The sequence below is a fragment of the Chromobacterium haemolyticum genome, assembly GCF_002081825.1.
Taxonomy (GTDB): domain Bacteria; phylum Pseudomonadota; class Gammaproteobacteria; order Burkholderiales; family Chromobacteriaceae; genus Chromobacterium; species Chromobacterium fluminis.
Window position 1 is genome coordinate 1 of the sequence record NZ_MUKU01000010.1, and the last position, 110,358, is coordinate 110,358.

General features: G+C 60.7%; 120 protein-coding genes, 3 tRNA genes, 1 pseudogene and 2 riboswitches (1 of these 126 only partly in view). Of the genes and pseudogenes, 54 read left to right on the forward strand and 70 right to left on the reverse strand.

Annotated elements, in window-relative coordinates:
- A pseudogene (locus B0T39_RS24950) lies at positions 1-86 on the reverse strand (IS5/IS1182 family transposase); the annotation flags it as partial.
- A 331-nt stretch (positions 87-417) separates the two neighbouring features.
- Entirely contained in the window at positions 418-1,398 is a 981-nt protein-coding gene (locus B0T39_RS09215; protein ID WP_081545933.1) for a recombination-associated protein RdgC, read from the reverse strand.
- Positions 1,399-1,492: 94 nt separating this feature from the next.
- Between B0T39_RS09215 and B0T39_RS09220 the strand changes: the two genes are divergently transcribed.
- From B0T39_RS09220 to B0T39_RS09230, 3 genes are all read left to right on the forward strand, one after another.
- Positions 1,493-1,569, forward strand: a tRNA-Pro gene (locus B0T39_RS09220).
- 80 nt (positions 1,570-1,649) lie between these two features.
- Positions 1,650-1,726 (forward strand) — tRNA-Pro (locus B0T39_RS09225).
- A gap of 153 nt (positions 1,727-1,879) precedes the next feature.
- A tRNA-Thr gene (locus tag B0T39_RS09230) sits at positions 1,880-1,955 on the forward strand.
- A 358-nt stretch (positions 1,956-2,313) separates the two neighbouring features.
- Here B0T39_RS09230 and B0T39_RS25610 read toward each other — a convergent pair.
- From B0T39_RS25610 to B0T39_RS09295, 14 genes are all read right to left on the reverse strand, one after another.
- Positions 2,314-2,778: a hypothetical protein gene (locus B0T39_RS25610; protein WP_176219528.1), complete on the reverse strand. Its 465-nt coding sequence runs from the start codon at positions 2,776-2,778 to the stop codon at positions 2,314-2,316.
- 15 nt (positions 2,779-2,793) lie between these two features.
- Positions 2,794-3,222, reverse strand: coding sequence for a hypothetical protein (locus tag B0T39_RS09240; RefSeq protein WP_081545937.1), 429 nt, complete (start codon positions 3,220-3,222; stop codon positions 2,794-2,796).
- A 46-nt stretch (positions 3,223-3,268) separates the two neighbouring features.
- Positions 3,269-9,178 carry a phage tail protein gene (locus B0T39_RS09245; RefSeq protein WP_081545939.1) on the reverse strand — a complete coding sequence of 1,970 codons (5,910 nt, stop codon included), beginning with the start codon at positions 9,176-9,178 and terminating at the stop codon, positions 3,269-3,271.
- 2 nt (positions 9,179-9,180) lie between these two features.
- Complete coding sequence (locus tag B0T39_RS09250) at positions 9,181-9,618, reverse strand: C40 family peptidase (protein WP_081545941.1); 438 nt, start codon at positions 9,616-9,618, stop codon at positions 9,181-9,183.
- A gap of 57 nt (positions 9,619-9,675) precedes the next feature.
- On the reverse strand, positions 9,676-9,873 hold the full coding sequence (locus B0T39_RS24960; RefSeq protein ID WP_141111154.1) for a hypothetical protein: 198 nt from the start codon (positions 9,871-9,873) through the stop codon (positions 9,676-9,678).
- Between the two features lie 33 nt (positions 9,874-9,906).
- The gene (locus tag B0T39_RS09255; RefSeq protein ID WP_081545943.1) at positions 9,907-10,761 is read right to left on the reverse strand and encodes a DUF2163 domain-containing protein; all 855 of its coding nucleotides are present in this window, start codon (positions 10,759-10,761) and stop codon (positions 9,907-9,909) included.
- 3 nt (positions 10,762-10,764) lie between these two features.
- Positions 10,765-11,361: a DUF2460 domain-containing protein gene (locus B0T39_RS09260; RefSeq protein WP_081545945.1), complete on the reverse strand. Its 597-nt coding sequence runs from the start codon at positions 11,359-11,361 to the stop codon at positions 10,765-10,767.
- Positions 11,361-11,654: a hypothetical protein gene (locus tag B0T39_RS09265; protein ID WP_081545947.1), complete on the reverse strand. Its 294-nt coding sequence runs from the start codon at positions 11,652-11,654 to the stop codon at positions 11,361-11,363. Before B0T39_RS09265 ends, B0T39_RS09260 begins: the two co-directional genes overlap by 1 nt.
- A complete protein-coding gene (locus tag B0T39_RS09270; RefSeq protein ID WP_081545949.1) occupies positions 11,651-14,566 on the reverse strand; it encodes a tape measure protein in 2,916 nt (971 codons plus the stop codon). Before B0T39_RS09270 ends, B0T39_RS09265 begins: the two co-directional genes overlap by 4 nt.
- Before the next feature lie 29 nt (positions 14,567-14,595).
- Positions 14,596-15,027 carry a lysozyme gene (locus B0T39_RS09275; RefSeq protein ID WP_081545951.1) on the reverse strand — a complete coding sequence of 144 codons (432 nt, stop codon included), beginning with the start codon at positions 15,025-15,027 and terminating at the stop codon, positions 14,596-14,598.
- Positions 15,024-15,308: a phage holin family protein gene (locus tag B0T39_RS09280; RefSeq protein WP_048408939.1), complete on the reverse strand. Its 285-nt coding sequence runs from the start codon at positions 15,306-15,308 to the stop codon at positions 15,024-15,026. The genes B0T39_RS09275 and B0T39_RS09280 overlap by 4 nt, the downstream gene beginning before the upstream one ends.
- A gap of 61 nt (positions 15,309-15,369) precedes the next feature.
- On the reverse strand, positions 15,370-16,074 hold the full coding sequence (locus B0T39_RS09285; RefSeq protein ID WP_081545953.1) for a phage antirepressor KilAC domain-containing protein: 705 nt from the start codon (positions 16,072-16,074) through the stop codon (positions 15,370-15,372).
- Between the two features lies 1 nt (position 16,075).
- The gene (locus B0T39_RS09290; protein WP_081545955.1) at positions 16,076-16,321 is read right to left on the reverse strand and encodes a hypothetical protein; all 246 of its coding nucleotides are present in this window, start codon (positions 16,319-16,321) and stop codon (positions 16,076-16,078) included.
- Positions 16,322-16,412: 91 nt separating this feature from the next.
- Complete coding sequence (locus B0T39_RS09295) at positions 16,413-16,583, reverse strand: Arc family DNA-binding protein (RefSeq protein WP_141111155.1); 171 nt, start codon at positions 16,581-16,583, stop codon at positions 16,413-16,415.
- A gap of 128 nt (positions 16,584-16,711) precedes the next feature.
- On the opposite strand from B0T39_RS09295, the gene B0T39_RS25815 reads away from it, so the two are divergent.
- Positions 16,712-17,092 carry an Arc family DNA-binding protein gene (locus tag B0T39_RS25815; RefSeq protein WP_081545959.1) on the forward strand — a complete coding sequence of 127 codons (381 nt, stop codon included), beginning with the start codon at positions 16,712-16,714 and terminating at the stop codon, positions 17,090-17,092.
- Positions 17,093-17,420: 328 nt separating this feature from the next.
- On the opposite strand, the gene B0T39_RS25615 is transcribed toward B0T39_RS25815, so the two are convergent.
- From B0T39_RS25615 to B0T39_RS09390, 19 genes are all read right to left on the reverse strand, one after another.
- On the reverse strand, positions 17,421-17,582 hold the full coding sequence (locus B0T39_RS25615) for a hypothetical protein (protein WP_176219529.1): 162 nt from the start codon (positions 17,580-17,582) through the stop codon (positions 17,421-17,423).
- Positions 17,583-17,674: 92 nt separating this feature from the next.
- Positions 17,675-18,001, reverse strand: a complete 327-nt coding sequence (locus tag B0T39_RS09305) for a hypothetical protein (protein WP_081545961.1) — start codon at positions 17,999-18,001, stop codon at positions 17,675-17,677.
- A gap of 51 nt (positions 18,002-18,052) precedes the next feature.
- On the reverse strand, positions 18,053-18,826 hold the full coding sequence (locus tag B0T39_RS09310; RefSeq protein WP_081545963.1) for a hypothetical protein: 774 nt from the start codon (positions 18,824-18,826) through the stop codon (positions 18,053-18,055).
- Between the two features lie 67 nt (positions 18,827-18,893).
- Positions 18,894-19,325 (reverse strand): hypothetical protein, encoded by a 432-nt coding sequence (locus B0T39_RS09315; protein WP_081545965.1) that lies wholly within the window; start codon positions 19,323-19,325, stop codon positions 18,894-18,896.
- Positions 19,322-19,810 carry a hypothetical protein gene (locus tag B0T39_RS09320; protein ID WP_081545967.1) on the reverse strand — a complete coding sequence of 163 codons (489 nt, stop codon included), beginning with the start codon at positions 19,808-19,810 and terminating at the stop codon, positions 19,322-19,324. Before B0T39_RS09320 ends, B0T39_RS09315 begins: the two co-directional genes overlap by 4 nt.
- Positions 19,807-20,325: a head-tail connector protein gene (locus tag B0T39_RS09325; protein WP_081545969.1), complete on the reverse strand. Its 519-nt coding sequence runs from the start codon at positions 20,323-20,325 to the stop codon at positions 19,807-19,809. The genes B0T39_RS09320 and B0T39_RS09325 overlap by 4 nt, the downstream gene beginning before the upstream one ends.
- A gap of 4 nt (positions 20,326-20,329) precedes the next feature.
- A complete protein-coding gene (locus tag B0T39_RS09330) occupies positions 20,330-20,665 on the reverse strand; it encodes a hypothetical protein (RefSeq protein ID WP_081545971.1) in 336 nt (111 codons plus the stop codon).
- A gap of 51 nt (positions 20,666-20,716) precedes the next feature.
- Positions 20,717-22,243, reverse strand: coding sequence for a hypothetical protein (locus tag B0T39_RS09335; protein ID WP_081545973.1), 1,527 nt, complete (start codon positions 22,241-22,243; stop codon positions 20,717-20,719).
- Positions 22,244-22,312: 69 nt separating this feature from the next.
- Positions 22,313-23,494, reverse strand: coding sequence for an HK97 family phage prohead protease (locus tag B0T39_RS09340; protein ID WP_081545975.1), 1,182 nt, complete (start codon positions 23,492-23,494; stop codon positions 22,313-22,315).
- 15 nt (positions 23,495-23,509) lie between these two features.
- Positions 23,510-25,708 carry a phage portal protein gene (locus B0T39_RS09345; RefSeq protein ID WP_081545977.1) on the reverse strand — a complete coding sequence of 733 codons (2,199 nt, stop codon included), beginning with the start codon at positions 25,706-25,708 and terminating at the stop codon, positions 23,510-23,512.
- Positions 25,690-27,168 carry a phage terminase large subunit gene (gene terL / locus B0T39_RS09350; protein ID WP_081545979.1) on the reverse strand — a complete coding sequence of 493 codons (1,479 nt, stop codon included), beginning with the start codon at positions 27,166-27,168 and terminating at the stop codon, positions 25,690-25,692. Before terL ends, B0T39_RS09345 begins: the two co-directional genes overlap by 19 nt.
- A gap of 2 nt (positions 27,169-27,170) precedes the next feature.
- Positions 27,171-27,620, reverse strand: a complete 450-nt coding sequence (locus tag B0T39_RS09355) for a terminase (RefSeq protein ID WP_081545981.1) — start codon at positions 27,618-27,620, stop codon at positions 27,171-27,173.
- A 12-nt stretch (positions 27,621-27,632) separates the two neighbouring features.
- Positions 27,633-27,935 carry a hypothetical protein gene (locus B0T39_RS09360; RefSeq protein ID WP_114154687.1) on the reverse strand — a complete coding sequence of 101 codons (303 nt, stop codon included), beginning with the start codon at positions 27,933-27,935 and terminating at the stop codon, positions 27,633-27,635.
- Between the two features lie 187 nt (positions 27,936-28,122).
- Entirely contained in the window at positions 28,123-28,695 is a 573-nt protein-coding gene (locus B0T39_RS09365; protein ID WP_081545985.1) for a hypothetical protein, read from the reverse strand.
- Complete coding sequence (locus B0T39_RS09370; protein WP_081545987.1) at positions 28,692-29,135, reverse strand: RusA family crossover junction endodeoxyribonuclease; 444 nt, start codon at positions 29,133-29,135, stop codon at positions 28,692-28,694. The genes B0T39_RS09365 and B0T39_RS09370 overlap by 4 nt, the downstream gene beginning before the upstream one ends.
- On the reverse strand, positions 29,132-29,713 hold the full coding sequence (locus tag B0T39_RS09375; protein WP_081545989.1) for a hypothetical protein: 582 nt from the start codon (positions 29,711-29,713) through the stop codon (positions 29,132-29,134). The genes B0T39_RS09370 and B0T39_RS09375 overlap by 4 nt, the downstream gene beginning before the upstream one ends.
- The gene (locus B0T39_RS25620; RefSeq protein WP_081545991.1) at positions 29,694-30,542 is read right to left on the reverse strand and encodes a hypothetical protein; all 849 of its coding nucleotides are present in this window, start codon (positions 30,540-30,542) and stop codon (positions 29,694-29,696) included. Before B0T39_RS25620 ends, B0T39_RS09375 begins: the two co-directional genes overlap by 20 nt.
- A 2-nt stretch (positions 30,543-30,544) precedes the next feature.
- Positions 30,545-31,003, reverse strand: a complete 459-nt coding sequence (locus B0T39_RS09385; RefSeq protein ID WP_081545993.1) for a phage regulatory CII family protein — start codon at positions 31,001-31,003, stop codon at positions 30,545-30,547.
- Complete coding sequence (locus tag B0T39_RS09390; protein ID WP_048408955.1) at positions 31,000-31,245, reverse strand: hypothetical protein; 246 nt, start codon at positions 31,243-31,245, stop codon at positions 31,000-31,002. The genes B0T39_RS09385 and B0T39_RS09390 overlap by 4 nt, the downstream gene beginning before the upstream one ends.
- A gap of 156 nt (positions 31,246-31,401) precedes the next feature.
- Here B0T39_RS09390 and B0T39_RS09395 point away from each other — a divergent pair, with 156 nt between their 5' ends.
- A complete protein-coding gene (locus B0T39_RS09395; protein WP_141111156.1) occupies positions 31,402-31,716 on the forward strand; it encodes a hypothetical protein in 315 nt (104 codons plus the stop codon).
- Positions 31,716-32,081 carry a hypothetical protein gene (locus tag B0T39_RS24975; RefSeq protein WP_141111157.1) on the forward strand — a complete coding sequence of 122 codons (366 nt, stop codon included), beginning with the start codon at positions 31,716-31,718 and terminating at the stop codon, positions 32,079-32,081. The genes B0T39_RS09395 and B0T39_RS24975 overlap by 1 nt, the downstream gene beginning before the upstream one ends.
- 390 nt (positions 32,082-32,471) lie before the next feature.
- Here the strand turns inward: B0T39_RS24975 and B0T39_RS09405 are convergent, their stop codons facing one another.
- The gene (locus B0T39_RS09405) at positions 32,472-33,230 is read right to left on the reverse strand and encodes a helix-turn-helix transcriptional regulator (protein WP_081545997.1); all 759 of its coding nucleotides are present in this window, start codon (positions 33,228-33,230) and stop codon (positions 32,472-32,474) included.
- Between the two features lie 594 nt (positions 33,231-33,824).
- On the opposite strand from B0T39_RS09405, the gene B0T39_RS09410 reads away from it, so the two are divergent.
- From B0T39_RS09410 to B0T39_RS09450, 10 genes are all read left to right on the forward strand, one after another.
- Positions 33,825-34,169: a hypothetical protein gene (locus tag B0T39_RS09410; RefSeq protein ID WP_081545999.1), complete on the forward strand. Its 345-nt coding sequence runs from the start codon at positions 33,825-33,827 to the stop codon at positions 34,167-34,169.
- A gap of 127 nt (positions 34,170-34,296) precedes the next feature.
- Positions 34,297-34,428, forward strand: a complete 132-nt coding sequence (locus B0T39_RS26170; RefSeq protein ID WP_254894529.1) for a hypothetical protein — start codon at positions 34,297-34,299, stop codon at positions 34,426-34,428.
- A 79-nt stretch (positions 34,429-34,507) separates the two neighbouring features.
- Entirely contained in the window at positions 34,508-34,870 is a 363-nt protein-coding gene (locus B0T39_RS09415) for a hypothetical protein (RefSeq protein ID WP_081546001.1), read from the forward strand.
- Complete coding sequence (locus B0T39_RS09420) at positions 34,867-35,058, forward strand: hypothetical protein (protein ID WP_081546003.1); 192 nt, start codon at positions 34,867-34,869, stop codon at positions 35,056-35,058. Before B0T39_RS09415 ends, B0T39_RS09420 begins: the two co-directional genes overlap by 4 nt.
- A 36-nt stretch (positions 35,059-35,094) precedes the next feature.
- Positions 35,095-36,036, forward strand: coding sequence for a YqaJ viral recombinase family protein (locus tag B0T39_RS09425; RefSeq protein WP_081546005.1), 942 nt, complete (start codon positions 35,095-35,097; stop codon positions 36,034-36,036).
- Complete coding sequence (gene recT / locus B0T39_RS09430; protein ID WP_081546007.1) at positions 36,033-37,037, forward strand: recombination protein RecT; 1,005 nt, start codon at positions 36,033-36,035, stop codon at positions 37,035-37,037. Before B0T39_RS09425 ends, recT begins: the two co-directional genes overlap by 4 nt.
- A gap of 3 nt (positions 37,038-37,040) precedes the next feature.
- Positions 37,041-37,259 (forward strand): hypothetical protein, encoded by a 219-nt coding sequence (locus B0T39_RS09435; RefSeq protein WP_043636038.1) that lies wholly within the window; start codon positions 37,041-37,043, stop codon positions 37,257-37,259.
- Positions 37,260-37,271: 12 nt separating this feature from the next.
- A complete protein-coding gene (locus tag B0T39_RS09440) occupies positions 37,272-38,171 on the forward strand; it encodes a ribosome modulation factor (RefSeq protein ID WP_081546009.1) in 900 nt (299 codons plus the stop codon).
- 48 nt (positions 38,172-38,219) lie between these two features.
- Complete coding sequence (locus B0T39_RS09445) at positions 38,220-38,591, forward strand: hypothetical protein (protein WP_081546011.1); 372 nt, start codon at positions 38,220-38,222, stop codon at positions 38,589-38,591.
- Complete coding sequence (locus B0T39_RS09450) at positions 38,591-38,884, forward strand: hypothetical protein (protein WP_081546013.1); 294 nt, start codon at positions 38,591-38,593, stop codon at positions 38,882-38,884. The genes B0T39_RS09445 and B0T39_RS09450 overlap by 1 nt, the downstream gene beginning before the upstream one ends.
- 64 nt (positions 38,885-38,948) lie before the next feature.
- On the opposite strand, the gene B0T39_RS24980 is transcribed toward B0T39_RS09450, so the two are convergent.
- Positions 38,949-39,134, reverse strand: coding sequence for a hypothetical protein (locus B0T39_RS24980; RefSeq protein ID WP_141111158.1), 186 nt, complete (start codon positions 39,132-39,134; stop codon positions 38,949-38,951).
- A gap of 107 nt (positions 39,135-39,241) precedes the next feature.
- Between B0T39_RS24980 and B0T39_RS09455 the strand changes: the two genes are divergently transcribed.
- From B0T39_RS09455 to B0T39_RS09495, 9 genes are all read left to right on the forward strand, one after another.
- Entirely contained in the window at positions 39,242-39,520 is a 279-nt protein-coding gene (locus B0T39_RS09455) for a hypothetical protein (protein ID WP_081546015.1), read from the forward strand.
- A gap of 85 nt (positions 39,521-39,605) precedes the next feature.
- Entirely contained in the window at positions 39,606-40,199 is a 594-nt protein-coding gene (locus B0T39_RS09460; RefSeq protein WP_217806216.1) for a hypothetical protein, read from the forward strand.
- A gap of 61 nt (positions 40,200-40,260) precedes the next feature.
- Positions 40,261-40,701 carry an XF1762 family protein gene (locus tag B0T39_RS09465; protein WP_081546017.1) on the forward strand — a complete coding sequence of 147 codons (441 nt, stop codon included), beginning with the start codon at positions 40,261-40,263 and terminating at the stop codon, positions 40,699-40,701.
- A gap of 38 nt (positions 40,702-40,739) precedes the next feature.
- Positions 40,740-41,039, forward strand: coding sequence for a hypothetical protein (locus B0T39_RS09470; protein WP_081546019.1), 300 nt, complete (start codon positions 40,740-40,742; stop codon positions 41,037-41,039).
- A gap of 2 nt (positions 41,040-41,041) precedes the next feature.
- Positions 41,042-41,893 carry a DNA adenine methylase gene (locus tag B0T39_RS09475; protein ID WP_081546022.1) on the forward strand — a complete coding sequence of 284 codons (852 nt, stop codon included), beginning with the start codon at positions 41,042-41,044 and terminating at the stop codon, positions 41,891-41,893.
- Positions 41,893-42,516, forward strand: a complete 624-nt coding sequence (locus B0T39_RS09480) for a hypothetical protein (protein WP_081546024.1) — start codon at positions 41,893-41,895, stop codon at positions 42,514-42,516. The genes B0T39_RS09475 and B0T39_RS09480 overlap by 1 nt, the downstream gene beginning before the upstream one ends.
- Complete coding sequence (locus B0T39_RS09485; RefSeq protein ID WP_081546026.1) at positions 42,509-43,066, forward strand: hypothetical protein; 558 nt, start codon at positions 42,509-42,511, stop codon at positions 43,064-43,066. The genes B0T39_RS09480 and B0T39_RS09485 overlap by 8 nt, the downstream gene beginning before the upstream one ends.
- Entirely contained in the window at positions 43,066-43,380 is a 315-nt protein-coding gene (locus B0T39_RS09490) for a hypothetical protein (protein WP_081546028.1), read from the forward strand. The genes B0T39_RS09485 and B0T39_RS09490 overlap by 1 nt, the downstream gene beginning before the upstream one ends.
- Positions 43,377-43,748: a hypothetical protein gene (locus tag B0T39_RS09495; protein WP_081546030.1), complete on the forward strand. Its 372-nt coding sequence runs from the start codon at positions 43,377-43,379 to the stop codon at positions 43,746-43,748. Before B0T39_RS09490 ends, B0T39_RS09495 begins: the two co-directional genes overlap by 4 nt.
- On the opposite strand, the gene B0T39_RS09500 is transcribed toward B0T39_RS09495, so the two are convergent.
- Positions 43,745-44,761 (reverse strand): tyrosine-type recombinase/integrase, encoded by a 1,017-nt coding sequence (locus B0T39_RS09500; RefSeq protein ID WP_081546032.1) that lies wholly within the window; start codon positions 44,759-44,761, stop codon positions 43,745-43,747. The two genes, B0T39_RS09495 and B0T39_RS09500, sit on opposite strands and share 4 nt — an antisense overlap.
- Positions 44,762-45,275: 514 nt before the next feature.
- On the opposite strand from B0T39_RS09500, the gene B0T39_RS09505 reads away from it, so the two are divergent.
- Positions 45,276-46,028 carry a class I SAM-dependent methyltransferase gene (locus tag B0T39_RS09505; RefSeq protein ID WP_081546035.1) on the forward strand — a complete coding sequence of 251 codons (753 nt, stop codon included), beginning with the start codon at positions 45,276-45,278 and terminating at the stop codon, positions 46,026-46,028.
- 145 nt (positions 46,029-46,173) lie between these two features.
- Here B0T39_RS09505 and B0T39_RS09510 read toward each other — a convergent pair whose 3' ends face one another.
- From B0T39_RS09510 to tadA, 3 genes are read right to left on the reverse strand one after another with little or no spacing between them, the layout of a single operon-like run.
- Positions 46,174-46,587, reverse strand: a complete 414-nt coding sequence (locus B0T39_RS09510) for a DUF2721 domain-containing protein (protein ID WP_019104308.1) — start codon at positions 46,585-46,587, stop codon at positions 46,174-46,176.
- Positions 46,587-47,243: a L,D-transpeptidase gene (locus B0T39_RS09515; protein ID WP_081546037.1), complete on the reverse strand. Its 657-nt coding sequence runs from the start codon at positions 47,241-47,243 to the stop codon at positions 46,587-46,589. Before B0T39_RS09515 ends, B0T39_RS09510 begins: the two co-directional genes overlap by 1 nt.
- 4 nt (positions 47,244-47,247) lie before the next feature.
- Positions 47,248-48,015 carry a tRNA adenosine(34) deaminase TadA gene (gene tadA, locus B0T39_RS09520; RefSeq protein WP_081546040.1) on the reverse strand — a complete coding sequence of 256 codons (768 nt, stop codon included), beginning with the start codon at positions 48,013-48,015 and terminating at the stop codon, positions 47,248-47,250.
- Between the two features lie 71 nt (positions 48,016-48,086).
- On the opposite strand from tadA, the gene B0T39_RS25625 reads away from it, so the two are divergent.
- Entirely contained in the window at positions 48,087-49,067 is a 981-nt protein-coding gene (locus tag B0T39_RS25625) for a hypothetical protein (protein WP_176219530.1), read from the forward strand.
- Here B0T39_RS25625 and B0T39_RS09530 read toward each other — a convergent pair whose 3' ends face one another.
- From B0T39_RS09530 to smpB, 7 genes are all read right to left on the reverse strand, one after another.
- Positions 49,068-49,349, reverse strand: a complete 282-nt coding sequence (locus B0T39_RS09530) for a hypothetical protein (protein WP_081546044.1) — start codon at positions 49,347-49,349, stop codon at positions 49,068-49,070.
- Positions 49,346-49,735, reverse strand: a complete 390-nt coding sequence (locus B0T39_RS09535; protein ID WP_081546046.1) for a phage holin family protein — start codon at positions 49,733-49,735, stop codon at positions 49,346-49,348. The genes B0T39_RS09530 and B0T39_RS09535 overlap by 4 nt, the downstream gene beginning before the upstream one ends.
- A gap of 3 nt (positions 49,736-49,738) precedes the next feature.
- On the reverse strand, positions 49,739-50,056 hold the full coding sequence (locus tag B0T39_RS09540) for a DUF883 family protein (RefSeq protein ID WP_019103538.1): 318 nt from the start codon (positions 50,054-50,056) through the stop codon (positions 49,739-49,741).
- 137 nt (positions 50,057-50,193) lie between these two features.
- Positions 50,194-51,501: an MFS transporter gene (locus B0T39_RS09545; RefSeq protein ID WP_081546048.1), complete on the reverse strand. Its 1,308-nt coding sequence runs from the start codon at positions 51,499-51,501 to the stop codon at positions 50,194-50,196.
- 242 nt (positions 51,502-51,743) lie between these two features.
- Positions 51,744-53,327 carry a glutamine-hydrolyzing GMP synthase gene (gene guaA, locus B0T39_RS09550; RefSeq protein WP_141111161.1) on the reverse strand — a complete coding sequence of 528 codons (1,584 nt, stop codon included), beginning with the start codon at positions 53,325-53,327 and terminating at the stop codon, positions 51,744-51,746.
- An 86-nt stretch (positions 53,328-53,413) separates the two neighbouring features.
- Positions 53,414-53,767, reverse strand: a complete 354-nt coding sequence (locus B0T39_RS09555) for a hypothetical protein (RefSeq protein WP_081546052.1) — start codon at positions 53,765-53,767, stop codon at positions 53,414-53,416.
- Complete coding sequence (gene smpB, locus B0T39_RS09560) at positions 53,767-54,222, reverse strand: SsrA-binding protein SmpB (RefSeq protein WP_081546054.1); 456 nt, start codon at positions 54,220-54,222, stop codon at positions 53,767-53,769. Before smpB ends, B0T39_RS09555 begins: the two co-directional genes overlap by 1 nt.
- A gap of 205 nt (positions 54,223-54,427) precedes the next feature.
- Here smpB and B0T39_RS09565 point away from each other — a divergent pair, with 205 nt between their 5' ends.
- Complete coding sequence (locus B0T39_RS09565) at positions 54,428-54,865, forward strand: type II toxin-antitoxin system RatA family toxin (RefSeq protein WP_081546056.1); 438 nt, start codon at positions 54,428-54,430, stop codon at positions 54,863-54,865.
- A complete protein-coding gene (locus tag B0T39_RS09570; RefSeq protein WP_081546058.1) occupies positions 54,858-55,166 on the forward strand; it encodes an RnfH family protein in 309 nt (102 codons plus the stop codon). Before B0T39_RS09565 ends, B0T39_RS09570 begins: the two co-directional genes overlap by 8 nt.
- A gap of 29 nt (positions 55,167-55,195) precedes the next feature.
- Here B0T39_RS09570 and B0T39_RS09575 read toward each other — a convergent pair whose 3' ends face one another.
- From B0T39_RS09575 to B0T39_RS09595, 5 genes are all read right to left on the reverse strand, one after another.
- Positions 55,196-57,004 (reverse strand): GGDEF domain-containing protein, encoded by a 1,809-nt coding sequence (locus B0T39_RS09575; protein ID WP_081546060.1) that lies wholly within the window; start codon positions 57,002-57,004, stop codon positions 55,196-55,198.
- Between the two features lie 79 nt (positions 57,005-57,083).
- Positions 57,084-57,374, reverse strand: a complete 291-nt coding sequence (gene ftsB / locus B0T39_RS09580; RefSeq protein WP_019103546.1) for a cell division protein FtsB — start codon at positions 57,372-57,374, stop codon at positions 57,084-57,086.
- 4 nt (positions 57,375-57,378) lie between these two features.
- Complete coding sequence (eno, locus tag B0T39_RS09585; protein WP_081546062.1) at positions 57,379-58,662, reverse strand: phosphopyruvate hydratase; 1,284 nt, start codon at positions 58,660-58,662, stop codon at positions 57,379-57,381.
- A gap of 81 nt (positions 58,663-58,743) precedes the next feature.
- On the reverse strand, positions 58,744-59,595 hold the full coding sequence (kdsA, locus tag B0T39_RS09590; RefSeq protein WP_081546064.1) for a 3-deoxy-8-phosphooctulonate synthase: 852 nt from the start codon (positions 59,593-59,595) through the stop codon (positions 58,744-58,746).
- Positions 59,592-61,238: a CTP synthase gene (locus B0T39_RS09595; protein ID WP_081546066.1), complete on the reverse strand. Its 1,647-nt coding sequence runs from the start codon at positions 61,236-61,238 to the stop codon at positions 59,592-59,594. The genes kdsA and B0T39_RS09595 overlap by 4 nt, the downstream gene beginning before the upstream one ends.
- Positions 61,239-61,530: 292 nt before the next feature.
- Here B0T39_RS09595 and rpmB point away from each other — a divergent pair, with 292 nt between their 5' ends.
- Positions 61,531-61,764, forward strand: a complete 234-nt coding sequence (rpmB, locus tag B0T39_RS09600; protein WP_011137003.1) for a 50S ribosomal protein L28 — start codon at positions 61,531-61,533, stop codon at positions 61,762-61,764.
- 36 nt (positions 61,765-61,800) lie between these two features.
- The gene (gene rpmG / locus B0T39_RS09605) at positions 61,801-61,956 is read left to right on the forward strand and encodes a 50S ribosomal protein L33 (protein WP_017506994.1); all 156 of its coding nucleotides are present in this window, start codon (positions 61,801-61,803) and stop codon (positions 61,954-61,956) included.
- Positions 61,957-62,075: 119 nt separating this feature from the next.
- On the opposite strand, the gene B0T39_RS09610 is transcribed toward rpmG, so the two are convergent.
- Genes B0T39_RS09610 through B0T39_RS09650 form a run of 9 tightly spaced genes read right to left on the reverse strand, consistent with a single transcriptional unit; the run spans position 62,076 to position 70,453 of the window.
- Positions 62,076-62,906: a uracil-DNA glycosylase gene (locus B0T39_RS09610; RefSeq protein ID WP_081546068.1), complete on the reverse strand. Its 831-nt coding sequence runs from the start codon at positions 62,904-62,906 to the stop codon at positions 62,076-62,078.
- Entirely contained in the window at positions 62,903-63,346 is a 444-nt protein-coding gene (rimI, locus tag B0T39_RS09615; RefSeq protein ID WP_081546070.1) for a ribosomal protein S18-alanine N-acetyltransferase, read from the reverse strand. The genes B0T39_RS09610 and rimI overlap by 4 nt, the downstream gene beginning before the upstream one ends.
- Complete coding sequence (gene tsaB, locus B0T39_RS09620; RefSeq protein ID WP_081546072.1) at positions 63,343-64,017, reverse strand: tRNA (adenosine(37)-N6)-threonylcarbamoyltransferase complex dimerization subunit type 1 TsaB; 675 nt, start codon at positions 64,015-64,017, stop codon at positions 63,343-63,345. The genes rimI and tsaB overlap by 4 nt, the downstream gene beginning before the upstream one ends.
- 46 nt (positions 64,018-64,063) lie before the next feature.
- Positions 64,064-65,287, reverse strand: coding sequence for an EAL and HDOD domain-containing protein (locus B0T39_RS09625; RefSeq protein ID WP_081546074.1), 1,224 nt, complete (start codon positions 65,285-65,287; stop codon positions 64,064-64,066).
- Between the two features lie 19 nt (positions 65,288-65,306).
- Positions 65,307-67,214: a chemotaxis protein CheA gene (locus B0T39_RS09630; protein ID WP_081546076.1), complete on the reverse strand. Its 1,908-nt coding sequence runs from the start codon at positions 67,212-67,214 to the stop codon at positions 65,307-65,309.
- 51 nt (positions 67,215-67,265) lie between these two features.
- A complete protein-coding gene (gene cheZ / locus B0T39_RS09635) occupies positions 67,266-68,030 on the reverse strand; it encodes a protein phosphatase CheZ (protein WP_081546078.1) in 765 nt (254 codons plus the stop codon).
- Positions 68,031-68,075: 45 nt separating this feature from the next.
- Positions 68,076-68,471 carry a chemotaxis response regulator CheY gene (cheY, locus tag B0T39_RS09640; protein ID WP_019103157.1) on the reverse strand — a complete coding sequence of 132 codons (396 nt, stop codon included), beginning with the start codon at positions 68,469-68,471 and terminating at the stop codon, positions 68,076-68,078.
- A gap of 51 nt (positions 68,472-68,522) precedes the next feature.
- On the reverse strand, positions 68,523-69,461 hold the full coding sequence (locus B0T39_RS09645) for a chemotaxis protein (protein ID WP_019103158.1): 939 nt from the start codon (positions 69,459-69,461) through the stop codon (positions 68,523-68,525).
- A 38-nt stretch (positions 69,462-69,499) separates the two neighbouring features.
- Entirely contained in the window at positions 69,500-70,453 is a 954-nt protein-coding gene (locus B0T39_RS09650) for a chemotaxis protein (RefSeq protein ID WP_081546080.1), read from the reverse strand.
- A 284-nt stretch (positions 70,454-70,737) separates the two neighbouring features.
- Between B0T39_RS09650 and B0T39_RS09655 the strand changes: the two genes are divergently transcribed.
- From B0T39_RS09655 to cheD, 10 genes are all read left to right on the forward strand, one after another.
- A complete protein-coding gene (locus B0T39_RS09655; protein ID WP_254894530.1) occupies positions 70,738-71,790 on the forward strand; it encodes a sensor histidine kinase in 1,053 nt (350 codons plus the stop codon).
- A gap of 40 nt (positions 71,791-71,830) precedes the next feature.
- Positions 71,831-72,136 carry an STAS domain-containing protein gene (locus B0T39_RS09660; RefSeq protein WP_039754785.1) on the forward strand — a complete coding sequence of 102 codons (306 nt, stop codon included), beginning with the start codon at positions 71,831-71,833 and terminating at the stop codon, positions 72,134-72,136.
- Between the two features lie 20 nt (positions 72,137-72,156).
- Complete coding sequence (locus B0T39_RS09665; protein WP_141111162.1) at positions 72,157-73,215, forward strand: SpoIIE family protein phosphatase; 1,059 nt, start codon at positions 72,157-72,159, stop codon at positions 73,213-73,215.
- Positions 73,216-73,474: 259 nt separating this feature from the next.
- Complete coding sequence (locus B0T39_RS09670; protein ID WP_081546086.1) at positions 73,475-73,840, forward strand: response regulator; 366 nt, start codon at positions 73,475-73,477, stop codon at positions 73,838-73,840.
- A gap of 38 nt (positions 73,841-73,878) precedes the next feature.
- The gene (locus tag B0T39_RS09675; protein WP_240937286.1) at positions 73,879-75,888 is read left to right on the forward strand and encodes a chemotaxis protein CheW; all 2,010 of its coding nucleotides are present in this window, start codon (positions 73,879-73,881) and stop codon (positions 75,886-75,888) included.
- The gene (locus B0T39_RS09680) at positions 75,885-76,403 is read left to right on the forward strand and encodes a chemotaxis protein CheW (RefSeq protein ID WP_254894531.1); all 519 of its coding nucleotides are present in this window, start codon (positions 75,885-75,887) and stop codon (positions 76,401-76,403) included. The genes B0T39_RS09675 and B0T39_RS09680 overlap by 4 nt, the downstream gene beginning before the upstream one ends.
- A 34-nt stretch (positions 76,404-76,437) precedes the next feature.
- Positions 76,438-78,789 (forward strand): methyl-accepting chemotaxis protein, encoded by a 2,352-nt coding sequence (locus B0T39_RS26465; RefSeq protein WP_217806218.1) that lies wholly within the window; start codon positions 76,438-76,440, stop codon positions 78,787-78,789.
- Between the two features lie 40 nt (positions 78,790-78,829).
- Positions 78,830-79,657, forward strand: a complete 828-nt coding sequence (locus B0T39_RS09690; protein ID WP_081546096.1) for a CheR family methyltransferase — start codon at positions 78,830-78,832, stop codon at positions 79,655-79,657.
- 37 nt (positions 79,658-79,694) lie between these two features.
- Complete coding sequence (locus B0T39_RS09695) at positions 79,695-80,771, forward strand: protein-glutamate methylesterase/protein-glutamine glutaminase (protein ID WP_081546100.1); 1,077 nt, start codon at positions 79,695-79,697, stop codon at positions 80,769-80,771.
- Complete coding sequence (gene cheD, locus B0T39_RS09700; protein WP_081546104.1) at positions 80,768-81,376, forward strand: chemoreceptor glutamine deamidase CheD; 609 nt, start codon at positions 80,768-80,770, stop codon at positions 81,374-81,376. The genes B0T39_RS09695 and cheD overlap by 4 nt, the downstream gene beginning before the upstream one ends.
- Before the next feature lie 151 nt (positions 81,377-81,527).
- Here cheD and fdxA read toward each other — a convergent pair whose 3' ends face one another.
- Entirely contained in the window at positions 81,528-81,851 is a 324-nt protein-coding gene (fdxA, locus tag B0T39_RS09705; protein WP_081546107.1) for a ferredoxin FdxA, read from the reverse strand.
- Positions 81,852-81,987: 136 nt separating this feature from the next.
- On the opposite strand from fdxA, the gene gluQRS reads away from it, so the two are divergent.
- The 3 genes from gluQRS (at position 81,988) to B0T39_RS09720 (ending at position 85,526) form a co-directional block, all read left to right on the forward strand.
- Positions 81,988-82,875, forward strand: a complete 888-nt coding sequence (gluQRS, locus tag B0T39_RS09710; RefSeq protein ID WP_081546242.1) for a tRNA glutamyl-Q(34) synthetase GluQRS — start codon at positions 81,988-81,990, stop codon at positions 82,873-82,875.
- A gap of 425 nt (positions 82,876-83,300) precedes the next feature.
- Entirely contained in the window at positions 83,301-84,641 is a 1,341-nt protein-coding gene (locus B0T39_RS09715) for an amino acid permease (RefSeq protein ID WP_254894532.1), read from the forward strand.
- A gap of 141 nt (positions 84,642-84,782) precedes the next feature.
- Positions 84,783-85,526: a M15 family metallopeptidase gene (locus B0T39_RS09720; RefSeq protein WP_176219531.1), complete on the forward strand. Its 744-nt coding sequence runs from the start codon at positions 84,783-84,785 to the stop codon at positions 85,524-85,526.
- Positions 85,527-85,571: 45 nt separating this feature from the next.
- Here the strand turns inward: B0T39_RS09720 and B0T39_RS09725 are convergent, their stop codons facing one another.
- Positions 85,572-87,254, reverse strand: coding sequence for a dihydroxyacetone kinase family protein (locus B0T39_RS09725; RefSeq protein WP_081546114.1), 1,683 nt, complete (start codon positions 87,252-87,254; stop codon positions 85,572-85,574).
- A 245-nt stretch (positions 87,255-87,499) separates the two neighbouring features.
- Positions 87,500-87,591, forward strand: a riboswitch (glycine riboswitch).
- Between the two features lie 14 nt (positions 87,592-87,605).
- A riboswitch (glycine riboswitch) is annotated at positions 87,606-87,702 on the forward strand.
- 41 nt (positions 87,703-87,743) lie between these two features.
- Here B0T39_RS09725 and gcvT point away from each other — a divergent pair.
- The 4 genes from gcvT to B0T39_RS09745 all read left to right on the forward strand — a co-directional run bounded on the left by gcvT (position 87,744) and on the right by B0T39_RS09745 (position 95,865).
- Complete coding sequence (gene gcvT / locus B0T39_RS09730) at positions 87,744-88,832, forward strand: glycine cleavage system aminomethyltransferase GcvT (protein ID WP_081546118.1); 1,089 nt, start codon at positions 87,744-87,746, stop codon at positions 88,830-88,832.
- A 74-nt stretch (positions 88,833-88,906) separates the two neighbouring features.
- Entirely contained in the window at positions 88,907-89,293 is a 387-nt protein-coding gene (gene gcvH, locus B0T39_RS09735; protein WP_081546121.1) for a glycine cleavage system protein GcvH, read from the forward strand.
- A gap of 123 nt (positions 89,294-89,416) precedes the next feature.
- Complete coding sequence (gene gcvP, locus B0T39_RS09740; protein WP_081546125.1) at positions 89,417-92,269, forward strand: aminomethyl-transferring glycine dehydrogenase; 2,853 nt, start codon at positions 89,417-89,419, stop codon at positions 92,267-92,269.
- Positions 92,270-92,439: 170 nt separating this feature from the next.
- A complete protein-coding gene (locus B0T39_RS09745) occupies positions 92,440-95,865 on the forward strand; it encodes an EAL domain-containing protein (RefSeq protein WP_081546129.1) in 3,426 nt (1,141 codons plus the stop codon).
- Here B0T39_RS09745 and B0T39_RS09750 read toward each other — a convergent pair whose 3' ends face one another.
- Positions 95,866-96,642, reverse strand: a complete 777-nt coding sequence (locus tag B0T39_RS09750) for a substrate-binding periplasmic protein (RefSeq protein WP_081546133.1) — start codon at positions 96,640-96,642, stop codon at positions 95,866-95,868. It abuts the gene before it with no gap.
- 187 nt (positions 96,643-96,829) lie between these two features.
- On the opposite strand from B0T39_RS09750, the gene B0T39_RS09755 reads away from it, so the two are divergent.
- Positions 96,830-98,413: an ABC transporter substrate-binding protein gene (locus B0T39_RS09755; protein ID WP_081546136.1), complete on the forward strand. Its 1,584-nt coding sequence runs from the start codon at positions 96,830-96,832 to the stop codon at positions 98,411-98,413.
- Positions 98,414-99,060: 647 nt separating this feature from the next.
- Positions 99,061-99,711, forward strand: coding sequence for a TetR/AcrR family transcriptional regulator (locus B0T39_RS09760; RefSeq protein ID WP_081546138.1), 651 nt, complete (start codon positions 99,061-99,063; stop codon positions 99,709-99,711).
- Here the strand turns inward: B0T39_RS09760 and B0T39_RS09765 are convergent.
- On the reverse strand, positions 99,708-101,135 hold the full coding sequence (locus tag B0T39_RS09765; RefSeq protein WP_081546140.1) for a sensor histidine kinase: 1,428 nt from the start codon (positions 101,133-101,135) through the stop codon (positions 99,708-99,710). The two genes, B0T39_RS09760 and B0T39_RS09765, sit on opposite strands and share 4 nt — an antisense overlap.
- The gene (locus tag B0T39_RS09770; RefSeq protein WP_081546142.1) at positions 101,136-101,801 is read right to left on the reverse strand and encodes a response regulator; all 666 of its coding nucleotides are present in this window, start codon (positions 101,799-101,801) and stop codon (positions 101,136-101,138) included.
- A gap of 123 nt (positions 101,802-101,924) precedes the next feature.
- Here B0T39_RS09770 and B0T39_RS09775 point away from each other — a divergent pair, with 123 nt between their 5' ends.
- The 3 genes from B0T39_RS09775 to B0T39_RS09785 all read left to right on the forward strand — a co-directional run bounded on the left by B0T39_RS09775 (position 101,925) and on the right by B0T39_RS09785 (position 105,926).
- On the forward strand, positions 101,925-103,016 hold the full coding sequence (locus B0T39_RS09775; protein ID WP_081546144.1) for an ABC transporter substrate-binding protein: 1,092 nt from the start codon (positions 101,925-101,927) through the stop codon (positions 103,014-103,016).
- 101 nt (positions 103,017-103,117) lie between these two features.
- Entirely contained in the window at positions 103,118-104,863 is a 1,746-nt protein-coding gene (locus B0T39_RS09780) for an ABC transporter permease (protein ID WP_081546146.1), read from the forward strand.
- A complete protein-coding gene (locus B0T39_RS09785) occupies positions 104,856-105,926 on the forward strand; it encodes an ABC transporter ATP-binding protein (protein WP_081546148.1) in 1,071 nt (356 codons plus the stop codon). Before B0T39_RS09780 ends, B0T39_RS09785 begins: the two co-directional genes overlap by 8 nt.
- 217 nt (positions 105,927-106,143) lie before the next feature.
- On the opposite strand, the gene B0T39_RS09790 is transcribed toward B0T39_RS09785, so the two are convergent.
- A complete protein-coding gene (locus tag B0T39_RS09790; protein WP_081546150.1) occupies positions 106,144-107,226 on the reverse strand; it encodes a porin in 1,083 nt (360 codons plus the stop codon).
- Positions 107,227-107,902: 676 nt separating this feature from the next.
- Here B0T39_RS09790 and B0T39_RS09795 point away from each other — a divergent pair.
- A complete protein-coding gene (locus tag B0T39_RS09795; protein ID WP_081546152.1) occupies positions 107,903-109,180 on the forward strand; it encodes an O-acetylhomoserine aminocarboxypropyltransferase/cysteine synthase family protein in 1,278 nt (425 codons plus the stop codon).
- Positions 109,181-109,270: 90 nt separating this feature from the next.
- Here the strand turns inward: B0T39_RS09795 and B0T39_RS09800 are convergent, their stop codons facing one another.
- Positions 109,271-109,723: a BLUF domain-containing protein gene (locus B0T39_RS09800; protein WP_043635871.1), complete on the reverse strand. Its 453-nt coding sequence runs from the start codon at positions 109,721-109,723 to the stop codon at positions 109,271-109,273.
- 189 nt (positions 109,724-109,912) lie between these two features.
- Positions 109,913-110,358 carry the 3' portion of a hypothetical protein gene (locus B0T39_RS09805; protein ID WP_081546154.1) on the reverse strand. It continues 484 nt past the right edge of the window, so only the last 446 of its 930 coding nucleotides appear in the window; its start codon lies off the right edge, out of view; it ends in the stop codon at positions 109,913-109,915.

Genomic DNA, 110,358 nt, shown 5'->3' on the forward strand with positions numbered 1-110,358 from the left:
GTTTTCTTGCGTACGCTTTCCAATAGCGGTCTGATCTGTTCGAACTGTTCACGACTTACGTCGCTTGGATAATGGCTTCTTCGCATGCGGCAATTATCTCAGGACGAAAAGATCGTGAACAGGCTCTGAGAGGCGAGCCACGAAAAGCTGTGTATCTGTCAGGGGTTCTGTGCTTATTGCAGCCAGGCGAAGTTGGCGCACAATTCCAGCCAGAGCGCTTGCCAGTTGACTGGTTTCATCGGGATCTCCGTTGCTTGATTGTCCACAGTATCGCTCAGCGATTTTTATTTGTGAAATTGATTGTTTTTCGTTTTTGCTTAGCCAATTGCTATGGGTGTGGCGCTCAAGAATGGAGCAGGGAGGCTGGGAGAGGAAAATACCGCCCCGTAGCGCATTGCTTGCGGGGCGGAATGAGGATCAATCCCAGGGCACTTCCGCTGTGTTTTCATCTACGGCGGCGGGGGGGTTGTTCGTCACAGGAGCGGCTGTCGGGCTGGATGCTTCTTCCAATCCGCCCAGCGCGGCGACCAAAGCGTCCACCAGCTCGCCCAATTCTTCGCTCATCAGGGTGAAGGTGGCTTCGAACAGGCTTTCTCTATCATCGCCCGCCTGGCTGGCTTCATCCTGCAGCAGGTCCAGGAACTGCAGCCGCTTCAGCTGCAGCATATCGGTCAGTTGGAAGCGGATCTTTTCCTGCCAGATCAGGCCAACCCGGGTCACTTGCTTGCCGGTGGCGATGTGTTGGCGAATCTCGTCCGCGGTCAGATCGATGCGCGCGCAACGCACCACCGCGCCGTTCTCTCCGCTGTCTTTTAATTCGCAATCGGAATCCAGCTCAAAGCCGGCCGGCGCTTCACCGGCCGCCAGCCAGTCCGTCATCGCGGTATGTGGCGCGATCTTGGTGCGCGGTAGCGCGGCGGGGAAGGGGGGCAAGGCTTCGCGCAGCTTGGAGACCAGCGCCTCCGCCTTGCTGGCGGCGGCCGAATCCACCATCAGCCAGCCGCGGCGAGTGTCCAGATAGGCGCTCATCCGGCTGCTGCGCACAAAGGCGCGCGGCAGCAGGTCGTCGGTGATCTGCTCTTTCAGCGCCAGCTTTTCCTTGCGGCCCACCTTGCGCAGTTCTTTGTCTTCGATCTCGGCGACTTTCAGCTCGACGAAATCGCGGATCACCGATGAGGGCAGCACTTTGTCCTCGCGGCGCAGCGACACCATCTGGCAGCCGCGCACTGCGTAAACCGGCGCGTCCAGATGGCCGGCGGCGGGCACCCAGCCCTCGCTGAACCAGTCCAGACCCATGCAGTGTTGGAATGGACGCTTTTCCAGCGCGGCGGAAAGCTGCTCGTTGTTGGGGGCGTCGTCTTGATTCAAACGGTAAAAAGATAGTTGCCTAAACCACATATTTGTTCCATAATGCGCGTCCTCTGATGCCACAGATTGTACCGCAGCCAAGACGGCAGCGGGGCGGTTTTCAGACAAGCTTTTAGATGGTCGTCGGAGTGTAGCTTAGCCTGGTAGAGCGCTACGTTCGGGACGTAGAGGCCGGAGGTTCGAATCCTCTCACTCCGACCAGTCAAATAGAAAAAGCTTGTCAGAAAACATCGGATGTAGTAAATTTCTGCTCCTCGGCGCTCTGCGCCGGAGGCAGTAAACGGAGTGTAGCTTAGCCTGGTAGAGCGCTACGTTCGGGACGTAGAGGCCGGAGGTTCGAATCCTCTCACTCCGACCAGATTCAAAACCCTGAATTCAAATCATTGAATTCAGGGTTTTTGCATTGGAGCGCGGATAAGTTAAATCGGATATTTGGAAATGACCGCCACCTCTTTTCAAATCGACGGAAACTGTTTATTATTACGCGCTCTGCTTCAGGGCGGAGTGATGTGCCGGTATAGCTCAGTTGGTAGAGCAGCGCATTCGTAATGCGAAGGTCGGGGGTTCGACTCCTCTTACCGGCACCACAAACAATATATAAATCAGGACGTTACGTGTGGTTTGGCGTAAATCTGGCGTAATGACCTGTTTTTGTACCTAGAAATGCCCGGCCTGCGTCGGGCTTTTTCTAATTTGTTTTTAATGTCTTTGTCATTTTGTGGGCTGCCCAGTATGAGCATAGTGACTTTCGAGAGAGAAACGGATGAAACCGTCAGATGCTACATCGATGGCGTGTCACGTGATTTTTTGTTGTCGTTTAAAAGTCATGACGAGATGGTGAGGCTTTTGCCCGATATAAGGGAGTTAGTTTGGGCGGTTGAACAGGCTCTAGAAAAGAAATGAGCTAGGACTCTACCGCCCAAAGGTTAGTAAAGCGGAAGGCTGTTATTGTCTGCCGTTCATAATTATCTTTTGGCAGGCACTGAGCTGCCGGACTGCGTCGTCAGCTTCGGCAGCGAGTCTGAGAGCATCGTCTCCATGCGCTGCAAGAAAGTCGGTTGGCGCGGACGCATCACGTCGGCCGGCGCCGGTGGCAGCGTCGGGCAGATTGCCGCCGGCGGCGCGCTGGTCGCGCAGCCGGAGCTGAGCGCGCAGACGAGCAACAGCCCCTTGAAGTTCCACTTTCCCATTTTCCAATCCCTCCTGATAGGCCGCTGCGGCTGATGCGTCGCTCTTGGCCGTGCTCTGTTCCTTTGCCCTGGCTGCTTTCTCCGCAACAACTACCGTTTCAGCAGCCTCGGCGCGCTGGGCCGCGGCATCACGCTCAGCCAGTGCCGACCGGTAATGCCAGCCGGCGAAAAGTAAAACGGCGGCCAATAACAAGGCCGCCGCAGCTTTGATCCAATTCATGAATAAGCACCTCCCTTAAAGGTCTGTCCTGATCCACAGCCACGCGCCGGGCGGCCGGTTGCTCTTTGGCATGAGCATCAGGTCAAGGTGATAGCCGCTGTAACCGCCGGTCAGCGTCAGGGCAGGGCGTGCGATGGTGCGGCCCTCGTACTGCAATCCCACTATCTGAGGGCTGGCACCAACATGCCACCGGCCGGCTGTCTGCCAGCGCGGGCCGAATGCGACAACATGCTCAACCGAGCCGTTCAGCCGGTGCTGCATGTATGCCGCGCCCAGTTCCGGCCCATCTTGCAGCCGTATGTTGAGCGCCACGCCGGCGCCAGGGTCTGCCAGGCTTCCGCCTTGCTGCCACCTTGTGGTGGCCGCGATCAGGCTCGGGGTGATTTCGACAGCATGCGCAGATGCTGCAAATACGATCGGCAATAGAAAAGCCAGAGGCTTCATGAGAGTCTCCTATCAAAGGGTGCTGCTGTTGGGAAAAACGAAGAGATCAGACCCGAACGAGCTTCCAGTCGATGCGGGTGATGTTGATCACCCCGCCTGACGTGCCTGCGCCGTTCCATGTGAACTTGATGTACATCCGGTTATCGATTGGGCTGTTCGCTGCGCCGGCGAGCAGGCCGTCACCGTGAACAACTTCGACCGATGTGTAACCCATGGCACCGCCGGACTGGGTGTTGCCGCCTGCGATGGTGGCAGAGGCTTGGAACATGTCGGACGACGAGCTGGACCAGCCGCTGGGCAAGTTCACGCCGGTATCGATAAAGGTGGTCCATGTCCCACTGCTACCGAGCCAGCCAGAATTAACCCATGCAACGCCGCTGGCGCGAACGTCCGGAGCAGATACGATGGTGCGGGCGAAATAGCCCGAGCCGTCGAAGTTGATCTGCACCGCGCCGGGGACATGCATCATTGCAGGACTACGGCTTGGGTCGAGGTTGAAATACTTCTGCCGGTCATTGGAATACATGATCCCGGCAGTCACTTCACCGATGTTGGCCGTGATCGCGGACAACTGACCGACCGCCATGTCACTGGCGGCGACCTGTGACTTTCTCGCCAAGCTTCCCAGTCCGGCCACACGGTTAACATCGAGATTCTGGCCAGCGCCAAAAATGATGTTGCCCGCGGTGTCCTTGATCGTCAGGTTGCGAGAGTCGATGTGATTGGCCGTGATCGCCCCGGCTTGGACCTTGTCACCGGTGATGCTATTGGCGGCAAGGCGATCGCCGGTCAACGATCCCACGACGATGTGAGTCGCAGTAATCTGGTTCGCTGCGATCTTGTCCGCCGTGACCGCATTGGCTGCCACCTTGTCGGTGGTGATGGCGCCATCGACGATCAGATTGCCGGTGTTGCGTCGACGAATGGACAGATTGCGGCCTCGCCACTCTCCGCAATCCGCGCCAAAACCGTTGCGCTGCCACCAGACGCGAGCGTAACGCGCCCAGGACGGAGCACGTATTGCTCCATCTATTTTCGTCCAAATAGTCGTTTGTGAAATATAGCCGCAGCCCAGCCAAGTCTGCTGATTTGGAGCCACCGGATCATCGACAAAATACAGGCCAAGAGTCGTACCACTTGTGCCGCCCGCGATCCACTTGGCTTCGAATGAGCTAAGAAATTCATCGCCGCCTTGCACAGGGAAAAACGTGCCGTATACGCTGTCACGCGCGCCAGCGGGTACGCTCAAATAGGGCAAATTTCCTTCCAGGCCAGCCGTCGCTGCCGACCAGCCGTCGCTGCCATTCTTACCATCAGGATTGCCGACTAGATTACCGAACTCGCCCACCATTACCTGTGATGCGGTAATGATGAATGCTGATGTACTGCCGTCGTTGAAGGCCTGTAACCCGGAAACCTTTCTGTTGCCATTAGCATCAGCCGCTTCCAGCACAACCCCCCACTTGCTGGCCACTTTGCCGTCTAGCGTGGCCTGCGCCTGCTGGACTTGGGTGACGCTCGCCTCGGCTGTTCCCACGCGCGCGGCAAGTGTGGTGACATCCTGAGCATTGGCCTTGCCCGCTACGGTTGACTCAACCGTGCTGATCCGCGAAATCGCGGCATTGGCGCTGAACAGCGCCGCACCGGATAGCAGTTCTGACAGGGTGGGCTCATTGCCGTCGCAAACTTCGAAACGCGGAAGAGCGAAGTACTGTTCGGCACCTTGATCGGCGTAATACTGGTAGGCGCGGTGAGTGCTCACCTTGGATCCGGGAGTGATTCGGTAATCTATGCCAGTCGCGACTTTTGCCCCAGTGATACCGTCGTAGACGCCGGACATACCCAATTGCGGACCAGTGTATGAGCTGGGAAAGATATAACCCACCCACAAATACCAGCGCCCGGCGATAAAGTTGGATTTGTATGTCTGGTAGAAATATGGGTTTCCATTTTCCACACCGCCGATATCGGACACGTTTTGGGTGCCCAAATACATCTGAGCATTCCCCGCCATCGGGCGCATCCAAACGGTCAGCCGGTAGCGTTGAGTCTCGTCTACTGGAATGTTGTTGTAATTCCAGCCGCCATCCTCGTTACCTCCTTTTGCCGTTCCTTTCCACACCGTCAATTTCTCGCCGAACGGGCCGTCAGCGAGAATCAGAGCGTTCTCATTGAGGAAGTTTTCGTTGGGAACGAATTTCCCGACCGGGAATGAAGCCCCTGGTTTCCATGCTGACGTGTCCAGTAGATTGCGGCTGACAGATGCCTGCAAGCGGCTGACATCACTCGCCGACGCTTTACCTGCAATGCTGGTTTCCGCGCTGGCGATCCGTTGCACGGCAGCATCCAGTTCCGACTGCGCTGCTTTGCCTACGATCGCACCGTTAATATCGCCACCAGGTGCAAGTCGCGCGTTCACTTGGTTGATGCTTTGGCCAAGAGCTTTATCAGCATCTGCAAGCGTCGCAAGCTGCTGGTCAGCGGTAGCCTTGTTGCCGGCGACAGTCGACTGCAACGCCGTCAGGTCGCCGGCCGCGGCCTTGTCGTTCAATGCCGCTTCGACCCAGCCCACGCGAGTCAGTGCGCTGTCGACGTTCTTCTGCAGCAGAGAGCCAAGCGCATTGTTACCAAGGCCCATGGGGCTGCCATTCAGCCAGTCAAACTTCAATTCAACGCGAGCTGCAGGATCGGCATAGGCCTGGCCGGCATACATTTCAAAGCCACTGCCTTCACCAACACCGGCCCGGCCGACAAGAAGGTATGCGGATCGAAACTTTAAGGCCGGATTCCCGAAGACGGCTTTGCTGGCGCCGACGCGGTAGAGCGCGTCCGGGAAGCCGCTTTTCAGCCGCCGCGCCCAGGCATCTTCATCCGAATAAACGAAAATAGCGGTCCCGGTTTGCACAGCATTGAGCCAGTTCGCGGCGGCCTGTGCAGAATCGTCAGACTGAAAATCAAACCGAGCGGACGCTACGACGTTACCCGCTTCATTGATCGTTGCCAGCGTGTAGCCCTGGCCGCCGCCCAGTACCTTCGCATCGTCAACCCACAAACCGCTATCACGCTGCGGATCGTTGAATCCGCACGAGCGCAACAGCATGCGCCGGCGTTGGCCGACGGCTGCTTGCAGCTTTTGGACCGTGGTCGCGCTGGCGGACTCATTCGCCTTTACAAGTGCCTGGTTTGCTGTGCTGACAGCGCTGTTTAGCGGGCCTTGAACATCACCAGCCAACTGCGCAAGCTTGACCTGGCCGACCAGCTTTTCAACAGACAGACCAGCTACCTGGGCATCGCTCAGTTGTCCGGTGACCTTCAGCGCGTTGATTGCATCGATCTGCCAGTCCTTCAGCGTCCCGACCACTTTCGAAGCGTCGATGGCTTTAATCATCTCGGCTTCAATCTCGCCTGGCTTGATGCCGCCGGCGACCGATACCGGCGTAACGGCGACCTCGCTAGAGATATTGAGCCCATCCTTGCCGAAGCTGTCGTATGCCGCGGCTTTGACATAGTAGGTGGTGCCGGCGGCAAGTTCAGCGCCAGACCACAGCTTATACAGGGTGGTGAAGAAGTCCGGCCCGTCATAGACCAGGCAGTCGTCAGCAGGCGAAAAGCCCGACGTGGCCGACATCCAGATCCGGATGCCGGTAATGTCGGTGTCGGCGGGCTGATTGCATGAGAAAAATGCGGATTTGAAGCCCGGATTCACCGAGACACCGGTCAGCACCGCAGGCACCGGGTTGGATGCAACCAAGGTTGCCCAGTTGCCAGATGCTCCGGTCTGGCTGGTGGCGCGCACGCGGAATACGAGCTGACGCCATGGCCCGCCATCGGCCTTGCCATCCTCCCAGCTATATTCGAAGCGACGGGCGTCGCCCACCGATGCCGACCTGCGCAGTGTCTGCGGGGTGCCGGCCCACACTTCCACCGTGTAGTTTGCGGCGCCGTCGACTGGGTTCCATTTGATCTTGCAGCTGCGGCCGATGAAGGGTTGCTCCAGTGCCAGGCCGGTGACATCCGCCAACGGCGCGCCGGTGATCTGGTAGGTCACCGGTGTCAACGTGGACAAGTCTTCTACGCCGCCACCGTGAATGTTGAACGACTGGAGCTTGATGTAAACGGTCTTCCCGACTTTGGCCTTGTCGTATGGGAATTTGGCCAGGGCCTGATCAAGGCGCGCGAATTTGCTGCCGGCCGCATGGCTGCTGATGACTGTGCCGTGAGCGCCACGCACCAGATAGCCCAGGTCGTACTGATTCGGCGCGGTCAGCGTCGCGTCGCGATAAGCTAAAAGCTCGCCGTCAACATAGCAGAGGGTCACAAGCTCTTCGGCGTTCTGCTGAGTTGCCGCCAGCAGCGCGCCGCCGGACACGGACAAGTCAACGCGGAGGTTGTTGACGGTGTCGACGCCCGGGCCATTGTCCAGCTTGGAGGCCAGCACGCCATGGCGCGAGCGGCCGACAATACGACCGATGCGCAGATAGGTGGCGTTGTCGTCGGACACCCAAACGTCGCAGCCGCCCCAGTTTTTGCCGCCGGAGGTGGCAATCCAGATCTGCGGCGCGCCGGCCAGCGACAGCGGCGGTTCGAAGATGACTGGCTGACTCACCGGGCCGGCGGGCAGGTTGTAGTTCGACGAATATCCGTCCCCGTTTTGGGTTGGATAGCGTGTAGCGCCAACAGAACCCAGCGGCACTTCCTCGGCGCGCACCATCAGCTCGCCGTCTTCGTCTTCCTCGATCTCGGTAATCCGGACGGGGGTCTTGTCCAGACCAAGCGCCGCATCGGTCAGGGTCACGAGGTCGGTCGGCTCAAGCAGGGCATACTTCCAGCCCAGGCGGAATTCGTAGCTGTTCCGGACGTACAGGCTGCGCTGCAGGATCTGTTGAGCGACCAGACGAGCGACGCCGGCGTCGGCGACTTCATGCAGCTCGACTTCAAGCGTGCGAAGTCCAAACTGCTCGATGCTGGCCTGATCCTTGGCCTCGGCCACTTCCTCGTTGTAGCTGTTGCCGCGGTTGAAGAACTTCACGCGCACCGAGTTATGGGCATCGGAGGCAGCAACACGGGTGCATAGGATCGGGTCTTCGCTGCCGCTGGTCAGGAAGTCGTCATCGGTCAGGTCGTAGACCGGGGTCATGTTCGGGGTGAAGGTGACGCCGTTACCGGTGGCAGCAGAGTCGGAATAGGGCACGACCTTGATCTTGCCCTCGCTGAAGTACACGCCACTGTTGGTCAGACGGAACAGGCGCGCAAGGATCTCGTGCGCGGGCTCTTGCTCGGTGTAGGCCGGCGATATGAACAGTCCGTTGGCGACACAAAAATCGGAGAACGGCTTGAGGTCGCCGAATTTGGACGCAGGTACGCCGGCGCCGTAATAGGGGTTCGTGCTGAAGTCCAGCACAACGTCGCGCGGGTTTGCATCGCGGATATCGTTGGAGAAGCCGAAGCCGCTGTCGATCTCGAACGTCATGTTCGGCAGCGTCGGATCTTCACCCAGCTCAAAGACGCCGGTGCCGACATAGGCCGTGCCGCGGTATGCCAGGGCCTGGTCGGGATGGCGGCTTTGGACATAGCCCATCGGTTGCTGGCTGTAGCTGCCGTTGAACTGGGACAGGTTCCAGTGATCGATGGAGCCGACCTTCTTACCGACCCATGCATTTGTAACGCTGCGCACCGGGCCCTCGCACAGGCCGAGCTGCAGGGCGACTTGGTAGGTATACGAGATCGATTCAACGGTCGTACCGCCGCCGCCACCGCCTTTGCCGCCGGCGCTTTGTGTGCTGCGGCGCTCAATCGATATGAAGTCGCCGTACCAAATCACGTTAGACGCAACGCGCGATTTGCCATAGATCAGGGGTATGGCCCGGCCATAGGCAGAGGTCTGCATGCGCAGGCTTGAAACGACCGGGGCGCTGGTCGAAATCTTGGTGCCGCCCCCTCCAAACATGCCGCCCATACTTATTTCTCCCAAATCGAATAGAAGCCGACCTGTCGGTCTTGTAGGCGCGGGGTGTTCTCCGCGTCGGTCAGCACCACGCCTTCGCCGACGTAGGCGTGCAGGATGGTGGGCCAGTCAATGACGATCGCGCCGTGGCTGATGCAGCGACCGAACTTGTAGACAACGATGTCGCCGGGCTGAGGCGTTTCCACCGGCCTGGCGTATTCCTCAACCCAGCGGAGATATCGCTCCTCACCGCGGTGCAGATGCCAGTCCATCGGGTAGGGACGCGGGTCAATGTCTGGAAGCAGGCCGCAGGCATGAAAGACGCGGATCAGCAGGAAGGCGCAGTCGGCGCCGGCCCCCTTGACGTTGCCCTGGTGGTGGTAGGGTGTGTTTAGCCAGGTCATGGCCTCGGCCACCACGGTGGCGCGCTGTTTTTGCTCGGTTTTGTGCATGGCGATCGGCAATAAAAAAAGCACCCGAAGGTGCTTTATTGAAAAATCTAATCGTGGTTATAGCGGACGCCTAATCATTTGTTGGGCCATTGAGATACATTGATTTCCTCCGACTTCCTGATCATCGGGAATGATGAAGGCTTGCCCGTGCATCTCCCACCCTTCTCTGATATGGGAGTTCACCAAGCGTTCAAGAGTGGCGGCAGCATCTTCTGGGCCAAGGCCGCCACCTAGAACAATTTTCATTTCAACCATGTTCACACCTCTTTGGTTTATGCGGAACGGGTATTAAAGCACGGTCTCCGGCGCCGGAACATACGGATGACCGCGGAAGTTGATCACGTTGTTGAACTTCGCCTGGCAGGTTGCTTTGGTCTTGTCGCAGCCGGGATAGATCGTGAAGCTGTCGCCCGGGTTGCACTGCATGACCAGCGGGGCGGACAGCGTCACAACGCCGGGGCTGTAGTCTTTCACCGACCGGATCACGCCGGCATTCGGGCCGCTGTTGAAGCGGATGGTTCCCAGCGAGAAATAGCCGGCGGCCTGTGTCAGCGAGCAGTTGATCCGGTTGACGGTGCTGCCACCGTTCACGGTGCTGTTGATGGCAAATGCCTCTTTCGAGATGCCGCAACCGCCCTGGTGCAGGGTATGTAGGCAGCCAGGCTGGTAGAGGTTGCGCGGCATCTGGGTGTCCAGCAGCTCCAGTTCGGATTTCACCGTCAAGCGCAGTTCCGTGCGACTCGGCTTCACGTCGGCGATGCGCCCCTCGAAAAGGAGGATGCTGCCGGCGCTGGTATCGGTCCAGTCGGTCGCAAACACGCGCTCCAGGCGCACGGCCGCAGCATCAAGCGCGCCGACGCGCGCGGCGTGGAGCCAGGGCACGCCGTTGATCGTGTGTGTGCTGTCCGCGTACAGGGTCAGATCGAGCGTGTCCACTTCCAGGCCCAGAGTCAGCCGCGTGCGGCCGCGCTTGAAGAGCGGCCCTTTGCTCGAAAACGACTGCCCATTGACGGCAAGGTCAACGTCGGCGCTCGTGTATCGGACAATGGCACCGCCGACCAGCGTGAAGGTGTACAGATCGGCCATGAAAAAGGCCCTGCCGGAGTTCAGCAGGGCCTGCAGGGCAGGGCTTGCATTGCGCATGTTTCAGACCTTATTTCCAGTCGCCCCAACGAGCTCGCACTTCTTGAACTCCCAGAGCTGTTGCATGAATTTGGAGAAATCGGCGAAGTCGTCTTTGAAGCGGCAGCGGTAGTAGAAGCTCCCCGTCCACGTCACATCTTGGCCAGGCCCTGGCGCCGGGTTGAAGGCGAGGATTCCGGTAGGCGTGACGGTGTAGTCCCGGCCCTGGACCTTAACCGCGCCACCGACCTTGACCTCGGTTATTGTGTTGACATTCTCGACAGGCTCGATGAAGCCGCCGCACGGGCGAAGCAGTTGGAACAGGTTGCGATTGCCGTCGCCGGCGGCGATCCGGTAGTCCGTCACCTGGCAGTCGTCAGGGTCCGTGAACAGGAACGAGTCCCACGCGCCGCGCCGCGCCAGGAAGAAGCCCAGCAGCTGCTGGAATTCGTCAGCGCGCAGGAACTCGAACGACAGCCGGATCGTGTACGTGGGGTAGGCGGTCAAGGACGCTCGCAGCTCTCTACCGCTGGCGGCGCGCTGAATGCGCGTCGTGAACTGCGGAGCCTTGACCACCCCCCAGGCCAAGCCGGGGAAGGTTGGGAAGATGGCGTTCGACATCAGCGCGCCCCATGCTGGTACAGCTCGATATAAGCCTTGGAGAGACTGAACAGCAGCTTGGCGGTGTTCTCTTGGTGAAAGGCATTAATCGTTTCAGCGGCTTCTGCCATGCCATCAGGCACCGGGACGGGTAATGTTTGCGCAAGAGCGTGGTAGTCGGCCTTCAAGCGGCGTACAACAAAGCCGAAAAGATCCTGGTCGCCGCCGCCCTCAAGGATCACCTCACGCAGCAAACGCTCAATTCCTGCCCAATCACGGGCAGCATGGCTAGGGAAGGTGATGACGTTGCTCATGGCTTGCTCCTTGCAAAGTTGCGATGTTGTTTTTCCAGCGCCCGCATAATCTTCCGGGCATTGTCGTCGATATCCTGCTGGGTCAGTTTGCCGCTGTGGTCGTTGTAGGTCACCTGGAAAACCGAAGAGGGAGAGGCGGGTTCTTCGCCGCTGCCGGCGCCACCGCCACGGCCTGCCAGCCCACGAATTACAGCCGCCTCACCGCGCGGCAGCACCATTTCCTCTTCGTGCAGTTGGGTCATCGGGTTGACGCCTCGCGGAATGCTGTAGCCTCCGCGTGCGGATTTGACCCTGCTTGCGATTCCAGATACGGCTGCAAAGGCCGCCGCACCAGCGCCAACAGCAAGGACTGGTCCGACATAGGGGATTCCGACGATTGCCTTGAATGCTGAGGCCATGGCCTCCCAGGCGCTGAGCATGATGGACTTCACCGCTTCCATTGCCTTGAGTCCCAGGCGCGCGAGCGTGCCGGTTGCCGTCGCCCCAGTTCGAGCCGCCTCGCCCGCGGCGACTGCGCCGGTTTTGACGGTTTCCCCCGTTGCGGTGGCGGCGGCGTCCGCCTTGATCAGGCCCAGTTTGATCGCCAGCTTCTTGGTAAGCCATCCCTGCTCGATGGCGAACAAGGCTGCATGATGAGCGCTTTCTTGGGCTATTTCCCGTGTGTATTTTCCGGCAAGTTCGGCGGCTGGCCTCAACACCAAGTTTTGCACCATGATGCGCCCAATCTCTGCCCAAACACCCTGAATTGCTTGCTTGAACGACAGGGTGCCTTGCAGCATCCGTTGAAGTCCGTCCTCGTACATGCTGCTCGTGTCGTCCTCCGCACCCTGCCAGCGGTCGTATCCCGGTTTTGCGGATGCGCCCCTGATCTCCGCAAGCCTGGCCTGGTGCTGGATTTCGGCCTGCTCCCGCTCCTGTTGCAAGCGGTAAACCTCAGCGATGTTGTGGTCTGGGTCGCGCTCCAGCGCCGCGATGCGCTGATCAAGGAAGGACTGCTTGATCTCTAGTCGGCGCTGCTCGAAGGCTATAAGTGTGGCCTCCTGCTCGTCAGCGGATAGTCCAAGCATTTCGGCTTCGCGCTGGTAGGCGGCTTCATCGATCTGCAAGGCCGTGTCTTGCGCTTGCCGGCGCGCGTCCATTTGCGCCTGCTCCAGCTCCTTCGCGTTGCGGTCGCCCTCGCGCTGTATTGCCAGCAGCGCATGGGTGTGTTGCCGCACGACCTGTTCGCGCTCTTTGCTGTTTGCCTTGGTCAGCGCCAGCTTCTGCTGCCAGAAATCGGCCTCTGCTTGGGCGGAAAGCTTATTCCCGGCCATCTCAGCATCAAGGCGTTTCGAGTCGAGCTCGTTGTTCCATTCGCTGAGGCGCGACTCCTCTTTCGGCTTGCGCTTTTTCTTCTCCTTCTCGTCGAGCAGCTTCGGCGGCTTTGTGGGTGTTGTTTTGGGTTTGGCTGCCTCTGCTGGGGGGATTCGCCCCTCATTGCTGTAGCTGGCTGTGGGCGCAAAAATACGTTGTATCCGCTGGTCGCGTTGCTTCTGTATTTGATTCAGCTCCGTGCCAGAAGTCATCATTCCGCTGTTTTTCCAAACATCGGCGACAGATTTCTGAGCATCTTTGGCCTGCTTTGCGATGTTGGCGGTGCGGTTTGCCACTATGCTCTGAATTTGCTTAAGTCCGCTGTCCCACGCGGTTGCTGCTCCGGAGAAATCCCCTCGCAGCACTGCGCCAGCTACATTGCCCAGAATGCGGAACCACCCAACCAGCACCTCAATATGACCCGAGATAAATTCTCTAGCTGTCTTCACTGCGAGAGTGATGCTCTCCCACGCCGTCACGATGACGGCCCGGACGTCGCGCACCGCGCCGGCAAGCGAGGCCCATGCCGTTTGCACGAAATAGGATGCCTCGGTAATGATGGTGGCCATGGTTTGAGTGACGACAGATACGCCATCAACATCTTTCGCGACTGCATCTGTGGCTTTGCCTATGTCGCCCGCAATTCGATTGGCTGCATCGGATACAGCATCAAGGGCCTCGCGGGTGTTGCTGGCGATCTCTCGCATGGCATCAGCAATACCGTGTGCCCAGCGGTTGATGGTGCCGTTTTTCTCCAGTCGATCGAACTCGGTATTTAGCCCGGAGATAGCTTCTTTGAACGGATCTAACCCGCCAGCACGACGTAGCTCATCTGCTGCTCCCTTTGCGTTGTCGGCCAGGTTAGATATCTGTCCGGCCAGACTCTTCATCTGGGCTTCCGCTGCGCCCGCAGAAGAACGCCCCATTTCGTCGATCAGCGCCTTCAGCACATCACGACCGAGCCGGCCTTTTGAGGAGAGCTCTTGGACTTCCGCGGTGGTCTTGCCGAGCACCTTTGACAGCATGTCCCAGACTGGGACGCCGGCTTCCAGTAGCTGCATTGCTTCTTCACCTTGCAGCTTGCTCTTGGTCCAGGCCTGACCCAGCGCTAGCGAGATGCGCTGCAGCGTTTCGAACCCGCCGCCAGTCTGAGCCGCGCGGTCGGCGATCGACTTCATCGCGCCACCCATGGGGTCAATGCCCATGTTCTTCAGCAACATGAACGACTGGGTGACTTGATCGACCTCGAAAGGAGTGTCCTTAGCAAACTGTTTGATCCACGCGAAGGCCTCTTGCCCCTTGGTGGCACTGCCCATCACCGAGTTGAGCCGGATTTCTAATTGTTCGAATGACGACATCACATCAATTGCTTGTTTGCCGAGTGCACTGAGAGCAAGCCCGCCCAGCACGCTCTTGAGCCCGGTCATCATGCTGCTGAAGCCGTCGAATTGGCGCTTGATATCAGTCATCGAAGCGGCAATGACGCGAGTGGTGCGGCTCATCCCGGCTTCGAGATCACTGGTTCTTGCGCCGACTTTTACTTCGATATCGTTGCTCATCTAGACCACCAAAAGAGAAAGGCCGCTGGTTAAGCGGCCTGAAAGAGGGATTGCTCGGCTGCGCGGCGCCGGGTGAGGCCGGGCAGCTCCTTGCCGCCGGCTTTGTTCCACCGCGGGAACTGAACGGCCGCGCCGGCGTAGTCGCCCGCGTTGAGCAATCGCAGCAGCGTAGAGCCTTGCAGCGCGCCCAGACCAAGATTGAAGCTGAAGCAGACCAGCGCATCGAACTGGTTCTGGTTCAGCGGCACCTTGACCAGCCGCGCGACACCGGCTTCAAATCGCTCCAAGTCGCGCGCCAGCAGCGCGTCGGCCTGCGCCTGGGTGATGACTTGTCCAGGCGTAACGTCAGGACCGGTGTGGCCGTAGCCTATGGTCCAGACGCCTACCGAGTCCTGGTAGGCCTTGAGACGCAGGCCTTCAAAGCCCTGGATCAACTTGATTCCGCCGTTACTGGCCTTCATGGCTTCTGCTCCAATTGGTTGACCCGGGTCTTCAGCCACGCTTCCAGGAACTGGGCGCCAAGGATGCCCAGCGCGCTGCCCACGCCAATGAGGGCAGGCAGAGGAATGGTAGGAAATTGCGCCAGCACGACGCCGGCAACGGTGGACGTCGCGCCGCCCAGGATGGCCCGGCCCAGCGCCAGGCGGCCGGTGATCTTTTCCGAGCTCACGAGCAGCTTGCCCAGGCCAATTACGGCACCGATTACGACCAAGTACAGAACACCTTTCTCGTGCTCCTGCATGATGGTTCCTTGAATAGAAAAACCCGCCGGGCGGCGGGTTTGGGTGGATAAAAGAGGTGATTCAGTGCATCGTTCGGACATTCTCAGCAAGTTTGGCCAGCCCCTTGGGCGTCACCAGTACCTGCTCTACAACTTTTTCACTGCCATCGCTGCGGCTGACGGTGGTGACTTTGTGCTCCAGCACTCCGGCCTGAATTTTGTCTTGGTAGGCGGTCCATGATGCGCTACCGGGGCGCTTGTAAATCCAGCGGTGCTGATTGAGGTAGGTGAACAAGTCCTTCGGCCGCAGTTGCAAGGCCTTGGCAGCATTGGTGATGCATGATGCGCCTTCGGCTTCCGAGATGCGCTCCAGGGCTTGGACCTTGGGTGCCATAGACTCCACCTTGCTTTCCAGTGATAAAACCTTCTCACTGTAGGTCAGCAGCAGGCCGCGCATTGCTGCCGGGTCATTCAGCACCTGGATAGGGTCGGGCTGCTGCGCTTTCTGCTCTAACTCCATCCAGCGCTTGATGATGCGGTTGCGCAGCACTACGTTGTAGCCGGCGACCAGGGTCATCGACAGTTCTTTGTCGAGATTGAAGCACGGCAAGGCGCGGCCAGTACTGTCTTGGTAGCTGCCCCCAAATTTGGGGTCAGTGATTTTCAGGTCGCTGAGCATGTTGCGGATGTCGCGCATAACATGGTCGTGGCGCTTATCGCACAGATCCGCGATCTCCCGGCTGCTCATGGTCATCGGCTGGCCGGCGCTCATTGTCATCAGTTCCATGTCACACCCCCAGCACGATGGATTCGGTTTCCTCGCGGAAGAGGTCGGCCTCGTTGTGCAAGTCGCCGGCAATGGTTTTACCGAGCGATGCCAGTTTGGTAATGGCGTCGTCCTGCGACAGCCTGGCAATAGCGGCAAGGATTCCGGCGAGGCTGTCCGCGTGGATCATGGTGATACCGGCCGCGTCCATGCTACGGGACGCCATAGTCTTGATTTGACTTTGTTGGTTTTTTGCGCTAGCTTCCATAGCGAAATCTCCTTGAATTGCGTTCAGGATTTTCGATACCGAGGCCTCAACAGTTCCAGCTGTTGGGGCTTCACTCATTTCTGGGGTGGTCTTAGGCTGCCTCGTCAACTTGCTCCTCCTCGCGTTTACGACTCTCCTCAAGCCGCGCAACAATCTCACCATTCAAGCTTCGGTAATTGTCGATGGCCTTATGCTTGAGCCAGTTCTTAAGCTCCTCAGGGATTCGTATCGGGGTTGCTGTTATGTTTCGAGCGTTTTTCATGTAGAGCAATCTCCTTTTGATGTCACGGTGACGTGTTTGCATCTTAGAGGCAGGAATAGCCGATGTCAATGTCAACGCAGTCACGGTGACATTATTGCAACAAGTCACAGAGACACTATCATCTACGCATGGAAAAAGAGCCCCAATCGACGGTCGGTCGTGAGTCTGACAAGTTCATGTTGCGCCTACCTGATGGCATGCGGGAGCACATAGCCGAACTTGCTAAGGCTAACGGACGCTCCATGAATGCAGAGATTGTCATTCGGTTAGTAGAGACTTTTAGCTCTGCGCCACGAGTGACGGAAGGTATGGTAAATGAGTTGAATCTCTACAAAACGGTCTTCGAAATTTTCAAGGCTACAAGCCCTGACTTTGATTCTGAGATTGCTGATCGTATGCGGTCTTACATCCAACTGATCCCAGAGACTCAAGTGGAGCCATGGGATGGCGAAGTGTCAACGTCACGTACTCAAGAATTGAAAGAGCTACTTCGGAAGAAGCTACTATGAACAAAGCCGCCCTGGGCGGCTTTGTTCATTGCGGTGTTAAGGTACACCCGCAGTGTTTGCACTTTCTGGCTTCGCGTTTCACTAGCTCGGCGCAGTCTGGGCACTTGACATGGGTTTGCGGGTTTGGCTCACGAGCATCTGCCTTAATATTTGGCAGGACTAGCAAGGCGATTAGCGCAAGTAGCGGGCTAATGACTAACGAAATCAGAAACCACCATAATCGTGATCGGCCACGCCCTTCTGCCACCACAATGACAATGATTGAAAAAATAAGCCAAACTGCCAGAAGTTCCATTGCAATCACCCGATAGTCATTTATGCCGCGATTCTATCCCGACATCCCACCCTGCGGGAACTGTGCAAGCAGGGTGACCAGATCGGGCTGGTCATCGGGCTGGCCGCCGGCCGTGCTCTTGGACTCCGGTTTGATGCCCAGATACGCGGCGACCATCAGGTGCAGAGGCGGGTGATTGCGCCAGTAGGTGTTCATGGCCTCCAGGCGCGGCAGGTCGAACTGCTCTCCGATTGTGTCCCATGGCAGTCCCGTGCAAGCGATGAGGTGAGCATAGAGCTCACCCCAGTTTAGACTTCCCCCTGAGGCTGACCCTCCACTTCCTGCGCCTTTCGTTTCAGCCCGGACACGTCCATGATGGCCTCCATCACCTCTGCCATATTGGCTACGTCCACCAACTCTGCCACCTGGTCGCGGGTGAGGTCGGGGTAATTGCGCTTGAGCGCTGCGGTGGTCGCGTCCAACACGGTAGAAATGCTTTCTTTGCCAATGCCACCGTCAAATTGCTCCAGTCTGTCTTGCAACTGCTCCAAGGCCGCCAGATTCAGCGGTGGAATAACGTAGGCTTTGCCATTCAGCAACACGGAGATGCCTTTAATTTTCACGAGTTCGGTCATTTGGGATTCCTTTGTGGGAAGAGCGCCCGGCCGGCGGCCGGGCTGGTGGGTTTACTCGGACAGGCTATAAGCGACGACACGGCCCATGGGGTCAGCGAAGGCCTCGAAGTCAAACTCGGGCACCAGGAAGTCGTCCTGCTTGGTGGACAGGCTCAGCTTGCCGGCAATGGCAGAGAACAGCGTGATCTTCATGCTGTTGCCCTGGTAGGGCAGGAACAGGTCGGCTGTGAACGCCGGCGCGGAGCCCATGGGCAGGTTCATTACCGTGGACTTGGTTGCATCCGGCGCGCTGGCGGTGTCGACGGTGTATTCGTAGTTGATGAATACCGTCTTGCCGGCGTCGGCCGTCGCAAATGTGTACTGGCCGCCGGCGGTGACCATGTACTGGCCGGCAGTCGGCGCACTGGCGACACGCTTCAGCGGCAAGCCCTTGCTGCCGATGACACCGAAGTCGCGCGTAAAAGTGCCCCCGTTCGGCGGGCTGACGGTGACTTGCGACGGGGATGCTGGGATGGCCTGGCCCGCTGTGTCGTAGTTCGCGGTCACCAGGCCGCCGGTCAGGGTCTGGCCGAAAATGATGCTGTTGAACATGGCGCCGAACAGTTGGGCAAATTTGGCCTTGCCGGTGATCTTGCCTTTGCCGCGGCCGACCGCGACCGGGAACTGGTTTTGTCCGTGCAGCGTTTTGTTTTCGAAGTTGATGTCGACGCTGCCTTCCTGCATCACGCCTACCATGATCGGCGTCGGGTTGGCGATGATATTGCCCAGGGCGTCTTTTTGCGGGGTGGCCCAGAGGATGCCCGAGCCGAATCCAAATTGCGACATTGTGGTGTCTCCATAAACGAGAGAGCCCGGCGCGTGGCCGGGCTGGATTGGTGAAAATGCGGCGCCGTCAGGTCGCCAGGATGCGGAACGGCACGATGGCCACCGCCTGATCGCCGAGGGTGCCCTCGTCGGTTTCGATGTCGCCCTCGATCCAGCAGCGCTCAACAAGGCCGCCGAGGGTCTGGACGCGCTGTACCGGGTTGTCTGGCTTGGTCACGGCCTCGATCGCATCAAGAAGCGGATTCATCACGGTGCCAGGCACACGGTCGCCGTCGGTGCGAGCGTAGACGTAGACATCGATCAAAAACGTCCACTTAGTCGGAACACCGCGTGCTGGATCGCCCGGGGCGGCTATCTGGCGCCCTTGAGCCTGGAAAAGAGCGGGCTGCTGACTCGAATCCACGTCGCTCCAGTGCCGAAGCTTGCGGCTCGTGGTGCGCAGCCCGGGAATGGCTTTCAGCCGCTCAAACAGTTCGGCGTAAATTTGCTCTCGGTTCATCGGCGTTGAATCCCTTTTCGCGTTGCCTCGGACAGCGCGCTGACGATTTCGCCTTCCATTTCCGTCAGCGCAGAGCGTAGGAACGACTTAGCCGGCAGTTCGACCTCCCTGGTGTGGGCCTTTACTGTGGCAATGCGCGGTGCAATGGGTTTTCCCCAGGCCTCCTTGACCACTCGAAGGTGCTCGCGCACGGTCTCTGTGCCATGAAAGCCCAGCTCCCAGCGCCTTCCGTACTCGACATTGGTGCCGACAAAGCCGGCAATCGAAGTAGTCCCCGCGCCGGCGATGCGCCGGTTGATCGAGCGCCGCAGGCGGCCGGTTTGGACGTTGAGCACCTGGCCGGAAAGCTTTTCCGCTTTGACTTTCGCCAGCAGCTTCAGCGTCAGCCGGCCGATTGTGGCCTCGACATTGCGCTGCACCTGCGGGTGGACCTGCCGCAGAAACTCGATGGTCTGCTTATCTCCCACAATCTCGTGGCGGATCATATCGGCACCACCTTCCGATATTGGGTCAGCACCCCGCGCGCCGCGGGCGACAGATCGCCGATGAAGAACGTCACCGTTTCGCCGGCCAGGCTCTTGGACTGGTGGCCGATGCGGTCGCGCTCTTTGAAGCGCAAGGCAACAAGATCGATGCAGGCTTGCTCGATGTCCGGCGGGGTCGTGTCATAGCCGGCCTGGTAGGTGATAAGGACGTTCATGCGGCCGCGGGTGAATCGATTGCCGCCGAGCAGCGCGACCTTGGTCTTGTCGAAGACGAAGCTCGCGGGCTGGCCGTCGATGACCACACTGGAAACCTGGGACACCGGCCATGCGCCCAGCACCATCACGTCGTTTCCGTGGCCGTCGCGTCGTTCGGTGTATTCCTGCTTGGCGAAGCGCCGACCGCACCAGTTTTCGATGAACTCGCTGGCGGAGGTGATCAGCCGCGTCAGCATTGCATCGCTGGCGCTATCGGTTATGTTCAGCCACGCCTTTGCGTTCTCCAGTGTGGTCAGCATGGGCTTACTCCTGCGCCTGCTTGGGTTCGCCCTTGGGCGCGGTGGCGGCCTTGCGGCGGGACTGCTTCTGTTCTTCCTGCTTGGCGTCGAGCGGAGCTTGGGAGCGAACAGGAGGAGCAAAGCCACTTTGCGGCATCAGTTCTTCGGCGCCGACGCCGCTCATGTCGACAACGACGTTGCCGGCAGTGTCGATAATCTTCAGCCCGCGCGTGAAGCCGTGCGGCTCCAGCAGGCCGGCCAGGTTATCGTGCGCTTCGATGAAGCCGTCCTCGTCGGCATTGAACTGCTCGCCGCCCACGCTGACGGAGCTGACGCCCTCCGGGCATTTGAATTTGACCATGTGTGAATCTCCTTGGCGATGGTGCTGCCCGGCATGGCCGGGCAGCAGGGGTTAATCCTTGGCGATGTTGGTGATGATGCCCATCGAGAACGGTGCGTAATGCTGCAGCACGCCGTCGGCGTAGACGCCGTACTCGTAGCGGCGGGTCCGCAGCGGCCATTCAATCTGGTAGTAGTCCTGCCGCATCTTCATCTGGACGATGTTGCCGATGTTGGCCAGCGGGTAGGGCAGGCGCTCGGTGAAGAAAAACACCGTGCCGGCCGGCATGTTCGGATGCACGCGGATGTTGACGCGCTGGCCGGTGATCTTGTTCAGGTAGTCACCGACCACGGTGCCCGCCGAGATGGTCGCCGGATTCGAAGCATCGATCGACAGGCGCAGCAGCGGCGCGCCGCCGTTGGCGATGATCTTCTTGGTGACGCTCAGCAGTTCCTGGGTGCTGACGTAGATCGTCGACGGGCTCAGGCGGTAGCGGCTGTAGAACCAGGCAAACGCCTCCTCGAACTCCGCGATGCCGCCGGCGCCGTCGCTGGTCAGCGGGGTGCCTTGGCCGGCGTTGCCGGTGGGCATCACCTTCACATAGCTGTTGCTGCCGGGCTTGAAGGCTTGCACGAGCAGGCCGTCAAAATCGAGCTGGCTGGTGGAGTTGTCGCTCGCCTGCAGTTCGCTGGCCGGCTGCGCGGTGGCCTGCGGCGCATCTTTCAGCACCACGCTGTTGATGGTGGACAGCGCGACCAACTTCTCCGCGCCGGCCGCGCCCAGATACCAGGCGTAGCCGACAGCGCCGCGCACGGCGGAAACGGTAGCGGTAAGCGAGCCGGTGGTGCCGGATGTGGTGCCGGTGCCCGGTGCCGACTTTTGCGCCGAGCCGCCGCCAAAGGTCTCGACGGTGCCGTCTGCGTTGTTGCGGCTGATCTGGCCGGGCACGCGGCTGAAAGCCGGATCAAACGCCTGGCCGATGGCGCCATTGTTCGGGCCGGAGGCATCCAGCCAGGCCTGAACGCCCAGGGCGACACAAATCACCGAGTAGTTGCCGGCGGGCAAGTTACCGCCGCCGTTGCTGGCGATTACGGTCGGGGTCGGGGTGGTGCCCAGGGCAACCGAGGTGTTGCCACCCAGGATCAGCCGTTCTTCCTCAACCATGGTTGCTTCCAGCGTCTGCGTTACCGCCAGCGCCTTCACATCCTCGAAGTTCTTCGACGAGTAGTTCGCTTCGAAGGTGACGTTGTTTTCCAGTCCGTAGCCGCGATAGGCGGCAAAGTAGTCGGCGGACTGGTGCTGGATCACGCCGCCGCGACGACCTTCAGACACGCCGGCGCGCTGGTTGCCGATGTTGATGCCGCTGACGACCTTCCAGTTCGCCTGAGTGGCGAAGCCGCCGCCAACGCGCGGGATACTGTTGCGCAGCGGGGTCATGATCGGGTAGAGCTTCTTGGACGGGCCTTCCAGGTCGTAGGCCTGCAGGCCCGAGGTGGGGCCGCCCGGCTGGGTGTAGGCCTTGAGGATTTCATCCGGCAGCACCTTCAATTGTGCGGCCTTCATCAGTTCCAGAGTTTCTTCAGTTTGATTCGCGCCCATGGCGTGTTTGCTCCTGTGAGGACATGAAAAAACCCGCCATTGGGCGGGTCGGGTTTAACGCTTTGTTGGTCAGCCGATGCGGCGGCCGGAATGGACCATCTTGATCAGGCTGGCTACCTCGTTCGTGCTGCCGTCGCTGTTCTGCACCTGGGGCGCAGGGGTGTCGTCAGCGCCACCGCCGAGGTCGTCGCCCTTGGTCAGGGCCTTCAAGGTTGCTTTCGCGGGCTCCGGCGTGGCCTCCAGCTCTTTGACGCGCTTGGCGAGCGTGTCGCGCTCGGTGCCAAGCTTGGCCACAAAGTCGGCGGCGATCTCGCCCTCGGCGCAGCCTGCCGCGCCGCAGGCCTTCAGCAGTGCATCGTGGTCGTTGGCCTTTTTGGTGAGCTCACCGAATTGCTCGGCCTTGGCCACCTTGTCGGCCTCGTCGTCGTCCGTATCCTCGGCGCCCAGCTCCTTGAGCAGCTTCATGATCTGGTTCAGGGTGGCCTGGTCGGTGTTGCTGTTGCGCCGGCCGGCCTTGTGAAGGTCATTGGCTTCACCTTCGGCTTTGGTCAGGCCATCCGTCTTGGCTGCCTTGACCGCCGACTGCAGGCTGGCCAGCAACTCGTCGACCTCCTCGGCGGCCATGGCCTTCAGGAGCTCCGCACCCTGTGCCAGCCATTCGCGCATCTGCAGGGGAATCGGGCTGTCGTCCTGCTCGCACTGCTTTTCGTACTCAGCACTGGAGACCAGATAGCCCAGGCTATCGAGCAGGTCAGCAAAGCGGCTGACGCTGTACAGGCCCTTGGCCAGCGGTTCGTTCAGTTCGATGCCGTCCGCTTTGAAGCATGTGATCACCGCATCTGGGTTGGCAGGGCGGTCAACCAGGCTTATTTCGGTAAGGCGCAAGCCGGTGATGGTGGTTTTCTTCAGTTCGTCGCGGTGAGTGACGCGGCCGCCGATGCTGAAGCCCTTGTAAACGTCCGCCTTCACCTTCTTGACCGCCTCGCTATCGACCACGTGCGCGCAGAACTTGGTGACGCCGTCGTCGCCTACTTCCACCTCCAACGCGGTGCCTGCGGCCTTGGGCTGGTGCATCTCTCGCACCGCCCCAAACTTCATGTAATCAGGCAGGGCGGCCTTCATCGCTGCGGCGGTGATGATCTCGCCGTCAGAGTCCACGCTTTCGGTCGAGGCGATGCCCCAGACCTTCAGCGTGCCGTCGTCCATCTCCTCCACTTTCGAGATGTCACCGTACAGGGTTTTCTTGCTCATCTTCACTTCTCCGGGTTATTCGTCTATCAGGACCGGCACAACGTCACAACGGCAGTGCGGGTGTGCCGGTGCGGTCCCGCGGCCATGGGGGAATGGTTTGCCGAGTGCCCGCCGCTGGCCGTCCAGGGCTGCACATGCGGCGCAGCAGCCGGCGCCGGTGATCCACTCCACGCCCTCGACGTCGCCGCTCTCTACGTAGGCTGCAAGGTTGCCCTCGGCGTCAGCGAATGCCGACTCGGTTCGCGCGATCATCTCCGCGCGGGCGGCGCCGAAGACATGGTCCTCGCCGATGGCGTTGGCCAGCGTGCTGGCGGACCAGCCTTCCTCCGTTGCTGAGGTGACCAGCTCATTGACCCGCAAGCGGGTTGTCTCGTCGATACGCCAGCGGGCGTCAGGGTTCTGAACCAGCTTTCCATCTACCCATCGCATGCCCACCATCTCGGCCGCGCGGCTGTCCGCGTAGGCGATTGCGTTCTGGTTGGCCTGCGCCAGGACATCCGCTGGCACGTCGCCAAGATCCGCACCGAGCTGGCCGAAGCCGGCGGCGACACCATCCTTGGCCAGCGAGCGCAGGCTCTTGCGTACCTGCTTCGCCAGCAAATCCCAGCGTGCGCGCTCGATCGCGTCTTCGAAGACGGTCGGGCTGTAGTCCATGGCGCCTTCGTCTTTTTCCGTGCCTCCATGCAGCGCCAGGTCTGCGAGCGATTCGGCCAGGCCGGCAAGGAACTGCTCAATAGCGCCACTCATCGCCGCACGCGCCCGAACAACCGCAGCCCGCTCGCGGTTGATCGGGCGAATGGCTTTTTTTGCTTTGGCCAGCGCCTCCTTGCCGCCGTCGTCTTCCTTGCCGTCGCCGGCTTCGCCTGGGTCATCAGCCCCCGATCCTGGGCCGTTATCGACCACTGGCGGGGCAGGGTTCATGTCCGCGCGCTGCTCGGGCGTCAGTGCCGGCAGGCCGAAGCGCTTGGCGCGGACTTCGTCGGGGTGCAGGATCTTCGCCTCGACATATTTCTTGTCGATCTCGGCCTGCTCCAGCGGCTTGACTGACTCCTCTTCGTGCCAGACGAACTCAATGTCGCTCCACCCGAAATGACGGAGGATGATCCGGTCCATCAGCGCCTTGACCCATTCCTGCATCGGGGCGAGGCCTTCGGCCAGCGCCTGTTCGGCGCCGGTCTGCGCTGTGGCGCGGTTCATCTCCTTGATGAACGGCTGCGGCGAGACGCTGAAGGCGTAACAAACGATGCGCGCCAGCCATTCGTCCATTTCGTCTTTGAGTGCGATTTCCTTGGTGTTGAACGGCTTGACGCCGCCAGGGACGAACCGAGTCCGGCGGCGCTCACTGTCGTTACCCGCCAAAATCGAATTCCAAAAGGATTCAAACTGCGCGATCTGATCAGCAGACCACGTCTCGGGGACAGAGAAAATCAGGTCAGGCGTGGCGCCCTCGGTGTAGTAGGACATCTGATACGCCTGCCGGCGCAGCGCAAGGTTGACGGTGGTGATCACCTGCTCGACTGGAGAGAGTCCGTAGACCTTATGCGTGCGTGGGTTGCGCGGCATGTAGATCAGCTCTTCGCGGGTGTAATCGACCGCCGGCAGCCCCTTCAAGATCTGCTGGTACGCTGGATCAGGCGGCGCCGGCGTCCTGCCTCCTTGATCCAGCACCCGCTTGATCGTGGAGCCGTCTATCGGCTCCAGGGCGTACAGCGCGCCGCCCAGCGTCTTGCGCGGGTAGACGGCGGGGGCATCGATCACCAGCAGGTCTTCCAGCAGCATGCGCAGCCAGGTGTTCCAGTCGTGCTCTTTGTCCGGGGACTGGAAGAACTCGACCAACTGATCGCAGCGCGCGTCCGGCTCCGCTGATTCGTTCGCCGGCGTGCCGACCTTGTCCTTGCGCTTGACTGTCCATTTCAGCTTGGCCAGCTGATCCTTGCGGGTCTCGATGATCAGCCGCATCAGGTCGTAGCTGTCGGCAAGCGCGCGCATCTGGGCGAAGGTAACCGCTTCGTCCTGGCGTGGTTTGCTGGTCAGGTTGATGCCTGTCCGGAAGTCAGACTGACGCCCGGCGACGCTATCCGGTGCGGTTGCCGCCGGCGGTTCGCCTGGCCCGAACCACTCGTCGGGGACATTGCCGGATAGCATGAAGCGCGCGCCGGCGACAACGCGGGCGATCAGTCCCTGTTCGATGGGGGTTATCTTGGGTTGAGCCATGGGTTTTCCTGTTGTTGCTGCGCTGCTGCGGCTCGGGCCTCGGCCTCCTGCGCAAGCTTCTGCAGGTAGTCGAGCATCCCGGTGTTGCCGCCGAACAGCTCGTGGAATGCGCGTGATAGGGCGTCGACTTGGTCGTCGTGCGCGCCGTTAGGGAATACGCGCATCTCGGCGATCAATGCGTCGTTCCATGGTGCGCGCAGCATCATCACGTTGCCGACGTTGCACTGGGCCGCGAACGGCTCGGCGCGCGTCACCTTGTCGCCGGACTCAACCGACGAACTGACGGACTTGCCCGCCAGCAGACGTGTGAATGAAGCGACTTGGGACTTGCCGGCCTGGCCAGGGTCTTGCGGGATGCTGACCTTGACGCTGTTGCCGTCCCTGTCGGCTGTGTTCTTTAGCGTGCTTTCGACCTCGTGCGGCGCGCCTTGCATGCGCACCATGTCGCCGATGATGAAACGGCCATCGGGGGTAATTCCAAGCTTGCCGCCGGCTGTCCAGTCTGGGTCACTGCCAGGTTTTGGCACGCTTGCGGCGAAGTCCCACGCTCTTATCCAGCGAGTGCCGGCTGGTACAGCGTCGATGATCGGGATGGCGTCGGGCCTGAAGGTGTTGCCGTCGCCTGGGGATGGCTCTTGCTGGTACTGGCCGGCGAAGGTGTAGGGGCTGGCCCGCTGCATGATCTGCAGCCGCTCGACGGTGTGTTTCTCTGGCCAAAGGGCCGTACCGTCTTCCTGCAGGGCCTTCAGCTTGACGTGCTCCCACTTCTCGCCGTTACCGCCCTCCAGCAGCCAGCCGGAGAGGTCTCGCTCATGCAGGCGCTGCATGATGAGGATGATCGGCGTTTCAGGGCTGTTGCAGCGGCTCTCCAGCGTGCTCTGGAACCACTCGATAACGCCGTTGCGTATCGTGTCGCTGCGCGCCTCGTCGGCCTTGTGCGGGTCGTCGATTACGATCGCACCGCCGAAGCCTTCGCGCACCTTGCCGGCGCCATAGCCGGTGATCGTGCCGCCAGAGCCTACCGCGTAGAAGACGCCGCCTTCCGTTGTCCCCCAGTCGTCCTTGGCCTGGCTGTCGTCGCGCAGGTGGACGTCTGGGAAAATCTCCCGGTATGCCGGTGAGCGCACAATCTCGCGAATCTCGGCGCTGTTCTTGGTGGCCAGCTTCCCGGAATAGCAGGTGTGTATCCATTCGCTATCCGGGCATTTCCCCATCGCCCAGGCCGTGAACATCACGACCGCAATCTCCGTCTTGGAGTACCGCGGCGGGATGTTGATGACCAGCCGCTTGCACTCGCCACGGAAGACCCGCATCAGAGCTTCGCAGATCAGCTTGTGCTGCCTGGCGCGGCGCCATTTGAATTTCTTGCGCTGCTGGAACATCCAGCGCACGAAGAAATAGAAGTCCTCGCGCGCCGCGATGCGTGCAGCCTCGCGTTCCTTCGCGCTGAACTCCCTCATGGTCAGACCTCGTCGATGATGCCCTTCAGAACCTCTTGGAACTCGGCAACGCTGCTGAGCTGGGTTTGCTGCTGAATCGGTCCACCACCAGGGCCGGAGAGCTCTTTCCGCACGCGGTCAGCGTACTTGTCCGGATCGCGGGCCTTCAGCAGGAAGATCAGCAGGGTGTCGGAGTACTCGCGGATCGTTCCGCACTTCTGGCCCTTGTAGAAGACCGGCTTCAGCGTGCCGTCCATGGCGCGCCGCACGGCTTCGTCTTCGAGTGCCGATGTGCCCAGCTTGACCGCTTCGTCCCAGGCGGCGGCGAAGTCGTCGTTGCCGGCGCGGACCTCGTACAGGTGGCCGCGCGACACACGTATCGTCTTGGCCGCCGCCGAAACATTGGCGGTGTTCGACAGCACTTCCAGAAAGCGCGCCATTTTTTCAGCTGTCAGCTTTGTATGGTTCGCCATCTGCTATTTCCTTCAGAATTGGATCGCGCCCTTGGCCTTCAGCGCGGTGTGAACTGCGCGGGACAGCGCGTCATTGAGGGATTCGCCTTCATCCGGACGGGTGGCCAGGACGGTCACAGCTTCTTCCTGGGTGATGAAGTGGGACTGCTGGGCGAAAGTGACAAAGGTCCGGCTGGCCGGCTGACCCTCGGCTGCGGGGGCAGTCTCCCGGACCACGCCAAGGGAGACGGTTGCGGAGATCGAGCCGTCCTGGTTGACGTTGACCGGACGGATGCAGAAGCACATCGGTTCGTTGATGGGGGTGAGGGTCAGCATTTGAGGCTCCAAAAAAAAGCCCCGCGGCGGGCGGGGCGAGGTCATGAATCAGGCGGATTATTCATGTGGTATCTGGGGTGAAACCCTTGCATTATGGGGATGTGCAGAGGGTCTTGAGGAGGCCTGAAAACAAAACAGCCCAAACCATGGACGTGGTTTGGGCTGCTGTAAAACAGTATAAATTTATTCACGTAGCAACGCAAGTGTTACTGTGGAAAGCCTTGCTGCGCTTGGCGTTCCGGTATGTTGCATGCTTCACCAAATCCAGCACCTGCACCTCGATTACAGCAAGTGCGGTTGAGAACGTGCCGCTGAGGATGCGGAACGCCTCATGCTGGCGCCGGCAGATTGTCGGCTGGGACAGCATGTAGGTCTGGCCCATGTCGTCCTGACTCCGGGCCATCTCCTGTTCGTTCACCCAACCGCGGGTGAGCTCTCGGCGCAACGCAGTTGGCCAGCCACCTGGCAGCAGCCGGGCAGCCTCAATTACTGCCCGGGTATCCGCTGTGAAGTATGCGGCCAGCACCTGCTGTTCGCGCGCCGGCAGCCGGGCCACCTTCGCCAGAATGTCTACCGCCAGCATTTTCAACTCGTCCGGTGTAAGCGCGTCGAACTCGCGAGGTGCCGCCTCTGCGAACTTCTGGACTTTCACCGGGATCGCCTCGGACATCTGAAACGCCCAGCCAACCAGCGCGCGGATAGTTGAGAACTGCATATCGCCCTCGATTTCGTTTTTGTCTTGTTTGGTCATCACGGTCATGCGGCGAACAGCGCGCCCTGTATTTCCTGAACCTGCACGACAACCCCCGGCGTCTCGCCATAGCGCTTACGGACGACGATGTCGCATGCCTGGACGTCATCGGTCCACACGATGCCGTTCATGCCATCGAACAGCGCTTTCACCACGTTGTCGGCGTCGGGCTTTTTCGTGGGTAGCACCTGGCCGGCGATGGCCGCCGCCTGTTTTTTCTTGCTCCAGCTCGCTGGGATCGGCAGCGTGATCAGCATGCGGACGTCAGCGGGGCCGGTGAGCGGTGCGCGGCCGGCCATGGCTTGCTGGGCGGCAAGTGCGACCATTCCCTCGTAGCTCGCGGTTTTCTCCGGCGTGTACATCCGTGCGAACTTGCCGCCTCGCGTGCTGACCTTGGGGCGCCCTTTCCCGACTGGCGCGCCGGGTACGGTGAAGCGGATCGGGGTCATGCCGCGTCCTCCATGGGGTTGGTTTTCGTCAGGAACGGAACAAGGCTTTCCGGCACAGGCTTGCGTGAGTCTTGGATCGCTTCGGCCGCCATGCGCTTGCCATGCATCCCGCCCTTGTAGACGCCTCGCGCGGTCTCGTCGGCGATTGCATAGGCCCATTCCAGCTTGCGAACGTTGTCACTCGGGAAGCGCATGCTTCGCGCTGCGCGTTTGACCTGGGCGATCTGCACTTCGGCCTCTTCGCGGGTCATCCGCGGCCCGGTGAGCTGGTTCGGGTTGTACTCCGGCGCCGGCGGCCGGATGTCACGGGCGCAGCAGGCGGTCAGGAACTCGTCGCAGGACGGCGGGTGCTTGAACGTGGTATCCAGACCGTGCTTGACGTCCGCAGGGGACAGGTTCCGCAGCTTTTGGGCCCACACGTCCATCGCCTCCAGTACGCCGACGTCGTGGCCGTCATTCGGGCCGCCTTCGACCAACTTCCCCGTTCTGAATTTTTCGAGGAACACGCTTCCGAAACTGCCGCGGAGAACGCGGAAAATCTCCCGCACCGTGGCGCGGTCAAGATGGGATCGCTTCATAGCTGCCTCCGGTGGTGAGGTAATGATCGCCTACGCCGATTGAGTCAGCGGCGGCGGCGCGGCCAGCATCTGCCCCTGGGCGGTTCGCAGCTCGCACCTTGGCGTCGGTGACGCGCTGCCGGTCGGCGTTGAACTGCTGCTGGTCGAGCATCCACTTGCGGAATTGAGCCTGCCAGGCTTGCAGATCGGCACGGGTCTCGCGTCGGGCTTGGTAGTGGGCAACGAAGCGATCGACTTCGGTCGCCAGATCCAGGCCTGACGATTGTGCTTTCGCCACGTCAACCCGCGCCGGTTGAAAGTCGTCAGGGACGGTGAGGCCATCGCCGGTGTCGCGCGAGCTCTCACCCACCGAACGTAGTGAGGTGGGTTTATCTGTATCTTTATCTTTATCTAGCGGGACATTGCGTGACTCGTCGTGACATTGCCGTGACACTGGCTGTGAGCCTGAAAGCTCTTTGGCCTCTCTCTGACGCTGGCGCTGCTCTCGTTTCCTTTCTGCAGCTGACTTTGCGCCGGTTTTCTCGTCGCCTGAGTCCTCGCGTTTTGGCTGGCGCCCATCCCACCCTGACAGCTTATTACCGTCCAAAACGCGGCCTTGCATCGCGTCTTGAATGGCCTTGATTGCGTCCTCTGTCACGTCGAGAGCGCTGGATAAATCTTCTGCCGTGACAGTCACGTGACCTCGCGTGACATTGCGTGACGCATCGACCAGCAAATGCAGATAGACGGCTTGCACCAGCGCAATCGGTTGCCCGGAGATGCGGCTGATCGTCCGCCATTTGGGGTCGTTTGGCATGTCATGCCAAAGGCGCAGCCATTGGGTGCTCATCGCTACCCCCTGACTCGCTGGATCATGCCCATGGTCACCGAGACCAGATCCCAGAGCGCGGACTCGATCCGCTTGGCTTCAGCCGGGCTGACGCGCTCGCCCCACTCGGAGGTGGGCTGCTCTGCATCGGAAATCTCGCGCGCGACCTCGCCGCATTCCGTCGTCAGCCGGCAGCACTCGCGGGAGAGTTCTTTGAGCGTTATCTCCGCATCAGGCAGGGCAACAGTCACGCGGTTGCAGAGCGCGGCCAGGGCGTCGGCGATGGCCGGGTCTTGCGTGCGGTCGGTGATCTCTGCGGCCTCCTCAAGCGTCAGCTGGTTGGTTTCGCAGTTGGGGTTCAGCTTGTTGGCCAGCAGCTTGGGGTAGGTCTTCATCGCGGCGGCCAGGCCGGCAATGCCGTTGTGGTGGCTCTTTGCGATCGTCTGGGCGGCGGCCGTGATGTGAATGTAGCGGGAGCTCATGATTGCACCTCGCTATTCATGCATTCATCATTCGAGCTGACTGCTACGCTCGTATTGGCGTCCCAGATGTCAGGACGGAGATCGGACAGAAGAAATCTCGGGTCAGCCTTTACTATGCGGCGGCAGAGGTCGGGGCTTGGCTTCCTGAGGCCTGCGCCACATTGATACAGGTAGACGTGGTCTGTGCCGGCCGCTTCTGCTAGAGCCTTTCGCTCCTGCGCCGTCATGGTGTTCAGCTTCATGCTCATCTCCAGGGTGGTGATGAGGCGATATTAGCAACGTGCAAATGCTAAAGCAATAGCAACGTGCGCATGTCTTGGGTCTTAGCAAAATGCTATAAGTGCGATATGAGAGTTGAAGACATCAGACTGGATAATTTGCGGACCTTAGTGACTGAGATGTCCACCATCGCAGCCGTCGCCCAGGTCGCTGATACATCCCCATCTTATTTGAGCCAGATATTGAACCGTGTGCCGTCGCGTACAGGTAAGCCGCGTGATGTTGGCCCGGATTTGGCCAGGAAGCTGGAGCAGGGCTGCGGCAAGCCAATGGGCTGGATGGATCACCCTCATCCTATAGGCAGTGGTGGCCAGGTGCAGCGAATTGAAGCCAGTTCTCTGGAGGAGCTCGCCAGCATATTGGGTGAGCTGGAGACAAACACCCTGCACAAGCTCATAACCGATGCACTGGCCCAGCACGCCAAGAAGGTGTAATGAAGGTTGAAGATGTAAGACTTGAAAACCTCCGGGCTTTGGTGGTTGAGCGATCTACTATTGCTGCTGTCGCACAAGTTTCAGATACATCACCTGCCTATCTATCCCATATCCTGAACGGTGTGCCCCTTCCGAGCGGGCGCCCGCGCGGTGTGGGGCATACACTTGCCAGGAAGTTGGAGCAAGGTTGCGGCAAACCAACTGGATGGATGGATCGCCCTCATCCAATATGTGCCGACGGCCGGGAATTAAAAATAGAGGCTCGTTCTATGGAGGAGTTGGCCCATATCCTTGCTGAGTTGGAGGCAGAGACGTTTCTCAATCTGATTCGCGAAACGTTGATACTTCGCGACAAGAATGCTTAATGGCGCCTCCCGGCGCCATTTATCACGAGAAGAACTTCAGGATTTTTCCCACCTCTCCATCCGCGCTGCTCAAGCGCAACTTCCCTGATGGAAGGATCTGAACCAGCAGCTGGGCGATAGGTCCCTCTTCGTCGTTCGCGTCCACGATTGCCTTGAAGTGATGGCAGTTTGTCGCGTGGATGCAGGGGTGATTCGTGTTGCTACTTTTACCGCATTGCATTTCTTACTCCGTTTCTTCGTCGAGCGTAGGGCCTGTCATTTGTCACTATGTTGTTGTGTTGTGACGATATTTTCCCATTTGACGGAGTTCAGTGTCACTTCCCTATGGGAAGTCAAAACTGTACACAGTATTTCTACGTATTTTTGAAGTAAGTATTTAAGAGATATGAGCTATTCACATGCACCAATCTTGAACATCAATTGTTCTATAGTGTTGGCGGAATAACGGTCCATGAGCTGGTTTATGTGGTAATCCACGCCTTTTCTCGTCATGCCTAATTCTAATGCTATCTCGTCTTTTTTTAATCCCTTGTGACAATACAGTTCTATTAGTGTTTGCTGAATTACTTCCATTTGGGAAGTTTTCCTGTTTGAAGCAAAAACTCTATAGGCAACGTCCACTAGATCCGGCATTAGGACTTCCAGCAAATCGCGAGTCTCCCGGTCGTCCTCTATCTCTTTCCCTATCATCGACAGAATCACGCGGCAGTCTTGCCACTCGCCAATGAATGACAGACCGTATTGCATCTGGTTTTCTTTGACTGCCCGTATGAACTGCTCGTCAAGTTTTGTCCGGGGCTCCAGCGTCGTCAGCATCGGCGACCACGGAAATACGGCGCCGGCTGGGCCGTAGGCAACAGGGTCAACGCGATGGAACTGGTTTGCTGAGTACGTTGCGATCCAGGCTTTGGGCCATCCGAGGTTTATGTTCAGCGCTTTGTCGAACCCTTGGTCGCCGAAGAACGCCACCAAGATGAGCGGTACTCCGCCGGCGGCCGCGCGCACCAGGGCTAGGGCCGCTTCAAGATCGTGCGCAGTTCGTACCTTGATTAGCACCCGCCTGAGCACCGCTACGTCGTGTACCACGGCGCCAGTCCGCTGCCTGAAAAGCTCGACGGCCTCCGGCAGGTTTGAAAGCGTTATCTGCATTAAGACCTCCTCATTGTTCACATTAGGCCATTTTGAGGCGGCCTTTGTGTCTCCGAACAGCTCACATGTCTCCCTTCTTCCTATTTAGATACCCAGTTTGCAGAGCAACGTGCGATTGGTCGCACGACAAAAAAGCAACATTGCCAATGAAAATTAGCTCGTTGCTATTGCATGAACATTCGCTCGTTGCTATTGTTCGGTCACCAGCCCAGCACACCGGGCGCCGATCCTTAACAACACGCAGAGATAGCAGCCGATACCCGCCATTAGGCGGCCCTAGGCCCGGCCTCAGTAGTAAGCCCCGCGCCGGTAAAGCGGGAGCAAGCCAGGTGAAGCAATCACCTGTGACCAGTGGACGAAGGCGCGATAGCCGGAGAATGAAACTGGAAGACGCCCAGCCCCAGGTGGCGAGTAACGGGGGCCGAGTTGTACAAGCCGCTTCGCGAGAGGCGGCACATTGAAGCGGAATGCGCAGGCTGATGCGCGACTAGAAGGGTGGCCGGCGGTGTCCGATCCGCCGCGAGATTTTCCACCTGGAAGGAACAATGCCGGAGATCACAGCACCGGCCCGCTTCGATGTGTGAGGAGAGACAAATGGGCGACATCGATTATTGGAAGGAGTGCATCCAACTGGGTGCGGAAGATTGCGATTTGACGTTGACAGACGAGCAACTGGAATGTCTGGCAGATAGCGTTAGTGGCGGCCATGAGAATTACGGCATGGCCTTTTACTCTCCACCTTCAAGCGATCGTATTTCCGACATCGAGCGAGAGTGGAAAGGGAAATTCGACAGGCTGCAGTCTGAGTTTGACGAATACAAACGTGATGCAGAAACGGCAGTCAAGAGAGCCCTGCGTCAGCACAGTGATGCGAATGTGACGATCGGAGAGTGTGGCGAGGTTCTGCGCCATGACGGCAGGACGACAATTTTGCAGTAGCAGCAAACAGGCGAGAGCGGCCTGACCCAACGGCTTCAGGGGCCAGCGTGGCCCACCAGTTTCCCCCGCAGTACCTTGGCCGCCCGCGCTCACCCCAGCCGGGCGGCTTCTTTTTGGAGGTCACAGCATGCCGCACTTCATGATCGGCTGGCTCAGCGACGCCCAGGCGCAGCAGTTGCGCGCCAACGGCGAGTGTTTGCGCTTCATGTGGTTCAGCCGCCGAGGTACACCGGTTCACCAAGTCGTGAGGGCGCGATGAGCTACGCCCTTCAAACCATCGCCATCGGCGCGGCCATCGTGCTGCTGCTGGCGCTGCAACCTTTTTGGAGTTGATCACCATGAGCCTGCAAAACCTGTCTTGCAAAGTGCTTGCCGACTTGGGTCGGCACGGTGCCGCGATGGCGGCGGAAGAGATGGACCATCTTGCTGTTGAGCATGAGACCGACCTGATGCTCGCCGATCCCGATTGCTGCCGTGCGATGGGCGAGCGGTTTTTCCAAGAGATGTATGAGAGCGGCCGCCCGGAAGCGCTGGAAGCCTTGTACCTGTTCCTGGGGCAAGACCTGCTGCGCAAGGTGTTTGACTGCTGCCCGATGGGTGAGCAGCTGCAGCCGCTTGTCGCCGCAGTGCGCACCTTCAACACGGCTGCGGCGCGCGACCAGATGGACGGCCGGGCCGACGATGAACGGGAGGCTGCGTGATCGGCCACAACACCGAGCTGCGCGACTTCATCAAGATCGCCCAGGGCGCCAGGGCCAGCGAGCTCGTCCCCAAGGTGCGCAGCAAGCCAGAAACCCCGGAACACCGCCGCCGGCGCGGCGACTACTGGCAGCGCCAGCTGGAGCGTGAGCTCGCCGGAGAAGACCCAATCAACGACAAGGCCGCCTGAGCGGCCTTTTTTACGCCCACATGGCGAGGAGTAACCATGACTGCAATCTCGCGCGACGAATGGCTCGCACTGCGCAACACCGGCATCGGCGGCAGCGACGCCGGCACGGTGCTGGGTGTGAACCGCTACAAGCAGCCGCTGCAGCTCTACAAGGAGAAGCGCGGAGAGATCGAGGCTGACGACTTGAGCGACAAGCTGGCCGTCCGGATAGGCAACGGGCTGGAAGACTATGTCGCCCAGCTCTACAGCGAGGAAACCGGGCGCAGGGTTGAGCGCTGCTCGACGATGCTTCGCCATCCGGAACATCCGTGGATGCTCGGTAATCTGGACCGTCTGGTATGGGAAGGGGATAAGCGGCCACAGCACAAGGGCCAGATCCGCACGCGCCACATTCTGGAGTGCAAAACCACGCTGAGCCGCTTCATCGATTCCGATGCATGGGGGCCATCAGGGACCGACCAAGTTCCCATCCATTATCTGGCGCAGTGCCAGCACTACATGGCAGTGACCGGCGCCGAGCTGTGCGACCTGGCGGTGCTGATGTCGGGCCCGGATTTTCGGATTTACCAGATCAAGCGCGATGACGACTTGATCGCCAACATGGTTGAACACGAAGCGGCGTTCTGGGACCGCGTCCAAACAGGCAAGGCGCCTGAACTGGATTGTGATCACGCGACCACGCCCGATCTGCTTGCAAAGCTATACCCGGGGACGAACGGCGAGGAAATAGCCCTGCCGGACAGTGCCGCTCACTGGAAGGCAGTCATGGACGAGGCGAACGAGCAGAAAAAGCTGTACGAGGCCGTCGCCACCGGTGCAAAGAACCACTTATTGGCTCAGATGGGAGAGGCCGCCGTCGGCAAGCTGCCGGACGGCTCGCAGTTCACCCGCAAGGCCATCTCCCGCGGTTCATACACAGTTGACGCCGTGACCTATATCGATTTCCGCCACAAGAAGGCGAAGGAGCAAGCAGCATGACCACCGCAACCCGAACCGACCAACTCAAGGCCAGGCTGACAGGCCAAGTGGCCACCGCCGCAGACAAGCCCAAGACGCTGGCCGGCCTGCTGTCCGATCCCAAGATCAAAAACCAGATGGCCCTGGCGCTGCCGAAGCACCTGAACGCTGACCGCCTGGCACGCATCGCGCTCACCGAGATTCGCAAAGTGCCGGCGCTGGCCAAGTGCAATCAGGAAAGCTTCCTCGGCGCGGTGATGCAGTGCGCGCAGTTGGGCCTGGAGCCAGGCAACGCCCTCGGCCACGCCTACCTGCTGCCGTTCGGCAATGGCAAGGCCTCTGACGGCCTGGCCAACGTGCAGTTGATCATTGGCTACCGCGGCATGATCGACCTAGCGCGCCGCTCGGGCCAGATCATCAGCATCAGCGCGCACACGGTGCACGAGCAGGACAAGTTCAGCTACCAGCTGGGCTTGGACCCGAACATCATCCACGTGCCAGCCGACAACGAGCGCGGCGAAGTGACCCACGTCTACGCCGTGGCCAAGCTGAAAGATGGCGGCGTCCAGTTCGAAGTTATGAGCCGGTTCGATGTGGAGAAAGTGCGCAAGACCAGCAAGGCGGCACAAAACGGCCCGTGGGTTTCGCACTGGGAAGAGATGGCGAAGAAGACCGTCTGCCGCCGGCTGTTCAAGTGGTTGCCGGTGTCGATTGAGCTGCAGACAGCAGTGACGCTGGACGAGCGGGCCGACGCCGGCAAGGACCAGGACAACGCGGCGATCCTCACCGGCGAATACAGCGTTGTCGACGATGGCGCGCCAGCGCTGGATGACCAGCCGCAGGGGCAGGGTGCTGCGCCGTCGTTCGATATCGAGGCCTACAAGGCCAAGATCGCGAAATGCTCGGATATCGACGCCCTCGACATCATGGCCGACGAGTTCAGCGGCATTGCCGACGGCGAGGCCTTCCAGCAGCTGAGCGACCTGTATCACGCGCGCCGGGCCGAGCTGTTGGGTGATTGACCCATGAGCCGCGTCATCTCAACGCGGCCGGCAAGCTCGCTCTATACGCCCGACCGGCTGCGCGATCTTCTCTCAGACGCGGAAACCAACGCCCGCAACGGCAGCGATTGGGACCGCGACTTCATCGAAACCATGCAGGCCCGGCTGAAGCAGTACGGCATGGGCATGCACATCAGCAGTCTGCAGCGCCATCACTTAGAACGCATTGCCTCCTCAATCTGAAAGGATCACCCCATGCAAGACAACAAAGACTTCCGCGCGATGACATCCGACACCATCGGCAAAGACCTGCTCAGCGCGCTGGTAGCTGAAGTGAAGCTGCTGCCGGATGTCTGGCAGAAGCTCAGCCAGGCCAAGCAGGACGACGTGATCGAGCGTATGCGCAAGCGCGTTGAGTCGAACGTCAAAATGGCCATCCACTTGCTGAGCTCCGAGGGTCGCGTCACCGTGCCCGCCCATCTTGAGCAGTTCGTCAGCAAGGATGGCGTGAAGGTCCAGTTCAAGGTCAACCAGAACGCCGCCGGCATCGTGGATCTGATGCGCGCCACCGGCAAGACTTGCTTGCTGGTGGTGGCCAACGCCGACGAAAACCTCGGCGGCATGGACCAGATCGTCGGCGAACCGGACCAGCGCGCGATGGACCTCGGACACGAGTACCACGACAACGACGGCGGCGGCATGGACGACATCTTCGGCGGCGATGTAGTCGACGCGGAGTTCGTAGCCGACGCGCCGCAGTTGCCGGCGCCGGGCGATGAAACGCCGACCGAGGAGCAGCTCGACAAAGCCTTTGACGACGGCTACGACGCTGCGCTGGCCGGCAAGCCTGAGAGCGATTGCCCGATCATGTCCGGCGCGCTGTGCATCGAATGGGTCAAGGGCTGGAAGGAGTTTCACAAGGAGCTGGCCGGCGGCGATCAGGCAGAGCCGAACGACGGGGACGGCCCGGAAACCGATGCGTCGGCCGCTTCCACGAGCCCGGGGGTGCGCTACCAGCATCCGGATGACTCCCGCCTGACTTGGACCGGTCGCGGCCGTAGGCCGGCTTGGGTTCAAGCCTGGCTGGACGCCGGCGGCACGCTGGAGCAGTTGGACGCCAGTAGCAACGACGCCGACACCGCGGCGGCCGCGTAATCACCGAATCACACCTGGGCGCCGTGGGCGCCCGCTGAGGACCACAACATGACAATCATCGCTATCGTAACCGCAGCCCCTGACAAAGACGCGGGCTACCTCGAACGCCTGCGCGAAGAGCATGCGCGCCAGTGCCGGGAATTGGAGGCCAAGGCCAAAGACCGCGAAGATGTCGCGGCCTTCAATATCAAGCTCCGCCAGGCGCTGGAGCTGGAAGTCCGCCAGCAACAGCGCCAGCTTGCCGAGCAGGGCGTAGAGATCGAAGGCCTGCGCGCCGAAGCCGAGCGTGTCGAACTGCTGGAGCGCCAGCTCGCAGCCCAAGATCAGCTCATCCTCGAGATGAGGGCCGCGCTGCATCTGGCAAAGCTGCCGACCGAGTCCCGCAGCAACGTGATCGATCTCGTACAGGCCGCGGCGTGATGTACCCCGACATCAAGAGCGCGCCGCGCGTTGTGCCCGGTCTCGCGCACCTGTTCTACCGGCCTGAGCCGAAGAAGCGGCAGCCGGCCGGCGCGCGGTACTCGCTTGATCGGGTAGAGCATCGCGTCGAAGACATGCCCAGGGGCGAGTTCACGAGCGCGGACGTGGCCAAGCTCTTGTGCCTCAGCATCGAGTCGGCGCGGCTGATCTGCACCGATGCCGTCAACGCCGGGCTGTTGCGGATCGCTCGGCGTGAAGGTCAGCGGAAAATTTACAGGAAGGTGAGCATATGACCGACGACGACCTCGCCGCGTGGCGCAGGCTTAATCCCGGTGCACCGATCAACCAGCCACAGGCTCAGCCAAGATACTTCATTGACTGAACCGCTTTGATGGATGGCACATGGCCGCCATCAAGAGACCTTTCAATTAGAAACTTCATTTCAAGCGAGTACGCAACATCCTCCGGTATGCCTGTCACCGGGTCTGGACTGTTTAGCACGGTTGAAAGCCACTGTTGTTCTTCAGCAGATAGTTCTTCCATGGCAGTTCCTTTTTGGCGTGGTGATGAAGTATGGCAACTGGGAGTATGTGGGCAAATACGTGAAACCACGAAATTTTGGCCCAGCACTTTTGAGAAAGGATCGCAACATGAACCCGCAAAACCAGCAGGAAGAGGCCACCGAGCCGCTGCGCATCGTAATCACCGCTGACAAAGTCGAGATTTTCCACTTTGACCGGCCGGCGGAGCCAGGCCACGGCCACGACTGCCGCACGGCAACGCATGAGGCCATCGCGTGGGCTATCCGCCGACTGGGCGAGGAGCTGGAGCACTCGACCGCGTTCTACCGGACCGGCGATTGGGAGAAGGCCAACATCGAGATGAACGAAGACAACGAAGGCCCGGAGGAATGGAAATGTCCCACATGATTGAAACACCCGACACCGGCGCGGCGATTGCCGCAGTCAACGAAGCCCACGCAAGTGGGCTTTTTAACGACCGCGAGGAGCTCGCATGACCTCGCAGCCAGTGGCCGCCTTGTTTGTCCGCGCGGACAGCGTCTACAAGCAGATGATCGGCGTGGATGCTTGGGATGCAGAGCGTGATGCCTGGGCCTGGCCGGGCGGCTGCCCGGTTGTCGCCCATCCCCCTTGCCGCGCTTGGGGCCGGTTGCGGCATATGGCAAATCCGCGGCCGGGGGAGCGCGAGCTGGCGCTATGGGCGGTGGATCAGATCCGCGAATACGGCGGCGTGCTGGAGCATCCCGCATCTTCGCTACTGTGGAAGGAGAAGCCGCTTCCAGAGCCTGGCCAAACAGACGCCTGGGGGGGCTGGACACTGGTCGTATCGCAATGGTGGTGGGGACACAAGGCAGAGAAGGCCACCCGACTTTACATCTGCGGAGCCACACCGGCGGAACTGCCACCGATCCCATACCGCATTGGCGAATCCTCGCACGTCATCGCGCAGAGCAACCGGTGGCAAAAGCTGCGACTGCGGCCTGAGGTTACAAAGGCCGAGCGCGAGCATACGCCGCCGGCGTTTGCTGAGTGGCTCGTCCAGGTCGCAAAGCTCTGCGCAAAGCAGAACGAAAGGGCCGCCGCATGACCGGCTGCTGGGTCCACACCGGCTATCGCGCAGATGGCCGGCCAATCTTGAGGTGGGTCGCATGTCTCTGAACATCACACCGGTATCCATCAGCGAAGCGAACGAGTTCGTTCGTCAGCAGCACCGCCATCACAAACCGGTGGCCGGCGCAAAGTTCGCCGTCGCAGTAAGCGATGGCGATGGGATCCGCGGCGTCGCCATCGTCGGCAGGCCAGTAGCGCGGGCGCTCGATGATGGCTGGACATTGGAGGTCAACCGCTGCTGCACCGACGGCGCGCGCAATGCCTGCTCAATGTTGTACGGGGCAGCGTGGCGTGCCGCCAGGGCGATGGGCTATCGACGCTTGATCACCTACACGCTACCGGCCGAGGGCGGCGGCTCTCTTCGCGCAGTTGGCTGGCGCCTGATTGGCCAGGCCGGCGGCGGATCATGGAACTGCCCATCGCGGCCGCGCGTAGACACACACCCCACCCAAGAGAAGCTGCGGTGGGAAATCGAATAACGGGTCGCTCACGCGGCCCTTACTTATTGGGAGTGAGCATGAGCCAGTACCAATGCACCGACTGCGGGAAGTACAAGCAGCCGGATCGAACCAAGTTTGCTCCAGGCGACACAGTCACGTTCAGCATGACGCGGGCCACCGGGCGGGACACCGCACGCTCCACGCTGAAGACCGGGAAGATTGAGCAGATCGATGGGGACATCATCACGGTAAAGGTTGCGCGATTAGGCGCGAAGGAGGTTCACCGTAGCCGTCTGTACCCTGAAGATGCCCCTGGGGCCTTGACCTACGCCTTGATGGGCTCCTGCAAGTGCGATTTCAAGAAAGTGGAGGCGTGACTATGCAAGTCACCCGCCCAGCGCTGCGCTACCACGGCGCGAAGTTCAGGCTTGCGCCGTGGATCATGGGCTTCTTCCCGCCGCACCGCTGCTATGTCGAGCCGTTCGGCGGCGCGGCCGGCGTACTGCTCCAGAAGCCGCGCGCATACGCCGAGATCTACAACGACCTGGACGGCGACGTGGCGAACTTTTTCAGGGTGCTGCGGAATCCTCTTCAGCGCGCGATGCTGATCGAGGCCGTCACCCTGACACCGTACAGCCGCAGCGAGTTTGAACAGGCCTGGGGGGCGACGGAGGAACCGGTAGAGCGCGCGCGTCGGCTGGCCATCCGCGCGCAGATGGGCTTCGGCTCTGCTGGCGCGACCAAGGGCATGACCGGGTTCCGCATCGATAGCAGGCGCGAGTACGGCACCGCGCAGCATTTGTGGGCCTACTACCCGGATCAACTCGCCGATGTTGGCCAGCGCCTGGCCGGCGTGATGATCGAAACCGGGCCGGCGATTGACGTCATGCGCCAGCACGATAGCCCGCAGACGCTGCACTTCGTCGACCCTCCCTATCTGCACGAAACACGGGTGATGCAATCCGGCAAGGCCGGCTGCTACCGGCACGAGATGAGCAACGACGATCACCGCGAGCTGCTGGACGTGCTTCTGGGCCTGGAAGGCTACGTTGTGCTGAGCGGCTACCCGTCTGACCTCTACGAGCAGACCCTGGCCGGTTGGGATCAGCACACGACAGGCAGCAGGATCAGCGCAGGCCGCGGCACAGCAGTCAGGACGGAATGCGTATGGCTCAACCCCGCATGCAGCCGGGCCCTACATCAGAACGACCTTTTCAAGGAGATAGCTTGATGCAACATCAAATCGACACCGCGATGGATCTGCAACGGGTCTTGGATGCGGCGGATGACTATGCCCGTGCAGCAGCAAAAGCCCACGTTGAGTCGCTTTACGGCACCAGCAAATCATACACAGCCGAATGTTTCCGCGACGAAAACGAGGCACGTTCCAAGTTGCATGACCTGCTCGCCGCCGGCAGTACGAAGCCGGCCGGCGAGCCGGTGGCGTGGCGGTACATCCGGCGAGCAAATGGCGAAGTGATTCTTGACTCCATAGAGCTGAATCCTTGGATGCCTGAACTGTTGGAAGACATCCGCCAGCACTACGACGTCGAGGAAATTCCGCTCTACGCCACGCCTCAGCCGGCAACTTCGGCGGAATGGACCGCTCCAGTGCTTAGCCTTATTGCTCTGGCGCAGGCCGTCTCTATAGCCCTGGACGACAGCGAAGAGCGGCAAGGCGATGAAGGCCGCGTTCACCTGATCGACTCCGACAATTTCGACGAGGTGTGCAATGCGCTGGAGGCATTGGAATCTCTGCCGGATGACAAGCCTGGCCACACCCTCGGCCCAGCCGGTAAAGCGGAGTGGGCTCTGCGGGTCTTTCTCAAGCGCGAGGAGAAGCAACATGACTGATCTGGAAAAGCAGCTGCTCGATGTAGCGCGCTCGATACTGGCAGACGACATGCTGCCGCTTCTGCCGGCCGAGTATGTGGCCAAGGTTCGCTCTGCCATTGCAGCCGCCGAGGAGGCCAGCCCCAACTATCCGGCCGTTCCGGAGGGTTGGGCCCTCGTGAAGTCGCCGATTACCGAGGACATGCATCGCGCCGCGGTGAAAGTGCTGGTTCGGGCGAACGGTGTCGACGGCCTGCCTCAGCGAATGCTTGATGCCATGGTCGCCACCGCGCCGCCGGCAACCGTCAAGGATTCCTTGATAGTTCAGCAAGCGACAGGCGTGCCGGACGACGCGCGGGAGTGCCTGCTCGACGTCGTGAGCCATCATCAAGTATTCGTCGATGCTTGCCGTTTCACGCAGATGCATGTCGATGGGGAGAACGTCTTGTACTGGAAGCACCAGATAGACGTTCTGGACCGGATGAAGGAGCAGGCTGAGCGCGCACTGCGGGCCGCTCCAACTCAAGAGGCCGGCGCGCGCCTGGTGGCCGAGGCGAAAGGGGGCGAGTGATGGCGTGCGAGCACTGCGCCGGGCTAGAGGGAATCCCGCTGTATCCGAATTACGGCCACGCCCCGCACGTCCACACTCAACCGGTGGGCGGCACCGTCTTCGTCGGTGAGCCGCCGGACAATTTCGTGCCAGACCCGGACGCGCCGGGCCTGGGCACCTACTACTGCCCGAGCTGCAAAGAAGGCATGCCGAATGCTGACCTGAACGCTCAGCAGCTCATGGCAGAACTTGGGCCGGCAGGCGAAACAATCGACACCTGGCCGGCGTGGAAGCAGGCGCTCGTGGCCAGCAGAAGCGGAGGTAAACCCGAATGAAAACTGCAGTTGAACAAGGCGCGGCGCTGATCGGCCGCGAGGTCAAGATTGGCGAGCGCCAGGGCGTCATCAACGAAGTATTGCAGCGCCTTGAGCAGCGTATCGACGCACTGGTGATCTCGCTCGAAAAGGGAAACGCTCCTGCCATCTGGTCTGCTGACGATATCGCCGAGTGGCTGGACCTGTCCGCATTCACGATCAAGCAGTCTGTCGTCGCGCGCCCCGGGTTCCCTAATGCGATTCTGGCCACCGGCGCCAAGAGCGGGCAAAAGCGCTGGTTTGCGGATGAGGTTATTGAATGGGTCAGAAAAAACCGTGGCACCCTGCCAGCGGCTCGCCCGGCCGGCCGCCGGCGCAAGTCGGCTTAGTCAAGGCGCGCAGCAATATCAGATGCGTGTTCGTTGTAGTAGATCATCAGGCTGCGAATATCACGGTGCCCGATCATGCGGGCCAGGTCGAGCACGTCGAGCTTACGGGCAAGGCGCGACACCGCTTCATGCCGGGTATCGTGAAAACGCACAGTCTCCAGCGCCGGGCATCCGACCTTGGCCTTATCCCGGTACTTACGAAACAGCGCGTCAAGTATCGCGCTCGTCAGGCCGAACACCGGCTCCCCCGTCTTCTTCCCTTCCTCCGGCATTAGCAGCCCAAGAATCTGGGCTGCATCGGTCGAGAGCGGCACGTTTCGAGCGTCGCCGTTCTTGGTCTCCACCAGCCGAACATACCGTCTTTCCAAGAAAACCCGATCCGCAGTCAGTCCAACTATCTCGCCGGCGCGCATGCCGGTCTCTATAGCAAACAGCATGGCCATGGCCACGCGCTGTATTTTGTTTTCTGGCTTTTCCCATCGGATGTATCCCATGGCGTCGACAAGAGCGTCGACCATCTCATCGGTGACGCGCTGCTCCCGCGGCGGCGGCTCCTGCGGCCGGCGGACGCCGTGCATTGGGTTGACCGAACACCACTTCCATTCCCTTCTGCACTCCTCAAACACGGCCGACAGCAAGTTCATTTCGCGATTAACTGTGCTGGGCGAGACTTCCTTCAAGCGCGAATCGCGCCATTCTCCGATCTTGTCGCTTGTGATGCGGTCCACCAGAACACCGATGAAATCCAACTCCTGGATGAACTTGTCGAGGCGGATCTTCTCCCACCTGGCTCCGCCTTTGCTCGGCGTTACCTCGTCGCGATACTTCTCCATTGCGTCGGCAAGCGTGCGCGTCATCTTGACGGCATGGATTTTGCCGCCCAATATCTCCGCTTCTAGCTGCGTGGCCCAGGCCACTGCCTGCGCCTTGGTGTCGAATGTTGCAGACCGCCGCACGCCGCGCTTAGTGACCTCCGCGCGCCATGCGTCCCCCCGTTTTCTATATGTGGCCATCGTGGCGTAAACCTTGGCGTAATTGTTAGCTAGAATTTACGCCAATAAGCAAGATTACGCCACGGACCAAGAGGCAGTTTGGTAGGTAGAGAAGCCCAAAGGCTAAGGATTTATGCGGTTTAATCGGGTTTGCAATGTTTTGCAATATATCGGTTCGTGGCCTCTTACCGGCACCACAATCCCGCTTCTGAACTGCAACTAGCCCGCTGACGCGGGCTTTTTGCATTTCCGACGGCCACAAGTTGTTGGTTTCTTCATTCCTGCCTGTTTCATTTCTGTCGGTGCGTTTTGAAAACCTGGCTGCGGATGCCGTCGCGACGGCTGGTGATTGCATGTCGATTATGATATAAGCATTTTATCGGTGGGCGCGTTGAATTCGCTCCCTTACCCGCGCCGCGGACGGCTTGAGAATGCGGCTGGGCTGAAATATATTGTGAACGTCTGTTATGACGAATGGACATGACGGTCTAGGCTGTCATCTAATGGAAAGCTACAGCAATTGTAGAGAGCAAACATGCTATCCAATTCCGTTGCTACTTTCAGCCTGTATTCGGATTTATATGCCCGGTTTCGTCCGGCTTATCCGGAGGCCTTGTATCAGTGGTTGTTGCCGCAGTGTCCCGAGCGTGAACGGGCCTGGGACTGCGCGACCGGCAACGGCCAGACCGCGGTGAGGCTGGGGGAGAGCTTCGCGCGGGTAGACGCCACCGATATCAGCTCCGCGCAACTGGGCCAGGCCGAGGCGCATAATCAGGTGTATTACCGGGAGTGTCCGGCCGAGGTCACGCCCTTTGACGACGCCGCTTTCGATCTGATCACGGTGTCGCAGGCGTTGCACTGGTTTCATTTCCCGTCGTTTTGGCCGGAGGTGGGAAGAGTGCTCAAGCCGGGCGGAGTATTCGCCGCCTGGGGCTATCATCTATGCCGGGTTTCCCCTGAGGTGGACCGCGCCGCGGCGATTTTGACTTCCATCATCGAGCCGTTCTGGTCCAGCCGCTGCCAGATTCTGTGGGACGGCTACAGCACGGCGGGCTGCCCGCTGCCTACGCTTGAAACGCCGGAGTTGGCGATTGGGTGCGATTGGACGCTGGAGCAATATCTAGGGTTTCTCAACACGCTTTCCGCCAGCAAGCTGTGCAAGCAGACTTTGGGTGAACATGTGCTGGACGATGCCTCCGGCCGCATCGCCCGCGCTTGGGGCGATGGCGGGCAAGCACGCCAAGTCAGTATGCCGTTAAGTCTGCTGGTGGCACGGCGTCCAGTGTAAAGCCGTTCACGGTTTCGCGAGCAAGAGGGGGCAAGGCGAAAACAGCTGAAAGCGGAATGTTCAAGCGGCGCATGAGCATTTCGAAGTTGTTTTCAACCCCTTGTCTAACTATTCCGCCGCAGCGTGGCAGGCTTTGAACAGGTTCTTAGCGCCGCTTGTCGTATTCCGCTTGTAGATCGGACAGCAGGATGTTGAGCGCGTCCGACGAGCGCAGCAGCTCGATCAAGGACACCGCCAGCGAGCAGATCATGCACAGCAAGCTGATGCCGAAAGTCAGTTCCCCCCAGGCTTGCCAGCCGGTATAGACCTGAAACATCGCCACGGTGCATAGAAACAGGCTGGCAATGCCCAGGCATTGCATCCATTTGATCAAGGTGATGCGAGTGCGCAAATTGCCGATCTGGCGCAGGATCTTTGGATCCTGGCTGTCGCGGTACTCCTCATACAGGTTGCGAATGATGCCGGCCAGGCCGAGAAAGCGGTTGGTATAAGCCAGCAGCAGCAGGGAGATGGCGGGAAACAGCAGGGCGGGCGTGGTCAGGGTCAGCGCGGAATGCATCAGGCGTTCTCATCAATCAGGACATCAATGCCGTTGTCGGTGGCGTCGAACAGTTCGATTACGTCCGGGTTTTTCATGCGGACGCAGCCGAGGGAGCTGGGGGTGCCCCAGGGCACATGATCCCCGGCACCGTGAATGTAAATGGCTCGATTATAGCTGTCTACCTCGCCGCCTTGGTTCTTTCCCGGCTCTTCGCCGCACAGCCACAGGATGCGGGTGAGGATCCAGTCCTTGTTCGGGTACTGAGCGTGCAGTTCCGACGTGTACTTCCAGGGCGTCACTTTACGGCGAAAAATAATGGTGTTGGCCTCTACGCCGGCGCCGATGCGCTCGCAGACCCGGTGCCAGCCGCGCGGCGTCTGGTAGCTGCCGCTAACTTCTCCCACGCCGTTGCGCGCGGTGGATACTTGGTATTCGCGCTGCAGCAGTCCCCAGCCGTCGTAACGGCGCAGGGTCTGGCTGCGCACGCCAACCAGAATCCATGGCGTGCCGTAATGGCGAGGATTGGGGTGGGTGTCCAGCAAGGGCGCGACGGTTTGCTGGCTAGCGGCGAAGGCAGCCGCCGCCAGCGGATCCATTATTAGCGAGGCGTCATCTTCCATGTCCACGGCGAAAGCGGACGCGCTCAGGGATAGGGCGAGCATCAGTCGCAGCATGGCATCAGCCTTTCCGACGGGTTTGGAAAAACGCCGTCAACGGTTGCGCGCAGGCGTCCGCTTGCTGTTTGCCGAACACCGCGGCGTGATGATTGAGACGGCTGTCGGCGAAAACGTCCAGCACGCTGCCGGCGGTGCCGGTCTTGGCGTCGGGCGCGCCGTAAATCACGCGAGCGATGCGAGCGTGCATGATGGCACCGCTGCACATCAGGCAAGGTTCCAGCGTCACGTATAGATCGCAGCCGTCCAGGCGGTAATTGCCCAACAGGCCGGCCGCGTCGCGCATGGCCATGATTTCGGCGTGGGCGCTGGGGTCGTGTCGGCCTATAGGTTGATTGTAGCCGCGTCCAATCACTTCGCCTTGTCGGACAACCACTGCGCCCACCGGAATCTCGCCTTCCAGGCCGGCTTGGGCGGCCAGTTCCAGGGCTTGGGTCAGATGGCGGGCGATTTCGGAGTCGGACGGCGGGGCGGCCACGGGTGGGTGCGCGGCGAGCTGTCGCAGCAAGGCGTCTTTAGCCTCGTCCTCAAGCTGGTTCCAATGAATGCCGCGGCAGGCGGCTTCCAGCGCGAACAGCAGTTTGCGGGTGGCGGTGCGTCCGAGGCTTTTCAATTGCAAGAAAGCCAGGACGGAGCCGCGTTGTCGCAGGGCGTCTGTGTCGATAATGCCGATTTCGGCGAGCCAGGCGATGGCCGCGGGCGGCAGAGGAGGCGAGGCCAGCGGCGAGCTGCTCGCGATGGTTTCTGCGGGCGGGACGGGTTTGTCTTGCATGATGTCGATTTTAGCGTAAAGAAATCCCTTACACGGTCGATAGAATGTCATAACCATAGGTTTTTTCTTATATGTCCGTGATAAAGCCCTACTCAGCCTCTTATGCGCTCTCTCAGGCCAAGCGGCCTGCCGGCGGCGCGACGCAAGCTTCCGCCGCCGAGTCCGCGCAGGTCCGGGCTGCCGTCGAAAATCCCTCTCCCTGGCCGACTAGTCCGGCGCAACAGGCGCGTCAGCAGTTGCAATCCTCTTTGCAGCAAAGCTTGGGTAAATTCATGCAGCAATTGAAAGTGACTTTGCGGCCATTGCCCAAGCGTTCGCCCGAAGTGGATGGCATGCAAAAGGAGATGCTGAAGAAGAAGGTGGACATGCTGCTGAAGATGGCGCAGATGGCGGGCCGAGACAAGGCAAGCTTGAAAGCGTTGGCGGCGGAACTGGCTCGCGCGGTCAAGGAGTTGAAACAGTTAGTGGCCAGCATGACGCAAAACGCAGCCGATTCCATGATGTCGGTGAGCGTGGGCGGCGATGCGGCGGCGGCAAGCGCGGCCGCATCGGATGCGGCCGTGCCCGAGCCGGCGGACGCCGGCGGAGACGCGTCCGGGGCCGCGGCCCAGGTTCAGGCTCAAGCCGCCGCGGCGGAGGATGAGACGCGGCAGGCTAAGGACGGGGCGGGGGAAGCGTCCTCGGCCGCCGGCGCGCACGGCGACGCGGCTGTCGCCAACGGCGACAAGAACGCGGGAGGCGTGGCTCGCGACGATGGCGCCGCGCCGCGGACGAGGGGCGGCAATCCGCTTTCCGGCGGCAATCCGGTGGCGGGAGACCCTGTGATTCAGGACATCATGATGAAGCTGAAGCAGCTGCAAAACTGGCTCAAGCAGCAGACGCGCCAGCTGCAAGCGGATCAGGAACTCCGGAAGATGATCAAGGAGATGGACAAGGATATGGCCGGTATCGAGAAGATGCTGGCGACAGGGGAAATCGCGGAGAACGGAGAAATGGACGTCCAGGTCCACGTTGAGGCGGAGGCCGGCGCGGGCGTGAACGTCCAGGCTTGATCAGCGGTTGCGCCAGAGCCGGCGTCCCAGTTGCCACAGCGCCCATAGCCGCGCGCCGTTGCCAAGCCAGGATTGCAGTCGTCCGCCGGGTGGCAGCAGGCTGCCAAGCGTGGCCAGAATTTTGCCGAGGCCGCGCTGCCGGCTCCAGGCTTTCAGACCTTCCCCGGCTACGCCTAGAGGATGGCGCCGCAGAGTGCCCAATTCCAGGCGCAGTTTCACTCTGAGCGCTTCGCCCTTCATCACCAGCAACTGTTTCTTGATGGCGCGGTCCCTTGGGTTCACGGAGCGTCTCCTCCACCCAAGGCCGCCCAGTCCTTGCGCACTTCCTCCACAGTGGTGGCGAAGGCCGGTCCTTGGTCGCGAAGGCGTTGGCGCAGGCGTAAGCCCAGCCAGGCGCCGGCGCCGCAGAACAACAGCGCGCAGGCGGCGAGGACCCAGGCACGCTGAGCCGGCGGAGTCAGCGTCCAGACCAACAGTAGCCCGGCCGTCAGGCCTACGGCGATGAGAATCAGCGCCAGCATGCCGGTGAACAGGCTGCCGATGATGTCGTCTTTCAGCTCCTGGGCTTCAAGCGACAGCAACTCCGCTCGGGTCAGCAGTAGGGAAACCACCCCGCCGGCGAAGGAGCGCAGGCTGCCGGGACGGGGCGGGGGTTGGCGTTGCGGCATGCCTTAGCGGCGGGAAACCAGCATGCCCAGCAGGAAGGCGACGCCGGCGGCGATGCCGATCGATTTCCACGGGTTTTCATGCACGTATTGGTCTGTCGCCTTGGCGGCGACCTTGGCCTTGCCGACCACCACTTGTTCGGCGTCCAGCAACTTGGCCTTGGCCACTTTTAGTTTCTCGCTGACGCGCTGGCGGATTTCCTTGCTTTTCTGGCTGCCGTCGTCCAGCGAGGCGTCGATCAGCTCTTCGGTGCTGACCAGAACCTGGCGCACGTCATCCAGTAATTGTTCTTTTTCCTTGGCGATTGCAGCGGCATTGGACATAAAGATCTCCTGGTGAAAGTGAAATGGGAACTCCGCGAGGGCACGACTCTCGCGGTGCAGCAATCAAGCTGGCTACCATGAACCTATCAGGCTGGGCCAATGACGTCAAACACTGGATTTCACCGGTTTCGCCTGCGTCAAATCCGGCTGTAGGCTACGTTTTCCCAATGTGGAACGCGAGGCGCGCGGAAGCGGCTGGCTGCGAACAGGCCCACGCCGCCCATGGCCAGGCTGAACCAGGCTGAGACCCAAGGGCTCCAAGGGGCGGCGGCGATCAGCAGCAGCGGCGCGGCGCTAGCCCATAGCGAATAGGCGATGTTGTAGGTGACGGCGATGCCGGAGACGCGGATATCTGCGGGAAACAGACTGATCATCGCCGAGGGCACCACGCCGACGATGCCGCAGCACAGGCCTGCGACGGCGTAGGCGACGCCGGGCCAGCGCCAGCCGCCGATCAGGCTGGCGTAGAGCAGGCCGACGCCCACGGGCAGCAGCAGGCTGTAGAGGATCAGGCTGCGCAACGGGCCGACGCGGTCTGTGATACGGCCGGCGATCACGCAGCCGATGTTCAGAAACACGATGCCGAGGCTGCCTAGCGCGAAGGCGTCCTTGGCCGGCCAGGCGAAGTGTTGTTGCAGAAAAGTGGGCGTGACCACGACCGGGATCACTACGGCCGAGGTCAGCACGCAGGTCAGCAGCGCGGCCGGCAGTAGAGTGCTCCGGTGCGAGCGCAGCACTTCCAACAACGGGTAGGTGCGCTCCTGCCGCTGAGAGCGCAGGGACAGGAACACCGGCGTTTCATTCAGCCAGCGGCGAAGCCAGACGCCGAACAGGCCGAGCGGGCCGCCGAGCAGGAACGGGATCCGCCAGGCGTAGTCCTGCATTTGCTGAGGGCTGAAGACTTCGGCCAGCAGGGTGGCGGTCAGCGCGCCCAGCAGATAGCCCATGGTCAGGCCGGCTTGCAACAGGCCCAGCGCGTAGCCGCGATGGCGCGCCGGCGCGTGTTCGGCGACAAAGGTCCAGGCGCTGGGCACCTCGCCGCCCACCGCCGCGCCTTGCAGCAGCCGCAGGCATAAGAGCATCAGCGGCGCCAGATAGCCGATTTGGGCGTAGGTGGGCAGCAGGCCGATCAGCAGACAAGGGCCGGCCATCATCAGCATGCTGAGACTGAACATGCGCTTGCGACCCAGGCGGTCTGCAAAGTGAGCCATCAGCATGCCGCCCAGCGGGCGAGCCAGATAGCCAGTGGCGAAAATACCGAAGGTTTGCAGCAAGCGCAGCCATTCCGGCACCTGCGGCGGGAAGAACAGGTGGCTGAGCGTGGCCGCGAAGAAGGCGAAGACGATGAAGTCGTAGATTTCTAGCGCGCCGCCCAATGCGGCCAGTCCCAGGGTGCGGTAGTCGGTGCGTGAAAGTGCGGAGGCAGGCGTGGAGATGGCGTTCATGAGGGTTTTGGGATGGCGGCGGAGGAGAGGCTGGAGTCGGATTCAATGCGCGCCGACGGCGGCTAGTCGGGGGGCTCGGATCTGCTTAAGGCAATGCGAATATGGCGGTATGGCAAACATGCCGCCAGTTTAGCGCGTGTCGGGAAATGTGGCGATAGTCAATTGCATTTTAACGGCATAAATTAAGGCGGGCGCGGGCAAGAAAAAACCCCGGCGCCGGGCCGGGGTTGATAGAAGGGCGTTTATTCCCACTCAATCGTTGCCGGCGGCTTGCCCGACACGTCGTAGACCACGCGGTTGATGCCCTTTACCTCGTTGATGATGCGGTTGGACGCGCGGCCCAGCAGGCTGTATGGCAGCTCCGCCCAGTGGGCGGTCATGAAGTCGCTGGTGACCACGGCGCGCAGCGCGACGACGTAATCGTAAGTGCGGCCGTCGCCCATCACGCCCACCGATTTCACCGGCAGGAACACGGCGAAGGCCTGGCTGGTCAGCTCGTACCAGTTCTTGCCGGTCTTCTCGTCCACGGTATTGCGCAGTTCTTCGATGAAGATGGCGTCGGCCTGGCGCAGCAGGTCGGCGTATTCTTTCTTCACTTCGCCAAGGATGCGCACGCCCAGGCCCGGGCCCGGGAAGGGGTGGCGGTAGACCATGTCGTGCGGTAGACCGAGCGCGACGCCCAACTGGCGCACTTCGTCCTTGAACAGCTCGCGCAGCGGCTCCAGCAGCTTGAGGTTCATGTCTTCCGGCAGGCCGCCCACATTGTGGTGGCTCTTGATGGTGTGGGCTTTCTTGGTCTTGGCGCCGGCGGATTCGATCACATCCGGGTAGATGGTGCCTTGAGCCAGCCATTTGGCGTTGCTGAGTTTGCCGGATTCGCGGTCGAACACTTCGATGAATTCCGCGCCTATTATCTTGCGCTTCTTCTCCGGATCGCTCTCGCCGGCGAGCTTGCTCATGAAGTCGGCTTCCGCCTGCACGTGAACCACTTTCACGCCCAGGTTCTGCGCGAACATTTCCATCACCATCTTGCCTTCATTCAGGCGCAGCAGGCCGTGGTCGACAAAGACGCAGGTCAGTTGCGGACCGATGGCGCGATGGATTAGCGCAGCGGCTACCGAGGAGTCCACGCCGCCGGACAGTCCGAGGATGACTTCTTCATCGCCCACTTGTTCGCGGATCTTCTTCACCGCTTCGTCGATGTAGTTGGGCATGGTCCAGCTGGGCTTGCAGCCGGCTACGTGCAGCACGAAACGATGAATCATTTCGGTGCCGCGTTTGGTGTGGGTCACTTCCGGATGGAACTGCACGCCGTAGAGGCCGCGGCTTTCGTCAGCCATGGCTGCGATCGGGCAGGACGGGGTTTCGGCGATGAGGTTGAAGCCCGGCGGCAGGCCGGTGACCTTGTCGCCATGGCTCATCCAGACGTCGAGGTAGCCGTTGCCGGCGTCGTCCACCTGATCTTGCAGGCCTTCCAGCAGCTTGGAGTGGTGGCGAGCCTTGATCTGGGCGTAGCCGAACTCGCGCTTGTCGCCGGCTTCCACTTTGCCGCCGAAGGTCTGGGCCATGAACTGCATGCCGTAGCAGATGCCCAGCACGGGAACGCCAAGTTCGAACAGCGCCGGATCGGCCTGGTAGTCGGATTCGTACACCGAGTTCGGGCCGCCGGAGAGGATGATGGCTTTGGGCGCGAAGGCGCGGATTTCTTCCAGCGGCATGTCAAACGAATGAAGCTCACAGTAAACGTGAGCTTCGCGTACGCGGCGGGCAATCAGTTGGGTGACTTGAGAGCCGAAATCGAGAATGAGGACTTTGTCCATGCCTATCCTTCAGGAAATGTTGTGGGCCGTGCGGCCATGATGATTGAGATTGTGTCGCAGGAGACTGAGCGCGCGGCGGCCCAGGCCTGATTTCATTGTTCGCCGTCCCTCGACGGCAGCCGGAACCGGCGGCTGCGTTCCGGCACGTGCTCGCTGCGGGCCAGCAGCATCAGCAGGCCGGCGACGATCATGCCGAAGGACAGCAGATGGCTGGGGCGCAGGCCCAGATTGTCGTAGAGATAGATCGCGCCGCCGGCGTAGACCAGCAGCGGGCTGGTGACCAGGGTGGATTTGTTGAAACCGTCCACGACGAACAGCAAGACTCCGGCGGCGGCTAGGAGCAAGGCGAGCAGGGTGGATGTGTTGGGCAGCAGCGAGGTGCTTTTCAGGAACCAGACCGATCCCAGGCAAATCAGCACGATGGGCAAAGCCGCGCTGCGGTTCATCAGGCGGCTCCACGCTGGTTTTTCATGAAGCGCTGCTTCTCGCGCTGCCATTCGCGGTCTTTTTCCGTGTCGCGCTTGTCGTGCAGCTTCTTGCCTTTGGCCAGCCCCACTTCCACCTTGATGTTGCCGCGAGTGTAGTGCAGGTCCAGCGCCATCATGGTGTAGCCGGCGCGTTCCACCTTGCCGATGAAGCGGTTGATCTGCTCTTGGGACAGCAACAGTTTGCGCGGACGCACCGGATCGGCTTTGACGTGGGTGGACGCGGATTGCAGCGGCGTGATGTGGCAGCCGATCAGCCAGAACGCGCCGTTTTTCCAATCCACGTAGCTTTCCTTCAGTTGGACGCGGCCGGCGCGGATGGCCTTGACCTCCCAACCTTCCAGCACGAGCCCGGCTTCGAGCTTTTCCTCGATGAAGTAGTCGTGGAAGGCCTTGCGGTTCTGGATGATGCTCATGTCGCCTACGGGATGTTTTTTGAATGAATCCTCTATTGTATCAGAAGCGGGCCGCTTGCCAAAGCCATGAAAACACAGCGCTTTGGCGTGAAGCCGGGATGCGGCCGGGTAGGGCGCGCCGGATTTTGTTAAACTTGCGGTTTTTACCGATGCCGACGATTTCCCGGCCAGGGACGGGGCAGCGGAGACGATAAGCGAGCGATGGATGCAGGTGGTTGAAAAAAGCGTGTTGGTGGCGCATACGCCGGCGCAGATGTTTGCGCTGGTGGATGATATCGAGCATTACAGCCGGTTCCTGCCCTGGTGCGGCAAGGCCGAGGTGTTGTCGCGCGAGGGCGATCAGGTGGTGGCCAGCTTGCACATCGATTACCTGAAGGTGAAGCAGCACTTCACCACTCGCAACACCAATCAAGCGGGCGAGGCCATTCTGATGGAGTTGGTGGATGGTCCGTTCGAGCATTTGGAGGGGCGCTGGCGTTTCATGCCTCTGGGCGAGATCGGCTGCAAGGTGGAGTTCCGGCTCAGCTATCAGTTTTCCAGCAAGATACTGGAAATGATCATCGGCCCTGTGTTCGGACATATTTCAGGCACGCTGGTGGACGCCTTCATCAAGGAAGCGGACAAGGTGTACGGCGATGACTGAAGCTTTGCAGGTGGAAGTGGCGTTGGCGCTGTCAGAGCGTCAGGAACTGGTGGTTTTGCGGGTGGCGCCAGGCACAACGGCGCGTCAGGCGGTGGAGCTGTCCGGCTTGCTGGCGCGCCTCCCAGAATCGGCGGCGGAGAGTTTGAAGCTGGGTGTTTTCGGCAAGGCGGTCAAAGACGATGCGCCGCTGCGCGAGCACGACAGGGTGGAGATTTACCGACCCTTGATCGCCGACCCCAAGACGGTGCGGCGTCAACGCGCCGAGGCCGGAAAACAGACGAAAAAAGGCGGCGGAAGCTAGCCGCCGCCGAGAGGATGTCTAAACGCGGTTTATAGCTGCGGCGCCATCAGAGACGGCGGCTGCTCCTCCGCCGAGTGCACGCGGTTCTTGCCGTTGAGTTTGGCTTGATACATGGCTTGGTCGGCGCGTTCCAGCACGTCGGCCTCTTGCTCGCCCAAATGCCATTTGGCCACGCCGGCGCTGAAGGTGATCAGCAGGCGGTCGTTGTTGGCCAAGAAAAAGGTCTTGGTGAGTTCACGCTGCAGCCGCTGCACGGTGGCGACGGCTTCTTCTTCCGGCGTGTCCGGCATCAGGATCACGAATTCCTCACCGCCGAAGCGGGCGACGATGTCGGCCGGGCGCAGGCTGTGCTTGATGGTGTCCACCAGGTATTTCAAGGCGTCGTCGCCGGCCAGGTGGCCGTATTTGTCGTTCAGTTGCTTGAAGTTGTCCACGTCGAGCAGGGCGACCGATAGCGGCGCGCCAGTGCGCTCCGCGCGGCTGATTTCGCGCTGGAAATGCTCCGCCAGGCCGCGACGGTTGAAGGCGCCGGTCAACTGATCTTCGCGTACCTTGGCGCTGGCGGCCTCCAGCGCGGTCTCCAGTTCGGCGATTCTTTGTTCGGCGGCTTCCACCTGCTCCTTGGCGGACAACAGTTCGTCGCGGGAGCGGGTCAGGTCCAGTTGCATCAGCGAGGTGTCTTCCATTAGGGAGCCGATGATGCTGCCAAGCTCCTCGACGTTCTGCGACTGTTTGATGCGGGTGCTGTGGTCCTTGATCTTGTTCTGGAAGTCGTCGGTGCTGTCCGTCATCATCGCCAAGCGCGAGATGAAGCGGTCCAGCAAGGAGCGCAGCGAGCTGGCCGCCTCGTCCAGCGAGGTTTTCAGTTGGCCTTGCTTGCGGATTACGTCCTTGAGACTGGACTCCATTTGGTAGACTTGCTGCATGGACAGCGGCTCATGGCTGAGGATGTCCTGCAGCGAATGAACCTGGCCCACCAGGTAGATGTCCGTGTGGTTGAGCTCGGCGATGTTTTCCAGCAGCAGACGCAGCAGGTTGGTCATCGCCGACACCAAGCGGTCGTCTTGCTGCGATTGCAGCTCCAGCTTGATCATGAAGGCCCGCAGCTTGGGCATGTAGGCGTTGAGCGTGGCGTCATCGGCCACCTGATTCAGTTCGCCCAGCAAAGCCTCCAGCGCGTCCACCAATTCCGGATAGTTGATCAGGCGCGGCTCCAGGCCGTGCTTAAGCGCGAAGCTCAGCGTGCGTTGCCAGGCCAGCCAGCTGTCGCTGGGCGCGTCGGCGCCGTCTTCGTCGAGGCCGGCTGCCGGAACGGGAGGGTCGGAGCTTGCCGCGCCGTTGCTGTTGGACGGCGGCGCGGACTGAGTCCAGTTCTGGATCAGCGTGGCCAGTTTCTGGTTCAATTCGTCCGGTTGGTTGCCGTAATTGATCAGCACCCGTTCCAGCGTGGACTGCTTGTGGTGCTGCGGCATATTGGGCAGCCGCAGATCCCAGTTTCGGATCAGATTTTGGATCAGCGTGCCCCAACTATGCTGCTGCTGACTGGCGCTGAGAGAGGCGCGCAGAAAGTCGATGATCAGTTGTGGTGCTTGTTCCCAGCGATTTTCGTCGCAGACTTGCTTGAGGCGGGTAAGAGTGACTTTGGCCTGCACGCTTTCCTGGGGCAAAGTTTCCAGTGCGCGCAGCAACAACACGGCAAGCTTGTTGTCGCGATCGACCGGCGTTTGCGTCAGCTCGTGATAGACCCGCTCAAAGTTTTCCGGCGTCGGCAACAGCTTGCGCACCGTCAGCTGTTTGAGCGTTTCTCGTGCGACTTCGATGGGGTTTTGTGTTGTCATTGCCCAAACCTTGGACTTTTTTAGACCGGACGTCATTCTTGTTGTCTGTTCAGCTCTACAGTGCGGTCCGGGCGGATATTTAGCGAGGCGTTGGCTTCACCGGATCCAGCAATTGGAAAAATACTTCACCATTCCGAATCATGCCAAGTTCATTGCGGGCTCTCTCCTCAATGGCGTCCGTCCCCTGTTTCAAATCACGCACTTCCGCGTCCAGCGCGGCGTTGCGGGCCACCAGCTTTTGGGTGGTCGCCCGCTGTTCCTGTAGTTGCTTGTCCAGCTGCCAGACTCTGAGCCAGCTACCTTTTCCAAACCACAACGGCCATTGCAAGGCCAGTATTACTGTCACCAGAGTCAGGGTCAGCCAGCGCATACGATTACTTCAGGTGGTAAAAGGCAGCTTTGCCCGGGTAGTAGGCGGCGTCGCCCAGTTCTTCTTCGATGCGCAGCAACTGATTGTATTTTGCCATGCGGTCGGAGCGAGACAGCGAGCCGGTCTTGATCTGCATGCAGTTGGTGGCAACGGCCAGATCCGCGATGGTGCTGTCTTCGGTTTCGCCAGAGCGATGGCTCATAACGCTGGTATAGCGGGAACGCTTGGCGAGATCAACCGCTTTCAGCGTTTCCGACAGCGTGCCGATCTGGTTGACCTTGACCAGCAGCGAGTTGGCTAGGCCGCCTTCGATGCCCTTGGCCAGGATCTTGGGGTTGGTGACGAACAGGTCGTCGCCGACGATCTGCACGCGGGAGCCCAGGCGCTCGGTCAGCAGCTTCCAGCCGTCCCAGTCGTGCTCGCTCATGCCGTCTTCGATCGACAGGATCGGGTAGTTGTTGACCAGGGTTTCCAGGTAGTCGGTGAACTGCTCGGAAGTGAGCTGCAAGCCTTCGGCGGTCAGGTGGTACTTGCCGTCCTTGTAGAATTCGGAGGAGGCGCAGTCCAGCGCCAGCATCACGTCCTGGCCGGCCACGTAGCCGGCGGCGTCGATGGCTTCCAGGATCAGTTTGATCGCGTCTTCATGGCTATTCAGGTTGGGCGCGAAGCCGCCTTCGTCGCCCACGGTGGTGGCGTAGCCTTTTTGATCGCAAATCTTCTTCAGGCTGTGGAAGATTTCAGCGCCGCAGCGCAGCGCTTCGCGGAAGGTTTGCGCGCCCACCGGCATGATCATGAATTCCTGGATGTCCAGGGTGTTGTTGGCGTGGGCGCCGCCGTTGATCACATTCATCATCGGAACCGGCAGGGCCATCGGGCCTGCGCCGCCCAGATAGCGGTACAGCGGCAGGCCTGCGTCTTCGGCTGCGGCGCGGGCCACCGCCATGGACACGGCCAAGAGCGCGTTGGCGCCGAGGCGGGATTTGGTTTCGGTGCCGTCCAGCTCGATCAGGGTCTTGTCGATGAAGGCCTGGTCGCTGGCGTCGAGGCCGATGATGGCTTCGCAGATTTCGGTGTTGATGTTTTCCACCGCCTTCAACACGCCCTTGCCCAGATAGCGGCTTTTATCGCCGTCGCGCAGTTCCAGCGCTTCTTTTTCGCCGGTGGAGGCGCCGCTGGGCACCGCCGCGCGGCCCATGACGCCGGACTCCAGCAATACGTCTGCTTCCACGGTCGGATTGCCGCGCGAATCCAGAATCTCACGAGCTACCACATCGATGATCGAACTCATTTACATTTCCTTCAAAGGCTGGTTGTGTTCGGGCGGAGGGCAAGCAACCGGCCGGAGCCGGTTGCGATCTGCGCCTGCCGGTTACAGGGTGTGTTCCGGCAAAGGATTATGCTTGACCAACTCGTCCAGCGCCTTGAGCGTGGTCAGCAGTTCCTTCATGCGCGGCAAGGGCCAGGCGTTGGGGCCGTCGGACATTGCGCAGGCCGGGTCCGGATGGGTTTCCATGAAGATGCCGGCGATGCCGGACGCCACCGCGGCGCGCGCCAGCACCGGCACGAATTCGCGCTGGCCGCCGGAAGAGGTGCCTTGGCCGCCGGGCAGCTGCACCGAGTGGGTGGCGTCGTAAACCACCGGGCACTGGGTGTCGCGCATGATCATCAGCGAACGCATGTCGGATACGAGGTTGTTGTAGCCGAAGGACACGCCGCGTTCGCAGGCCATGAAGCTGTCCGGTTCGAGGTTGGCCTCTTGCGCGGCGGCGCGGGCCTTGTCGATCACGTTCTTCATGTCGCCAGGAGCCAGGAACTGGCCCTTCTTGATGTTTACCGGCTTGCCGCACTGGGCGACGGCGCGGATGAAGTCGGTTTGGCGGCACAGGAAGGCGGGCGTTTGCAACACGTCGACCACGCTGGCGACTTGCACGATTTCATTTTCGCTGTGCACGTCGGTCAGCACGGGTACGCCGATCTGGCGTTTCACTTCCGAGAGGATGCGCAGGCCTTCATCGATGCCGAAACCTCGGAAGGAGGAACCGGAGGAGCGGTTGGCCTTATCGTAGCTCGATTTGTAGATGAAGTTGATGCCCAGCTCTGTGGTGATTTCCTTGAGCTGACCGGCGGTGTCCAGCGCCATCTGTTCGCTCTCGATCACGCAGGGGCCTGCGATCAGGAACAGCGGCTGATTGAGGCCGACTTCGAATCCGCACAGTTTCATGCCTTGGGTCCTTGCTTGTCCGCTTGGTATTGCAGCGCCGCTTTCACGTAGGAGATGAACAGCGGGTGGCCGTCGCGCGGAGTCGAGGTGAATTCCGGGTGGAACTGGCAGGCGAAGAACCAGCGGTGCTTGGCCAGTTCTATGGTTTCGACCAGCTTCTCATGGCCGGCGGAGCGGCCGCTGATGGTCAGGCCGGCCTGTTCCAGGCGCGGAATATAGTAGTTGTTGACTTCGTAGCGGTGGCGATGACGCTCTACGATCTCGCCGCCGCCGTAGATCTTGGCCGCCAGGGACTCCGGAACCAGGTCGCACTGCTGGCCCCCCAGGCGCATGGTGCCGCCCAGATTGGAGTTTTCGTCGCGCTTTTCCACCTTGCCGTCGTGGTTGACCCATTCGTCGATCAGCGCCACTACGGGGAAATCGGTGTCGAGGTCGAATTCAGTGGAGTTGGCACCGGCCATGCCGGCCACGTCGCGAGCGTACTCGATCAGCGCGATCTGCATGCCCAGGCAGATGCCCATGTAGGGGATATCGTTTTCACGGGCGAATTTGACCGCTTTGATCTTGCCTTCCACGCCGCGCTTGCCAAAGCCGCCCGGCACCAGGATCGCGTCCATGTCCTTCAGCGAATCGGCGCCGTCGCGTTCGATTTCCTCGGAGTCCACGTAGATGATGTTTACATTGGTGCGGGTGTGGATGCCTGCGTGCTTCAGCGCTTCGGTCAGCGACTTGTAGGACTCGGTCAAGTCAACGTATTTGCCGACCATGGCGATGTTGATGCTGTGGTCCGGGTGTTCGATCGCGTCGATGATGCGAGTCCATACCGTCAGGTCCGCCTTGGGCAGATCCAGTTGCAGGTGTTCGGCGATGATGTTGTCGATGCCTTGTCCATGCAGCATGGCCGGCACCTTGTAGATGGAGTCGGAGTCGTAACAGCCGATCACGGCGTTTTCCTCCACATTGCAGAACAGCGCGATCTTGCGCTTTTCATCTTCCGGCAGCTCGCGGTCCATCCGGCACAGCAAAATGTCCGGCTGGATGCCGATCTCGCGCAACTCCTTCACCGAGTGCTGGGTCGGCTTGGTCTTGATCTCGCCGGCGGTGGCGATGTAGGGCACGTAGGAAAGGTGCACGTACAGAGTGTTCTTGCGGCCCAGGTTGGAGCGCATCTGGCGGATGGCTTCCAGGAAGGGCAGCGATTCGATATCACCCACGGTGCCGCCGATCTCGACGATGGCGACATCGGCGTCGGCCGCGCCTTCGTTCATCTTCAGCTTGATCTCGTCGGTGATGTGCGGAATCACCTGCACGGTGCCGCCCAGGTAGTCGCCGCGGCGCTCCTTGGTGATCACGGATTCGTACACCTGGCCGGTGGTGAAGTTGTTGCTTTTCTTCATCTTCGCGTGGATGAAGCGCTCGTAGTGGCCCAGATCGAGGTCGGTTTCCGCGCCGTCTTCGGTGACGAACACCTCGCCGTGCTGGAACGGGCTCATGGTGCCCGGATCAACGTTGATGTAGGGATCGAGCTTCAGCATGGTGACTTTCAGCCCGCGAGACTCGAGGATGGCGGCGATGGACGCAGCGGCAATGCCCTTACCCAGGGAGGACACCACACCGCCGGTTACGAAGATGTACTTGGTCATGAGATTACGGCTCTATGGGAATCCGGGATTCTACCCTGAAATCGTTGCGATTTGAATCGCTTCGAACCATGTTGTTGCAAGCGGCTGCGCCGCCCGCTCGCGTCGGCCGCCGGCTGCGTCGGCCTGTTTGGCAAATAAGTGCTCGCATCTCTGTGGCGAATACGGTACAATTGCCGCCGACTGTTTCATACACGATCGCGCCCATGCTGTTTAAAGGGTGCGTTTTCTGCTTGAGTGTCTGGCTTTGTCTATGATATAAAGCCAGCTTTTACCGGTTTTGGGAGTGTTCAACATGGCGCGTGTTTGCAAAGTCACCGGCAAGCGTCCGATGACCGGGAACAATGTTTCCCACGCCAACAATAAGACTAAACGTCGTTTTCTGCCTAACCTGCAATATCGCAAGTTCTGGGTTGAAAGCGAAAACCGCTGGGTGCGTCTGCGCGTATCCAACGCGGCACTGCGTACCATCGACAAAGTTGGCATCGATGTAGTGCTGGCTGATCTGCGCGCTCGCGGCGAGATCTGATTGCGGTCAACCAGAAAGCTACTGAGGTAATAACACATGCGCGATAAAATCAAGCTTGAGTCCACTGCTGGCACCGGCCACTTCTACACGACTACGAAGAACAAGCGTACGATGCCGGAAAAAATGGAGATCAAAAAATTTGATCCCGTTGCTCGCAAACACGTTCTGTACAAAGAAACCAAGCTGAAATAAGCCGGTTTCCGCGAGAACGCGAAAGCAAAGAGCCCTTCTCTGGTGCACGGAGAAGGGTTTTTTCTTTATGGTTCGGCATTAAAAAACCCCGCCAAGCATGCTTGACGGGGTTTTTGCGTTTAATCGGTACTCAGGCGACCGAAAGTCTTTTTGGCGAAGATCAAGTCTTGCCAGGCTTTGTGTTTGTCAGGCTGATTGCGCAATAGATAAGCGGGGTGATAGCTGACGATCAAGGGGATGTCCTGGTAGCTGTGAAGCTTGCCGCGCAATTGGCCAATGCCTTTTTCCGTTTGCAGCAGAGTTTGGGCGGCAAAACGGCCAAGCGCCAGGATCAATGTGGGCTGGATGTGACGAATTTGCTGGATCAGATAGTTTTGACAGGTGGCAATTTCATCGCCGCTAGGGTTGCGATTGCCGGGCGGGCGGCATTTGAGCACATTGGCGATATACACGTCGCGGTCGCGGTCCAGCCCGGTAGCGCTCAGCATATTGTCCAGCAACTGGCCGGCGCGGCCGACGAAGGGCTGGCCTTGCTTGTCCTCCTGCTCGCCCGGCGCTTCGCCGATCAACAGCCAGCGAGCCTGTTTGTTGCCGCGGCCGAAAACGGTCTGGGTGCGCGTTTGACAGAGGCGGCAGTCGCGGCAGTCGCGTACCGCGCGTTCGAGAGCGTCCCAATCCAGAAGGGGAGGCGCTTGGACTTGAGGCAGGGGAGGCGAGACGGGCGGGGAGATGTCGACGGCGGACGGGGGGGCAAGGGGTACGCCCGGCTGGGCCGGCGTGACGGTGTCCTGGCGCGGTGGCGCCAGAGACTCCTCCGGTTCAATGTCGATTGCCGCCAGCGTTTCTGGTGGGCGGCTCAGCGCCGCAGGATGTTGCTCGAACCAACCGGGGCGGGCTTCCCAGGAGGGGCCCAGTCCTATCACGCTTTGAATTAGCGCGGCGCGGTTCATGGCGTGGTCTCCATCAGGATGGCGTCTTCGCGGCCGTCGGCGCAGGGGTAGTAGTTCTTGCGTCGGCCGTTTTCAACGAAACCTTGGCTTGAGTAGAGGCTGCGGGCAACGGCGTTGCCGGCCCGCACTTCCAGGAATAGGCGCCGTGCACCGCTTGCGGCCAGCGCGGCGCGCAGTTCCCGCAGCAGCTGTTTGCCCAAGCCCTGGCCTTGCCATCGTGGATCTATCACGATGTTGAGCAGTTCGGCTTCGTCCAGCACGCTTTGGGTAACGGCGAAGCCCTGTAGTTGGTCCGAGGCGAACAGGCCATGAAACTGGTGGCCGCAGCGCACGGAGTCCCGGTATTGGGCGGCAGACCAGCTGTGTGCGCAGGCGCGGCTCTCTAGTTCGGCCAGCTGCGTGGCGTCGTCGGGCAGGAAGGTTCGGTAGTCCGTGGTCATTTCTGGCGCGCCTGCTGCTGTTCCTGCGCGGTCAGGGCGACTTTATTGCGCACGTACAGCAGCTCCGCTTCGCGCGGGTGGGTTTGCGGATAGCGGCCGCTGCGCGCCAGCGCGAAGTAGGCGACGGCGTTGGGCAGCAGATCCGCGCGGAGGATGGCGCTGCCGGCATTGTTTTGCAGATCGGGATAGCGTTCGAAGCCGTCGCCTGCGGCAATGTCGGCTCGCTCCGGCCAAGGCACGGCTTTCGGCGCGCCGACGCCGATCGGACACAGCCGTTCCGGCGCGTCCTTGCCTGTGACGCGATAGCTGGCGCTATAGACTTGCTGCATCCTGGCGTCGAGACAAACCAGCACCGTGCCAGCGCCGGCCTGTTGGGCGATGTTGTCCAGCGTAGGGATGCCGATGACCGGAAGGCCGGCGGAGAAGGCCAGTCCCTGGGCCAGGCCGCAGGCGATGCGCAGGCCGGTGAAGGAGCCGGGGCCCTGTCCGAAGGCGATGGCGTCGAGTTGCTCCAGGCGCAGTTCCGCCTGTTCCAGCAGGCGGGCCAATTCCGGCAGCGCGCGTTCGGCATGCTTTTGCTCGACTTTCTCGTGAAAGGAGAAAATACGCGAGCCGTTGTCAATGGCTAGGGATAGAAACGAGGTGGAGCAATCAATGGCAAGCAATTTCATCGGGGAATTCGGTCTCAAGCTTAAGCGCGTACTGCAAGATTGCGAATTATAAGCCGAGTTCTTCCACCCAGGCGAGCGCGGAGACATGCGCCTGGTTGAATTGTTCGCTGCTGAGGTTTAGTTGGGCGCAGAGTTCAGGCACGCCGGCCAGTTGGCCGTCCTCGCAGGCTTTGACCAGCTTGAGGAAGCGGCTCATCGTGCCTTTTTCGTGCAGCAGGGCTTCGGTGATGCTTTCCGGCAGTTGCAGGTGTTCGATGATGTTGGCCATCGGCATGTCGAACAATACGTCCAGCAGGCTGAACATGCCGATGATGAACAGATTGTCGCAGGTGTCGTGGCGCTCGCCGTGAGCTTTGCCCAGCAATTCCATGAAACGGCCGCGTGTGACCGCGGTTTTTTGCAGCGCCGGGGGCGCATGGCCTTCATCGGAGGCGGTGACCAGCAGCAGGGTCAGCCAGCGGTAGAGCTTTTGGTATCCCAGCACGGTGACGGCGTGGGAGAAGGAGCTGATGCTGGTATTCAAGCCGGCGGCGGCGGAGTTGACGTAGCGCAGCAGCTTGTAAGACAAGGCCAGATCGCGTTTGAGAACCTGCTCGACATCGCGGATGTCGGCGTCCAGGCGCAGCAGGTTGAGCAGTTCCAGTGTGTTGCGAAAGGATGGGTGGATGACCTTGGCGGACAGGGTTTCCGGCTTGGCAAAGTAAAAGCCCTGGAAGCCGTCCATGCCCAGCTCCTTGCATAGATGGAACTGAGCGTGGGTTTCCACGCGTTCGGCGATGCGGATCACCGGATAGCTGCGCAAGCGCGACGCCAGCATCTGGAAGCGGTTGGTGTCTTGGTGCTGGATGTCCAGCTTGACGTAGTTGGCCAGCTCCAGAAAGGCCGCTGCAGGCGATTCGAAGCTGAAGTCGTCCAGAGAGATGCCGAAACCCAGCGAGCGAAGATGCCGCGCGCGCGACAGCAGTTCGTTGGAGGGCACGATGCGCGGCGAGATGTCGAGAATGACGCGGCGGGGCGGAAGCAGCTCAAGAAAATCGCTGCTGAGCATGGCTTCGCCGATGTTGATGAAGGCCAGCTTGCTGCCGATCAGCCAGCTGGTGCCCATATTGTTGAGGGTATTGACCAGCACTTGGGTGTCGGCTTGCAGTTCTGTGTGCTTGCCGACGCCGGAGGCCTCGCCGCTGGGACGAAAAAGCAGCTCATAGCCAATGAGCTGCTGGTTGCGGTTGAGAACGGCCTGCCTGCCTATGAAGGCGCTTGTCGAGGTCATTGTCCCGGTATGCCTTTGCTCAGGTGGCGATCAGGTCCGCGGATCGGGTAACGGTGTTGCTAGCCTCGCTGGAGGTGAGCAGATCTTCCATGTCGAGCACCAGTACGACGGAGCCGTCGCCGGACAGGGTGGCGCCGGCCACGCCTTTCGGACGAATGTTCTGCAGCGGCTTGATCACCACGTCGTCGCGGCCGACGAAGGAGTCGATCGCCAGGATGAAGGACTTTTCCGCGGACTGCATCAATACGCCGAAGTAGGGCTTTTGCGTCGGCTCCCAGCCCAGCAGGCCGGCCAGGGTTTTCAGCGGCAGGATTTCGTCGCGCACCACGATGGTGGGTTTGCCCGACACTTCCTGGATCGCGTTCGGGTCGATGGTGATGATTTCGCGCACCATCGCCAGAGGCACGGCGAACGGCTGGTTGCAGGCGCGCACCACCAGCACCGGCAGGATGGCCAGCGTCAGCGGCAGCGAGATGCTGATGCGGGTGCCTTCGCCCGGCACCGAATTGATGTCGATGCGGCCGTTCAGTTTCTGGATGTTGGTGCGCACCACGTCCATGCCCACGCCGCGACCGGATACGCTGGAAATTTGATCCTTGGTGGAGAATCCGGGCAGGAAGATCAGCTGCAGGCACTGTTTCTCATCCAGGGAGTTGGCGCTTTCCTGGTCGATCAGGCCTTTTTCGATCGCCTTGCGGCGCAGCGCGTCGGCGTTCATGCCTTTGCCGTCGTCGGTGATCTCGATCAGGATGTGATCGCCCACCTGCTCGGCGGTCAGCTGCACCAGCGCTTGCGGTTTCTTGCCGGCGGCGATGCGCTCTTCCGGCTGTTCGATGCCGTGGTCGACGGCGTTGCGCACCAAGTGGACCAGAGGATCGTTCAAATCCTCGATCATGGTTTTGTCCAGCTCGGTCTCTTCACCAGACAGCACCAGTTCGACTTCCTTGCCTAACTGACGGGCGAGGTCGCGCGCCAAGCGCGGGTATTTCTGGAACAGGCGGCCAATCGGCTGCATGCGGGTTTTCATCACCGCGTTCTGCAGATCTCCTACCAGCAAGTCCAGTTGGCTGATCGCTTCGTCCAGCGAGCGCAGTGTATTGGTGTCGCGGTTGCCTTGCAGGATTTCGGTACGCAGCGTGGTCAGGCGGTTCTTGGTCAGGCCGATTTCGCCGGACAGATTGAGCACCATATCGAGACGCACGGTATCGATGCGGATGGTGTTTTCCTGGGGGCCGCTGCTGTTGGGCGCATTGGTGGCCGGTTTGCTCGGAGCCGGCTTGGCCGCGGGTTTGGGAGCGGGCGCAGCGGCAACCGGGGCCGGAGGCGCCGCCGCCGCTTGGGGGGCGGGCGCCGCAGCCACCGGGGCGGCGGGCGCGCCGCCAGGGGTGACGGCTTGATAGAGCTGGTTCCAGTCCGGACCTTGACCGTTGCTTGCGGGCTGCGGTGCGGGCGCAGCGACGGGCGCCGGCGTTGCAACCGGAGCAGGAGCCGCCGCCGGGGCCGGCTCGGCTGCCGCGGTATCTTCGGCCAGCGCCTCGCCAGCCAGTGCGGCGTCCAAAGCTGCCAGGATGCGCGGGTCGGCTTCGCTGGGCATCAGCCCCTGGCCCATGGTGCCGAACATGTCGCGCACGATGCCTGTGGCGTCAAGAATCACGTCCATGATGCCGGCGGTGATGTGCAGTTGGCCGTTGCGGAGTTTGTCGAACAGGTTTTCGGTGCGATGGCATAGATTGATCATCGGGCCGACGTTGAGAAAGCCAGCGCCGCCCTTGATGGTGTGGAAGCCTCTGAAAATGTCGTTCAGCAGTGCTTTATCTTCCGGACGTTTTTCCAGTTCGACCAGTTTATTGTCTACATCGGAAAGGAGATCCGTAGACTCCATCAAGAAGTCTTGCAGCAGCTCTTCCATGCCGGCGAATTCGCTCATTTTCCACTCCCGCCACGCCTTGCTCGCGTGCTCTGTTCTGCGTGTTGTTCGTTAGAAGCCCAGGCTTTCCAGCAGGTCGTCGACCTGTTGCTGGCTGCTGACTACATCGGTGCGCCCTTCCGGATTGATCACGGGGCCGTTCAGCAGATTGGTGCCCATGCCCAGTTCTTCTTTTTTCGCCTCGGGCGAGAACTCGATCAGGAAATTGACCAGCTCGCTTTCCAGCAGTTTGACCATGCCCATCATCTTTTTGATGACTTGGCCGGTTAGATCCTGGAAGTCCTGGGCCATGACGATTTCCAGTAACTGGGTGCTGGTGGCCTGAGTCTGGGCCGGCACTTCATTTAAGTAGCTGCGCGTGTCGGTCGCAAGTTGCTGGAACTCTTCCACGGTCAACAGGTTGGCGTACAGCCGTTCCCAGCGCGAGGACAATTCCAGCGCCTTGCTTTCCAACTGGTCCTGATACGGTTTGGCCAGATCAGTGGCGTTGAGTACGCGTTCGGCCGAATTTTCCGTCAAGGTGGCGATGTAAGTCAGCCTGTCCTTGGCGTCCGGAATCGCGTCCGCCATTTTTTCCAGAGATTTGTCGTAGCCTAGATCGCGTAGCGCATCATGCATTTTGCGGGTTAACTGACCAATTTGTTCATACATCGAGGTAGGACTGCCGGCAGTCCCGGCTGGCTGCGGAGCGGCTGCCGCGGCTTCGGGCGCGGCGGTTTCTGACACCGGAGGGGCTTCGCTCTGCTGCATCGAGATGCTGTCGAACAGAGCCTCAAGCTCCGGGTTGTCCCCGCTTTCCATGATGTGATTGGACACGGTAAATCCTCCTCAATACTGACGCAGACCGTTTTTTTTCGGCACTCAGGCTGGTTTATTCATGTTCTGGAAGATCTTGCTCATTTTCTCTTCCATGGTGGCGGCAGTGAAAGGCTTCACGATGTAACCGCTGGCTCCGGCCATGGCCGCTTCGATGATGTTCTCGCGTTTGGCTTCCGCGGTGATCATCATGAAGGGCAGGTGTTTGAGCTGGGCGTCGGCGCGGACTGCCTTGAGCAGCTCAATGCCGGTCATATTGGGCATGTTCCAGTCGGAAACGATGAAGTCGAAATGCTGAGTCTTCAACTTGTGCAGCGCAACCATGCCGTCTTCGGCTTCATCGACATTGGTGAACCCTAGCTCTTTCAAAAGGTTGCGCACGATTCTCCGCATGGTGGAGAAGTCGTCTACGACTAGGAAGCGAATATTCTTGTCTGCCATTGAGGTGTGTCCTGATTTATCTGAAATTCATCGAGCCGCATATTGTAGCGACTACCTCTGCAGGAATGGAATCAAAGTTTCGGCCAGCACGCCGGGGTCGAACTTGGCGACATAAGCGTCCACGCCCACGCTGGAGCCCATCGCGCGGTTGGCGTTGGAGGACAGCGAGGAGTGCATCACGACCGGGATGCCGCGGAAGCGCTGATCGGATTTGATCAGCTTGGTCAGCACATAGCCGTCCATTTCCGGCATTTCGGCGTCTACGAGGATGATCTTCAGGTGGTCGTGCAGGCACTCGTCCTCGCCGAAGTTGCGGTTGGCCAGCGTTTGCAACCGGTCCCATGCCTCGCGGCCGTTGGTGGCCTGCTGGAATTTGATGCCCATTTTTTCCAGCACGCCGGTGATTTCCTTGCGGGCTACGACCGAGTCGTCGACGAAGAAGATGTACTGGTCGTTTTCCAACTGGGCGGTGGGCACGTCGGGCAGGCGCGGCTCGCCGACCACGCTGGCCAGGATCTGCTCCACGTCCAGGATGGACACCAGTTTGCCGTTTTCCAGTTCGGTAATCGCGGTGATCAGGTTCTGGTTAGTGCCGCTGGCCGCCATCATGTTTTCCGGCGCGCGCACCTTGTCCCAGTCCACGCGGATGATGCGGTCCACTGAGTCGACCAGGAAGGCCTGGGTGCTCTTGTTGAACTCGGTGACGATCATGGTTTCGTAGCTGCGGGTTTGATCAGCGCCGATGAACTTACCAAGCGAGATGACCGGGATGATATTGCCGCGCAGCGACAGCACGCCTTCCACGCCAAAGGGCATGTTCGGCGTTTTGGTGATGGCGGGGGTCTGCGACACCTCGCGCACTTTGAAAACGTTGATGCCGAAAGTTTCCCGCGTTCCAAGCGAAAACAGCAGAATCTCCATTTTGTTGGAACCCGCCAGTTTGGTCCTGGCGTCAACGGTTGCAAGCAAGGAGGCGTCTGTGGCTGCCATATCTGTCCCTCTCCCTTAATGCTTTTGCTTACTTGATCTTAGTCTTTGGGTTCCAGATTCAGCATCTGGCGCAGTTTCATCGACAGCTTCTGCGGTTCGAATTTGGCGACGTAGGAATCAACGCCGACGGATTCGCCCAGTTTCTGATTCGAGGAACCGGAAAGGGAGGAGTGCATCAACACCGGAATGCCGTTGAAACGTGGATCGCTCTTGATCATCTTGGTCAGCATATAGCCGTCCATTTCCGGCATTTCCACGTCGGTCAGCACCAAGTGCAGCGAATCCGACAGCTTCTTGCCGGCCAGATCGGCCTGATTGGCCATTTTCTGCAATTCTTCCCATCCGCGCATGCCGTTGATGGCGGAGGTGTACTGGATGTTCATCACTTCCAGCGTGCGTTCGATCTGTTTGCGCGCTACGGCGGAGTCGTCGGCGAAGAAGATCCGGCGCGGTTCCTTGACCGGCTCGATGCCGAGGAAGGTATGGCCGTCGTCGACGATGGTGGTTTCCGCCAGCACTTTTTCCACGTCCATCATCATCACCAGCGTGCCGTTGTCCAGCTCGGTGACGGCGGTCACCAAGCCGGCCATGCGGTTGGTGATCATTTCCGGCGGCACGCGCATTGCGGACCAGTCCAGACGCAAGATGGTGTCCACCGCTTCCACCAGGAAGCCCTGGGTGTGGGCGTTGTACTCGGTGACGATCATGATTTCCGGCTTGTTGCTGGTCACGACGCCGGTGTATTTGGCCAAGTCGATGACCGGCACCAGCGCGCCGCGCAGGCTGACCATGCCTTCCACGGAGGAGGGCATTTCAGGCGCGGAGGTGATTTCCGGCGTGCGCATGACCTCGCGCACTTTGAATACGTTGATCCCGAAGATTTCCTTGCGCCCCGTGCGCTGATCCTGGCCCAACGAGAACAGCAGGATTTCCAGCTTGTTGGTGCCGGCCAGTTTCGTCCTGGCGTCGATTTTTTTGAGAAGCTCTGACACAGAAACCTCCGCTGCATTCTTTTGAAGTGGCGTACTACTACCCGTTATACGCCAGATATCGGTTTTGCCCGGTTTTTTTTGCTGAGCCTCATGCCAGATAACAGCTTGGCTCAGCGATACCCATTCATTATCATACTGTTTAAGTGGTTTTTACAAATAACTCGCAAGCGATTCGGCATATGGTTTCAAGCCTCAAAGATCAGCAGCAACTGGAAGCCGCGTTCGAGCAATTCAATGCGGTATCCGGCCAACTTATTGATGCATATAGACAACTTGAGAGCCAAGTGACAGTTCTCAATGCGCAACTGGACGAAGCCAACAATCAGCTGCGCAAACAGCGCGATGAGAATGCGATGCTGGCCGAGCGCTTGGGCTTGCTGCTGGAGGCGCTGCCCGCGGGCGTGGTGCAAGTCTCGGCCGAAGGCGTGGTCACGGCGGTGAATCCTGCGGCCAGCCGGATGCTAAACGGTTGTTCTGTAGGCGCTTTATGGCGGGACATGCTGACGGGGCTGGCGCGTTCGGAACTGGACGATACCTATTGCCATCGGCATGGGGCGGCGGGTTTGGTGTTGACGATGCAATGCCAGGACCTGCCATCTGTCGGAGGGCAGATTGTGCTTATTCACGATGTATCTCGTTTGCATCAATTGACCGGAGAATTGGCCCGTCAGCAGAAGTTGGCGTCCATGGGAGGCATGGCGGCGGCATTGGCGCATCAGCTGCGCACGCCGTTGGCCACGGCGATGTTGTACACGGCGAATCTGAAGCAGGATATCCCGCGCGCGGAGGACCGCGCCCGTTTCGTCGACAAGAGCTTGGCGCGGATGCGAGCGTTGGAGAGTCTGATCCAGAACATGCTGAGTTTTGTCCGCGGTCAGGTGACAACGCTGGAGCCTTTGGATCTGGAGGGGTTGCTGGAGGATTTGCGCGCGGTCATGCAACCACAATGTCATGAAAAAGGCGTGCTTTTTGATTGCAATGTGGTGGTGTCATCTGCCATAAAGGTCTTGGTGGACCGCAAAGCCTTGCAGGGAGCCTTGGTGAATCTGTTGGAGAATGCCTGGCACTTCTCCGCAAGCGGCGATGTGGTGCGCTTATCGGTGGAGGAGGGGGAGACCGCTTTGCTGTTTCGGGTGGAGGACTCGGGGCCCGGGTTCAATCCGGAGGAGTTGGAGAAGATGTTCGAACCGTTCTTCACAACCCGCCCCGGCGGTACCGGCTTGGGCTTGGCCATTGTCAAGAAAGTGGTGGACGAGCTGGGCGGGCAAGTGCGTTGTTTCAACAAGGGGGAGGGCGGGGCCTGTTTCGAGCTCAGCCTTCCGATGATGCAATCGTGATGGATGTGCCGTTTATTCAGAAGAAAGCCGAGGACGCCGCATGAGACCCATTGTCAAAGTAGAGGGCAGAGTTGGGAAGATGATCCTGATCGGACAGTTCGATTTCAACTTGCACCGGGAATTCCGTCAGGCCAGCCAGGAACTGCTGGACAATCCGGAAGTACAGGAGATTGAGATTGATTTCGATCAGGTGCCGTTTCTGGATAGTTCCGCGCTGGGAATGTTGCTGTTGCTGAAGGAGCGCGCGGCTGGACAGAAGAAGAGCATGACCTTGATCAATTGTCGCGAGGCGGTGATGCAGGTGTTTGAAATCGCCTGCTTCAACAAGATGTTCACCATTAAGTAAGTTCAAGCATTGGAGCGTCTGTGCGCATCCGGGCCTGGTTGTCCGCTGATGCCGAGGCACGGGTTCGTGGCGATCCTTGGTTGTCGGCGCTGGATTGGTGGTTTTGCGGTGGCGCCGACTTTGCGGTGGGCGGCAAGCAGGATCTTTGGCTGACGAATCTGGCGGACGCTCCCGCGGAGCTGTTCGAGCAGTGGGAGGGCGACAAGCCCTTGTGGGTGTTTTCCTCAGGGCGTCCTGCGCCCTGGCTGGCCACGCCCAATATTCACTTTCTGCGCGGGGACTTCGACGCGGACTTGCTGCGCAACCGGCTGCTGGCCTGGCATTGGCAGCAACATGCGCTTTGCCCGTGTCTATTCGGCGCGGCGGCGTTCGACATTATCAACGGCGCCATGTCTCTATATCGTCCGTCGAAACAGGCGACGGTCCGTATGTTTCCCTTGGAGGTGTCCGTCAAGCCGGTAGAGGCGGTGGGCGGCGACGTGGTGCTGCGCGCGGATTTGCCGGAACGGACCTTGCTGATCCTGGGGGACGCGTCCGGTCATGGGCAGGGATCGGCGTTGGACGCCGCGCTGCTGGCATTGGGGGCGTCGCGGGTGCTGTTGGGGCAGCCTTTATCCTTGCCGGCTCTGAGCGAACTCAATGCTTTCATGTATCGCCATGTGGCCGATGGGCGCTACGTTGGCAGTGCTTTGCTGGAGATTGACTGGGACGCTTGCGAGGTGCGACTGGTCAATGCCGGCATGCCGGATATCTTACTGTTTCTGTCCACCAGGCTTGAGCGGCGTTTTTCCTCCATGTGTAGCCCGCTGGGGTTGCGAGCCGACGTCGAGCTGCGGCAGCCGCTGGCGCTGCCCTGGGCGGAGGGCCAGCATTTCCTGGCGCACAGCGATGGCATGGAGGAGTCGGATCTGCCGTACCTATTGTCGCGTCTGCTGCGCTTGTCCAGTGTTTCCTCGGCCGATGCGTACGGCTATGGCCCCTTGCCGTCAATTCCGCTAGGCTTCAGCAGCCCATACAATGACGACATGTCGTCGCTGGCTTTCGCCGTGCCGTCGGCGGCGTCTCCGCGACCGGTTTAACGACGTTTCTTGGTCGCATGCGTAGGCGCAGCGCGGATTCAGGCTTGAATCGGCGGGCTTTTTAGTTGATCAATCATTAATGTCTGCGCGAATTTCCGCGCTTGGGCGAATCGGTCGTCTCGCCGTTGGGGAACGAGACGACGAGCGAGCAAGGTAAAGAATGGAAACCGGATCCGACGCGGCCTGTGTCGAGCTGACGATGAGCGAAGAGCCGAGTCAGGCGAGCGGGCGCAGGAAGGTTTTCTGAAACGGGGATGTTATGCACAAAAAAATACTGACGGTTGATGATTCCGCTTCGATTCGACAGATGGTGTCGTTCACCTTGAAAAGCGCCGGTTACGAGGTAGTGGAGGCCGGTGACGGCAACACGGGCCTGGCCAAGGCGCAGGGAGGCCAGTTCAATCTGGTGCTGACCGACCAAAACATGCCGGGCATGGACGGCCTGACCCTGATCCGCTCCTTGCGCAAACTGCCGGAGTATACGACGACGCCCATCCTGATGCTGACCACGGAGTCCAGCGATCAAATGAAGGCGCTTGGCCGCGCGGCTGGGGCCACGGGTTGGTTGGTCAAGCCTTTTGATCCGCAGAAGCTGTTGGATGTGGTCAAGCGCGTGATCGGCTGATTTCGGGCACGACGAGGAGCGAGTTTTTGGCAATCGACATGTCGCAGTTTCATCAGGTGTTTTTTGATGAAGCGGATGAGCATTTGTCCAGCATGGAGAGCCTGCTGCTGGGCATGGATAAATCCTGTCCGGAGCAAGAGGATTTGCATGCGGTATTCCGCGCTGCGCATTCGATCAAGGGCGGCGCGGCCACGTTCGGTTTCGCCGATATGGCGGACTTGACGCATGTGCTGGAGGGCTTGCTGGACGAGGTGAGGCGCGGCGCGCGCGTCTTGAGTTCGGATCTGGTGGACTTGGTGCTGAGAGCCAAAGATGTGTTGTACGGGATGCTGGCGGCGCACAAGGGCAAAGGCGACGTCGATGCAGCGCAAGCCAATGAGCTAAAGGCGCAGTTGGAGGCGCTGGCGGCCGCGCCAATGGAGACCGCGGCGCGGCGGGCGCCGGAGGAAACGCGACACTGGACGCTGTACTTGGAAATCGACGTGGTGGACGGCGTCGACATCGACGCCTTGCTGGAGTCACTGGCTGAGCACGGCGACTTGAGTGTGGTGCAGCACGGCGAGGAGCTTGACAAGCTGCCCTGGGTTGCCGTGTTCACCTCGCCGTTGGACGCCGCGGAGGTGGCGGAGTCGCTGGCGTTTGCCGTGCCGCAGGAGCATTTCCGCATCAATGTCGATCATGGCGTGGAGGAGGAGGGCAGTTTCGGCTTGTTCCTTGAGGCGGCTCCAGTGCCGGACGCCTCGGTCTGGCTGGAAGGAGACGGATTCGGTCTGTTCGAGCCGCCGCTTGCCGAGGCGGCGAAGCGGGACGAAGTTCCGCTGGCGTCGGAGTTCGACGCGGCCAAGCCGGCGGCGCGCGGCGGGGCGACGAGCGAGAGTTCGATCCGGGTCAACATCGACAAGGTGGATTTGCTGCTCAACCTCGTGGGCGAGCTGGTGATCACCCAGTCCATGCTGACGCAGTCCGGAGCGGGCCTGGATCCGGTGGCGCATGAGCGCCTGCTTAGCGGTATCGGCGCTTTGCAACGCAACGCGAGGGAGTTGCAGGAGGCGGTGATGTCGATCCGGATGACGCCCATCGCCTTTGTGTTCAACCGCTTTCCGCGCGTGGTGAGGGACCTGGCCGGCCGATTGGGTAAAAAGGTGGAGCTCACGATGATGGGCGAAAGCACCGAGCTGGATAAAGGCTTCATCGAGAAACTGTCCGACCCGCTGACCCATCTGGTGCGCAACAGCCTGGATCATGGCATCGAATCCCCGGAAGCTCGGCAGGCGGGCGGCAAGGATCCGGTCGGGCGCCTTACGCTGCGGGCTTTCCACCAGGGCAGTAATATCGTCATCGAAGTCAGCGATGATGGCGCCGGGCTGAACCGGGAGCGGATATTGGCCAAGGCGCGACAAAGCGGTTTGGCTGCGCCGGATTCGCTAAGCGACGTTGAAGTGTGGAACCTGATTTTCGAGGCCGGCTTTTCCACCGCCGCGGAGGTGACCGAGGTGTCCGGCCGCGGCGTGGGCATGGATGTGGTCAAGCGCAATATCCAGAGCATGGGCGGCCGCGTGGAAATTGACTCCATGGCCGACATCGGCACCACCATCAGCATTCATTTGCCGCTGACCCTGGCGATCATGGACGGCATGTCGGTGCGCATCGGCGCGGAAACCTATGTGATGCCCTTGGGAGCGGTGTTGGAGTCGCTGCAGCCGGCGCCGAATGAAATCAAAACGGTGGCCGCGCGAGGACAGGTGGTGGGAATTCGCGGCGAATACCTGCCGATTGTGCCGTTGGGACGATTTTTTTCCATTCCGGAAGCGAAACATACGCCGAGCGAGGCGATTCTGGTGATTGTGGAAGCCGGCAACAGCAGGCTGGCGCTATTAGTGGACGATTTGATCGGCCAGCAGCAGTTCGTGGTGAAAAACCTTGAAACGAACTACCGCAAGGTGGAGGGTATTTCCGGCGCCACAATTCTGGGCGACGGCCAGGTGGCCATGATCCTGGACATTGCCGCAATTGCGAGGCACAACCAGCGGATGGTGCTGGACACATGAAACAAGAAGGAAAAAAAATGGTGGCGGAATGGAACGACCCGGGGTTGGCGCAGAGGCGCTCGGGCAATGAGCTGCTGGTGTTCACGCTGGGGGCGGAAGAGTACGGCATTGATATTCTGAAGGTGCAGGAAATCCGCGGCTACGACGCGGTGACCCGCATCGCCAACGCGCCGGACTTCATCAAGGGCGTGGTCAATCTGCGCGGCCATATCGTGCCTATCGTGGATTTGCGTCTGAAGTTCGGCATTGGAGAGCCGGTGTACAACGAGTTCACCGTAGTAATCGTGCTGAATGTGTGCGGGCGTGTCATCGGCGCGGTGGTGGACGGGGTGTCGGATGTGATTCAACTGGAGCGGGAAGCGCTGCGAGCCGCGCCGGAGTTTGGCGCGGCGGTGGACACCGCCTATATCGAAGGACTGGGCACGCTGGATGAGCGCATGATCATCGTGGTCGATATCGAGCGTTTGATGGGCAGCGAGGAAATGGCGTTGACTGACGCCGCGGGCCGCGTATAAGCGCGGCCGCAAGCCTGTTTTGAGGGGGCGAAGCATGAATAATATGAAAGTGATCCATCGGCTGGTGTTGGGCTTTGGCCTCTTGATTCTGCTGTTGGCGGTGGCGATGACGTTGGCGGTCAGACAGCTGCAGGGACTGGCCGGCGATCTGGTCAATATCTCCGGCGTGCATATTCCGCAGGTCAGCGCCGCGCACAAGATTGCAGCCAATGTCGACCTGGCGTCGCGGGACGTGCGCAATCTGCTGTTGACCAAGGATGCCCAACTGATCAAGGAACTCAACCAGCAGATTGACGACAGTCTGGTCAATCTGACGCAGCGCATGGCTGCCTTGGAACCGAATGTCGGCAGCGCCGGGCGGCCGCTGTTTGAAGCGATGCGTTCCGATGAAGCCAGTTTCCGGTCCGAACTGAATGTGTTCCGACGCATGCAGGCGCAGGGGCGGGATGTGCAGGCACGCGATTACTTGTTCGTCACCTTGCGCGACACCCAGCTCAAATACATGACCTCGATCGACCGCTACATCGCGTTTGAGGAGGGACTGATGCGCAAGGCGGGGCAGGACGCCAGCGACAATTCCCAACAGGCTTACAAGTTGCTGTTCGGCTTCACTTTGTTGGCGTTGGCGATCGGCATCGGCTTTGGGGTCTTCATTATCCGCTCGCTGATGCGACAGTTGGGCGGCGAGCCTGCGGAGCTGGTCAAGGTGATGCGGGAGTTGACCGAGGGCCAGGTGCGCTCCGAGATCAAGGTCAGGGCGGGCGATAAGCATAGCCTGTTCGCGTCGATGAGTTTGCTGGCCGAGAAGGCAGTTGAAAACATCAGAGTACGCAACGCTCTGGACAATGCCTCCACCAATGTGATGATTGCCGACAACGATCGCAACATCATCTACACCAATCACAGCGTGTTGGAGATGATGCGCCGCGCCGAGGCCGATATGCGCAAAGCCTTGCCCAATTTCGACGCGCGCGCCTTGCTGGGCACCAATATGGATGTGTTCCACAGCAATCCGGCGCATCAGCGCGACCTGCTGGCCAACCTGCGTTCCACTTATCGCGCGCAGATCAATATTGGCGAGCGTATTTTCGGCTTGGTGGCCAATCCGGTGTTCGGCACCGACGGTTTGCGGCTGGGCACGGTGGTGGAGTGGAAGGATCGCACCGGGGAGGTGGAGATCGAGAAAGAGGTGGCCAGCATCATCTCCGCGGCCGCGGCAGGCGATTTCGACCGGCGCATCAATCTGGAAGGTAAGGACGGCTTTTTCCGACAGTTGGGCGAAAGTGTCAATCAACTGCTGGCAGTGACCAGCCAGGGCCTGGGCGATATCGCCACCGTGCTGGCGGCTTTGGCCAAGGGCGATCTCACCCATGCGATCAAGGGCGACTACCAGGGCCTGTTCAGCCAGTTGCAGAATGATACCAACACCACGGTGGAGCGCTTGAAGGAAATCGTCTCCAACATCAAGGAGTCCACCGACGCGATCAACACCGCCGCGCGCGAGATCGCCTCCGGCAACGCTAATCTGTCCAGCCGCACCGAGCAACAAGCGGCCAGCCTGGAGGAAACCGCTTCCAGCATGGAGGAAATCACCAGTACAGTGCGGCAGAACGCGGAGAACGCCAAAAAGGCGAACACGCTGGCCACCGGCGCTTCCGACATTGCCGCGCGCGGCGGCAAAGTGGTGGGGGACGTGGTGGCCACCATGAACGAGATCAACGACAGCGCGCGCAAGATCGTCGACATCATCAGCGTGATCGACGGCATTGCCTTCCAGACCAATATCCTGGCGCTCAACGCCGCGGTGGAGGCTGCGCGGGCCGGCGAGCAGGGAAGGGGCTTCGCGGTGGTGGCCAGCGAGGTGCGCAACCTGGCGCAGCGCTCCGCCGCCGCCGCCAAGGAAATCAAGGGCTTGATAGGCAACTCGGTGGCCAAGGTCGAGTCCGGCTCCAAGCTGGTGGACGAGGCGGGCAGCACCATGGACGAGATTGTGATTTCCATCCGCCGCGTCGCCGACATCATGAGCGATATCTCCGCCGCGTCGATTGAGCAGAGCTCGGGCATAGAGCAGGTCAATCTGGCGGTGACGCAGATGGACGAAAACACTCAGAAGAACGCCGCGCTGGTGGAGCAGGCAGCGGCTGCCGCGGAGTCGCTGGAAGAGCAAGCGCGCTATTTGGACGACGCGGTCCAGGTATTCAAGCTGGGGGAGCAGGGACAGCGTTTGCGGCCAATGGCGGCGCATGTTGGGCAGACGGCGGAGCATGTCGTCGCTCATGTCGCCGGAGCCAAGACTGTGCCGCTCAAACACGCCGGCAAGATCGTGGTGCCGGAACGCCTGCGCCCGCAAGTGGACCTGACGGACGGCGAGTGGGAGGAGTTTTGACGCTGGCTAGGCTGAGCGCGGAGCCGCGAGGGCCGAGTTGATGGGCCTGGAACTGGACATCAAGTTCACGCCAGAAGATTTTCGCCGCATCCGCGGCATGGTGTACCGGCGAGTCGGCATCGCTCTTAACGACAGCAAGACCCATATGGCGTACGCGCGGCTGGCCAAGCGAGTGCGGAGTTTGGGTTTGAAAAGCTTCGCCGAGTACTTGGACCGATTGGACCAGGACGCCTTGTCGGAGGAGTGGCAGAACTTCGTCAATGCGCTGACCACTAATCTGACTTCGTTTTTTCGGGAGCCGCATCATTTCAGCATGCTGCGCGCGCACGCCGAGCGCTGGCGGAAGCGCGGCCGGCCGTACCGGGTCTGGAGCTCGGCGTCTTCGACGGGCGAGGAGCCTTACTCCATCGCCATGACCATGGCTGAACTGGCTGAGTCTTTACGGCCTTTCCCCTGCGAATTGCTGGCGTCCGATATTGACACCCATGTATTGCAGCAGGCGATGCACGGCGTCTATCTGCGCGAGCGCGTCAGCCAGTTGCCGGAGCCGCAGTTGCGCCGTTTTTTCGACAAGGGCGTAGGTGCCAACGACGGCAAGGTGCGCCTGAAGAAACGTTTGCGCGAGGCGGTGACTTTTTTCCAGATGAATCTGGTGGCGGAAGAGTGGCCGCCGCTGGGAGAGTTCGACGTCATTTTTTGCCGCAATGTGTTGATCTATTTTGATAAGCCGACACAGGCGGCCATACTCAATCATATGGCGCGGCATCTGGCCCCGGACGGTTTGCTGTTGCTGGGGCATTCGGAAAATATCCTGCACCTGAGCGACGCCTTCCTGCCTTGCGGCAAAACCAGCTACCGGCTGGCCTAGCCGGCGTGTCCGCCCTTTTATCGATTCGGGAGCGTGGATGGGGTTCGACAAGAAAATTCGCGTGGTGGTGGTGGACGACTCCGCCTTGATCCGCAATCTGCTGACCTCCATCATCAACGAGGCGCAGGACATGGAGGTGGTGGCCACTGCCTCCGACCCGTTGATCGCCCGCGAGCGCATTCGAGAACTGGATCCCGACGTAATCACGCTGGATGTCGAAATGCCGCGCATGGACGGTTTGGAATTTCTGCGGCGCTTGATGCGCTTGCGGCCGACGCCGGTACTAATGATCTCCTCGCTGACGCAGCAAGGTTCGGAGGCGACGCTGACGGCGTTGGAATTGGGCGCCATCGACTTTATGTCCAAGCCGGCGCACGATATCGCCAGGCGGATGAACGATTACGCCGATGAGATACGAGACAAAATCCGGGCGGTGGCGGCCGCCAAGGTGCGTGCGCCGCACCGCTTTCATCGCAGGGTCGAGGCCTGTGGGCCGCAGGCACCTCTCTTGGGCGCCAGCATCCAGCAAGCGATGATTTTCGTGGGAGCCTCCACCGGCGGCACGGAAGCGATCCGAACCCTGTTGAGCGGCTTGCCGGCCGATGGTCCGCCGATTCTGATTGCTCAGCACATGCCCGAGTATTTCACCGCCAGCTTCGCCGCAAGGCTGAACAGTTACTGCCCGATGCGGGTAAAGGAGGCGGAGGCCGGCGAGCAGATCAAAACCGGCGTCGCCTATATCGCGCCAGGTAATTGGCATATGCGGGCGCAGGCCGCCGCGGGCGGTTTCCGCATTGAATTGGATCAGAGCGAGAAGGTGAACCGGCACCGGCCGTCGGTGGATGTGCTGTTCGACTCCGCCGCGCGCGGCCTGGGCAAGCGCGCCATCGGCGTGATCCTGACAGGAATGGGGAGAGACGGAGCGGACGGCCTGCGCAAGATGCGCGACGCCGGCGCGGTCACCTTCGGCCAGAACGAGGCCAGTTGCGTGGTGTACGGCATGCCGCGCGAGGCGATGAAGGCCGGCGGCGTGCAACAGGAGTGGCCGCTGGAAGCGCTGGCCTCCAAAATCATGGCCTGCCTGTACGGCAGGTCGGAAAAGGCGATGTTATGAAGAACGGCGCAGTGCATTTCAGCAGCCATTCCTATTTCGACAAGCATTTTCAAAGCCAGGCGGTGAAAGTATTTCCCGGCGGCTTCTACGTTACCAGCCAGCCGCAGTTGTTGGTGACGCTGCTGGGCTCGTGCGTGGCCGTGTGCATGTTGGACCGGGCGGCCAATGTAGCTGGCATGAACCATTTTCTGCTTCCCGAGGGCAGCATCGAGGTGGGAGAAGGCGCGTCCGCCGCGCGCTTCGGCGTTCACGCGATGGAGTTGATGATCACCGAGATGCAGAAGCTGGGCGCGATGCGACACCGGATGGAGGCCAAGGTGTTCGGCGGAGGCAACGTGCTGGAAGGCATGTCGGTGATGAACGTGGGCGAGCGCAACCGCCGCTTCATCCACGCTTATCTGGATGCGGAAAGGATTCCCATCCTGGCCGAAGACCTGCTGGGCGACTGTGCCCGCAAAGTGTACTTCTTCACTGACAGCGGCAAGGTGTTGGTCAAGAAGCTCAAGCGCAGCCGCAGCTTGATCAGCGAGGAAAACCGCTATCGTCAGCAGGTGTTGAAGCCGGAGGTGGCCGGCAAGTCCGGGGATATAGAACTGTTCATTTGAACCGGTTCTTAGAACCTGTTTACGATCTGCTGCGCGTCGGCGATACGGCGTTGAAAACCGTTTCGAAATGCTCATGTACCCTATGTACACTCCGCTTTCTCAGCGGTTTTCGCCTTGTCTCGCCTTAGCTAGCGAGATCGTAAACACGTTCTTAGCGCTCCAGGTGTTGCAGCTTGCCTTCGACCGCCGCCCAGTCCTCGTGGTCCGGCAGCGGATCCTTCTTCTCGGTGATCGTGGGCCAGAGCTTGGAAAGCTCGGCGTTGAGCGCGACGAAGCCTTCTTGTCCGGACGGCACGTCGTCTTCCGCGTAGATCGCGTTCACTGGGCATTCCGCCACGCACAGCGTGCAGTCTATGCATTCCTCCGGGTCGATCGCCAGGAAGTTGGGGCCTTCGTGAAAGCAGTCCACCGGGCAGACATCGACGCAATCGGTGTATTTGCATTTGATGCAGGCATCGGTTACAACGTAGGCCATGTTCGGCTCCTTGGTCGTCGAAAGCCGGCGGCGCCGTTTGGCGCGGCCGCGGGGCGATGATTTGAGCGTATCAGTCAACATTATTAGCCAGAAATTCCCTTCACAACGCATTGCCGCCGTAAATTTCCTATCCGTCATGAACGCTTCTCCCTATCGCGGGCGGTTTGCCCCCAGCCCCACCGGTTTGTTGCACGCCGGCTCCCTGTGCACCGCCATCGGCAGTTATCTGGAGGCGCGCGCGCGCGGAGGCGAGTGGTTGCTGCGGATGGAGGACCTGGATCCGCCGCGCGAGGTGGCCGGCGCCGCCGACGCCATCCTGCGCACCTTGGAAGCCTATGGCTTCGAGTGGGACGGCGAAGTGGTTTACCAAAGCCGCCGCCATGAGTTGTACCGGCATGCGTTGGAGCAATTGATCGCTTCCGGCCACGCCTATCCGTGCAATTGCACGCGCAAGAAGATCGCCGAGACCGCGCGGCGCGGCCTGGACGGTTACGTTTATCCCGGCCATTGCCGACTGAGGCGTCCGGAAGAGGGGGGGCGAGCCTGGCGCCTGCGGGTGGAACCCGGCGAGACCGTGGTGGATGATCGCCTGCAGGGGTCGTACCGGCAGAACCTGGCGGCCGATATCGGCGATTTCGTCTTGCTGCGCGCTGACGGCTATTGGGCTTATCAATTGGCGGTGGTGGTGGACGACGCGGAGCAAGGGGTGAACGATGTGGTTCGCGGTGCCGATCTGCTGGTGTCCACGCCGCGCCAGGTGGCGGTGCAGCAGGCGCTGGGCGTGGCGACGCCGGGTTATTGTCATCTGCCGGTGCTGGTCAACGCTGCGGGGGAGAAACTGTCCAAGCAGACGCTGGCGCCGGCGGTGGCGGCGGAGGACGCCGCCGCGACCTTGCGCCTGGCCTTAAGCCACCTGGGGCATGTTCCGCCGGAGGAGTGCGGCGGCCTAGCTGAGTTGTGGCAGTGGGCGCGCGCCCACTGGTCGCTGGCGAACGTGTCGGTCGGACCGGTGCTTGCCGGCTGAATTGCGCCGTTTTATGCCAAAATTATGCGTTTGACGTCTTTTTTTCCATCCCGGCTGGCCTATATTGGCATCTGCGCACGCGCTTGTTGCGCATCATCGGCCGCGGCAAGCGGGTCGCCATCGCCTTCTCCTTGATATACGGAAAATGCGACATGTTTTTATGTCGAATTTGTGTTCTAATGCCGCCTTTTTTTCATGCGCGCGCGTTGGCGCAAAGTCCCGCTTCAGTTGACTCCGGTCAAGCGGCTTAAAGAAAGCATGCCCAGCTTGCGGGCGCGGCCCTCTATCATGGGCGCTTTTTCAGCTGTATCAGTCTGAATGCGAACGGAACTGGCAAAACCCGTTCCGCCGGCGCCATCGCATGATCGTAGAAACACGCGCGCGCGGCGCGCCCGTCAATCGGCAGGCCCGATGGAGACCAAGCCTTGAGCAATACCAATTTAGACAGCAAGTCCAAGACCCGGGCGCTGGGCGTGTGGATGTGCACCGCCCTGGTGGTGGGCAATATGATCGGTTCCGGCGTGTTCCTGTTGCCGGCGTCGCTCGCGCCGTTCGGCGGCGTGTCGATGATAGGCTGGCTGCTCACCGCCGCCGGCGCGATCTGCCTGGCTTTGGTGTTCGCGCGGCTGGCGGCCATCTTGCCCAAGGAAGGCGGGCCGTACGCCTACATTCATGAAGCCTTCGGCGGTTTTGCCGGCTTCTGGATAGCCTGGGGTTACTGGATTGCGCTGTGGGCCGGCAACGCGGCGCTGGCGGTGGCCGCCACCAGCTATATGCAGGTGTTCTTTCCGGTGTTGGGGCACGATAATCTGCTGGCCGGCGTGTTCGCCATCAGCCTGATCTGGATCGTCACCTGGATCAACAGCCGCGGCGCGCGCAGTTCCGGCTTGGTGGCGGTGACGACCACCTTGCTGAAGCTGTTGCCCTTGGCCGCTGTCACCTTCATCGGGTTTTTCCATATGCAGCCGGACAACATCGTTTTCAACCCCCACGACAAGCCCCTGCTCAGTTCGGTGTCCGCCACCATGGCGCTGACCCTGTGGGCTTTTCTGGGGTTGGAGTCGGCGTCGGTGCCGGCTGGCGACGTGATAGCGCCGGAAAAAACCATTCCGCGCGCCACGGTGCTGGGCACCCTGATCGCCACGGTGCTCTACATCTTGTCCACGGTGGTCTTGATGGGCTTGATGCCGCCGGCGATGCTGGCCGCCTCGCAGGCGCCGTTCGCCGACGCAGCCAAGCTGATGTGGGGCGATTGGGGCTATTATCTGGTGGGGTTCGGCGCCATTGTTTCCTGCTTCGGCGCGCTTAACGGCTGGAGCTTGATGCAAGCGCACGTGCCGGCAGCCGCCGCGCATGACGGCCTGTTTCCCCGTCGCTTCGCTCAGATGAACCGCCAAGGCGTGCCTATTTTCGGCCTGGTGCTGTCCAGCGGCTTGGTGACGGTGCTGATGGCGATGAAATACGCCGGCGGCGACGGCGGCGTCAAAATTTTCGAGTTCATCATTCTGCTGGCCACCGCCACGACCTTACTGCCTTACGCCTTTTGCTCGATGGCCTTGCTGGCCATCATGTTGATGCGTCCTCAGCAGTTCCAGCGCAAGGACTACCTGGCGCCGCTGTGCTTCGCCGGGGTGGGCTTCGCCTATTCGGTGTGGGCTTTGTACGGTTCTGGCGCCGACATCGTGATGTGGGGCATGATCCTGTTGCTCTTGGGCCTGCCGGTCTATGTCTGGCAGGTGAAGGAACGTTACGCCGACCCTTCGTGAGTGAGCGGCGACGCTGGATCCAACACGCGGCCTTGGCCGCGTTTTCTTTGGGCGAAAGGCTATCGTCATGGCGGAATGGGCTTGCCTATGCCGCTGGCCGGTGGCCTACTAGGGCGCTTTGGTTTCAGACTGGGAGTTGCAATGAGGATAGCCGCCGTCGATAGCCTGCTTGTTACCATCGATTTCGCTTACCCGACGCCGGACGCGTTAACGCTGGCGCGGATGCGGGAGGAAAACGAGCCTTGCGCGCTGGAGCGCGCGGATGGTTTGTTTCCGGAAAACAGCTATTACCACGCCGGCCGCAAAGGCTGTGCCGAGCGGATGTCGGCGCGGACCTTCGTGGCGCGCCGCTTGCGCGAGGCAGCGGCGCGGCTGGCTCCGGAGTATGGCCTGTTATTGTTCGACGCTTACCGCAGCCGCGAGACCCAGGCCGATCTGTTTCAGATGGTGTTGGACGATGTGCGCGCCGCGCATCCGGATTGGGACGCGGCGGCGGTGGAGCGGCAGGCGCGCTTGTTTGCCGCCCATCCCGACGATACCGCCCGTTTCGCGGTGCTGCCGCACAATTCAGGCGGAGCGATCGATCTGGCGATCTGCCGGCGGGACACCGGCGAGATCTGCGATTTCGGCACGGCCTTCGACGCGGCGGAGCCGGCGTCGCGCACCGATTTCTTCGAAGCGCCGCATGATCCAGCACAGGGCTTTTCGTCCGAACGCTGGCTGGCGGTGCGCGACAATCGCCGCGCCTTGTTCAACCTGATGAAGCAGTCCGGCTTCAGCAACTATGCCGAGGAATGGTGGCATTACGACTTGGGCGACTGTCTGTGGGGACAGGCTCTGGGCGTGGACTGGGTTTACCCGTCCATGGAGCCGGCATCGGCCTGATTCGACGCGGCCGCCGCGGGGTCGAGGCGGCCACATCGTCAAGCGCTAGCCGGCCAGCGCTTTCAACCAGACCAGTGCGGCGCTGGCGCCCGCGTCGGGCACGCCTAGCGCTCGCTCGCCCAGATAGCTGGCCCGTCCCAAGCGCGGCCGCATGGCGGCGGTGGCCGCGCAGCCGCGTTCCGCCGCCTCCAGCGCGGAACGCCAGGCCTCGTTTGGACTCTGGCCAGTGTTCAGAGCGGTCTCGAAAGCGTTTGCGGCCGGCGTTAAGGCATCCAGCATGGTGCGATCGCCTAGCTGCGCGCCGCCCAGTTCCGCGATAGCGGCGACGCCGTCCTTGAACGCGGCGGCCCAGTCGAGCGGGCCGGGCGCGTTCGCCGTGTCCAGCCGCCGCGCCGCGCGCAGCAGAGCGGTGGAGTAGAACGGGCCGGAGCTGCCGGCGATGGCTTGGCGCAAGGCCTGGCCGACTGTGCGCAGCGCCGTGGCCGGATCGCTCCAGGCGCTGTCCGGCAAGGCACGGATCGCCGCCGCGCCGCGCTGCATGCTGACGCCCAGATCGCCGTCGCCGGCCGCGCCGTCCAGTTCGGTCAACAGCGGTTCGGCGGCGTCCAGCGCGTTGGCCGCGGCCCAGACCGCGGCGCGCAATTTGGGGTCGGCTTCGGCGACGGAGAGCGGCGTTGTCGAGCGCGGGGGCGCCGGACGCAGCTGGCGTCGCGCCGGCAGAAGGCCGGAGCCGGGCCAGGCCGGGGCCAGGGCGGTTTGATCCAGCCAGTTGAGGCGCTGTTCGTCCAGCGCCAGCAGCGACAGCGAGCAGCCCGGCATTTCCAGCGCGGTCATGAAGTTGCCGCTCCACAGCCGTTCCACTCGCAAGCCGCGCTGTCGCGCCGAGGCCAGCGCGCTGCGCGCCACGATGGCGAGCTCCATCGGCGGAGTGCCGCCCAGGCCGTTGACCAACATCGCCACCCGCTGGCCGGCTTGCCAATCCTTGTCGCGGACAATGGCGTCGAGCAGCGTCGCGCATAAGGCGTCGGCGGATTGGCGCGGCACGCGGCGCACGCCGGCTTCGCCGTGGATGCCCAGGCCCAGTTCCACTTCGTCGTCGCCTAGGTGAAAGCCGGGGCGGCCGGTGGCCGGCACGGTGCAGGCGCCCAGCGCCACGCCCATGGTGGCCACTTGTTCCGCCGCCTGTCGCGCCGCGGCGGCGACCTCGGCCAGGCTGGCGCCGTTGGCGGCGGCCGCGCCGGCGATCTTGTGAACCAGAACGGTGCCGGCGATGCCGCGTCGACGCGCCGGCTCCACGGTGTCGCGCAGCGCTACATCGTCGGCCACCACCACGCTGTCGACGGCAATACCCTCGGCGCGGGCAAGCTCCGCAGCCAGGCCAAAGTTCAGCCGATCGCCGGTGTAGTTCTTGATGATCAGCAGCACGCCTTTGGGGCCGGCGACGGCATGGATCGCCGCCAGCACGGTGTCAACGCTGGGGGAGGTGAAGACGTCGCCCACCGCGGCGGCGTCCAGCATGCCGTGGCCGATGTAGCCGGCGTGGGCGGGTTCGTGACCGCTGCCGCCGCCGGAGATCAGCGCCACTTTGTCGAGCAGGCCGGGGGCGGGAAGGTCCGCGCGCAGCAAGACGTTTTCCTCTTCGAGCAGCGCCAGCCCGGGCAGGGTGTCGGCCAGGCCTTCCAGCATCTCCCGCGCCACATGGCGCGGATCGTTGATTAGTTTTCGCATCGCGGTTTCCTTTCCAGATTGGATAGAGATCGTGCTGGGTAAAGATGGATGTCATCTTACGATCAGCTTTGCTTGGAGGGGGAGTTTGTCGATTACGTGATCGATAACGAAGTGAAATATGTTCGCAATCAATCTTAAACGAAGCAATGCTGGTTCAATGTTTTGCGGTTTCGAATATTTTAAGCCATTGTTTAAGTTGAAGATAAACGCGGCTTGCCAAGGCCCGGTTCAGCAACCATAATCTGGCACGTCATGCAGGAGAGAGTGGCCGTCCGCGCCACCGCCGAAGGCGCAAGCGCACCCGCAATCGCTCAGGCAAAAGGACTGCATCATCGGACTGGCCGCAGCCAGTTCGCCGAATCTGGAGAGCGGCATCCACGGATGCCCACCGAAGGGGCTAACGGCCGCAAGGCCGGAAAATCTCAGGTGCAGGGACAGAGGGGTGTAGGGAATAGAGCAACACTACACGCTTTTGCTAAGGACGCACCCATGACGGCCCCGAAACGCACGCCCCTGTTTGAATCCCATATCGCCGCCGGCGCCAAGATGGTCGATTTCGCCGGCTGGGAAATGCCCATCCATTACGGCTCCCAACTAAAAGAACATGAAATCGTGCGTAGCGACGCCGGCATGTTCGACGTTTCTCATATGACGGTGCTGGACATCAGCGGGCCGGACGCCAAAGCTTGGCTGCAGCGCTTGATCGCCAACGACGTGGCCAAGCTCGGCTTCGAAGGCAAGGCGCTGTATTCCGGCATGCTTACCCCCGACGGCACCGTGGTGGACGATCTGATCGTCTACCTGACTTCCTACGGTTACCGCATGGTGATCAACGCCGGCACCACTGACAAAGACCTGGCCTGGATGGAAGGGCGCAAGGCGGATTTCGACGTGGACATCAAGGTGCGCCGCGATCTGTCCATCCTGGCGGTGCAGGGCCCGCAGGCCATCGCCAAGGTCTGCGCGGTCAAGCCCGAGCTCGCCGACGTCATCCAGGCCTTGAAGCCCTTCCAAGGCCAGCCCGCCGGCGATTGGTTCTACGCCCGCACCGGCTACACCGGGGAAGATGGCCTGGAAGTGATGCTGCCCGGCGTCGAGGCCGCGGCCTTTTTCCAGCAACTGCAGGCCGCTGGCGTGGCGCCGATAGGCTTGGGCGCGCGCGACACCCTGCGCCTGGAGGCCGGCATGAATCTGTACGGCCACGATATGGACGAAACCGTTTCCCCGCTGGAAGCCGGCATGGGCTGGACCATCGCCTGGGAACCGGCTGAGCGCGACTTCATCGGCCGCAAGGCGCTGGAAGCGCTGAAAGCCGCCGGCGTGAAGACCAAGCAGGTGGGCCTGGTACTGGAAGGCCGCGGCGTGTTGCGCGAAGGCCTGAAAGTGGTGGTGGAAGGGGTTGGCGAAGGCGTGATCACCAGCGGCACCTTCTCGCCCACCCTCAAGCATTCCATCGCAATCGCGCGCGTGCCGGCCGCCACCGGAGACAAGGCGCTGGTGGACCTGCGCGGCACTTTGACCGAGGTGCGCGTGGTCAAGATGCCGTTCGTGCGCAACGGCAAAAAAGTTTTCGCCTGAGCGGCGTGCTTGGGCAGGCCGCGAGACGCGGCCGGGAATATCGTTGTAAGACCTGGATTTGACTGGAGACACTCATGAGCAACATCCCCGCCGAACTCAAATACGTTGAAAGCCACGAATGGCTGCGCCTGGAAGCCGACGGCTCCGTGACCGTGGGCATTACCGAGCACGCGCAGGAACTGCTGGGCGACATCGTTTTCGTCGAGCTGCCGAAAGTGGGCGCCAAGCTGGCCAAGGAAGAGCAGGCCGGCGTGGTGGAATCGGTGAAGGCCGCTTCCGACATCTACTGTCCGGTTGTCGGCGAAGTGCTGGCCATCAACGAGGAGCTGGAAGCCGAACCGGAACTGGCCAATAGCGAACCCTACGGGGCGGGTTGGTTCTTCAAGATCAAGCCGGCGGATCCGGCGGACTTGGACGCCCTGATGGACGCCGCCGCCTACGCCAAGGAAATTGGCGCCTGATGGTGAAAACCGCCTCGCAGTCCTAATCGGTCGCGAGGCGTTTTTTTCGCCCGGATATCCAGCAACACCCGATTGGCCGCGCAAGCCGCGGCGCGGACGGCAAGCACAGAAGGTCCCGTACTCATGTCTCTCTCCGAACTTTTCAACCGCAAAGAATTCATCTTCCGCCACATCGGCCCGTCCGACACCGAGCGCGAGCAAATGCTGGCCGCCATCGGCGTGGCCTCCATCGACGAACTGGTGGCGCAGACGCTGCCGGCCGACATCCGCCTGAACCGCAAGCTGGAGCTGCCGGATCCCATGCCGGAAGCCGAGGCGCTGGCCGCGCTGAAGGCTGTCGCCGCCAAGAACGTGGTTAATAAATCCTTCATCGGCCAGGGCTATTACCCGGTGCTGACCCCGACGGTGATACTGCGTAATCTGCTGGAAAATCCGGGCTGGTACACGGCTTATACGCCGTATCAGGCCGAGATCGCTCAAGGCCGTCTTGAAGCCTTGCTGAATTTCCAGCAAATGGTGATAGACCTGACCGGTCTGGAACTGGCCAACGCGTCCTTGCTGGACGAGGCCACCGCCGCCGCCGAGGCGATGGCGATGACGCGCCGGGTGTCCAAGGCTAAGTCCGGCCAGTTTTTCGTGGACAGCCGTGTGCTGCCGCAAACCCTGGACGTGATGCGGACCCGCGCCAAGTACTTCGGCTTCGAACTGGTGCTGGGCCACCCGGAAGAAGCGGGCAAGGGCGAATACTTCGGCGCCTTGTTCCAGTATCCGGGTGAGGCCGGCGATTTGATCGACCTGACCCCGCACATCGCCGCGGTCAAGGCCAAGGGCGCGGTGGCGGTGGTGGCCGCCGACATCATGGCCCTGGTGGCGTTGAAATCGCCGGGCGAGATGGGCGCGGACGTTGCCATCGGCAACACTCAGCGCTTTGGCGTGCCGATGGGCTTCGGCGGCCCGCACGCCGCTTACTTCGCCTTCAAGGACGAGATGAAGCGCTCGGCGCCGGGCCGCATCATCGGCGTGTCGGTGGACGCCAAGGGCAAGACCGCGCTGCGCATGGCGCTGCAGACCCGCGAGCAGCACATCCGCCGCGAAAAGGCCAACTCCAATATCTGCACCAGCCAGGTGCTGCTGGCCAATATCGCCGGCATGTACGCGGTGTACCACGGTCCGGAGGGCGTCAAGCGTATCGCCGCCCGCATCCACCGTCTGGCCGCCATCTTCGCGCACGCGGTCAAGGCCGCCGGCGGCAAGTTGGTGTTCGATCGTTTCTTCGACACGGTGCAAGTGGACGCGCCCAAGGCCGACGCGGTGTATCAGGCGGCCTTGGCCGCCGGCTACAATCTGCGTCGCGCTGGCGGCAATGTGCTGGGCGTGGCCTTCCACGAAGCGGCCAGCGAGGCCGATCTGGCGCGCCTGATCGAAATCTTCACCGGCAAGAGCGCCGATATCGTGGCCTTGGACGCCGCGGCCGCCGACGCGATTCCGGCCGGACTGAAGCGCGAATCCGCCTTCATGAGCCACCCGGTGTTCAACACCCATCATAGCGAGCACGAGATGCTGCGCTATATGAAGAAGCTGGAAAGCCGCGACCTGGCGATGAATCATTCGATGATCTCGCTGGGCAGCTGCACCATGAAGCTCAACGCCACCAGTGAAATGATCCCGATCACCTGGCCGGAGTTCGCCAATATGCATCCGTTCGCCCCGCGCGAACAGACAGTCGGCTATCTGGAAATGATCGCCGGCCTGGAAACGCAGCTGCGCGCGATCACCGGTTTCGACATCATCTCTATGCAGCCCAATTCCGGCGCCCAGGGCGAGTACGCCGGCCTGCTGGCGATCAGCCGTTACCATGAGTCGCGCGGCGACGGCCAGCGCAATATCTGCCTGATTCCGCGCTCCGCCCACGGCACCAACCCGGCCACCGCGCAGATGATGAATATGCAGGTGGTGGTGGTGGATTGCGACGAGGCCGGCAACGTCGACGTCGCGGATCTGAAAGCCAAGGCTGAGCAGCATTCGGCTCAGCTGGCGGCGCTGATGATCACCTATCCGTCCACCCATGGCGTGTTCGAGCAGCCTATCCGCGAAATCTGCGCGATCATCCATCAGCACGGCGGCCAAGTGTATATGGACGGCGCCAACCTCAACGCCCAGGTGGGCTTGTGCCGTCCGGCCGACATCGGCGCCGACGTGTCGCACATGAACTTGCACAAGACCTTCTGCATTCCGCATGGCGGCGGCGGCCCGGGCATGGGCCCCATTGGCCTGAAAGCGCATCTGGCGCCCTTCATCGCCAACCACGTGGTGGCCTCGGTGCCCACCGCCCAGCCGGGCCAGACCGCGGTGTCGGCGGCGCCTTTCGGCTCCGCCTCCATCCTGCCCATCTCCTATATGTATATCGCGATGATGGGCGCGGAAGGCATGAAGCAGGCCACGGAGAACGCCTTGCTGTCCGCCAACTACGTGGCGACGCGGCTGGCCGAGCATTTCCCGGTGCTGTACACCGGCGCCAACGGCCGGGTGGCTCATGAGTGCATCATCGATCTGCGTCCGCTCAAGGCCTCCAGCGGCGTGACCGAAGTGGACGTGGCCAAGCGGCTGATGGATTACGGCTTCCACGCGCCGACCATGAGCTTCCCGGTGCCGGGCACGCTGATGATTGAGCCGACCGAGTCCGAGCCCAAGGCGGAGCTGGATCGATTCATCGCGGCGATGGCGGCTATCCGTCGGGAAATCGACCAGGTGCAGAACGGCGTGTGGCCGGCGGACGACAATCCCTTGTGCAACGCGCCGCACAGCAAGGCCGACATCGCCGGCGACTGGCAACGTCCATACAGCCGCGAAACCGGTTTGTTCCCGCTGCCCTATGTGCTGGAAAACAAGTTCTGGCCCAGCGTCAACCGCATCGACGACGTATACGGCGACCGCAATCTGGTGTGCAGCTGCCCGTCCACCGACAGCTACGCCTGATCCGCGCAGGCGGACGCCAAACCACCCCGGCCCAGGCCGGGGTTTTTTTACGCGTCGACGCGTCGATACGGCACTGGAGTTGAATGGATATACGACTATCATATTTAATGAGGAATATGACGGCAGGCTTGCCACCCTTGATCCGCAAACCCCACCGATAGGAGGCTGCGTTGGCGTTGAACGCGCAGGTTGCGATTGCCGCACCGGATTTTCAGCTGCTGTTCGAACGGGCGCCCGGCCTGTATTTAGTGCTGGATACCGATTTCAACGTTATCGCCGCCAGCGATATTTACCTGCAGACGACCTTGACCCGGCGCGAGTCCATCCTGGGGCGCAATCTGTTCGACATCTTTCCGGTCAATCCCGCCGAGCCGGAAGGCGAGGGCTCGCGTAATCTGCGCATTTCTTTGCAGCGCGTGCTGGCCACCGGCGTCGAGGACAGCATGGCGATGCAGAAATACGATATCCCGCGGCCGGATGGCAGTTTCGAAGAGCGTTATTGGAGTCCGACCAATTGGCCGGTGAAGCGCGCAGACGGCAGCGTGGCCTGCATCATTCACAGCGCGCAGGACGTCAGCGAGTTCGTGCGCTTGCGGGGCAAGAACGCAGTGCCAGATTTTCCCGTCGAATGGTTGAAGAATGACGCGGCGGCGCTAGAAGCCGAAATGGTGAATCAGCACGCGCAGATCGCCCGTGCCAACACCGATTTGAAGGAGTCGAATAGCGAATTGGCCCGCTTGAATCAGCAAATGCGGGAGCTGGACCAGATGAAGACGCGATTTTTCGCCAACGTCAGTCATGAGCTGCGCACGCCGCTGACGCTGATTCTGGGGCAGGTCGAACGTTTTTTGTCCGGGCAAGCCGAGCCGGGCGAGGCTCCCAATCTATCGCTGATCCAGAGGCAGGCGCGCATGTTGTTGCAGCAGGTGAACGATTTGTTGGACGTGGCCAAGCTGGACGCCGGGGAGTTGAAGCTGCGTTATGTGCAGCTGGATCTGGCCGAGTTAGTGCGCCACGTGGCTTCTTATTTCGGTTCTCTGGCCAGCGACCGACACATCGATTACCAAGTGGCCGCGCCGACAACGGCGCCGGCTCAGGTGGATGCGATCAAGCTGCAACGGGTTTTATTGAACCTGTTGTCCAATGCCTTCAAATTTACGCCGGACGGCGGTCATATTCAGATCGCGTTGGAACTGCGAGGGCGGCAGGCCGACATTCGGGTGCGGGACAATGGGCCGGGGGTGCCGGCCGAGATGCGCGACAAGGTTTTTGAGCGCTTCGTGCAAGTGGAGGACGGCGATTACGGCCGCCATGGCGGCACTGGGCTGGGCCTGGCCATCGTCAAGGAGTTCATCGAACTGCACCATGGCGACGTGCGTTTGTCCGCGGCGGAGGGCGGCGGCGCCTTGTTCCGACTGACCCTGCCCTTGGAGGCGCCGGCGGGAACGCCGGTGGTGTCGGAATATTTGCGGCTGGATGATCTGCTGGCCGGCGGCGCGGTGCCCTTACCGGCGCCGCAAGTGGGCGAGACCACGGCCTTGCCGGACAAGGGCGGCCAGGCGTTGGTGCTGTTGGTGGAAGACAACAGCGATATGAGCGCCTTCATCGCCGGCGCGCTGGGCAAACACTATCGAGTCATGACGGCGCCGGAGGGCGGCCGCGGTTTGCAATTGGCGTTGAGCGAGCAGCCGGACTTGATCATTAGCGACCTCATGATGCCGGGCATGGGTGGCGAAGAGCTGGTGTCGGCGCTGCGCGGCAACCGGCAGACCGAGGACATTCCGGTGGTGATGCTGTCGGCGCGGGCCGACGATTCGTTGCGGCTGCGAATGCTGCAGAACAGCGTACAGGAGTTCTTGTTCAAGCCGTTTTCAGTGGCGGAGCTGCTGGCGCGGGTGGGGAGATTGATCGGAGAGCGGCGCCGCTCGGCGATGCGTCTGAAGCAAGCGTTGTACGCGGCGGAGCAGATTGCCTGGGAGTTGGACCTGGTCGACGGAATCTTGCATGAGGAGGGGCCGGTGGGGCGGATTTTCGGACGGGCCGAAGATTATCGCCACGACAGCCTGGACGCCTTGCTGAGGCAAATCCATCCGGAGGATCTGGATGCGCTGCGCCGGCGCTGGCTGGCTTTGCCGGCGGAGGCCGGAGAGAGCCTGCACGAATGCCAGTTTCGCATCGCCGCGCCGGAGGAGGCGCCGGTCTGGATGCAGGTGAGCGCCAGCCTATGGCGAGACGAGCAGGGGCGGCCGCGGCGCGCGATGGGTTTTGCCCGCGACGTATCCACTCTGAAGCGTTCGCAACTTGATATCGAGTTTCTCGCCAAGCATGACAGTCTGACCCAACTGCCCAACCGGGTGCAGCTGAATGAGCGGCTGCAATGGAGCTTGAGGAATCATCAGCGCTCGGGACGGCGCTTGTACCTGCTATTGGTCGATTTGGACGATTTTCGCCTTATCAACGACAACCTGGGGCATGAGGTGGGGGACCGCCTATTGCGCATCGTGGCCGAACGGCTGCGCGCTTGCGTGCGCGGGCATGACCTTTTGTTCCGCATCGGGGGCGACGAGTTTGTGGCTTTGGCCGAAAACGCCGCGGACGGCGATGCCGACAGCCTGGCTGAACAAATGCTGGCGGCGCTGGCGGCGCCGTGTCAGGACGGAGATCACCGTTATTTTTTGTCCGCCAGCATTGGCGTTAGCTGCTGCCCCTGCGACGCCGACACGCCGGAGGGTTTGATGCGCGACGCCGATATGGCGATGTATCGCGCCAAGTACGCAGGCAAGAACGGCTATTGTTTCTTCTCCGAGGATATGGCCGACGGCGTGCGTCAGCGCCTGCAGATCGAAACCGGCCTGCGCCAGGCGCTGCAGCGGCAGGAACTGAGGTTGGAGTACCAGCCGCAATTGACGCTGCGCAGCCAAGACATGTTGGGGGTGGAGGCCTTGTTGCGCTGGGAGTTGGATGGGCGCAGGCAATCGCCGGCCGAGTTCATCGCCATCGCCGAAAAGACCGGCCTGATCATCGATATCGACGAATACGTGTTCCGCAATGTCTGCAAGCAGGTCGTGACCTGGCGAGGGCAGGGGCTGCCGCCCTGGCGCGTCAGCGTCAATCTGTCGGCGCGCTTCTTCGGTTTGCCGGACGCCGTATCGCGCTTGCGCGTGATCGCAGAAGAAAGCGGGGCGCCGCCGGAGCAACTGTGCCTGGAAATCACCGAGGGCACCTTGATGGACGCGGACAGCGCGATGAAGGCGCTGCCGACGCTCAAGCGCATGGGCTTTCACGTCAGCGTGGATGATTTCGGCACCGGCTTTTCCTCATTGTCCTACCTTAAGCGGCTGCCCATCGATGAATTGAAGATAGACCGCAGCTTCATCATTCGGCTGGATAGCGACGAGCGCGATCTGGCGATGGTGGCGGCCATCGTGTCGATGGCCGAAAGCCTGAGCCTGCAAGTGCTGGCCGAAGGCGTGGAGACCGAGTCCCAGCACGCCTTGCTGCTGGCGCGCGGCTGTCATAGCGGTCAGGGCTATCTGTATTCGCGATCTTTGCCGGCCGAGGAGCTGGTGGCCTGGTGGCGCAGCCGTTTCGAGTAATCAGGGGGCGGGCGGATTGATGCCGGGCACGGCCTCGCCGGGCAGCCAGCGCCGGTACAAGGAGGCGAAGCTGCCGTCGCGCTTCATCTCGTCCAGCGCCTGCTGCCAGGCTTTGATCACCGCATCCGGCGTCTGGCGGGAAAAGGCGATGTAACCGTAGGTGTGGGAGAAGGTCAGCGCTTTGCGTACCTGAGAGGGGTCGAAGCCCTGTTGCCGTAGTTGGTGGGGCAGGGTGGTGTTTTCACTGACGATGACATCGGCGCGCTTGCGCATCAGCATGGTCAGCAGTTGATCTGGAGTGGCGACGGTGGCCAGGTTGGAGAAATTCTGCGCGCTCAGCAGCTGTTGCAGATACCAGTCCCGCACCACCATGATCTGCGGCAATTTGCGAGCGTCGTCCAGCGTCTGCAGCTTGATCGGGCTGTCCCGTCGCACGAATAGGCAGCCCAGGGTTTCGGTGACCGGGCCCACCCACTTGAACATGCGTTCCCGTTCCGGGGTGCGATTGGTGTTGAACAGCACGGTGTTCGGCTGCTGTTGCGCTTGGCGGTAGCCGCGCGCCCAGGGCACAACCGAAATGGGGTCGTGGTTGCCGACGCGGCGTTGTATGCCTTGAACCACCTCCACCACCAGGCCGGCGGCCTTGCCGTCTTGCTCAAACGTCAGAGGCGGATCATCCTCGGTGAGGATGTCCAGCGCGGGACCCGGCGCGGCCCGCGGTTGCGTGGCGGCAAGGCAGGTCAAAAGCAGGGCAAGCAGGCAGTGACGGCGGGTCATGTCGATGGCGCTTTGTATTCTGGCTGTCCGCTTTGACTGTAGCGGCAATTTGCGCCGGGCTCAAATTTCGGCCTTGTCCGCGGCGCGAATATGAATATGCATAATCGATGGTTTGTTTTTTGCGCTTATTCGCTTAACCTTCGTTTCTGATACTGAAGATGCCATGCAGTTTGATAAGGAAATGCCGATGAACAAGCAATTGACGCTGTTGGCCTTGGCCCTGGCGCCGACCCTGGCGCTGGCCGCGCGCCCGTTGACCGTGTGCACGGACGCCAATCCGGAAGGTTTCGACGTGGTGCAGTACAACTCCCTCGTCACCACCAACGCGTCGGCGGACGTGCTGATGAATCGCTTGGTCGAATACGATCCGGCCGCTCGCAAAGTGGTGCCGGGGCTGGCTGCCAGTTGGCAGATCAGCGAGGACGGCCTCAGCTATACCTTCAAGTTGCGGCCCAATGTCGCGTTCCACGTCACCGATTACTTCAAGCCTGGCCGCAAGCTGACGACCGACGACGTAGTGTTTACTTTCGAACGCATGCTCAACCCCGCGCACCCTTGGTACAAGAGCGCGCCGAACGGTTATCCGCACGCACAGGCTATGCAGTTCCCCAAGCTGATCAAGGCCGTGCAGAAGGTAGACGCCAATACCGTGCGGTTCGAGCTGAACTATCCGGAAGCCACTTTCCTGTCCAGCCTGACCATGGGTTTCGCATCGATCTATTCAGCCGAATACGCCGGGCAGTTGCTGGCGGCCGGCCGTCAGACGGACTTGAACGCCAAGCCCATCGGTACCGGCCCTTTTGTCTTCCGCAGCTTCCAGAAGGACGCGGTGGTGCGCTATGCGCCGAACCCCGGCTATTGGGGAGCCAAACCCAAGATCGGCGCGCTGATCTACGCGATCACTCCTGATTCGGCTGTGCGCGTACAGAAACTGAAGGCGGGAGAATGCCAGCTGGCCTTGTCGCCCAAGCCGCAGGATGTGTTGGCTGCCAAGGGCGATTCCAAGCTGAAGGTGTTGCAGACCCCGGCCTTCATGACGGCTTTCATTGCCTTCAACAGTCAGAAAAAGCCGCTGAACAATCCCTTGGTGCGACAGGCGCTCAACCTGGCTTTCGACAAGAGCAGCTATCTGAAAACGGTATTCGACAATACCGCCACCGCAGCGGACCTGCCTTATCCGCCTAATACCTGGAGCTATAACAAGGGCGTGAAACCTTATCCCTACGATACGGCGCGCGCCAAGAAGCTGTTGGCCCAGGCCGGCTATCCCGACGGTTTCGAAACCACGGTATGGGTGCGGCCCAGCGGCAGCACGTTGAACCCCAATCCCAAAGCAGGCGCCGAGCTATTGCAATCAGATCTGGCCAAGATAGGCGTCAAGGTGCAGATCAAGGTGATTGAGTGGGGGGAACTGATCAAGCGCGCCAAAGCCGGAGAGCATGAGCTATTGTTCATGGGTTGGGCCGGCGACAATGGCGACCCGGACAACTTCCTGACCCCGCAGTTTTCCTGCTCGGCGGTACAGTCCGGCACCAATTTCGCGCGTTTCTGCGACGCGAAACTGGACAAATTGATCAGCGACGGCAAGAAAAGCAGCGACTTCGCGCAGCGCGCCAAGTTGTATCTGGCGGCGCAGAAGTTGATACAGGAACAAGCCTTGTGGCTGCCGTTGGCGCATCCTACCGCTTACGCATTGGCAAGCAAGGGTTTGAGCGGCTATGCGGTTAGCCCGTTTGGACGGGTGGACTTTGGGCAAGCGCAGTTGAATTAAGCTAGGTGGACTGGCCGCTTGCGGCTGGTCCGTCAGGTTTTGTCAGCACCGGGCGCTAGACTCCGAGTAATGTTCGGATATGAACTTATACGTGAGTATTTTCCCGTATTAAGTAATTCAGCATCGTATTTTTGTTGAAATGTTGTTTTAGCGTATTTATTTTTTCGATTAGAAACTGTCTGCTTCCTAAGAATGACATTGCTTGAGTGCGTGCTTGTTATCTTGAGCAGAAGCGTAGTGCGCAGAGAGCAGGTGGAAAGAGGGCTGGGAAGTCAAAGGCCGGTGCGAGCCATTGTCTTGGCTGTGGCGGTATTTTCCCCGCATCCGCGCCGATCTTGCCGCTATTTTACCGCGTTGCGCGGATGCCACGTCGGCCGCTAGATCACGGTGAATGCGGCAGGAAAGACAGTCTTTCATGCAAAATGTTCCAAATCATCAGAACTACGCAATTTAATAATAATTATTCTAATTTTTTCGACGTATTTTTAAGTGTTATTGGGAAATAATCTTAAAAAGAACAGCATTTTTCCCACCGTCTCTAGTTGAAACTACTCACTGGCCTATTTAGCGTGCGCTCACCCTCGCTTATGGCAAAAGTTTCGCGTATCATCAAACCTTGGTTGGGATAAACATGACATAAGAATATAATGCAAACTAGACGAACACAACAAAGTCGTAGGGAGTCCACCATTGGGAAACTGGTGGAAGCGGCCATCGAGTGTCTGCTGGAGTTTGGCTATCACGGTACCAGCGTGCAGTTGATCTGCAGCCGGGCCGGTGTCTCCCAGGGGGCCTTATTCCGCCATTTCGCCACCAAGAACGAACTGATGCTGCCGGTGGGGCGCAAGGTGGTCGACGATATTTTCGAGGCCGGCCTCAAGCTGGCGGCGGAAATGCCCGGCACGATGCCGGAAGAGGAGAGAATCGTCGCGCTGATGAAGGCCTTGGTGCTGTCGCCGCGCCACATCGTGTTGATGGAACTGCTGATGGCGGCGCGAACCACCGCCGACTTGCGAGAAATCTTCCTGGCCAGCTCCAGCAACTACTTCCGCGACCGCTTCGTTGCGATGATGGCGTCGCTGTTTCCGCGTTACGCGATCTCTACCGGCTTCTTCGCCACTTTGTTGACCATGATGACCACCTTCCACGGCATGGCTTTGTACCGAATGCTGAACGAACATCCGGAAGGGGACAAAATGCGCGAACAGTGGTTGCTGACCGCCTTGCGCACCGAACTGGAGCGCATCCGCGCGGAAGGCGCTGATAGCCGTAACCCTTTGTACCAGCTTCCGTTCTAAACCGCTTCGCCGCCGGTCGGGGGGAACTGCAGTTTGACGCTGAGCCCGCCTCCGGCGTTGCGGCTCAACTCCACCGCCGCTCCGTGCCGGTGAGCGATCTCCCTGACAATGGCCAAACCCAGGCCGCTCCCGCTGCTGGCTGCGCCGGCGATGCGATAAAAACGCAGCCATACCTTGTCTTGTTCCGTTTCGGCGATGCCGGGGCCGTTGTCGTCGACGCGCAGCCACGGCGCCGGCAACGCGCCGGCCGCGATCGTGATCCGCGCGTCGCCGTTGCCGGGATGGTAGCGGATGGCGTTGTCCAGCAGGTTGCCCAACAATTCCCGCAGCAGACCGGCGTTGCCGCGTATCCGCACCGTATCTTCTCCCTCGTAACCCAGATCCGCGCCTTGGCCGTGCGCCCAGGGCGCTTGCTCCAGTGCCCACTCCCGGACCCAGGCGGCGAGGTCCATGTCGTCCAGTTCGATGGCCTGGCCGTTGTCCGGCTCCACCCGCGCCAGTTGCAATAGCTGGTGCACGCCATGACTGGCGCTGTCCAGCGAGGCGAGCAATTTGTCCAATTGTTGACGCAATGAAGATTCCTGCGCCTGGCGTCGCGCCAGCTCCGCCTGCGTCCTCATCACCGCCAGCGGCGTTTTCAACTGATGGGCGGCGTCGTCGATGAAGCGGCGGCGCGCCGCCTGCAATTTATGCCAGCGCACGCCTTGCTGGTTCAGCGCTTCCACCAAGGGCGTCAACTCGGTGGGCAGCTCGCGGCTGGGCAGGGGGCTGAGATCGGTTTCCTTGCGGGCCACCACATTACGGGACAAACGACGCAAAGGGCGCAGGCTATGGCTGACCGCCAGCAGCACGATGGCGAGCATGATGACGCCGAGCAGCGCCTCCTGCGCCAGGGAGCCGATGAGCAGGGTGCGCGCCAGCTGTTCCCGAGACTCCGGCGTTTCCGCCACTTGTATCCATACGTCCTGGCTGCGCAGCGTGCTCATGTCGCGCACCGATAGCCTCAAGGTCAGCAAGCGCAGCGTTTCGCCGTGGTAGGGGATGTCCATGTAATCGGGCTGGTAGCGGATGGACTCGCGCCGGCGCGGCGGTGGCAGCGGCAAGTCGTCGTAGCCGGTGAGCAGCGTGCCGTCCGCTTGGCTGACGCGATAGAACACTTTGCCGGAGGCGTTGGACTCGAACATCTGCAAGGCGAAATAGGGGATGTCCACGCTGACGGCGCCGTCATGGGCGGCGACGCCGTCGGCGATGGCGCGGCCGGAGCTGAGCAACATGCGGTCGAAGGCGGTATTGGCCGCCTGCAAGGCGCGGTTGTAAGTCATCCAGCCGTCCAGCGCCAGCATCAGCAGCAGCGGAATGGACAGCCCGAGCAGCAATTGCTTGCGCAAGCTGGCGGGTTTGAGGCGAGAGAGGGCGGTTCGCATTTATGGTGTGGTCAATAGGTAGCCCAGCCCGCGCAAGGTGACGATGGAAACCGGCTGGCCGGCCAGCTTTTTGCGCAAGCGGTGCACATAGATTTCAATGGCTTCGGCGCTGCCGCTTTCATCCAGGCCGAAAATCTTTTCCGATAGCTGGCTTTTGCCTATGGCCTTGCCGCCTTGCAACATCAACACTTCCAGTACCGCGTGTTCGCGCGGCGTCAAGTGTAGCGCGTCGCCGCTCAGCTGAAACTGGCGGCCGACGCTGTCGTAGCTGAGGGGGCCTAATTCCAGCAGCGGGCTTTCGCGGCCGTGGCTGCGGCGGATCAGCGCGCGCACCCGCGCCTCCAGTTCGTTGAGGTCGAAGGGCTTGGCCAGATAGTCGTCGGCACCCAGGTCCAGCCCGCGCACCCGCTCTTCCACCGAGCCGTGCGCGGTCAGTATCAGCACTGGCAACGTTTGCTTGCGGCCGCGCAGCCGGCGCAGCACTTCCCAGCCGTTGAGTTTGGGCAGGTCCAGATCCAGGATGGCCAGCGCGTAGTCCTGGGTGCGAAGCACATGATCGGCGTCGCTGCCGTTGAGCATGCAGTCCACGGCGAAGCCGGCTTGGCGCAAGGCCTGGGCCAGCGATTCGGACAAGGCCGGATTGTCTTCCACCAAGAGCAGGCGCATGGTTGGGTCACTGAAAGCGGATTGAAAGCTTTACTCTAATATCATGGCTGGGGAAGCGAAGCCAATAGAGCTGCGCGATTCGAAAGATGTCGCGAACATCTTCATCTACCTAGGAGCAACACCATGAATAGAGTCAGAAGCCTGTCCGCGCTGTGCTGTGCGCTGGGCTCCGCCGCCGCCTGGGCGGCGCTGCCCGCCGGCTATCCCGCCGCTTACCAGAGTCTGGTGGACGCCGCCCTCAAGGAGGGCAAGGTGGTGGTGTATTCGGCCACAGACAGCGCCGCGGCGAGGCCCTTGATCAAGGATTTCCAAGCCTTGTACCCCGGCGTCAAAGTGGAATACCACGATATGAACAGCACCGAGATCTACAACCGCTTCATCAGCGAGAACGCGGCCAACAGCACTAGCGCCGATGTGGTGTGGAGCTCGGCGATGGATTTGCAAGTGAAGTTCGTCAATGACGGCTACGCCGCCAGCTACGCTTCGCCGGAAGCGGCCAATCTACCGGCTTGGGCGCATTATCAGCAGCAAGCCTACGGCACCACATACGAGCCGGTGGCCATCGTCTACAACAAGCGTTTGCTGAAGCCGGAGGAAATTCCGCAGACCCGCGCCGACCTAGTGCGCATCCTCAAGGCGAATCCGGCTCGTTTCAAGGGCAAGGTCACCACTTACGATGTGGAAAAGTCCGGCGTCGGCTTCAACTTCCTGACCCAGGACGTGCGCCATAACGCCAACGGCGCCTGGGAACTGGCGCGTACGCTGGGTGCCACGGGGGTCAAACTGCAGACCTCCACCGGTGCGATGATGGAGCGGATCTCCTCGGGCGAGAACCTGATCGGCTACAACATCCTCGGTTCCTACGCTTACGCCAAGGCGAAAAAGGACCCGGCCATCGGCTACGTCTATCCCAAGGACTACACCCAGGTGGTCAGCCGCTTGGCCATCATCTCCAAGAAGGCGCGCAATCCCGGCGCGGCGCGGCTGTGGCTGGACTATTTGCTGTCCAAGCGCGGCCAGAGCGTGCTGGCCAACCAGTCCGAGCTGTTCTCGCTGCGCGGCGACGTGAGCGGCGCGGCTTCCATCGCCGCCTTGAACCAGCAATTGGGCGGCAGCGCCAAGCCCATCCAGGTGGGCACCGGCCTGCTGGTCTATCTGGACCAGGCCAAGCGGCTGGATTTCATGCGTCAGTGGCAGCAGGCGCTGAAGAAATAGCGTCCCCTTCCGGCCATTGCGGCCGACGTTTCCAATGACAGAATCAGCCGTCCGCCACGCGCGGACGGCGCAGAGGCCTGCGCGCAGGCCTGGGAGCAAGCATGAATTCCTCGATTAATCCGGCAGCCCCCGCCGAGGCGGCCAAGGCCGCCGCCCACGGCGGCTGGCCACGTGGGAGCGCTGCCGGCCGTTGGCTGGTTTTGGGCGCGCTGGCCCTGCTGGTATTGACCCCGCTATCACTGGTGATCTATCAAAGCCTGCTGGATCAGCCCTTTTTCATGGCGGACAAAAACGTGGGGCTGGTCGCCTATCGCTTTGTGTTCGCCGATCCCGATTTCTGGTCCGCGCTCGGCAATTCGCTGGTGATCGCCGCCGGCATGGCGCTGATCGCCATTCCGCTGGGCGGGGTGCTGGCGTTTTTGATGGCGCGCACCGACTTGCCCGGGAGACGCTGGCTGGAGCCCTTGCTGCTGACGCCAGTGTTTGTGTCGCCCATGGTGTTGGCCTTCGGTTACGTGGTGGCGGCCGGGCCGGTGGGTTTTTATTCTTTGTGGTTCAAGCAGTGGTTCGGCGTGGAAGAGGTGCCGTGGAACATTTATTCGCTGCTCAGCATCGCGGTAGTGGCGGGGTTGACCCATGTGCCGCATGTCTATCTGTACGCGTCGGCGGCCTTGCGCAATCTGGGCTCGGACGTGGAAGAGGCGGCTCGGGTGGCCGGCGCTAGCCCCTTCCGCGTGGCGCGCGACGTCAGCCTGCCGATGGTGATGCCCTCCATGTTGTTTGCCGGCGTACTGGTGGTGTTTCTCGGCTTCGAGGTATTCGGCCTGCCGCTGGTGCTGGGCGATCCGGAAGGGCATCTGGTGCTGGCCACTTATCTGTACAAGCTGACCAATAAACTCGGCGTGCCGTCCTATCACCTGATGGCCGCGGTGGCGGTGTGTCTGATCGCCATTACTTTCCCGCTGGTCCTGTTGCAGCGCCGGCTGTTGCGCAGCGCTCAGCGTTTCGTCGCGCTCAAGGGCAAGGCCGGTCGCCAGCATCCGCTATCGCTGGGGCCGTGGCGATATCTGGCGCTGGCCATCGTGCTGTTGTGGCTGTTTCTCACCGTGGTGGTGCCGATTTCCGGCATTGCGCTGCGCTCCGTGGTCAGTCACTGGGGCGAGGGCGTGTCATTGCTGGAGACCTTGACGCTGGATCATTACGCGCTGGTGTTCGAGGAAGACAACATCGTCCGCGCCATCGTCAACACGCTGGGTGTCGGCGTGATCGGCGGCGCGCTGGCGGTGGGCTTCTACACCCTGGTCGGTTTCGCGGGTCATCGTCGCCACGATTGGGGGGCGCGCTTGCTGGATTACCTGGTGCTGTTGCCTCGCGCGGTGCCGGGCATCCTGGCCGGCTTGGCCTTTCTGTGGGTGTTCTTGTTTGTGCCCGGCCTACAAGGCGCGAAGAACAGCATGCTGTCGATCTGGTTGGCCTACACCGTGGTCTGGCTGGCCTATGGCATGCGCTTGGTGCAGAGCGCCTTGCTGCAAGTAGGGCCGGAGCTGGAAGAAGCCGCTCGCACCGCCGGGGCCAGTCAGCGGCGGACCAGTCTGGACGTGACCTTGCCTTTGATCCGTTTTGGTCTGCTGTCCAGTTGGCTGCTGATCTTCATGATTTTCGAGCGTGAGTACTCGACTGCGGTGTATCTGTTGTCGCCGGGCACCGAGGTGATCGGTTCCCTGCTGGTGTCCTTGTGGGCCACCGGCGCGGTGGACCAAGTGGCGGCTCTGTCTGTGATCAATATTTTGATGGTGGGCGCCGGCTTGGCGCTGGCCTTGCGTCTGGGAGTGAAACTGCATGACTAAGCTGAGCGTGCGCGATCTGCATCTGAATTACGATCAGAATCCAATCTTGAAGGGTGTTTCCTTTGATCTGGCCGCCGGCCAGGTGGTGTCCTTGCTTGGCGCTTCCGGCAGCGGCAAGACCACTTTGCTGCGCGCTATCGCCGGACTGGAGCAGCCGTCGGCAGGTCAAATCCTGCTGGACGGCGGGCCTTTGTATGACGCGTCCGCCGGCTGCAATCTGGCGGTGGAGCAGCGTTCCCTCGGCCTGGTGTTCCAGTCTTACGCCTTGTGGCCGCATCGCACCGTGGCGCAGAACGTCGGCTATGGTTTGAAATTGCGCCAGACTTCGACGGCGGAGATCGCCGCAAGGGTGAGGCAGATTCTGGACAAGCTGGGGCTAGGGCATCTGGCGGAGCGCTATCCGCATCAATTGTCCGGCGGCCAGCAGCAGCGCGTGGCTATCGCCCGGGCGCTGATTTACAACCCGCCGGTGATCCTGCTGGACGAGCCGCTGTCCAATCTGGATGCCAAGCTGCGCGAAGAGGCGCGCGCGTGGTTGCGCGAACTGATCGTGTCGATGAACTTGTCCGCCTTGTGCGTCACCCACGATCAGGGTGAGGCGATGGCGATGTCGGACCAGATTTTGTTGTTGAAGAACGGTCGTATCGAACAGGCAGGCAGTCCTACCGAGCTGTATTCCGCGCCGGCTTCCCTTTATACCGCGCAATTCATGGGGGCCAACAATACGTTGCAGGCCAAGGTGGCTGCTCGGGACGGCGCCAGTGTCACCTTGCAGGGCGAGGGCTGGAAACTTCGCGCCACTGCGAGGCAGGCATTGCAGGTGGGGCAGCAGGCCGAGGCGGTGATCCGTTTGGAACGGTTGCGCGTGCAGGATGAGCCGGGCGGCAACAGCCTGCCGGCCTGCTTGATCGCGTCGATGTATTTGGGCGACCGCTGGGAATACCTGTTGCAGCATGGAGATCTGCGCTTGCGCGCCTTTGGTCAGCAAGCCAAGCCCAAGGGCGAGTGCTGGGTGGAATTCGGGTTGGAGGATACTTGGGCGTTCGAGGCGGCGCCGGCCTGATTCCAGGCGCAGCAGGGGCATGACAGGGCGAGCGTGCAGCTTGCCCTTTTTTCATGGAGGTGTGGCGGAGACTGACTGTATTTTGCTAGAGACTATCGTTTATAGCTATCGCAGGAATGGCAGTGAACCGGAGAAGAAGGCTCCGGCAATGAAAAAGGCCCGCTTGCGCGGGCCTTTTTCTCATTCTGTTCGTGGGTTCTTGCGTCGAACCGACAAATTAGAATGCGTGGATCATGTTCAGGCCGAAAGCCTTCAGATCCTTGTTAGCGTCGTTCTTGCCGCCTTTAACATCGATCAAGCCGTACTGTGCACCGAAGGTGGTGCGCTTGGAGATCGCGTAGTCAACACCCAGTACGAACTGATTGTAGGTGCTGTCGTTCAGTTTCACGCCGCCAACTTCAACCTTGTCGCCGTGAGCGTAGGTGAATTTCGGAGTGAACGCGCCGATGGTGTAGGCAGTGGTCAGAGCGTATTCGCGGGTCTTAACGTTTTGGGTCAGATCAACGTTGGTCAGATCCAGGCCTTTGTTAACCAGATCGTACCAGGTGGAGCCTTTCACTACATCCAGGCCACCTTTTTCTTGTTGATAGCCGAAAGCTACCAGCAGGTTGTTGGCGTTGTAGCCAACTTCCAGGCGATGCTTGTCGTTGCGACGGGAATTGTTACCATCGATGATGGCGGTGCCTTCGCGTTGGAAGCTGTACTTGCCAAAGAAACCGCTATTCTCGTAACCCAGACCCAAGTTGTAAACTTCGCGGTCGGATTGAACTTTGCCAGTGGTGTCAGCAGTGCCAGCTTTGTTTTCTTTGGTGCCGTATTGCAGAGCGGCGCTGAAGCCAGCGATGCTCGGCAGGTCGTAGCGTACGGAGTTCTTCAGGCGGTTGCCGTCACGGGTGAAGATGCCCAGACCCAGTGCATCGTTGCGGTATTCCCAGCTGTCAACGATGCCCATATCGCTGTCCATGAAGTTGGACACGTTGCCCAGGCGCAGAGTGCCCAGGTCGCTTTGCAGGCCGATGAAGGAGTTGCGGTTGGCGAAAGTGCCGCTGCCGGAACCGGTACGGGATTGGCCGTCGATGCCAAAGCCGGTTTCAACTTGCCAGATAGCCTTCAGACCGTTGCCCAGGTCTTCCTTGCCTTTGAAGCCGATACGGGAACCCAGGTCGTCGATGTTGGTTTGCTTGGTGGAACCATTGTCAACGTATTCAACGCCGCCTTTGATTTTGCCGTAGATGGTCACGTCAGCGAAAGCTGCAGCCGGCAGAGTAGCTACCAGCAGGGCGATCAGACTCTTTTTCATGGTCAAGTCATCCTTTTATATGGGTTTAGGAATGTGAGCAAATGCTATTGGCTAAGTTGTGTAAATGCAACTTTTAGGTAAATACGGTGTTGCAAATCAACAACCAATTGTTGCTTTGTATGTGTGGTTTTACATGGAAATGTCTTGCTAAGCCAATGAAGTAAATGGGTAAATCATGAAAATGGCTCATTGCGTGCAAGTGTTGTAAAAACGCACTTGCCGGCGGAAAGCCTTATGCAAAAGGGGTATCGACGGTGAGGGGAAGAATAGAATGATTCGGGGTGGTGAAAAAAAATAAGCCCGCGAGGAGCGGGCTCAAAAATCAACGTGACTTGAAGAGAATTCACGATGCCGCAAGACGCACATCGGAACGAATTCACAATCGAATCATAATAGAAAGCGATGTCTATGTAAATAGCTTGAAAAGAGATGGCGCACTTGAATATATGCTATTGGACGTGAGTGCTAACTTGTTGTTTGTAAAATATGTTTTGTTTTATTTTGTCTGTTTTGAAGTTGTACGAGGTTTGCAGTCTGTTCTTGCGTCCGCATAGATTGTTTGGTTTGGCGGTGTTAGGTTTCGCTTCTTTTGTTGGTCTTGGTTCCCGGTTAAGGTAGGTGGGTGGCATGGGCGAACGGTATGTCACTTACCCTGATAGAAGGAAGGACCGACAAGATGAAGCTGGAAACCCTGGCAGTACATGCCGGCTATGCGCCGGATCCGACAACCAAGGCGGTGGCGGTGCCCTTGTACCAAACCACCAGCTACGCATTCGACAGCACTCAGCACGGCGCGGATCTGTTTGATCTCAAGGTGCAGGGCAATATCTATACCCGCATCATGAACCCGACCACCGATGTGCTGGAAAAGCGGGTGGCTGCGCTGGAGGGCGGGATTGGCGCGCTGGCGGTGGCTTCCGGCATGGCGGCGATCACGTACGCGATACAAACTGTTGCCGAGGCCGGCGACAACATCATCGCGACCAGCACCCTGTATGGCGGCACTTACAATTTATTCGCCCACACGCTGCCGCAGCTGGGCATCGAGGTGCGCTTTGTCAGTCACCGTCATCCGGAGCAAATAGGAGAAAAGGCGGATGCGCGCACCAAGGCGGTGTTTTGCGAATCCATTGGTAACCCGCTGGGCAATGTGGTCGACTTCGCCGCTTTCGCCGAGCAAGCGCATCGCCATGGTCTGCCCTTGATCGTCGACAACACGGTGCCGTCGCCTTATCTATGCCGACCGTTCGAGCACGGCGCCGATATCGTGGTGCACAGCCTGACCAAATATCTGGGCGGACACGGCAACAGCATAGGCGGCGCTATTGTCGATAGCGGCCGTTTCCCCTGGGCCGAGCATGCCGAGCGCTTCGCGCGCTTGAACACGCCGGACGTCAGCTATCACGGCGTCAACTATGTGGAAGCGCTGGGGGCGGCGGCCTATATCGCGCGGGCGCGAGTGGTGCCCTTGCGCAATATGGGAGCGGCGCTGGCGCCGTTCAACGCCTTTCTGATTTTGCAAGGCATAGAGACACTGGCGTTGCGCATGGACCGAATCTGCGCCAACGCGCAGCAAGTGGCCGAGCATCTGCGAGCTCATCCTGCGGTGGAGTGGGTTGAATACGCCGGGCTGGAAGATCACCCGGACCACCACCTTGCCCAGCGTTACTTCGGCGGCCGGGCTTCCGGTGTTCTGTCCTTCGGCATCCGAGGCGGCGCGGCGGCAGGCGGGCGCTTCATCGACGCTTTGCAACTGGTGACCCGGCTGGTGAATATCGGCGACGCCAAATCGCTGGCCTGCCACCCGGCCACCACCACTCATCGCCAGTTGTCGGCTGATGAGCAATTGCGCGCCGGGGTGCGGCCGGAAATGGTGCGTTTGTCGATAGGCATCGAACATATCGACGACATTCTGGCCGACATCGACCAGGCGCTGACTGCTGCGGCGCGGTAACGCTTGTTTGCGGATGTGTGAGGCAAGATGGAGGGCCGAAGAGGGGGGGCAAGCCGCGGTTGATCGCGAAGACACTATATATAGATGGATTCAGCCGCGGTGCAGCACTTGCGGATTCATGCCGTTGGGCAGGTGGTGATGCCATTTGCCGTCGAGAAAGCTTTGAATCACATGCTGGACCTTGCCGTGCAGGGTCCAGCCGGCGTCTCGGGCGATGGCGGCCGCGGATAGCGGTTTGCCATCGGCTTGCGGCACCGGAGCAAGGTATTCCAACGGATGGTTCGCCAGCATGGGGTGTTCGATCTCCTCGCGCGACAGCAAGGTCAGTTGATGGTGCAGCGGGTCGCGCGCGATGCGTTGATAGAGCGCATCGATGTTTTCTTCAGGGCCTTCCAGTATTTGCAGAAAGTCGTCGTTCAGCATCAGCAGCACGCTGGCGATGCCCTGGCTTTGGTTGTAGTCGCGAAAATGGCGGATGCGCTTATGCATGGTTTCGGCTGAAACCGGGTGGTGGGCTGCGCTGCTATAGATCAGGCGGATCATGTGCGCTCCTGCCGCGTGGCGATTGCTCTGGTTTCAGTATAGAGGTTTAGAACGTGTTTACGATCTCGCGAGCTAAGGCGAGGCAAGGCGAAAACGGCTGAGAAAGCGGAATGTATGCGTGGCACATGAGCATTTTGAGCTTGTTTTTAACGCCGTATCGCCGACGCGCAGCAGACTTTGAACAGGTTTTTAGAGCCGAGCCAGCTTGAGCCAGCCCAATACGCAGGCAAACGCCACGGCGGCGTGGAGCCAGGCTCGGCGGCGGAACCATCGCGCGCTTTGCTCCGGCGACAAGGTGGTGATGATGAGCGGCCCGCTTTGCTCATCGCCGCTCAGCAGCAAGGAGGCCGGCTGTCGTGCCAGTTCCTGCTGCAGGGCGATGACTTCGCGTTGCGCCGCCGCGCGCGCCAGCGACCACTCCTGTTCGCTGAGTTGGCCGTCTCCGTCCAGGTCGAAGCGGCGCAACAGGTCTTCCTTGTCGTTTTTCCATTCCGCCAGTTTGGCGCCGATGTCCAGGCGCAAGTCCAGAGCGGTGGCGCGAGAATCCAGGCGTCGCAACTGGCCGCGGATATAGATGGTCTCGTCTTCATCTATCCATTCCTCTATCAGCAGCATGCCATCTTCGTGCCAGCGGC

Coding starts and splice junctions, on each gene's coding strand:
- B0T39_RS09280 (WP_048408939.1), bottom strand. CDS start 15,308: ATGCAGGAGCACGAGAAAGGTGTTCTGTACTTGGTCGTAATCGGTGCC.
- B0T39_RS09630 (WP_081546076.1), bottom strand. CDS start 67,214: ATGAGCGAATTCGCCGGCATGGAAGAGCTGCTGCAAGACTTCTTGATG.
- B0T39_RS09365 (WP_081545985.1), bottom strand. CDS start 28,695: ATGACCGTGATGACCAAACAAGACAAAAACGAAATCGAGGGCGATATG.
- B0T39_RS09545 (WP_081546048.1), bottom strand. CDS start 51,501: ATGAACGCCATCTCCACGCCTGCCTCCGCACTTTCACGCACCGACTAC.
- B0T39_RS09555 (WP_081546052.1), bottom strand. CDS start 53,767: ATGAACCGCAGCGCGGCTTTGCCCATCGTGCTGATTTGCCTGGGATCG.
- B0T39_RS09455 (WP_081546015.1), top strand. CDS start 39,242: ATGAACCCGCAAAACCAGCAGGAAGAGGCCACCGAGCCGCTGCGCATC.
- B0T39_RS24975 (WP_141111157.1), top strand. CDS start 31,716: ATGAAGGTTGAAGATGTAAGACTTGAAAACCTCCGGGCTTTGGTGGTT.
- B0T39_RS09670 (WP_081546086.1), top strand. CDS start 73,475: ATGCACAAAAAAATACTGACGGTTGATGATTCCGCTTCGATTCGACAG.
- B0T39_RS09795 (WP_081546152.1), top strand. CDS start 107,903: ATGAAGCTGGAAACCCTGGCAGTACATGCCGGCTATGCGCCGGATCCG.
- B0T39_RS09260 (WP_081545945.1), bottom strand. CDS start 11,361: ATGTCGAACGCCATCTTCCCAACCTTCCCCGGCTTGGCCTGGGGGGTG.
- B0T39_RS09245 (WP_081545939.1), bottom strand. CDS start 9,178: ATGGGCGGCATGTTTGGAGGGGGCGGCACCAAGATTTCGACCAGCGCC.
- smpB (WP_081546054.1), bottom strand. CDS start 54,222: ATGAGCATCATCCAGAACCGCAAGGCCTTCCACGACTACTTCATCGAG.
- B0T39_RS09270 (WP_081545949.1), bottom strand. CDS start 14,566: ATGAGCAACGATATCGAAGTAAAAGTCGGCGCAAGAACCAGTGATCTC.
- B0T39_RS09675 (WP_240937286.1), top strand. CDS start 73,879: ATGTCGCAGTTTCATCAGGTGTTTTTTGATGAAGCGGATGAGCATTTG.
- B0T39_RS09330 (WP_081545971.1), bottom strand. CDS start 20,665: ATGGTCAAATTCAAATGCCCGGAGGGCGTCAGCTCCGTCAGCGTGGGC.
- B0T39_RS09360 (WP_114154687.1), bottom strand. CDS start 27,935: ATGCTGACCCTCACCCCCATCAACGAACCGATGTGCTTCTGCATCCGT.
- B0T39_RS09480 (WP_081546024.1), top strand. CDS start 41,893: ATGCAACATCAAATCGACACCGCGATGGATCTGCAACGGGTCTTGGAT.
- B0T39_RS09495 (WP_081546030.1), top strand. CDS start 43,377: ATGAAAACTGCAGTTGAACAAGGCGCGGCGCTGATCGGCCGCGAGGTC.
- B0T39_RS09465 (WP_081546017.1), top strand. CDS start 40,261: ATGTCTCTGAACATCACACCGGTATCCATCAGCGAAGCGAACGAGTTC.
- B0T39_RS09785 (WP_081546148.1), top strand. CDS start 104,856: ATGACTAAGCTGAGCGTGCGCGATCTGCATCTGAATTACGATCAGAAT.
- B0T39_RS09345 (WP_081545977.1), bottom strand. CDS start 25,708: ATGGCTCAACCCAAGATAACCCCCATCGAACAGGGACTGATCGCCCGC.
- B0T39_RS09340 (WP_081545975.1), bottom strand. CDS start 23,494: ATGAGCAAGAAAACCCTGTACGGTGACATCTCGAAAGTGGAGGAGATG.
- B0T39_RS09370 (WP_081545987.1), bottom strand. CDS start 29,135: ATGACCCCGATCCGCTTCACCGTACCCGGCGCGCCAGTCGGGAAAGGG.
- kdsA (WP_081546064.1), bottom strand. CDS start 59,595: ATGAAACTGTGCGGATTCGAAGTCGGCCTCAATCAGCCGCTGTTCCTG.
- gluQRS (WP_081546242.1), top strand. CDS start 81,988: ATGAACGCTTCTCCCTATCGCGGGCGGTTTGCCCCCAGCCCCACCGGT.
- B0T39_RS09625 (WP_081546074.1), bottom strand. CDS start 65,287: ATGACCTCGACAAGCGCCTTCATAGGCAGGCAGGCCGTTCTCAACCGC.
- B0T39_RS09240 (WP_081545937.1), bottom strand. CDS start 3,222: ATGAAGCCTCTGGCTTTTCTATTGCCGATCGTATTTGCAGCATCTGCG.
- rpmB (WP_011137003.1), top strand. CDS start 61,531: ATGGCGCGTGTTTGCAAAGTCACCGGCAAGCGTCCGATGACCGGGAAC.
- B0T39_RS09695 (WP_081546100.1), top strand. CDS start 79,695: ATGGGGTTCGACAAGAAAATTCGCGTGGTGGTGGTGGACGACTCCGCC.
- B0T39_RS09760 (WP_081546138.1), top strand. CDS start 99,061: ATGCAAACTAGACGAACACAACAAAGTCGTAGGGAGTCCACCATTGGG.
- B0T39_RS09250 (WP_081545941.1), bottom strand. CDS start 9,618: ATGCACAAAACCGAGCAAAAACAGCGCGCCACCGTGGTGGCCGAGGCC.
- B0T39_RS09295 (WP_141111155.1), bottom strand. CDS start 16,583: ATGAAAAACGCTCGAAACATAACAGCAACCCCGATACGAATCCCTGAG.
- B0T39_RS09755 (WP_081546136.1), top strand. CDS start 96,830: ATGAACAAGCAATTGACGCTGTTGGCCTTGGCCCTGGCGCCGACCCTG.
- fdxA (WP_081546107.1), bottom strand. CDS start 81,851: ATGGCCTACGTTGTAACCGATGCCTGCATCAAATGCAAATACACCGAT.
- B0T39_RS09325 (WP_081545969.1), bottom strand. CDS start 20,325: ATGCTGACCACACTGGAGAACGCAAAGGCGTGGCTGAACATAACCGAT.
- B0T39_RS09485 (WP_081546026.1), top strand. CDS start 42,509: ATGACTGATCTGGAAAAGCAGCTGCTCGATGTAGCGCGCTCGATACTG.
- B0T39_RS09540 (WP_019103538.1), bottom strand. CDS start 50,056: ATGTCCAATGCCGCTGCAATCGCCAAGGAAAAAGAACAATTACTGGAT.
- B0T39_RS24960 (WP_141111154.1), bottom strand. CDS start 9,873: ATGGTTGAAATGAAAATTGTTCTAGGTGGCGGCCTTGGCCCAGAAGAT.
- ftsB (WP_019103546.1), bottom strand. CDS start 57,374: ATGCGCTGGCTGACCCTGACTCTGGTGACAGTAATACTGGCCTTGCAA.
- B0T39_RS09425 (WP_081546005.1), top strand. CDS start 35,095: ATGACTGCAATCTCGCGCGACGAATGGCTCGCACTGCGCAACACCGGC.
- B0T39_RS25615 (WP_176219529.1), bottom strand. CDS start 17,582: ATGAACACCTACTGGCGCAATCACCCGCCTCTGCACCTGATGGTCGCC.
- B0T39_RS09565 (WP_081546056.1), top strand. CDS start 54,428: ATGCAGGTGGTTGAAAAAAGCGTGTTGGTGGCGCATACGCCGGCGCAG.
- B0T39_RS09680 (WP_254894531.1), top strand. CDS start 75,885: ATGAAACAAGAAGGAAAAAAAATGGTGGCGGAATGGAACGACCCGGGG.
- B0T39_RS09770 (WP_081546142.1), bottom strand. CDS start 101,801: ATGCGCCTGCTCTTGGTGGAAGACAATCCGGCCTTGTCCGAATCGCTG.
- gcvH (WP_081546121.1), top strand. CDS start 88,907: ATGAGCAACATCCCCGCCGAACTCAAATACGTTGAAAGCCACGAATGG.
- B0T39_RS09390 (WP_048408955.1), bottom strand. CDS start 31,245: ATGAAGCTGAACACCATGACGGCGCAGGAGCGAAAGGCTCTAGCAGAA.
- gcvP (WP_081546125.1), top strand. CDS start 89,417: ATGTCTCTCTCCGAACTTTTCAACCGCAAAGAATTCATCTTCCGCCAC.
- B0T39_RS09500 (WP_081546032.1), bottom strand. CDS start 44,761: ATGGCCACATATAGAAAACGGGGGGACGCATGGCGCGCGGAGGTCACT.
- B0T39_RS09410 (WP_081545999.1), top strand. CDS start 33,825: ATGGGCGACATCGATTATTGGAAGGAGTGCATCCAACTGGGTGCGGAA.
- cheD (WP_081546104.1), top strand. CDS start 80,768: ATGAAGAACGGCGCAGTGCATTTCAGCAGCCATTCCTATTTCGACAAG.
- B0T39_RS09575 (WP_081546060.1), bottom strand. CDS start 57,004: ATGACAACACAAAACCCCATCGAAGTCGCACGAGAAACGCTCAAACAG.
- B0T39_RS25610 (WP_176219528.1), bottom strand. CDS start 2,778: ATGAATTGGATCAAAGCTGCGGCGGCCTTGTTATTGGCCGCCGTTTTA.
- B0T39_RS09320 (WP_081545967.1), bottom strand. CDS start 19,810: ATGATCCGCCACGAGATTGTGGGAGATAAGCAGACCATCGAGTTTCTG.
- recT (WP_081546007.1), top strand. CDS start 36,033: ATGACCACCGCAACCCGAACCGACCAACTCAAGGCCAGGCTGACAGGC.
- B0T39_RS09610 (WP_081546068.1), bottom strand. CDS start 62,906: ATGAACCGCGCCGCGCTAATTCAAAGCGTGATAGGACTGGGCCCCTCC.
- B0T39_RS09415 (WP_081546001.1), top strand. CDS start 34,508: ATGAGCCTGCAAAACCTGTCTTGCAAAGTGCTTGCCGACTTGGGTCGG.
- B0T39_RS09775 (WP_081546144.1), top strand. CDS start 101,925: ATGAATAGAGTCAGAAGCCTGTCCGCGCTGTGCTGTGCGCTGGGCTCC.
- B0T39_RS09305 (WP_081545961.1), bottom strand. CDS start 18,001: ATGACCGAACTCGTGAAAATTAAAGGCATCTCCGTGTTGCTGAATGGC.
- rpmG (WP_017506994.1), top strand. CDS start 61,801: ATGCGCGATAAAATCAAGCTTGAGTCCACTGCTGGCACCGGCCACTTC.
- B0T39_RS09450 (WP_081546013.1), top strand. CDS start 38,591: ATGTACCCCGACATCAAGAGCGCGCCGCGCGTTGTGCCCGGTCTCGCG.
- eno (WP_081546062.1), bottom strand. CDS start 58,662: ATGAGTTCGATCATCGATGTGGTAGCTCGTGAGATTCTGGATTCGCGC.
- B0T39_RS09475 (WP_081546022.1), top strand. CDS start 41,042: ATGCAAGTCACCCGCCCAGCGCTGCGCTACCACGGCGCGAAGTTCAGG.
- B0T39_RS09800 (WP_043635871.1), bottom strand. CDS start 109,723: ATGATCCGCCTGATCTATAGCAGCGCAGCCCACCACCCGGTTTCAGCC.
- B0T39_RS24980 (WP_141111158.1), bottom strand. CDS start 39,134: ATGGAAGAACTATCTGCTGAAGAACAACAGTGGCTTTCAACCGTGCTA.
- B0T39_RS09570 (WP_081546058.1), top strand. CDS start 54,858: ATGACTGAAGCTTTGCAGGTGGAAGTGGCGTTGGCGCTGTCAGAGCGT.
- B0T39_RS09355 (WP_081545981.1), bottom strand. CDS start 27,620: ATGGCGAACCATACAAAGCTGACAGCTGAAAAAATGGCGCGCTTTCTG.
- B0T39_RS09445 (WP_081546011.1), top strand. CDS start 38,220: ATGACAATCATCGCTATCGTAACCGCAGCCCCTGACAAAGACGCGGGC.
- B0T39_RS09460 (WP_217806216.1), top strand. CDS start 39,606: ATGACCTCGCAGCCAGTGGCCGCCTTGTTTGTCCGCGCGGACAGCGTC.
- B0T39_RS09310 (WP_081545963.1), bottom strand. CDS start 18,826: ATGTCGCAATTTGGATTCGGCTCGGGCATCCTCTGGGCCACCCCGCAA.
- B0T39_RS09335 (WP_081545973.1), bottom strand. CDS start 22,243: ATGGGCGCGAATCAAACTGAAGAAACTCTGGAACTGATGAAGGCCGCA.
- B0T39_RS09720 (WP_176219531.1), top strand. CDS start 84,783: ATGAGGATAGCCGCCGTCGATAGCCTGCTTGTTACCATCGATTTCGCT.
- B0T39_RS09435 (WP_043636038.1), top strand. CDS start 37,041: ATGAGCCGCGTCATCTCAACGCGGCCGGCAAGCTCGCTCTATACGCCC.
- B0T39_RS25625 (WP_176219530.1), top strand. CDS start 48,087: ATGTCCGTGATAAAGCCCTACTCAGCCTCTTATGCGCTCTCTCAGGCC.
- B0T39_RS09290 (WP_081545955.1), bottom strand. CDS start 16,321: ATGGAAGCTAGCGCAAAAAACCAACAAAGTCAAATCAAGACTATGGCG.
- B0T39_RS09510 (WP_019104308.1), bottom strand. CDS start 46,587: ATGCATTCCGCGCTGACCCTGACCACGCCCGCCCTGCTGTTTCCCGCC.
- rimI (WP_081546070.1), bottom strand. CDS start 63,346: ATGACCACGGACTACCGAACCTTCCTGCCCGACGACGCCACGCAGCTG.
- B0T39_RS09215 (WP_081545933.1), bottom strand. CDS start 1,398: ATGTGGTTTAGGCAACTATCTTTTTACCGTTTGAATCAAGACGACGCC.
- B0T39_RS09750 (WP_081546133.1), bottom strand. CDS start 96,642: ATGACCCGCCGTCACTGCCTGCTTGCCCTGCTTTTGACCTGCCTTGCC.
- B0T39_RS09385 (WP_081545993.1), bottom strand. CDS start 31,003: ATGAGCTCCCGCTACATTCACATCACGGCCGCCGCCCAGACGATCGCA.
- B0T39_RS09660 (WP_039754785.1), top strand. CDS start 71,831: ATGAGACCCATTGTCAAAGTAGAGGGCAGAGTTGGGAAGATGATCCTG.
- B0T39_RS09470 (WP_081546019.1), top strand. CDS start 40,740: ATGAGCCAGTACCAATGCACCGACTGCGGGAAGTACAAGCAGCCGGAT.
- B0T39_RS09265 (WP_081545947.1), bottom strand. CDS start 11,654: ATGAGCAACGTCATCACCTTCCCTAGCCATGCTGCCCGTGATTGGGCA.
- B0T39_RS09515 (WP_081546037.1), bottom strand. CDS start 47,243: ATGCTGCGACTGATGCTCGCCCTATCCCTGAGCGCGTCCGCTTTCGCC.
- B0T39_RS09255 (WP_081545943.1), bottom strand. CDS start 10,761: ATGCGCAATGCAAGCCCTGCCCTGCAGGCCCTGCTGAACTCCGGCAGG.
- terL (WP_081545979.1), bottom strand. CDS start 27,168: ATGAGGGAGTTCAGCGCGAAGGAACGCGAGGCTGCACGCATCGCGGCG.
- B0T39_RS09315 (WP_081545965.1), bottom strand. CDS start 19,325: ATGAACCGAGAGCAAATTTACGCCGAACTGTTTGAGCGGCTGAAAGCC.
- B0T39_RS09395 (WP_141111156.1), top strand. CDS start 31,402: ATGTCCACCATCGCAGCCGTCGCCCAGGTCGCTGATACATCCCCATCT.
- B0T39_RS09790 (WP_081546150.1), bottom strand. CDS start 107,226: ATGAAAAAGAGTCTGATCGCCCTGCTGGTAGCTACTCTGCCGGCTGCA.
- tadA (WP_081546040.1), bottom strand. CDS start 48,015: ATGCAAGACAAACCCGTCCCGCCCGCAGAAACCATCGCGAGCAGCTCG.
- B0T39_RS09405 (WP_081545997.1), bottom strand. CDS start 33,230: ATGCAGATAACGCTTTCAAACCTGCCGGAGGCCGTCGAGCTTTTCAGG.
- B0T39_RS25620 (WP_081545991.1), bottom strand. CDS start 30,542: ATGAGCACCCAATGGCTGCGCCTTTGGCATGACATGCCAAACGACCCC.
- B0T39_RS09440 (WP_081546009.1), top strand. CDS start 37,272: ATGCAAGACAACAAAGACTTCCGCGCGATGACATCCGACACCATCGGC.
- cheY (WP_019103157.1), bottom strand. CDS start 68,471: ATGGCAGACAAGAATATTCGCTTCCTAGTCGTAGACGACTTCTCCACC.
- tsaB (WP_081546072.1), bottom strand. CDS start 64,017: ATGAAATTGCTTGCCATTGATTGCTCCACCTCGTTTCTATCCCTAGCC.
- B0T39_RS09275 (WP_081545951.1), bottom strand. CDS start 15,027: ATGAAGGCCAGTAACGGCGGAATCAAGTTGATCCAGGGCTTTGAAGGC.
- B0T39_RS09725 (WP_081546114.1), bottom strand. CDS start 87,254: ATGCGAAAACTAATCAACGATCCGCGCCATGTGGCGCGGGAGATGCTG.
- B0T39_RS09490 (WP_081546028.1), top strand. CDS start 43,066: ATGGCGTGCGAGCACTGCGCCGGGCTAGAGGGAATCCCGCTGTATCCG.
- B0T39_RS09595 (WP_081546066.1), bottom strand. CDS start 61,238: ATGACCAAGTACATCTTCGTAACCGGCGGTGTGGTGTCCTCCCTGGGT.
- B0T39_RS25815 (WP_081545959.1), top strand. CDS start 16,712: ATGGAAAAAGAGCCCCAATCGACGGTCGGTCGTGAGTCTGACAAGTTC.
- B0T39_RS09780 (WP_081546146.1), top strand. CDS start 103,118: ATGAATTCCTCGATTAATCCGGCAGCCCCCGCCGAGGCGGCCAAGGCC.
- B0T39_RS09765 (WP_081546140.1), bottom strand. CDS start 101,135: ATGCGAACCGCCCTCTCTCGCCTCAAACCCGCCAGCTTGCGCAAGCAA.
- B0T39_RS09285 (WP_081545953.1), bottom strand. CDS start 16,074: ATGGAACTGATGACAATGAGCGCCGGCCAGCCGATGACCATGAGCAGC.
- B0T39_RS09375 (WP_081545989.1), bottom strand. CDS start 29,713: ATGAAGCGATCCCATCTTGACCGCGCCACGGTGCGGGAGATTTTCCGC.
- B0T39_RS26170 (WP_254894529.1), top strand. CDS start 34,297: ATGCCGCACTTCATGATCGGCTGGCTCAGCGACGCCCAGGCGCAGCAG.
- B0T39_RS09645 (WP_019103158.1), bottom strand. CDS start 69,461: ATGGCAGCCACAGACGCCTCCTTGCTTGCAACCGTTGACGCCAGGACC.
- B0T39_RS09505 (WP_081546035.1), top strand. CDS start 45,276: ATGCTATCCAATTCCGTTGCTACTTTCAGCCTGTATTCGGATTTATAT.
- B0T39_RS26465 (WP_217806218.1), top strand. CDS start 76,438: ATGAATAATATGAAAGTGATCCATCGGCTGGTGTTGGGCTTTGGCCTC.
- B0T39_RS09535 (WP_081546046.1), bottom strand. CDS start 49,735: ATGCCGCAACGCCAACCCCCGCCCCGTCCCGGCAGCCTGCGCTCCTTC.
- gcvT (WP_081546118.1), top strand. CDS start 87,744: ATGACGGCCCCGAAACGCACGCCCCTGTTTGAATCCCATATCGCCGCC.
- B0T39_RS09690 (WP_081546096.1), top strand. CDS start 78,830: ATGGGCCTGGAACTGGACATCAAGTTCACGCCAGAAGATTTTCGCCGC.